Annotated in this window: 105 protein-coding genes, 21 pseudogenes and 1 riboswitch (2 of these 127 cut by a window edge); of the genes and pseudogenes, 55 read left to right on the top strand and 71 right to left on the bottom strand. The window is 61.9% G+C overall.

From position 1 onward, the window contains the following. The 3 genes from VXM69_RS33755 to VXM69_RS33745 form a co-directional block, all read left to right on the top strand. A protein-coding gene (locus VXM69_RS33755; RefSeq protein WP_175907364.1) for an APC family permease crosses the window boundary here: on the top strand, positions 1-380 show its final stretch. It extends 1,222 nt beyond the left edge of the window; the window shows 380 of its 1,602 coding nt (coding positions 1,223-1,602); its start codon lies beyond the left edge, outside the window; the stop codon is at positions 378-380. A gap of 151 nt (positions 381-531) precedes the next feature. Then, positions 532-2,391 (top strand): chloride channel protein, encoded by a 1,860-nt coding sequence (locus VXM69_RS33750; RefSeq protein WP_367190426.1) that lies wholly within the window; start codon positions 532-534, stop codon positions 2,389-2,391. Next, on the top strand, positions 2,375-2,629 hold the full coding sequence (locus VXM69_RS33745) for a hypothetical protein (protein WP_175835920.1): 255 nt from the start codon (positions 2,375-2,377) through the stop codon (positions 2,627-2,629). Before VXM69_RS33750 ends, VXM69_RS33745 begins: the two co-directional genes overlap by 17 nt. 71 nt (positions 2,630-2,700) lie before the next feature. On the opposite strand, the gene pal is transcribed toward VXM69_RS33745, so the two are convergent. Beyond that, positions 2,701-3,204, bottom strand: a complete 504-nt coding sequence (pal, locus tag VXM69_RS33740; protein ID WP_175907360.1) for a peptidoglycan-associated lipoprotein Pal — start codon at positions 3,202-3,204, stop codon at positions 2,701-2,703. Between the two features lie 405 nt (positions 3,205-3,609). On the opposite strand from pal, the gene VXM69_RS33735 reads away from it, so the two are divergent. The 3 genes from VXM69_RS33735 (at position 3,610) to VXM69_RS33725 (ending at position 6,634) form a co-directional block, all read left to right on the top strand. Beyond that, complete coding sequence (locus tag VXM69_RS33735) at positions 3,610-4,797, top strand: MFS transporter (protein ID WP_341773968.1); 1,188 nt, start codon at positions 3,610-3,612, stop codon at positions 4,795-4,797. Positions 4,798-4,854: 57 nt separating this feature from the next. Then, positions 4,855-6,174: a chloride channel protein gene (locus VXM69_RS33730; protein WP_175907358.1), complete on the top strand. Its 1,320-nt coding sequence runs from the start codon at positions 4,855-4,857 to the stop codon at positions 6,172-6,174. Between the two features lie 100 nt (positions 6,175-6,274). Next, entirely contained in the window at positions 6,275-6,634 is a 360-nt protein-coding gene (locus VXM69_RS33725) for a hypothetical protein (RefSeq protein ID WP_244135752.1), read from the top strand. A gap of 167 nt (positions 6,635-6,801) precedes the next feature. Here the strand turns inward: VXM69_RS33725 and VXM69_RS33720 are convergent, their stop codons facing one another. The 6 genes and pseudogenes from VXM69_RS33720 to VXM69_RS33695 all read right to left on the bottom strand — a co-directional run bounded on the left by VXM69_RS33720 (position 6,802) and on the right by VXM69_RS33695 (position 13,095). Further along, the gene (locus VXM69_RS33720; RefSeq protein WP_175907354.1) at positions 6,802-7,194 is read right to left on the bottom strand and encodes a hypothetical protein; all 393 of its coding nucleotides are present in this window, start codon (positions 7,192-7,194) and stop codon (positions 6,802-6,804) included. 289 nt (positions 7,195-7,483) lie between these two features. Continuing rightward, a pseudogene (locus tag VXM69_RS33715) lies at positions 7,484-8,047 on the bottom strand (transposase); the annotation flags it as partial. Positions 8,048-8,137: 90 nt separating this feature from the next. Next, a complete protein-coding gene (locus VXM69_RS33710; protein WP_175907352.1) occupies positions 8,138-8,989 on the bottom strand; it encodes a DJ-1/PfpI family protein in 852 nt (283 codons plus the stop codon). A 10-nt stretch (positions 8,990-8,999) separates the two neighbouring features. Next, positions 9,000-11,246, bottom strand: coding sequence for a TonB-dependent siderophore receptor (locus VXM69_RS33705; protein ID WP_367190392.1), 2,247 nt, complete (start codon positions 11,244-11,246; stop codon positions 9,000-9,002). Positions 11,247-11,413: 167 nt separating this feature from the next. Continuing rightward, complete coding sequence (locus VXM69_RS33700; protein ID WP_175907249.1) at positions 11,414-11,890, bottom strand: DUF2946 family protein; 477 nt, start codon at positions 11,888-11,890, stop codon at positions 11,414-11,416. 143 nt (positions 11,891-12,033) lie between these two features. After that, positions 12,034-13,095, bottom strand: a complete 1,062-nt coding sequence (locus VXM69_RS33695) for a HoxN/HupN/NixA family nickel/cobalt transporter (protein WP_175907896.1) — start codon at positions 13,093-13,095, stop codon at positions 12,034-12,036. Positions 13,096-13,131: 36 nt separating this feature from the next. Beyond that, a riboswitch (cobalamin riboswitch) is annotated at positions 13,132-13,275 on the bottom strand. A 29-nt stretch (positions 13,276-13,304) separates the two neighbouring features. Between VXM69_RS33695 and VXM69_RS33690 the strand changes: the two genes are divergently transcribed. From VXM69_RS33690 to VXM69_RS33670, 5 genes are all read left to right on the top strand, one after another. Next, complete coding sequence (locus tag VXM69_RS33690) at positions 13,305-13,823, top strand: DUF2946 domain-containing protein (protein ID WP_244135779.1); 519 nt, start codon at positions 13,305-13,307, stop codon at positions 13,821-13,823. Positions 13,824-13,930: 107 nt separating this feature from the next. Further along, positions 13,931-14,848: a transporter gene (locus VXM69_RS33685; protein ID WP_175907892.1), complete on the top strand. Its 918-nt coding sequence runs from the start codon at positions 13,931-13,933 to the stop codon at positions 14,846-14,848. A gap of 34 nt (positions 14,849-14,882) precedes the next feature. Continuing rightward, on the top strand, positions 14,883-15,212 hold the full coding sequence (locus VXM69_RS33680) for a copper resistance protein CopC (RefSeq protein WP_367190430.1): 330 nt from the start codon (positions 14,883-14,885) through the stop codon (positions 15,210-15,212). Positions 15,213-15,232: 20 nt separating this feature from the next. Further along, positions 15,233-16,150 (top strand): CopD family protein, encoded by a 918-nt coding sequence (locus VXM69_RS33675; protein ID WP_175907890.1) that lies wholly within the window; start codon positions 15,233-15,235, stop codon positions 16,148-16,150. 75 nt (positions 16,151-16,225) lie between these two features. After that, positions 16,226-16,684, top strand: coding sequence for a copper chaperone PCu(A)C (locus VXM69_RS33670; protein WP_175907888.1), 459 nt, complete (start codon positions 16,226-16,228; stop codon positions 16,682-16,684). Between the two features lie 45 nt (positions 16,685-16,729). On the opposite strand, the gene VXM69_RS33665 is transcribed toward VXM69_RS33670, so the two are convergent. The 7 genes from VXM69_RS33665 to VXM69_RS33635 form a co-directional block, all read right to left on the bottom strand. Further along, entirely contained in the window at positions 16,730-17,125 is a 396-nt protein-coding gene (locus tag VXM69_RS33665; RefSeq protein ID WP_175907886.1) for a hypothetical protein, read from the bottom strand. A 95-nt stretch (positions 17,126-17,220) separates the two neighbouring features. Next, complete coding sequence (locus tag VXM69_RS33660; RefSeq protein ID WP_175907884.1) at positions 17,221-19,341, bottom strand: TonB-dependent receptor; 2,121 nt, start codon at positions 19,339-19,341, stop codon at positions 17,221-17,223. 76 nt (positions 19,342-19,417) lie between these two features. Then, entirely contained in the window at positions 19,418-19,885 is a 468-nt protein-coding gene (locus tag VXM69_RS33655) for a copper uptake system-associated protein (protein WP_175907882.1), read from the bottom strand. A 300-nt stretch (positions 19,886-20,185) separates the two neighbouring features. Then, positions 20,186-22,300 carry a TonB-dependent receptor gene (locus tag VXM69_RS33650; protein ID WP_175907880.1) on the bottom strand — a complete coding sequence of 705 codons (2,115 nt, stop codon included), beginning with the start codon at positions 22,298-22,300 and terminating at the stop codon, positions 20,186-20,188. 173 nt (positions 22,301-22,473) lie between these two features. After that, the gene (locus VXM69_RS33645; RefSeq protein ID WP_175907878.1) at positions 22,474-22,818 is read right to left on the bottom strand and encodes a DUF2946 family protein; all 345 of its coding nucleotides are present in this window, start codon (positions 22,816-22,818) and stop codon (positions 22,474-22,476) included. A gap of 76 nt (positions 22,819-22,894) precedes the next feature. Beyond that, entirely contained in the window at positions 22,895-24,358 is a 1,464-nt protein-coding gene (locus VXM69_RS33640) for a PepSY domain-containing protein (protein ID WP_175907876.1), read from the bottom strand. A gap of 252 nt (positions 24,359-24,610) precedes the next feature. Then, positions 24,611-25,093, bottom strand: a complete 483-nt coding sequence (locus VXM69_RS33635; protein ID WP_175907874.1) for a hypothetical protein — start codon at positions 25,091-25,093, stop codon at positions 24,611-24,613. Between the two features lie 310 nt (positions 25,094-25,403). Between VXM69_RS33635 and VXM69_RS33630 the strand changes: the two genes are divergently transcribed. Both VXM69_RS33630 and VXM69_RS33625 read left to right on the top strand, forming a co-directional pair. Next, positions 25,404-26,939, top strand: a complete 1,536-nt coding sequence (locus VXM69_RS33630) for an ISNCY family transposase (RefSeq protein WP_367190391.1) — start codon at positions 25,404-25,406, stop codon at positions 26,937-26,939. Beyond that, positions 26,875-27,576, top strand: a pseudogene (locus VXM69_RS33625) (transposase); the annotation flags it as partial. The gene VXM69_RS33630 and the pseudogene VXM69_RS33625, both read left to right, overlap by 65 nt. Before the next feature lie 40 nt (positions 27,577-27,616). Here the strand turns inward: VXM69_RS33625 and VXM69_RS33620 are convergent. Both VXM69_RS33620 and VXM69_RS33615 read right to left on the bottom strand, forming a co-directional pair. Next, positions 27,617-28,441: pseudogene (locus VXM69_RS33620) on the bottom strand (IS256 family transposase); the annotation flags it as partial. Positions 28,442-28,486: 45 nt separating this feature from the next. Further along, positions 28,487-29,530 (bottom strand): annotated as a pseudogene (locus VXM69_RS33615) (IS66 family transposase); the annotation flags it as partial. 49 nt (positions 29,531-29,579) lie between these two features. Here VXM69_RS33615 and VXM69_RS33610 point away from each other — a divergent pair. From VXM69_RS33610 to VXM69_RS33580, 7 genes and pseudogenes are all read left to right on the top strand, one after another. Beyond that, a complete protein-coding gene (locus VXM69_RS33610; RefSeq protein WP_367190390.1) occupies positions 29,580-30,122 on the top strand; it encodes a transposase in 543 nt (180 codons plus the stop codon). After that, positions 30,098-30,448, top strand: coding sequence for an IS66 family insertion sequence element accessory protein TnpB (tnpB, locus tag VXM69_RS33605; RefSeq protein ID WP_121863073.1), 351 nt, complete (start codon positions 30,098-30,100; stop codon positions 30,446-30,448). Before VXM69_RS33610 ends, tnpB (VXM69_RS33605) begins: the two co-directional genes overlap by 25 nt. Before the next feature lie 31 nt (positions 30,449-30,479). Continuing rightward, positions 30,480-32,060 carry an IS66 family transposase gene (locus VXM69_RS33600; RefSeq protein ID WP_367190389.1) on the top strand — a complete coding sequence of 527 codons (1,581 nt, stop codon included), beginning with the start codon at positions 30,480-30,482 and terminating at the stop codon, positions 32,058-32,060. Then, positions 32,032-32,475 (top strand): GNAT family N-acetyltransferase, encoded by a 444-nt coding sequence (locus VXM69_RS33595; protein ID WP_175908223.1) that lies wholly within the window; start codon positions 32,032-32,034, stop codon positions 32,473-32,475. Before VXM69_RS33600 ends, VXM69_RS33595 begins: the two co-directional genes overlap by 29 nt. 27 nt (positions 32,476-32,502) lie before the next feature. Beyond that, positions 32,503-32,730: pseudogene (locus VXM69_RS33590) on the top strand (IS256 family transposase); the annotation flags it as partial. 527 nt (positions 32,731-33,257) lie between these two features. Continuing rightward, positions 33,258-33,524, top strand: a complete 267-nt coding sequence (locus VXM69_RS33585; RefSeq protein WP_175908225.1) for a hypothetical protein — start codon at positions 33,258-33,260, stop codon at positions 33,522-33,524. 59 nt (positions 33,525-33,583) lie between these two features. Continuing rightward, positions 33,584-34,341, top strand: a protein-coding gene (locus VXM69_RS33580; protein WP_150123401.1) for an IS5 family transposase whose coding sequence is annotated in 2 segments (ribosomal slippage) — positions 33,584-33,905 and positions 33,905-34,341 — 759 coding nt in all. Because the reading frame shifts where the segments join, the coding sequence is not laid out codon by codon here. A 147-nt stretch (positions 34,342-34,488) separates the two neighbouring features. On the opposite strand, the pseudogene VXM69_RS33575 reads toward VXM69_RS33580, so the two are convergent. From VXM69_RS33575 to VXM69_RS33550, 6 genes and pseudogenes are all read right to left on the bottom strand, one after another. Next, positions 34,489-35,475: pseudogene (locus VXM69_RS33575) on the bottom strand (IS5 family transposase); the annotation flags it as partial. Positions 35,476-35,562: 87 nt separating this feature from the next. Continuing rightward, positions 35,563-36,258: an SDR family NAD(P)-dependent oxidoreductase gene (locus VXM69_RS33570; RefSeq protein ID WP_175907684.1), complete on the bottom strand. Its 696-nt coding sequence runs from the start codon at positions 36,256-36,258 to the stop codon at positions 35,563-35,565. Positions 36,259-36,555: 297 nt separating this feature from the next. Beyond that, positions 36,556-37,191: a GTP cyclohydrolase I FolE gene (folE, locus tag VXM69_RS33565; protein WP_175907686.1), complete on the bottom strand. Its 636-nt coding sequence runs from the start codon at positions 37,189-37,191 to the stop codon at positions 36,556-36,558. Positions 37,192-37,302: 111 nt separating this feature from the next. Continuing rightward, positions 37,303-38,103: an enoyl-CoA hydratase/isomerase family protein gene (locus VXM69_RS33560; RefSeq protein WP_175907688.1), complete on the bottom strand. Its 801-nt coding sequence runs from the start codon at positions 38,101-38,103 to the stop codon at positions 37,303-37,305. Between the two features lie 30 nt (positions 38,104-38,133). Continuing rightward, positions 38,134-40,341 (bottom strand): acyl-CoA dehydrogenase, encoded by a 2,208-nt coding sequence (locus tag VXM69_RS33555; protein ID WP_175907690.1) that lies wholly within the window; start codon positions 40,339-40,341, stop codon positions 38,134-38,136. 22 nt (positions 40,342-40,363) lie between these two features. Then, positions 40,364-41,932 carry a long-chain-fatty-acid--CoA ligase gene (locus VXM69_RS33550; protein ID WP_175907692.1) on the bottom strand — a complete coding sequence of 523 codons (1,569 nt, stop codon included), beginning with the start codon at positions 41,930-41,932 and terminating at the stop codon, positions 40,364-40,366. Positions 41,933-42,076: 144 nt separating this feature from the next. On the opposite strand from VXM69_RS33550, the gene VXM69_RS33545 reads away from it, so the two are divergent. The 5 genes from VXM69_RS33545 (at position 42,077) to VXM69_RS33525 (ending at position 46,092) form a co-directional block, all read left to right on the top strand. Then, positions 42,077-43,288 carry a MaoC/PaaZ C-terminal domain-containing protein gene (locus VXM69_RS33545; RefSeq protein ID WP_367190425.1) on the top strand — a complete coding sequence of 404 codons (1,212 nt, stop codon included), beginning with the start codon at positions 42,077-42,079 and terminating at the stop codon, positions 43,286-43,288. Positions 43,289-43,983: 695 nt separating this feature from the next. After that, positions 43,984-44,760 (top strand): glucose 1-dehydrogenase, encoded by a 777-nt coding sequence (locus VXM69_RS33540; protein ID WP_175907696.1) that lies wholly within the window; start codon positions 43,984-43,986, stop codon positions 44,758-44,760. Positions 44,761-44,766: 6 nt separating this feature from the next. Further along, complete coding sequence (locus VXM69_RS33535) at positions 44,767-45,396, top strand: GMC family oxidoreductase (RefSeq protein ID WP_175907698.1); 630 nt, start codon at positions 44,767-44,769, stop codon at positions 45,394-45,396. Next, positions 45,306-45,578, top strand: coding sequence for a GMC family oxidoreductase N-terminal domain-containing protein (locus VXM69_RS33530; protein WP_175907702.1), 273 nt, complete (start codon positions 45,306-45,308; stop codon positions 45,576-45,578). Before VXM69_RS33535 ends, VXM69_RS33530 begins: the two co-directional genes overlap by 91 nt. Continuing rightward, positions 45,553-46,092: a GMC family oxidoreductase gene (locus VXM69_RS33525; protein ID WP_175907700.1), complete on the top strand. Its 540-nt coding sequence runs from the start codon at positions 45,553-45,555 to the stop codon at positions 46,090-46,092. Before VXM69_RS33530 ends, VXM69_RS33525 begins: the two co-directional genes overlap by 26 nt. Here the strand turns inward: VXM69_RS33525 and VXM69_RS33520 are convergent. Together VXM69_RS33520 and VXM69_RS33515 are read right to left on the bottom strand one after the other, a co-directional pair. Continuing rightward, a protein-coding gene (locus tag VXM69_RS33520; protein ID WP_367190424.1) for an IS5 family transposase occupies positions 46,038-46,794 on the bottom strand; the annotation gives its coding sequence in 2 pieces (ribosomal slippage) (positions 46,038-46,464 and positions 46,463-46,794; 759 coding nt in all). The genes VXM69_RS33525 and VXM69_RS33520 overlap by 55 nt on opposite strands. 72 nt (positions 46,795-46,866) lie before the next feature. Continuing rightward, positions 46,867-47,684, bottom strand: a protein-coding gene (locus VXM69_RS33515; RefSeq protein WP_175908046.1) for an IS5 family transposase whose coding sequence is annotated in 2 segments (ribosomal slippage) — positions 46,867-47,336 and positions 47,336-47,684 — 819 coding nt in all. Because the reading frame shifts where the segments join, the coding sequence is not laid out codon by codon here. A gap of 90 nt (positions 47,685-47,774) precedes the next feature. Here VXM69_RS33515 and VXM69_RS33510 point away from each other — a divergent pair. Then, positions 47,775-48,005, top strand: a pseudogene (locus VXM69_RS33510) (LysR family transcriptional regulator); the annotation flags it as partial. A 139-nt stretch (positions 48,006-48,144) separates the two neighbouring features. Further along, positions 48,145-48,373: pseudogene (locus VXM69_RS33505) on the top strand (transposase); the annotation flags it as partial. Here VXM69_RS33505 and VXM69_RS33500 read toward each other — a convergent pair. From VXM69_RS33500 to VXM69_RS33475, 6 genes and pseudogenes are all read right to left on the bottom strand, one after another. Further along, positions 48,374-48,567, bottom strand: a pseudogene (locus VXM69_RS33500) (DDE-type integrase/transposase/recombinase); the annotation flags it as partial. Between the two features lie 96 nt (positions 48,568-48,663). After that, a complete protein-coding gene (locus VXM69_RS33495; protein WP_175907669.1) occupies positions 48,664-49,713 on the bottom strand; it encodes a hypothetical protein in 1,050 nt (349 codons plus the stop codon). Beyond that, entirely contained in the window at positions 49,710-50,717 is a 1,008-nt protein-coding gene (locus VXM69_RS33490) for a nitronate monooxygenase family protein (RefSeq protein ID WP_175907671.1), read from the bottom strand. The genes VXM69_RS33495 and VXM69_RS33490 overlap by 4 nt, the downstream gene beginning before the upstream one ends. A 2-nt stretch (positions 50,718-50,719) precedes the next feature. After that, positions 50,720-51,463, bottom strand: coding sequence for an enoyl-CoA hydratase/isomerase family protein (locus tag VXM69_RS33485; RefSeq protein WP_175907673.1), 744 nt, complete (start codon positions 51,461-51,463; stop codon positions 50,720-50,722). Further along, positions 51,460-51,909: a Zn-ribbon domain-containing OB-fold protein gene (locus tag VXM69_RS33480; RefSeq protein WP_175907675.1), complete on the bottom strand. Its 450-nt coding sequence runs from the start codon at positions 51,907-51,909 to the stop codon at positions 51,460-51,462. The genes VXM69_RS33485 and VXM69_RS33480 overlap by 4 nt, the downstream gene beginning before the upstream one ends. 4 nt (positions 51,910-51,913) lie before the next feature. Further along, the gene (locus tag VXM69_RS33475; RefSeq protein ID WP_175907677.1) at positions 51,914-53,080 is read right to left on the bottom strand and encodes a thiolase; all 1,167 of its coding nucleotides are present in this window, start codon (positions 53,078-53,080) and stop codon (positions 51,914-51,916) included. Positions 53,081-53,305: 225 nt separating this feature from the next. Here VXM69_RS33475 and VXM69_RS33470 point away from each other — a divergent pair. Beyond that, positions 53,306-53,488 (top strand): annotated as a pseudogene (locus tag VXM69_RS33470) (IS5/IS1182 family transposase); the annotation flags it as partial. Between the two features lie 42 nt (positions 53,489-53,530). After that, a complete protein-coding gene (locus tag VXM69_RS33465) occupies positions 53,531-54,265 on the top strand; it encodes an IS6 family transposase (RefSeq protein ID WP_175907678.1) in 735 nt (244 codons plus the stop codon). Positions 54,266-54,348: 83 nt separating this feature from the next. Here VXM69_RS33465 and VXM69_RS33460 read toward each other — a convergent pair whose 3' ends face one another. The 4 genes and pseudogenes from VXM69_RS33460 to VXM69_RS33445 form a co-directional block, all read right to left on the bottom strand. Then, complete coding sequence (locus VXM69_RS33460) at positions 54,349-54,609, bottom strand: hypothetical protein (RefSeq protein WP_175907680.1); 261 nt, start codon at positions 54,607-54,609, stop codon at positions 54,349-54,351. A gap of 172 nt (positions 54,610-54,781) precedes the next feature. Beyond that, the gene (locus VXM69_RS33455; protein ID WP_367190423.1) at positions 54,782-55,045 is read right to left on the bottom strand and encodes a hypothetical protein; all 264 of its coding nucleotides are present in this window, start codon (positions 55,043-55,045) and stop codon (positions 54,782-54,784) included. Further along, positions 54,961-55,638: a LysR family transcriptional regulator gene (locus tag VXM69_RS33450; protein WP_367190422.1), complete on the bottom strand. Its 678-nt coding sequence runs from the start codon at positions 55,636-55,638 to the stop codon at positions 54,961-54,963. The genes VXM69_RS33455 and VXM69_RS33450 overlap by 85 nt, the downstream gene beginning before the upstream one ends. A 221-nt stretch (positions 55,639-55,859) precedes the next feature. Continuing rightward, a pseudogene (locus VXM69_RS33445) lies at positions 55,860-56,846 on the bottom strand (IS5 family transposase); the annotation flags it as partial. A 173-nt stretch (positions 56,847-57,019) separates the two neighbouring features. On the opposite strand from VXM69_RS33445, the gene VXM69_RS33440 reads away from it, so the two are divergent. The 4 genes and pseudogenes from VXM69_RS33440 (at position 57,020) to VXM69_RS33425 (ending at position 58,692) form a co-directional block, all read left to right on the top strand. Next, complete coding sequence (locus tag VXM69_RS33440) at positions 57,020-57,487, top strand: transposase (protein ID WP_175908265.1); 468 nt, start codon at positions 57,020-57,022, stop codon at positions 57,485-57,487. Beyond that, positions 57,487-57,840: an IS66 family insertion sequence element accessory protein TnpB gene (gene tnpB / locus VXM69_RS33435; protein WP_175908267.1), complete on the top strand. Its 354-nt coding sequence runs from the start codon at positions 57,487-57,489 to the stop codon at positions 57,838-57,840. The genes VXM69_RS33440 and tnpB (VXM69_RS33435) overlap by 1 nt, the downstream gene beginning before the upstream one ends. Before the next feature lie 99 nt (positions 57,841-57,939). Then, a pseudogene (locus tag VXM69_RS33430) lies at positions 57,940-58,332 on the top strand (transposase); the annotation flags it as partial. A 51-nt stretch (positions 58,333-58,383) separates the two neighbouring features. Next, positions 58,384-58,692, top strand: a complete 309-nt coding sequence (locus tag VXM69_RS33425; RefSeq protein WP_367190429.1) for a transposase — start codon at positions 58,384-58,386, stop codon at positions 58,690-58,692. On the opposite strand, the gene ltrA (VXM69_RS33420) is transcribed toward VXM69_RS33425, so the two are convergent. Next, a complete protein-coding gene (ltrA, locus tag VXM69_RS33420; RefSeq protein ID WP_208458617.1) occupies positions 58,682-59,896 on the bottom strand; it encodes a group II intron reverse transcriptase/maturase in 1,215 nt (404 codons plus the stop codon). The two genes, VXM69_RS33425 and ltrA (VXM69_RS33420), sit on opposite strands and share 11 nt — an antisense overlap. Positions 59,897-60,516: 620 nt before the next feature. Between ltrA (VXM69_RS33420) and VXM69_RS33415 the strand changes: the two are divergent. Next, positions 60,517-60,774 (top strand): annotated as a pseudogene (locus VXM69_RS33415) (transposase domain-containing protein); the annotation flags it as partial. Between the two features lie 488 nt (positions 60,775-61,262). Here VXM69_RS33415 and VXM69_RS33410 read toward each other — a convergent pair. Continuing rightward, positions 61,263-61,412, bottom strand: a complete 150-nt coding sequence (locus VXM69_RS33410; protein ID WP_367190421.1) for a transposase domain-containing protein — start codon at positions 61,410-61,412, stop codon at positions 61,263-61,265. 93 nt (positions 61,413-61,505) lie between these two features. Between VXM69_RS33410 and VXM69_RS33405 the strand changes: the two genes are divergently transcribed. The 4 genes and pseudogenes from VXM69_RS33405 (at position 61,506) to VXM69_RS33390 (ending at position 64,226) form a co-directional block, all read left to right on the top strand. Further along, positions 61,506-62,672 (top strand): thiolase, encoded by a 1,167-nt coding sequence (locus VXM69_RS33405; protein WP_175907666.1) that lies wholly within the window; start codon positions 61,506-61,508, stop codon positions 62,670-62,672. Next, positions 62,602-62,817 (top strand): annotated as a pseudogene (locus tag VXM69_RS33400) (hypothetical protein); the annotation flags it as partial. The gene VXM69_RS33405 and the pseudogene VXM69_RS33400, both read left to right, overlap by 71 nt. 45 nt (positions 62,818-62,862) lie before the next feature. Next, on the top strand, positions 62,863-63,126 hold the full coding sequence (locus VXM69_RS33395; protein ID WP_244135772.1) for an OB-fold domain-containing protein: 264 nt from the start codon (positions 62,863-62,865) through the stop codon (positions 63,124-63,126). A gap of 50 nt (positions 63,127-63,176) precedes the next feature. Continuing rightward, entirely contained in the window at positions 63,177-64,226 is a 1,050-nt protein-coding gene (locus VXM69_RS33390; protein ID WP_175907663.1) for a hypothetical protein, read from the top strand. A 77-nt stretch (positions 64,227-64,303) separates the two neighbouring features. Here VXM69_RS33390 and VXM69_RS33385 read toward each other — a convergent pair whose 3' ends face one another. The 10 genes from VXM69_RS33385 to VXM69_RS33340 all read right to left on the bottom strand — a co-directional run bounded on the left by VXM69_RS33385 (position 64,304) and on the right by VXM69_RS33340 (position 77,540). Beyond that, positions 64,304-65,413, bottom strand: a complete 1,110-nt coding sequence (locus VXM69_RS33385) for a hypothetical protein (protein ID WP_175907661.1) — start codon at positions 65,411-65,413, stop codon at positions 64,304-64,306. A gap of 34 nt (positions 65,414-65,447) precedes the next feature. Next, complete coding sequence (locus tag VXM69_RS33380; RefSeq protein ID WP_208458616.1) at positions 65,448-66,821, bottom strand: alpha/beta fold hydrolase; 1,374 nt, start codon at positions 66,819-66,821, stop codon at positions 65,448-65,450. A 15-nt stretch (positions 66,822-66,836) separates the two neighbouring features. Continuing rightward, on the bottom strand, positions 66,837-68,381 hold the full coding sequence (locus VXM69_RS33375; protein ID WP_175907658.1) for an AMP-binding protein: 1,545 nt from the start codon (positions 68,379-68,381) through the stop codon (positions 66,837-66,839). Positions 68,382-68,400: 19 nt separating this feature from the next. Next, positions 68,401-69,117 (bottom strand): hypothetical protein, encoded by a 717-nt coding sequence (locus VXM69_RS33370; protein ID WP_175907656.1) that lies wholly within the window; start codon positions 69,115-69,117, stop codon positions 68,401-68,403. A gap of 21 nt (positions 69,118-69,138) precedes the next feature. Next, positions 69,139-70,473: a phenylacetate--CoA ligase family protein gene (locus VXM69_RS33365; RefSeq protein WP_367190420.1), complete on the bottom strand. Its 1,335-nt coding sequence runs from the start codon at positions 70,471-70,473 to the stop codon at positions 69,139-69,141. A gap of 72 nt (positions 70,474-70,545) precedes the next feature. Then, entirely contained in the window at positions 70,546-71,637 is a 1,092-nt protein-coding gene (locus tag VXM69_RS33360; RefSeq protein ID WP_175907653.1) for an amidohydrolase family protein, read from the bottom strand. A gap of 25 nt (positions 71,638-71,662) precedes the next feature. After that, positions 71,663-73,897: a 3-hydroxyacyl-CoA dehydrogenase NAD-binding domain-containing protein gene (locus VXM69_RS33355; RefSeq protein WP_175907651.1), complete on the bottom strand. Its 2,235-nt coding sequence runs from the start codon at positions 73,895-73,897 to the stop codon at positions 71,663-71,665. A 3-nt stretch (positions 73,898-73,900) separates the two neighbouring features. Beyond that, positions 73,901-75,106: an acetyl-CoA C-acetyltransferase gene (locus tag VXM69_RS33350; RefSeq protein ID WP_175907649.1), complete on the bottom strand. Its 1,206-nt coding sequence runs from the start codon at positions 75,104-75,106 to the stop codon at positions 73,901-73,903. Positions 75,107-75,156: 50 nt separating this feature from the next. Next, the gene (locus tag VXM69_RS33345; RefSeq protein ID WP_175907647.1) at positions 75,157-76,320 is read right to left on the bottom strand and encodes an acyl-CoA dehydrogenase family protein; all 1,164 of its coding nucleotides are present in this window, start codon (positions 76,318-76,320) and stop codon (positions 75,157-75,159) included. Between the two features lie 14 nt (positions 76,321-76,334). Next, complete coding sequence (locus VXM69_RS33340; RefSeq protein WP_175907645.1) at positions 76,335-77,540, bottom strand: amidohydrolase family protein; 1,206 nt, start codon at positions 77,538-77,540, stop codon at positions 76,335-76,337. Positions 77,541-77,777: 237 nt separating this feature from the next. Here VXM69_RS33340 and VXM69_RS33335 point away from each other — a divergent pair, with 237 nt between their 5' ends. From VXM69_RS33335 to VXM69_RS33315, 5 genes are all read left to right on the top strand, one after another. After that, positions 77,778-78,605 (top strand): enoyl-CoA hydratase, encoded by an 828-nt coding sequence (locus tag VXM69_RS33335; protein ID WP_175907643.1) that lies wholly within the window; start codon positions 77,778-77,780, stop codon positions 78,603-78,605. Between the two features lie 78 nt (positions 78,606-78,683). Next, positions 78,684-78,941: an NIPSNAP family protein gene (locus VXM69_RS33330; protein WP_367190419.1), complete on the top strand. Its 258-nt coding sequence runs from the start codon at positions 78,684-78,686 to the stop codon at positions 78,939-78,941. A 30-nt stretch (positions 78,942-78,971) separates the two neighbouring features. Further along, complete coding sequence (locus VXM69_RS33325; protein WP_175907639.1) at positions 78,972-79,868, top strand: crotonase/enoyl-CoA hydratase family protein; 897 nt, start codon at positions 78,972-78,974, stop codon at positions 79,866-79,868. A gap of 54 nt (positions 79,869-79,922) precedes the next feature. After that, entirely contained in the window at positions 79,923-80,207 is a 285-nt protein-coding gene (locus VXM69_RS33320) for a hypothetical protein (RefSeq protein WP_175907635.1), read from the top strand. After that, complete coding sequence (locus tag VXM69_RS33315; RefSeq protein ID WP_244135771.1) at positions 80,176-80,715, top strand: aldehyde dehydrogenase family protein; 540 nt, start codon at positions 80,176-80,178, stop codon at positions 80,713-80,715. Before VXM69_RS33320 ends, VXM69_RS33315 begins: the two co-directional genes overlap by 32 nt. A 263-nt stretch (positions 80,716-80,978) precedes the next feature. Here the strand turns inward: VXM69_RS33315 and VXM69_RS33310 are convergent, their stop codons facing one another. Beyond that, positions 80,979-82,481 carry an IS66 family transposase gene (locus VXM69_RS33310; RefSeq protein ID WP_175902871.1) on the bottom strand — a complete coding sequence of 501 codons (1,503 nt, stop codon included), beginning with the start codon at positions 82,479-82,481 and terminating at the stop codon, positions 80,979-80,981. 91 nt (positions 82,482-82,572) lie between these two features. Here VXM69_RS33310 and VXM69_RS33305 point away from each other — a divergent pair. Then, positions 82,573-83,390, top strand: a protein-coding gene (locus VXM69_RS33305; RefSeq protein ID WP_175902521.1) for an IS5 family transposase whose coding sequence is annotated in 2 segments (ribosomal slippage) — positions 82,573-82,921 and positions 82,921-83,390 — 819 coding nt in all. Because the reading frame shifts where the segments join, the coding sequence is not laid out codon by codon here. A 99-nt stretch (positions 83,391-83,489) separates the two neighbouring features. Here VXM69_RS33305 and tnpB (VXM69_RS33300) read toward each other — a convergent pair. Together tnpB (VXM69_RS33300) and VXM69_RS33295 are read right to left on the bottom strand one after the other, a co-directional pair. Further along, on the bottom strand, positions 83,490-83,834 hold the full coding sequence (gene tnpB / locus VXM69_RS33300) for an IS66 family insertion sequence element accessory protein TnpB (RefSeq protein WP_175908252.1): 345 nt from the start codon (positions 83,832-83,834) through the stop codon (positions 83,490-83,492). Beyond that, entirely contained in the window at positions 83,831-84,151 is a 321-nt protein-coding gene (locus VXM69_RS33295; RefSeq protein WP_175908250.1) for a transposase, read from the bottom strand. The genes tnpB (VXM69_RS33300) and VXM69_RS33295 overlap by 4 nt, the downstream gene beginning before the upstream one ends. A gap of 179 nt (positions 84,152-84,330) precedes the next feature. On the opposite strand from VXM69_RS33295, the gene VXM69_RS33290 reads away from it, so the two are divergent. From VXM69_RS33290 to VXM69_RS33260, 7 genes and pseudogenes are all read left to right on the top strand, one after another. After that, on the top strand, positions 84,331-84,681 hold the full coding sequence (locus VXM69_RS33290) for a hypothetical protein (protein ID WP_367190418.1): 351 nt from the start codon (positions 84,331-84,333) through the stop codon (positions 84,679-84,681). After that, positions 84,657-85,010: an IS66 family insertion sequence element accessory protein TnpB gene (gene tnpB, locus VXM69_RS33285; protein WP_367190417.1), complete on the top strand. Its 354-nt coding sequence runs from the start codon at positions 84,657-84,659 to the stop codon at positions 85,008-85,010. The genes VXM69_RS33290 and tnpB (VXM69_RS33285) overlap by 25 nt, the downstream gene beginning before the upstream one ends. Positions 85,011-85,101: 91 nt before the next feature. After that, entirely contained in the window at positions 85,102-85,644 is a 543-nt protein-coding gene (locus VXM69_RS33280) for a transposase (RefSeq protein WP_175907237.1), read from the top strand. Further along, entirely contained in the window at positions 85,620-85,970 is a 351-nt protein-coding gene (tnpB, locus tag VXM69_RS33275; protein WP_121863073.1) for an IS66 family insertion sequence element accessory protein TnpB, read from the top strand. Before VXM69_RS33280 ends, tnpB (VXM69_RS33275) begins: the two co-directional genes overlap by 25 nt. Positions 85,971-86,001: 31 nt before the next feature. Then, a complete protein-coding gene (locus VXM69_RS33270; protein WP_175907236.1) occupies positions 86,002-87,567 on the top strand; it encodes an IS66 family transposase in 1,566 nt (521 codons plus the stop codon). A gap of 122 nt (positions 87,568-87,689) precedes the next feature. Next, entirely contained in the window at positions 87,690-89,168 is a 1,479-nt protein-coding gene (locus VXM69_RS33265; protein WP_367190416.1) for an IS66 family transposase, read from the top strand. Positions 89,169-89,240: 72 nt separating this feature from the next. Next, positions 89,241-89,420 (top strand): annotated as a pseudogene (locus VXM69_RS33260) (IS3 family transposase); the annotation flags it as partial. 17 nt (positions 89,421-89,437) lie between these two features. Here the strand turns inward: VXM69_RS33260 and VXM69_RS33255 are convergent. The 8 genes and pseudogenes from VXM69_RS33255 to VXM69_RS33220 form a co-directional block, all read right to left on the bottom strand. After that, positions 89,438-89,713: pseudogene (locus VXM69_RS33255) on the bottom strand (acetyl-CoA C-acetyltransferase); the annotation flags it as partial. 116 nt (positions 89,714-89,829) lie between these two features. Continuing rightward, complete coding sequence (locus tag VXM69_RS33250; protein ID WP_175908111.1) at positions 89,830-90,666, bottom strand: SDR family oxidoreductase; 837 nt, start codon at positions 90,664-90,666, stop codon at positions 89,830-89,832. Positions 90,667-90,849: 183 nt separating this feature from the next. Beyond that, complete coding sequence (locus tag VXM69_RS33245) at positions 90,850-93,333, bottom strand: MMPL family transporter (protein ID WP_175908109.1); 2,484 nt, start codon at positions 93,331-93,333, stop codon at positions 90,850-90,852. A 12-nt stretch (positions 93,334-93,345) separates the two neighbouring features. Next, positions 93,346-93,921, bottom strand: coding sequence for a WD40/YVTN/BNR-like repeat-containing protein (locus VXM69_RS33240; RefSeq protein ID WP_367190415.1), 576 nt, complete (start codon positions 93,919-93,921; stop codon positions 93,346-93,348). A gap of 176 nt (positions 93,922-94,097) precedes the next feature. Then, positions 94,098-94,274, bottom strand: a pseudogene (locus tag VXM69_RS33235) (WD40/YVTN/BNR-like repeat-containing protein); the annotation flags it as partial. Between the two features lie 380 nt (positions 94,275-94,654). Then, positions 94,655-95,411 (bottom strand): IS5 family transposase gene (locus tag VXM69_RS33230; protein WP_367190414.1). Its coding sequence is split into 2 segments (ribosomal slippage): positions 94,655-95,090 and positions 95,089-95,411, totalling 759 coding nucleotides; the frame shifts between segments, so codons are not numbered across the junction. A gap of 59 nt (positions 95,412-95,470) precedes the next feature. Beyond that, a complete protein-coding gene (locus tag VXM69_RS33225) occupies positions 95,471-96,832 on the bottom strand; it encodes a DUF1329 domain-containing protein (RefSeq protein WP_175908117.1) in 1,362 nt (453 codons plus the stop codon). A gap of 5 nt (positions 96,833-96,837) precedes the next feature. Then, positions 96,838-98,535, bottom strand: coding sequence for a DUF1302 domain-containing protein (locus VXM69_RS33220; RefSeq protein ID WP_367190413.1), 1,698 nt, complete (start codon positions 98,533-98,535; stop codon positions 96,838-96,840). 1,314 nt (positions 98,536-99,849) lie between these two features. Between VXM69_RS33220 and VXM69_RS33215 the strand changes: the two genes are divergently transcribed. Further along, a complete protein-coding gene (locus VXM69_RS33215) occupies positions 99,850-100,155 on the top strand; it encodes a hypothetical protein (RefSeq protein ID WP_244135797.1) in 306 nt (101 codons plus the stop codon). Positions 100,156-100,495: 340 nt separating this feature from the next. Here VXM69_RS33215 and VXM69_RS33210 read toward each other — a convergent pair whose 3' ends face one another. Further along, positions 100,496-100,915, bottom strand: a complete 420-nt coding sequence (locus VXM69_RS33210; protein WP_367190412.1) for an adenylate kinase — start codon at positions 100,913-100,915, stop codon at positions 100,496-100,498. A gap of 155 nt (positions 100,916-101,070) precedes the next feature. Here VXM69_RS33210 and VXM69_RS33205 point away from each other — a divergent pair. Beyond that, positions 101,071-101,888, top strand: a protein-coding gene (locus tag VXM69_RS33205) for an IS5 family transposase (protein WP_175908046.1) whose coding sequence is annotated in 2 segments (ribosomal slippage) — positions 101,071-101,419 and positions 101,419-101,888 — 819 coding nt in all. Because the reading frame shifts where the segments join, the coding sequence is not laid out codon by codon here. A 14-nt stretch (positions 101,889-101,902) separates the two neighbouring features. Then, positions 101,903-102,082 (top strand): annotated as a pseudogene (locus VXM69_RS33200) (transposase); the annotation flags it as partial. A gap of 160 nt (positions 102,083-102,242) precedes the next feature. Here VXM69_RS33200 and ltrA (VXM69_RS33195) read toward each other — a convergent pair. After that, positions 102,243-103,457: a group II intron reverse transcriptase/maturase gene (gene ltrA / locus VXM69_RS33195; RefSeq protein ID WP_208458617.1), complete on the bottom strand. Its 1,215-nt coding sequence runs from the start codon at positions 103,455-103,457 to the stop codon at positions 102,243-102,245. Positions 103,458-104,077: 620 nt separating this feature from the next. Between ltrA (VXM69_RS33195) and VXM69_RS33190 the strand changes: the two are divergent. After that, positions 104,078-104,335: pseudogene (locus VXM69_RS33190) on the top strand (transposase domain-containing protein); the annotation flags it as partial. Positions 104,336-104,489: 154 nt separating this feature from the next. Here VXM69_RS33190 and VXM69_RS33185 read toward each other — a convergent pair. From VXM69_RS33185 to VXM69_RS33130, 12 genes and pseudogenes are all read right to left on the bottom strand, one after another. Then, the gene (locus tag VXM69_RS33185) at positions 104,490-104,648 is read right to left on the bottom strand and encodes a hypothetical protein (protein WP_175908280.1); all 159 of its coding nucleotides are present in this window, start codon (positions 104,646-104,648) and stop codon (positions 104,490-104,492) included. Positions 104,649-104,747: 99 nt separating this feature from the next. Beyond that, complete coding sequence (tnpB, locus tag VXM69_RS33180) at positions 104,748-105,101, bottom strand: IS66 family insertion sequence element accessory protein TnpB (protein ID WP_175908267.1); 354 nt, start codon at positions 105,099-105,101, stop codon at positions 104,748-104,750. Beyond that, positions 105,101-105,568 carry a transposase gene (locus tag VXM69_RS33175; RefSeq protein ID WP_175908265.1) on the bottom strand — a complete coding sequence of 156 codons (468 nt, stop codon included), beginning with the start codon at positions 105,566-105,568 and terminating at the stop codon, positions 105,101-105,103. Before VXM69_RS33175 ends, tnpB (VXM69_RS33180) begins: the two co-directional genes overlap by 1 nt. Positions 105,569-105,669: 101 nt before the next feature. After that, complete coding sequence (locus tag VXM69_RS33170; RefSeq protein WP_367190411.1) at positions 105,670-106,464, bottom strand: SDR family NAD(P)-dependent oxidoreductase; 795 nt, start codon at positions 106,462-106,464, stop codon at positions 105,670-105,672. 27 nt (positions 106,465-106,491) lie between these two features. Continuing rightward, complete coding sequence (locus VXM69_RS33165) at positions 106,492-107,628, bottom strand: thiolase family protein (protein ID WP_175907768.1); 1,137 nt, start codon at positions 107,626-107,628, stop codon at positions 106,492-106,494. 38 nt (positions 107,629-107,666) lie between these two features. Then, positions 107,667-108,638 (bottom strand): nitronate monooxygenase family protein, encoded by a 972-nt coding sequence (locus VXM69_RS33160; RefSeq protein WP_175907805.1) that lies wholly within the window; start codon positions 108,636-108,638, stop codon positions 107,667-107,669. A gap of 138 nt (positions 108,639-108,776) precedes the next feature. Further along, positions 108,777-109,429 (bottom strand): annotated as a pseudogene (locus VXM69_RS33155) (acyl-CoA dehydrogenase family protein); the annotation flags it as partial. Positions 109,430-109,449: 20 nt separating this feature from the next. Continuing rightward, positions 109,450-110,211, bottom strand: a complete 762-nt coding sequence (locus VXM69_RS33150) for an SDR family NAD(P)-dependent oxidoreductase (protein WP_175907770.1) — start codon at positions 110,209-110,211, stop codon at positions 109,450-109,452. Between the two features lie 40 nt (positions 110,212-110,251). Next, a complete protein-coding gene (locus tag VXM69_RS33145) occupies positions 110,252-111,046 on the bottom strand; it encodes an enoyl-CoA hydratase-related protein (RefSeq protein ID WP_175907772.1) in 795 nt (264 codons plus the stop codon). Positions 111,047-111,056: 10 nt separating this feature from the next. Next, positions 111,057-111,851 (bottom strand): enoyl-CoA hydratase-related protein, encoded by a 795-nt coding sequence (locus tag VXM69_RS33140; protein ID WP_175907774.1) that lies wholly within the window; start codon positions 111,849-111,851, stop codon positions 111,057-111,059. A gap of 40 nt (positions 111,852-111,891) precedes the next feature. Then, a complete protein-coding gene (locus VXM69_RS33135; RefSeq protein ID WP_175907776.1) occupies positions 111,892-113,049 on the bottom strand; it encodes a thiolase in 1,158 nt (385 codons plus the stop codon). A gap of 10 nt (positions 113,050-113,059) precedes the next feature. Next, a pseudogene (locus tag VXM69_RS33130) lies at positions 113,060-113,453 on the bottom strand (acetyl-CoA C-acyltransferase) (it continues 790 nt past the right edge of the window).

Genomic DNA, 113,453 nt, shown 5'->3' with positions numbered 1-113,453 from the left:
GGGCCGGGTTGATCGCGCCGCTCGCGTTCGTGTGCAGCAACCTCGTCATCTACTGGACCGGCTTCAAGACCAACAACTTCCTGTTCTCGCTGGTGGCGATCGGCTTCGTCCTCTACGCGCTTCACCATCATGTCGTGTTGCGCCGTAGTGCGCGCGACTTCGGCTGGAAGCACATCGCGTGGTTGCTCCCGTGGTTCGGTGGGCTGTGGCTGTTGTCGTGGATGGGCGGTATCGGCGGCGGCCTGGGCGTCATCAGATTCGGCTGGGACATTCTGCTGGTCGCCGCCTGGAGCGTTGTGGTGCTCGTGCTGGCCATGCGCAGTGCGCTCGATGCCGGCGAGACGTCGGAGATGATGGGGCGCATGAACGAGACCAGTTGACGGATCGACACACTCGACACAGGCGGGCGTCATGACATCGGGATCGACAGGAGGAGAGGGCCGCGCGGCCGGCGAACTCGCATCGCTTCGCGTGGAAACCGGTCGCGTCCAGCGTTCGACACAACCGGAAGACGACGCGTTGCCGATCGACATGTATCGCCTGAGTTGCCTGGGGGTCGTGGTCGGCGTCGTCACCGCAATCGGCGCCGTGGCATTTCGCGGCTTGATCGGTTTCGTGCACAACGCCTTCTTCCTCGGCCGGTTTTCGGCCTCGTACAACGCGAGCGAGTTCACGCCCACTTCCGTTTGGGGGGCGTTCGTCATGCTCGTGCCGGTTGTCGGTGGCCTGGTTGTGACGTGGCTCGTCTGCACCTTTGCGCCTGAGGCGAAGGGGCACGACGTGCCCGAGGTGATGGACGCGATCTACTTCAAGCGCGGCGTGATTCGCCCGGTGGTCGCGATCGTGAAATCGCTGGCGTCCGCGTTCGCAATCGGCACCGGCGCGGCGGTCGGTAGGGAGGGGCCAATCATCCAGATCGGCTCGGCGTTGGGCTCGACGCTGGGGCAAGCGGTCAGGATGACTGCCGGCCAGCGCATCACGCTTGTGGCGGCAGGCGCGGGCGCCGGGATCGCCGCGACGTTCAATACGCCGATCGGCGGTGTCCTGTTCGCGACCGAGCTGATGATGCCGGAGATCAGCGTCAACACGTTTCTGCCCGTCGCGCTGGCGACCGGGACTGCGACTTTCGTTGGACGGTTGTTCTTCGGCAGTGCGCCAGCGTTTCTGGTACCCGCCCAGTTGGGCGCGATTCCCGATCGACCAGGCAGCGTGCTGACGCTCCTGCTGTATGCCGTGCTCGGCATCTTGACGGGCGCGGGTGCGGCGCTACTGACCCACGGGCTTCATTTTGCGGAGGATGCCTTCGAGCGCATTCCGGGCCGCTATGCGCGTCACGCGCTGGGGATGTTGCTCGTCGGCGTGACGACCTACCTGCTGATGCGCTTCGCCGGGCATTACTACGTAGAAGGCGTGGGATATGCAACGATTCAGGCGCTGCTATACGGACAGCTCGGTGGTTGCCTGTTTCTGATCACGCTTGCGCTCTGCAAGACCCTCGCTACGTCGATCAGCCTGGGCTCGGGATCCTCTGGTGGTGTCTTCTCGCCGTCGCTGTTCATCGGCGCCGCATTGGGCGCGGCGTTCGCCGCATCCGTCCAGGCCGTACTGCCCGCAGCGCCCGTCAGCACGCCTGCGTTCGCGATGGTCGGGATGGGGGCGATGGTGGGCGGGGGAACCGGCGCGGCGATGACGGCGGTCGCGATGATCTTCGAGATGACCCGCGATTACGACATCGTGTTGCCCATGATCATTGCTGTTGCGGTCAGTCTTGCGACCCGGCGTCTGCTTTGCCGCGAAAGCATTTATACGCTCAAGCTCGTGCGTCGCGGTCACGTGATTCCGAACGCGTTGCATGCCAACATGTTCCTCGCCCAGAACGCGGCGCAAGTGATGGAGACGGACGTGCTCGTGCAGGACGCCGAGGTACTGTTCCGCGACATTCTGGGCAATCTGCACGGCCCCCCGTTCCGCCACGTGGTCGTCACGCGATCGGGCCGGATCGAGGGGGTGCTTCGCATCAACACGGGGTTGCGCCGGGCGATCTCGCACGACCATCCGTCGGTGACGCTCGGTGTGCTCGCTCAACTCAATTTCATCGTGGTCGCGCCGGGTGAAGCGGCATTCGATGTGATCAGCAAGCTGCGCCAGAAGCGCGCGACCATGGCAGTGGTCGTCACCCAGCCCGAAGAAGAGGGCGCAATGGAGGTGGTCGGGGTCATTGCCAAGGAACACATCGCAGACGCGGTGGCGAGCAGTATCAGGATTTTTCCCGAGACCCGGCGCGGAGCCCAGCGCAGCCTGCGGTCAGGGAAGCAGCACGGTGACAGCCACGCGTCGACGCGGGCCGAAGCGCATGCCGGCAAGGAGGGGCAGCATGAAACTCAGCGTTGAGCTGGCCGTTCTGCGCCGGCGCCTTGCGGTGGCCCTGCATCTCGACGACTGGAAGGAAGTGTTGGTCGGCAACCTGCAAGACGAGGCGAGTGACGACCGCGAGTGGGTCATCGTCTACCGAACGGCGAATGGATATTGTTGTCTTTACCGGGGGAAGCCGGTCGAGTTCGATGAACTCTCCGATGTGCAGTCGTGGTCCGCCGAAATGGATGTCCGGACGTACTTCATGGGCTTGTGACCGCGATGTCGGTGCCGAACCGTTCTGTTGGTCAATGCGTGGCGGGAGCGGGCTCCCGCCACGCTGGCGCTTCATCGATAAACGATATCCGCGCGACGATTCTGTGCCCACGACACTTCGTCGTGGCCCAATGCAACCGGCTTCTCCTTGCCGAAGCTGACTGCCTCGATCTGTGCATCGGGTACGCCGAGCGTTTCCAGTGTGCGAAGCACGGCCTGCGACCGACGCTCGCCCAACGCGAGGTTGTACTCACTGGTGCCACGTTCGTCGGTATTCCCCTGAATCAAGACGTGCCGGCCTGGATGAAGGCGCAGATAGTCGGCATGCGCCTGCAGGAGCGACTGGTACTCGGGCTTCACTTCATAGCTGTCGAAATCGAAATAGATGCTGCGTTTCGCGAGCGGACTGTTGGGGTTGTTCAATTCGTCGGCCATGGTCGACGGCGTCCCGATCGCCTGACCATTTGCGGCACTCTGATTGATCATGCCTGCAGTGCTAGACGTCTTTGTCGCGGAATGGCATCCACCGAACAGCACAAGGGCCAACAGCACCGCATATCGCATCAAGCTTTTCATCACGGGTCTCCTGAAGGGCGCGTTCGATCGAACGGCATGGGTCGCAGATCAACGGAACGGGTCGCGGCATCACTGCCGGAAGCACAGTGAACGGAGCTGCTCCTGTTTGACGGGCGATGGTGTTTTGTAAATGAATTGAAGGGTGATTCGAAAGACTTTCTTGGTCACATGGTGGGTGAATACAGCCACGTTAACCAGATTAGGAGAAATGTCACATCGTGACTAGTTGCCATGTTACGATGCGTAAATTCCGCGAAATCGTGAATTCAGATGTGCTCCCTCAGCTCGCGTCACTCGACGTCCGGTCGTCCCGATACGAAAGGCCGGGGCGAGCTTCTTGAACCCGGCTCCCCAGCTGGGTTTTTTTTGTCCGTTGTTGGATCCGTTCGGTAAATCGCGTCAACGATGTCCCAGTCGTCCACCGTGTCTTCCCGCATGAGCGCGCCCGAACTGCGCGCGACCACGTCGCTCGCGGCGATCTTCGCGCTGCGCATGCTCGGCCTGTTCATGATCATGCCGGTGTTCTCGGTCTACGCGAAAACCATCCCGGGCGGCGACAACGTCCTGCTCGTCGGTATCGCGCTCGGGGCCTACGGCGTCACGCAGTCGCTGTTCTACATCTTCTACGGCTGGGCATCCGACAAGTTCGGCCGCAAGCCGGTGATCGCCACGGGCCTCGTGATCTTCGCGATCGGCAGCTTCGTCGCCGCGTCCGCGCACGACATCACGTGGATCATCGTCGGCCGCGTGATCCAGGGGATGGGCGCGGTGTCGTCCGCGGTACTCGCGTTCATCGCCGACCTGACCTCCGAGCAGAACCGCACGAAGGCGATGGCGATGGTCGGCGGGTCGATCGGCGTGTCGTTCGCGGTCGCGATCGTCGGTGCGCCGATCGTGTTCCACTGGGTCGGGATGAGCGGGCTGTTCGCGATCGTCGGCGTGCTGTCGATCCTCGCGATCGGTGTCGTGCTGTGGATCGTGCCTGATGCCGCGAAGCCCGTGCACGTGCCCGCGCCGTTCGCCGAGGTGCTGCACAACGTCGAGCTGCTGCGCCTGAACTTCGGCGTGCTGGTGCTGCACGCGACGCAGACGGCGCTGTTCCTCGTCGTGCCGCGCCTGCTGGTCGACGGCGGGCTGCCGGTCGCCGCGCACTGGAAGGTCTACCTGCCGGTGATGGGGCTCGCGTTCGTGATGATGGTCCCGGCGATCATCGTCGCGGAAAAACGGGGCAAGATGAAGCCGGTGCTGCTCGGCGGCATTCTGGCTATCCTGATCGGTCAATTGTTGCTCGGCAGCGCACCGCATACCATCCTGATTGTGGCGGCGATTCTTTTCGTCTACTTCCTTGGGTTCAACATCCTGGAAGCGTCGCTGCCGTCGCTGGTGTCAAAGCTCGCGCCGGGTTCGCGCAAGGGCGCGGCCACGGGTGTTTACAACACCACGCAGTCGATCGGGCTCGCGCTCGGCGGCATCGTGGGCGGCTGGCTGCTCGAGCAAGGCGGCCCGAACATGGTGTTTCTGATGTGTGCCGGCATGGTCGCAGTATGGTTGGCGATCGCATTCGGAATGACGCCGCCACCGCGGCGAACCTGAACGATCCGGACAGCGTTTGAAAATGAACAAGACTGACGAGTGGGTAGGGGGAGACCGATGATCCGCATTTCCGCGCTCGCAGATCGACGCGCGTTGCTGCATGCGCGGCGTCTGTGGCTTCACTATGGCGTGTTCTGGCTGGGTGCGGTTGCTGTCGGCCTCGTCGCGGTGCTTTACGCGAAGCTGATCGATTTCGGCTACGCGGTGTTTCTGGGTTATGCCGCCGAACATGCATGGTTGCCGCTGGTCGTCACGCCGCTGATCGGCGCGCTGACGGTCTGGCTGACGCGGAGATTCTTCGATGGTGCGGAGGGAAGCGGCATTCCACAGGTGATTGCCATGCTGCATGCACCGGGCAACACGGGTGCGCGGCTGCTCAAGATCCGGATCCTGATCGGGAAGATACTCGTCTCGTTCCTGGCCATTCTCGGCGGGTTCACGATCGGCCGCGAAGGCCCGACGATTCACGTCGGGGCCGCACTCATGTTCAATCTGCGGCAGTTTTATCCTCAGCGGTTTCGTGCGATTCGCCCGGGCGTGCTCGAGCACCGGCTGGCCCTCGCGGGCGCGGCGGCAGGCCTTTCCGCCGCGTTCAATGCACCGCTCGCCGGTGTCGTGTTCGCGATCGAGGAACTCACGCACAGTTTCGAACAACGGACGAGTGGCGTGCTAATCACGGCGATCATCTTCGCCGGTATCGTGTCGCTCGGCATTCAGGGTAACTACGTTTATTTCGGCACGATCGACGTAGGGGCGCACCTGCCTCAGTCGCTGGCGCTTGCGGTCGTCCTCATCGGTGTGATCGCGGGCGTCATGGGCGGAATCTTCTGCTGGTTGTTGCTCAACACGCGGCGCTGGATGCCGCGGCGGCTTCAGGATTTTCGTGCTGGCCAGCCCGTGCTGTTCGGCGCAGCGTGCGGGCTGGTCGTCGCGGTCGTCGGCGTGGCGACGCACGGCCATACGTTCGGCAGCGGATACGCGGAAGCCCGGAGCATGCTCGAAAGCCACACGAACGTGAGCGTGCTGTACCCGGTGTTCAAGATGGTTTCGATGATCGGCTCGTACCTGCCCGGCGCACCGGGCGGGTTGTTTGCACCGTCGCTCGCGATCGGTGCCGGGATCGGCAACACGCTGCATACCTTGTTCTCGGGCATGCAGTTGCAGATGCTGATCGCGCTCGGGATGGTCGGCTATCTGGCGGCAGTCACGCAGAGCCCGATCACCGCGTTCGTGATCGTCATCGAGATGATCAATGGCCACGCACTGGTCATCTCGTTGATGGCCACGGCGCTGATCGCCAGCCGCGTGTCGCGATTCTTTGCTCCACCGCTCTATGAAGCGTTGTCGACAGGCTATTTTCCCGCTGACCACCGATGACTTTCCGGGGCATTGTTCCAGGGCGTCGAAGATCATTAACTGTGTTTGTCTCGACTCATGAAGGGCCTCCTGATTTTTCTTGCCTCGTTGCTGCTGCTGTGTGTCTGTCGCACGCTTGCGCGCCGAAGAGACGATTCCCCAGGATTACCGCTACCTGGCACGTATGCACGTTCGTCCGGTCGTCATCCATTGCGTCGCGGAAATCGACCGATGGATTCGAACGTCGGCGAAGTACGACATGTTTCTCGCGCCTGACGTCCGGTTACAGAGAGCCGAGGTTCGTGCTTTTCGCGGGATGGAGGATCAGTCCAGCAACGAGCCGCTGGCCGATTCAACGGTGACGGTTCGTGCTTCAGCGCGGCTGCGGCCTCGTGGCGCGTGGATCCCCGTGACCGCGAAGTGCAAAGTCTGGCGTACTCACGTGGTGAGCGTCATGCTGAAACCGTCGGAATTGCAGTGACGCGCCCGTCTATCCTGAGACAAAACCGCTGCCCGAGTATTTGCGAGCAGTGATGTATCGGCGCCATTATCCTGCGGGATGACGATGATGGTCGCGTGTTGTGGTCTGTGCGTTGACGAGTGACCTTCGCCAACATCGGCGGATCTGCGCGGCCAGGTTTTGCGTGCTCATGATTGCGGGTCGACCGGCGTGCCTGCCGCACCATGGATCACGTGGGAATGGAGACAGCCGCGCACCATCGACAAGTAGAGTCCGTCGGCACGGCGCAGACGGAAATACTCGACGCGTGAATGATGCCCGGCCGGCATGATACGAAGTCCGACTGGCACACCTCTGAAGTACGATTCGGCGCGCAACGTAATCGTTCCGGCGCGCTCGCCGAGATGCAACTGCCGCGTGCTCTGTTTCCACCGACGAGCGACGCAATCCGCGACTTCTGGCGCGGATATGTTGGACTTTGCCGAGAACACGGGAGATTGCCCCAATACACCCTCGCGACGAGAGCACGCGATGAGGAGCACGCAGATTCCCGCGGCAATAGTCATGTGCCAGATGTTCAATGGTGTCCTCTCGATTCCACGCGGCAGAAGCCGAATCCATCAGCCAAGTTGCGTCACAGTGAGACATAAAAGATGCGTGGTAGCGGTGGGTTGATGACTGGAACTCTCGCATGACAAGAAGCGTCAGACGCTTCAGATGCACCTGATGGGGGATGAGCAACCCTCTACGCATCATCCGTGGTCGTTGAGCGCGGGAATGAGCAACTCCGCGGGTTTGTCGTAAGCGATCCACGAACGACGCCCATCAGAGTAAGGTGGCAGAACGCGTGAGGTGTGGTAGCGATGCGGGTCAGCGGAGATCGGCCGGCATTTTCCAGGGAAGCAGCGCGTCGTAGTCGTCGACGGTCTTCGCCAGCGGGAGACGCTGGAACAGCCAGGTGAGATAGCGATACGGATCGATACCGCCGGCCTTGCAGGTTTCGACGAGAGAGTACAAGTTGGCGCTCGCGTTCGCGCCGTCGACGGTGTCCGAGAACAGCCACCCGCGACGCCCGACGCAGAACGGACGAATCGCGTTTTCGCAGGGATTGTTCGAGATGGGCCAGTCGCCGCTCTCGACGTAGCGGATGAGCTTTGGCCATTGCGCGCGCAGGTAGGTCAGTCCCTTGCCGAGCAAGCTCTTCGGTAAGACGCCGGACGACTGGTCGAGCATCAGCGCGTGGATCGCGCCGAGCACACGCGCGCAGTATCGTCGTCGCAATCGCTGTCGTCGTTCGGCCGTCCACGTCTCACTTCGTGCTTCGGCGGCGAACAACCTGCCGATCAGCTTGATGAAGCGCGTCGCAAGCAGATCGGGCGTTCGGGCCGCCTTCGGTACGCTGTCTTCCGCTTTGACGAAGTACCGTCTCACGTGAGCCTTATGCCGAGCTCGGCATAAGGCCCACGCGAGACGGTACATCTACGATGTTCACGGCCCGCACAGTTTGCGACCCTGTTCGTCGATTTACTCGTCAAGCTTTCGTATGGTGCGCAGTGGATGAGCTTTAGCCGCGGCGAGCGTCTCGGCCTGCTTCGTGAAGCCGGCCAACAAGTCCTCCATTGCCTTCACAACGGCCGGTGGCGCGGTTTTCAGCGAGCCGGCGTTGAAAGGCGGCTCTGGATCATATTCACTGACCAACTGCGTACATTCGGCATACGTTCGGTCACGCATCTCGGCCAGCATCATCAGCCCAAAATCCAGCCCGGCCGTCACACCCGCGCCCGTCACTCGATTGCGGTCGCGCACCACGCGCGCTTCGGTCGGGATCGCGCCGTATTCGGCCAGCACATGGCGCACCGACCAATGCGAGGTCGCCTTATACCCCTTCAGCAATCCGGCCGCACCGAGGATCAACGATCCCGAACAGACGCTCGTCACGTATTTCGCACGCGCACCGCGATCGCGCATGAAGGCGAGCGTGGCCGGATCGCTGGCCGCAGCCAGGGTGCCGTCGGTGCCCCCGGGCGCAAACAGCACGGTCAGGTCGCGCGGGCAGGTGTCGAAGGTCGCTGTCGGCACGATCGTCACACCAGCATCGCTCGTCACGGGTTCGAGCGTCTTCGCCACGAGATGGATCTTCGCGCCCATCAGCGCGCCGAACATGCTTTGCGGGCCGATCAAGTCCATCACGGTCATGCCCGGGTACATCAGCATGGCGATCTGTTCGTTGCCCTCCCAGTGCACCTTGTTCATCTCGGGGCCCATGTCGGGCATCGTCATCGTATGCTCGGATTGCGGAGACTGGGCGGCGGCATCCATTGCGAATGGCGCGAGCAGCGTCATGAGCACGATATTCCGGCGGTTAATGTCTGTCATGTCGGTTTCCTCAGATGCTTGCCTTAAGTGTCAGGTAGACGGAACGCGGTTGAACCGGCATGACTACCGGGAAGGAGAGATATTCGTAGGGCGCGTACACATGACGGTTGGCCAGGTTCACAGCCGACACGCCGATCGTATAGCGCCCGAAGCTATATTCCGCTTGTGCGTCGAACAATGCGTAGCCGGGTACGGAGACCGTGTTCGGCAACGTCACCTCGCGGGCGCCGAATGCGGTTATGCCGGCACCGAACGACAGGCCACGCGCGGTAGTGTTCAGGTAGCGATAACGCAGCGCGATACGCCCGCTCTGCTTCGGCACGCGCGCAAGCGTGTCACCGACCGGGATCGCATTGTCTTCGGTCACCGTGGCGCGCGTGTAGGCGTAGGTCATCAGCATTGAAAACGCAGACGTGGGTTCCCATACCAGGTCGGTCTCGAATCCGCGTGCGCGCTGCTGGCCCGCCTGAATCGAGTAGAGGGGATTGTTCGGGTCGGGAGTGGCGATATTTTCCCGGGTCTGCTGGAACAAGGCGAGCGTGCCGGACAGGCCGATGTCAGTCCGCGCCAGTTTCAGCCCGGCCTCGACGTTGCGGGAGGTTTCCGGTTTCGGTGAACCGAGCCCGACGTAGCCGAATGCAGCGCGAAAGGCCATCGAATACGCGGCGTAGACGGCTACGCCCTGCGTCAGATCGAAACTCGCGCCGATGCGCGGCGAGACGTGATGGTAGGTATCGTTGGTGCCCTGTTCCGCCTCGTGAAATCTGAGTTGCGTGAAGCGCAGCGAACCGGTCAGATGAAACCGGCCGTAGGTAGCCTGATCCTGCACATAGGCGGCGATCGTCTGATAGCGGTCGGTCTGCGTCAACGTGAGCGGGGCGAGTGCGCCGAATGCGAGATCATAGGCAGGTTGTGCGAGATTCTGCGAGCCGACCGGCACGCCCGTGAAGCCCATGTCCGACGAAAAATCTGTGTGGTCGTAGTTGATGCCGACGAGCAGTTCATGGCGCCCGCCCAACGCATTGACCTTCGTCTGCAGATTGGCATCGAAGGTCGCTTCGCTGGTGCTCGTCTGCATGTTGCTCGGCAGGATCGGGTATACGGTCGGTGTGGCCGGATCGGGCGCGTAAAGGCTCGGGTAGACGAAGCTGCCGTATTCGGGAATGCTGTTGTGGTAATAGCGTCCGCTAACACTCAGCTTCAGGTTGTCATTGAACTCGTGTTGAAGCTGAATCGTTGCGAGTTGACTGTCGAATGAGGTTCGCTGCTGCCCGATCGGCGCACCTGGAAACGCGTACCGATAGAGTTGACCTGCCAAAGCCTGCGACGCCGGCAAGCCCGAGTATTCCAGCTGGCTGCTGTGGTTAAACTGCCCTTGTATGAGCAGGCTGGTGCGCGGGTCGAGCTTGAAGAGCACGCTCGGCTTGATCGACCACTTGTCGCTCTTGACCTGATCGATCCAGCTTCCTGCGTGCTCGTACTCGCCGGCGATGCGCGCGTCGATTGAAGACGTCAGCGCGCCCGTCAGGTCGAAATACGGATCGACAGTGCCATAACTTCCCGAGCGCATTGCCACGTAACCGCTGCGCTTGGCCTGCGGTAGTTCCGACTGGATATCGATCAGGCCGCCCAACGGGGAGCCAAGTCCGCCACCATACAAAGTCGACGATGGCCCTTTGAGTACATCGATCTGCTGGATGCCGACGAGGCTCGCGGGGCTGTTAGCGGCGCTCATGCCGTACATCGGCAAACCGTCAAGGTAGATCTCGGCGGGAAAGCCGCGCACGATATTTGCGATCAGACCATCTTCCGCAGGTTGGCTCGGCATCACGCCCGACACGTTCGCAAGTGCGTCGGCCAGCGTGCGGGCGTCCTGTTCCTCGATCAGTTTTCGCGGCACCACCTGCACCGATTGCGGCACGTTGATCAGGGGCGTATCGGTGCGCGTTGCGGATTCGCTGTCGAGTGCCGTATCCGTCGTTGTGAAGCGGTAACGATGGCTTGTGACGCTGATCGCAGGTAACTCTATGACGCCGCCGGAAAAGCGCGGATTTCGACCGCCATCGACAACAGCGGGTATTGGCTGTTGGGGCAATGGCGATGAATTCGAGGCGATGGATTGTGCATGCCCCGCGAGCGAGAAAGCTGCTAGCGAGGCGGTCGTGACCAATTTCAGATCTAGCATGATAGGAACGTGTGCGCGTGCTCTGGCGATTGCCGACATGTAGCTGGAAGTCGCTGGGATGTCGATTGCCATGCACATGTGAACCTCCCGCGCAATCACGAGCGACGCAAGTTGACGAGCGAGGAGGAACGGCAAATCGACTCGCGCCTTGTTGGTCGCGCGAGGTGATTTGGATGGACGAACTGAAACGTCGCGCGAATGCGCGACATTGCAGAACGTTCACGGATCGAATGATTCGACTAGGAAAGCGCAGTGAGGGGCGGTGCACGAGCGCCGAACGGGCCGTACGTCGGCGTGACGGCAGGACCGGCGTCGTCAGCCGGGCGTGGGGCCCGCGTGCTGGCGATACTTTGCAGCCAGTATGCGGTGACGAGCACGGTGACGGCGATGCTCATGGCGAGCGTCGCGCTGAAAGGGCAGATATCGCCAGAATGCGAGTGGTCCGCGTGCGAATCGGCACTCCCGAGCGCGTTGGTCAGGTCGGACACTGCCACCGTTGTCGCAGGGGCGGCACGCATTGCCACGGTGTCGTCGAACAGCGCTCCGTGGCCGCTACAGATCACGAGATCGCCAAGGTTCGCACTGGTGCTCGGGGAGAGCATCAGACCGGGCGGGAGTAGCAGGCGGAACGCGACGACCAGCAGTAGCAACGAGGCAACGGCGGGATTCGTCAAACGCTGCGCAAGCAGTCGACGTAGGCGGATCATGGCGCCCATATTGTAGTCGCTTCACAAGCGATCCGAAATACACCGGCCCGACTGTCCAGGTGTCCGATGGTGGATGTCGGGCGGCTTGTCGGAGCGCTACAAGAAACGTGTCGAGTCAGGGCGGACAATATCCGCCCGCGACCGTCGTCAGATCACATGCGTGTGTTCAACAACGTTTCGTCAAAACGTTTTACTCGATAGATCACGATCGACGCGATCCAGCTTACTGCGAAGATGGCGATGATGATGTAACCGAGCATGCCGAAGTTATCGTTGAGCGTGCCGATCGCGTCCCACGGCGCGCCCTTCAGGTCAAGCTGATCGGCGAGTAGGCCGAGCGCCTCGATGCCGCCGATCACCAGCGCAACAACGATCGACACCAGCGTGATCGCCATGTTGTAGTAGATCTTGCGCAGCGGCTTCTGGTAAGCCCAGCCGTAAGCGCCGAGCATCAGGTGGCCGTCGAGCGTATCGACGAGCGACATGCCTGCGCTGAACAGTACCGGAAAGACCATGATGGCCCACGGAGACAAGCCCTTAGCCGCCTGTGTCGCGGCGATACCGAGCAGGCTGATTTCGGTCGCCGTATCAAAGCCGAGGCCGAACAGGAAACCGATCGGATACAAGTGCCAGCTCCGCGTCACCAGCCGGAACAGAGGGCGGAACAACCGCGCGAGAAAGCCTCGATCGGCGAGGAGCATGTCGAAATCGTCGTCAACGTATGCGCCGCCACTGCGGACGTGACGCCAGGCGCGGTAGATGCCGCGCAGGATCATGAGGTTCATCAGCGCGAGTGCAAACAAGAAAAACGCCGAGACGGCCGTGCCGATGATGCCGCCGATCGCCTTGAAATTGTCGAAGCGGCTCTGTATAGCCGTGGTTGCGAGTGCAACCGCGATCGATACGAGTACGACGACCGTCGAATGGCCAAGCGAGAAGAAGAACCCTACCGCGACCGGGCGCTTTTTTTCCTGCATTAGCTTGCGCGTGACATTGTCGATCGCGGCGATATGGTCGGCGTCAACCGCGTGCCGGAGTCCAAAGCCGTATGCGAGCATCGCGGTGCCGAGCAGGACCGGATAGGCATGGAACGCCACCAGCGCCCATCCCCATGCAAACACGTTGATGGCGATCAGCACGCCATAAATGCCCAGCAACTTCCGCCGCACACTAGCGTTCGAGTCGTTGAAAATCTGATTGAATCGGTCAAGCATCGAGAGTCTCCCGGAAAGCACGCGTTCCGAATGGTGAAAGGGCAGGTGCACAACGGGGTCTGGCTTCGGGATCGACTGCGATTGCAAACGCCGTCTCGACACAGTGGCGCGACCGTACCGGAATCTCACCGGTTTCCCGTTGTGTCTGCTTCAAGAGAAATCATCTCTGCTTATACCGTGCGAAAACCGAAAAGTCGATTCCGTTCGTGATGGTGCTCGAGCCGATTTCTTTCACATTACATTCCGAAATATCGCATTCGTTTACTGAAATATTTCGGCAGCTTGATCCTTTTCCAGCATGGCATAATCGTCATCCGTCACGTCCCATGTCATCGTCTCTGCGCGTCATGTACGTCGCCCGTTTCCGCAAACCCGGCAGCCTGATCGGATTGATTGCAATCCTGATGATGGCGCTCGCCCCTGCGGTTTCGCAGATGATGATGTCGCGTCACCAGCTCGTCGACGCACTGACCGTCTATTGCACCGCAAGCGTCGACGAAGTGTCGGCCGCACATGACGGCAAGCCGTCGCACGCGGCAAAGACGCACTGGCAGGCTTGCCCCTATTGCAGTTTCTTCGCTCACGCGACTGCGTTGCCGGGGTACGCCGTCGTGCTTGCCACTCTGCGTCCCGGTTCGCAGAGGCCGGTCGTATCGGCCTCGAATCCGGCTCGCATCAGCCTCGTCCACACGGTCGCGCAATCTCGTGCGCCGCCCGCATTCTCCTGATTTCGTCTGATTTTTCTGCCTGAAAAATTGCCGCCCGCGAAGCGCGAGGTGGCGAGTCGTCGCGCGTACGCGCGACGATATCGAACGACAACCGGAGAACACACGACATGCCTCGTAATACCGAACGGCGCGCGCTTCGCGGATGCGCCGCGCTGCTGGCCACCTGCGCCGGCCTTTCCCATGCGTCTTTCGCCAATGCGCACGCCGTGGTCGGCGACCGCGTCTTTCCTGCCACGATGACAGTGGACGACCCCGGTGTCGGCGACGAGTTCGACATGCAGTTCGGCCATATCAAGTCGCCGGACGACAACGGCGACAACATGAACGTCAATACCGTGTCGTACGAGTGGGACAAGCTGATCACCAAGAACCTCGCGTTCAGCGTCGCTAGCCAGTACGTGGAGCAGAGCGATCCGAACGGCGGTTCCGCGAAGGGCTGGGATAACGTCACGCTCGGCGTGAAGTACCTCGTCTACACGAACGCCGCACACGAATTTATGGCGTCCGTCGGCCTGGAAACCGAGATCGGCGGCACCGGCGCGAAATCGATCGCGAACGCGTACTCGACATTTACGCCGACCGTCTACCTCGGCAAGGGCTTCGGCGATCTGCCCGCGTCGCTCGGCTATCTGCGCCCGCTCGCGCTGACGGCCGAACTCGGGCCGAACCTGACCACAGCGTCGTCCGACCAGGGGCCGAACTCGTTCGGCTGGGGCTTGACGCTGCAATACAGCATCCCGTACCTGCAGCAGCAGGTGAAGAACCTCGGCCTGCCGCAGCCGCTCAGCAACATGGTGTTCGTCGTCGAGGCGCCGATGAGCACATGCACGGCGGGTGCGTGTTCAGGCCAGACGACCGGGACGATCAACCCGGGCGTACTGTGGCTCAACCGCTACGGACAATTCGGCGTCGAGGCGCAGATTCCCGTTAATCGGGCATCGGGCAACCATGTCGGCGTGATCTTCGACGCGCATCTGTATTTCGACGACCTGTTCCCCAGCCCGCTTGGCAAGCCGCTGTTCTGATCCACGGAGAAACCGCGTGAATCTTTCGACCACGATGCGCGCGGCGGCAGGCGCGCTGCTGCTCGCCGCCGCGCAACTTGCTCACGCGCATGCGTATCCGACGCATCAGGAGCCGTCCGCGGGCGAAATCGTGACCGGCTCGCCGAAGACGGTCGCGATCGATTTCGACGACGCGCTCGAACCCGCGTTCAGCTCGATCGCCATCACCGATGCGCAGGGGCACGCCGTCACGAACGGCAAGGCCGAAGTCGACGCGGCGAACAAGAAGCACATGTCCGTCGCGCTGAATCAACTGACGCCGGGCGTCTACGCGGTCGCGTGGGTGGCAGTCGCGCTCGACGGCCACCGGACGCAGGGGCACTAGACGTTTACGGTGAAGTAGCCGTGGACGTGCTTGTCGACGCGCAGATCGCCTTGGCCGCCGTTCAGGACCTACTGTTCGCCACGGCGGTGGGCTTGCTCGCGTGCGGCTCGATCGACCGGCGCATCGGATTGTTCGACCAGCGGGCGCTGCGCCTCGTGCGCGCCGTGCTCGGCCTCGCGCTTGCGCTGACGGCGTTCGGCTATCTGTGGCTGCAGGCCGCCGTGATGAGCGGCTCGCCGCTCGGCGACGCCGGGCCTACTGTCGTGACTGTGCTCACGGAATCGCATTTCGGTATCGCCTGGTCTATCGGATGTTCAGGCGCGCTACTCGTCGCGGTGGGCATCCTCGCGCGGGGCCGCGACGCCGCGCCGTGCGCCGTGGGCATCGTGCTCTGGGCCGCTGGCAAGGCGGCCATGGGTCACTCGGCCGATGGCGGCGACTTCTCGTGGCGCGAAGCGGTGCACCTGACGCACGTACTCGCGACAGCGACGTGGGCCGGTGGCGTGATCGCCGCCACGGCCCTGTTGCGGTGCCTCGGGCGTACCGGAGCCGCGAGCATTCCGGTGCAGCAGACGGCTGCGTTCTGCTCCGCGCTCTCCCATCTCGCGACTGGTGCATTCGCTATCGTGCTCGTCACGGGGCTCTACAACGTGCTACAGGATACGGCGCAAGCCGGCGCGGCGCTGTTTGACATAGCCTGGGGCCGCGTGCTCGCGGCGAAGCTCACGTGCGTCGCATTCGCGGCGTTGCTCGGCGGCTGGAACCGCCTGGTCGTATTGCCAGATCTGCGCTTGCGTGCCGAACGGCACGATACGGGTTATCCGGCCGCGCAACACCGCTTCGACATGGCGCTTGCCGTCGAGGCCGTCGTCATGGTCGCACTCCTGGCGCTTGCAGCGTTACTGGGTCATACGGCGCCGACGGCCGGTCCGTCCTGACGGAACGTTCTCCCACGGAGCAAAGCAAGGGCCGAGCCCCTGCGTTATCCAACCATTCATGATCAAGGATCGACAATGAAATTCCCGAAGACAACGCTTTCCGTTCTCGCTTTCCTATCCGCCGCCGCATTGTCACCGGTCGCTCTTGCGGCGCCTACACAATCAGTCGCCGTCTCCGACTGCTGGATTCGCGGGATGCCGGGCAACTTGCCATCGGGCGGCTTCTTCAACGTGAAGAACAGCAGCGGCAACCCGATCGACCTGACCGGCGTCGACAGCGATGCTTTTGGCATGGCGATGCTGCACCAGACACAATCGAACGGAAGCACGTCGACCATGGTGATGGTCGACAAAGCGACGGTACCGGCCGGCGGCACGCTGTCGTTCGCTCCGGGCGGCTATCACCTGATGCTCGAGAAGCCGACGCATCCGCTGAAGGTCGGTACGAAGCTGCCGCTCACCTTTACGTTCGGGGATGGCGAGAAAATCACCGCGCAGTGCACGGTGAAGGCGGCGGGAACGATGGCGAAGTAAGCCGGAAAAACGAACACGCCGGTGCGGATACGCATCGGCATGCGCCTACCATTTGAACGTCTGCCACCGGTACGTATCGTCGAGCGACTCGATGACGAGCCGCTCGACCGGAACGGGTTTGACCGACCCGTACCATTCGAGTGGATCCGCGCCTTGACGCACGCCCGCCGCGACGAGCGCGTCGCGTGCCGTGTCCTCGATGCGTGCCCGTCGCCAGAGCGCCTGATCGTGAAGCAGCTTCGTCGCGTCGATCCCGAAGCGCACGAGGCCGCCGCCGGCCTGGCGCGTTTGCCACATCGTCAATGTCACGCGATCACCAGTGCCGGGGTCGATCGCCTTCCTGTTGGCCGTTTTCTCCCAGTACGGATTGCGCGAGAACCACGCGACCGGCTTCGCATCGAGTGCCATGTCGAGCGCTTTCGGCATGATGACTTCGCTCATGATGATGGACTCGAAGTGCAACATGACCGTGTAATGCCATGCCATCGTAACCATACGGAATTTTCCTTGTCGATTGAACGCATGCCCGTGACGCGTCAGTAGCGCACGGTAAGCGACGCGAACGCGGCGCGGCCGGGTGCCGGCGAATGCAGAGTCTGCGAGCCGTCGTACCAGACGTATTCGTTGAATCGGTTGAATAGGTTCGTCACCTGCAGCTCGATGGTGGCCCGCTTCGATACGCGATAGGCGCCTCGCGCGTTGACGGTCACCGCCGCGCCGAAGCGGCCGGTCGAGTTGGTCTGCTCGAGGTAATACGCGCTCTGCGCATTGCCCCACGCCGACACGTCGAGCTCAGGCGTTACCCGCCAGTCGATCCCGGCCGACACCAGATGGTTCGGCACGTGATCGACCTGCTTGCCGGCACTCGCCGGGCTCGCAGGCCCCGGATCGACGATGCGCGCCATCTGGTACGTGTACCCGAGCCACAGCCTGACATCCCGCGCCACACGTAGGTTGGCCTGCAGATCGACCCCGTGGCGCTTCGTCTTGCCGAGGTTGTCGTAGTCACCGGTCGGGTCGTTCAGCTTGCGGCGTACCTCGTTGGTTGCGAGCTGTTCCCAGTAGGCAAGGCGGCCGTCAAGCCAGTCCGCCGGCTGGAATTTCACGCCCAGCTCCCAGCCGTCGTTGATCGACGGCGCGAGATCCCCGGTGCGCGGCGGGATCTTGTACGCGCCGGCACCGACGCCGACCTGGAATGAACGGCCGTAGTTGCCATACACGCTGTAGCCATGCCACGGCGTATAGACCGCACTGACTTTCGGCTGGCCGATCACGCCATAGCCGTTCATGTCGTAGCGCGCCCCGCTCAGGTTGTTGGCGAGCTGCCCGCTCAACACGTCGACACGATAGGCCGGCACGATCTTCAGCGCATCCACCGGCTTCACGACGGCCTGCACGTATGCGCCCCAGGTGTCGTACGAGAACGCCTGATCGCGGGTTTGCGACGTGCGCACGTGGTGGTCGGTGAGCCAGCGCCGGCTGACATCGTCCTGCCACTCGCCGCTCACACCGGCCTCCAGCGCTAAATCGCGCAGCCAGCTCACGCGTGGACGGAACGTCAGCGTGCTCAGGAAGCCGAGATGTCGCTCGTCGGAGAAGCGCTCCTGCTGGCTGGTCGCCGAAGAGTACGTGACCCAGCGGCGCTCGCGAAACGTGTTCAGGTACGCGATGGTCGACCACGACAGCTGGTTTGTGAGATCGACGTCGGCGGACAGCGCGTACTGTCCCGTTTCGCGAGTTGCCTGATCGGTCGAGTTGAACTCATACGAGGTGCGCGGATTAGCGCGTGCGTCCGCACCGCTCAGATAGCCAGGCTCGTCGGCCGACACGCGCGCGTAGCGTGCGGAGAAACCGACACGCACGTCAGCCGTTGGGCTGTAGAACCACTTGCCGGCCGCGCCGACCTTGTCCGATCCCGAGTGATCGCGGTAGCCGTCCGACTTGCGGTAGCCGAACGCGTAGTTCTGCGAGAACGTGTCGGTTTCATGGCCGGCGACCGCTTCCGCATCGAACGTGTCGTAGCTGCCATATCCGATCCGGCCGCGCGCGTAGGTCCCACCCGTGAGTGTCGCGATCGATGCGCTGCCAGCGATCGCGTGCATCCCATAGCGCGGGTCGTTGGTACCGCGCACCGTCTCGAGCGAGTCGATTTCGAGCGGAAACACGGCATCCATGAAAGGCATGTTGCCGTCGTTGCTGTTCGACGGCACGCCGTCGATCAGCAGCTTGACCGCATTGATCTCGCCCTCGCCGTTGAAGCCGCGAAAAGATAGCTTGCCTGAAGTGGTGCCCTGGTTGAAGTCGGTCAGCAGCACGCCCGGCAACTGGCCGAACAGCTCCCATGGGCTGCGCACGTTCTGGTTCTCGAGATGCTCGGCGTCGACGCGATCGACAGAGGTGAGGATGTTCCTGGACGGCAATACGCCGGTACGCGTGCCGCTGACGTCGATGGTGCCGAGTATGAAGGTCGAGTCGCCGGTCCCGGCCGCGACCGAATCGGTTTTCGGTGCGGCCGAGGTGTGGCTGCCGCGCATATCGGCAGGCTCGGCGTCGTCGCGCTCGCCGTCAGGTTGTGCGGCGGGCTCGGCCTGTGCGGTCATCGCGATCGCGATGCATGCGGGAGCCAGCCATGCTCTCCGGGTATGTGGAATGCTCATCAAAAACTCTGGTTCGGTTGATGGGAAGCGGGACGATTCCCGGCGTGCAGTGGCCACGGCACGCCGGGTCGTGACGTCAATGTGCGACGCCGCCCGATGCGGAAGGCACGTCCGCGGGCATGCGGAATCGGTCGAAACGCGCGACCGTGACCGGAAGCATCGGCTGCTCGGCATCCGCGAGACGGGACAGCAGCACGTGCACATCCGCTGGCGGCACGCCGGCATCCGTCAGCCACGCGGGATCCTTCAACGCAGCGCCGCCGCAGGTGACGATCGTCCAGTGGTCGTTCACAACGCGCAGCAGCGCACGGCCGGCCATGTCGCGCTGCGCCCAGTCGGCGATCGCGAACTTGCCGGCAAGGGCGACGGCCTCGGTCACGACATGTCTGTCGGCGCTGTCGTAGGTGCGGGAGAGCAGTTGCGCGATCTGCATGGCGGCCGAGGGTGGGGCGTCGGCAGCACATGCATTCGCGGTGGCAACTGCGAGCGCGATGCCGCATGCGATCCGCCCGGCGAGCGAGTGGATCGGAAAAAATCGCTTCATGATGGAAGTGGGCAATGTGTTGAATTGCGCCCCGCGCTGCGGCGCGGGGCGGTTAGGGGATCGAGTGCCATGCGACGGAGCCGCTCACTCCGTCGCTCGTGTGCACCACGCGGCATTTCGGGGCAGTGCGTCGAGTGCAGCGGGCCGCGTGATCCACGCAATCCAACCTGCCCACAACCCGACCACGACGAGGGTCGCGATGTTCAACGACCGCCGGTGCCGCACGATGCGTTCAAGCATGGAAAGGCGAGCATTCATACCAACCCCCATGGTTCGACGTGGTGGAATTCGCGTGCTTCATCAGAACGCGTACCGCATGCCGGCGAAGACGCTGCGCCCTTCGCCCGGATAGAAGATCGCGGTGTTCGCGGTGCGCGCGTCCGCGACCGTGCTGATGTCGCTCACATAGCGCTTGTTGGTCAGGTTGCGCGCGTCGACGAACAGCGACAGCCCGTTGCGGAAGTCGTAGCCGGCCTGCAGTCCGAGCAGCGTGTAGCTCGGCACGCGCAACGTGTTCGCATCGTCGGCCCACGCGCCCGACGGCACCCAGTCGAGCGTCGCCGCGATGTGGAAGCCGCTCGGCCGCGCGTAACCCAGCGTCGCGCGCAGCACGTTCAGCGGCACGCCGGCGATCCGGTTGTTGCCGTACTGCGGGTCGTTCTTGAAGCGGAAGTCGTTCAGGTTCCAGATGCCCGACAGCGTGACCTTGTCGCCCACGCCGCGCCCGGTGACGTTGCGCAGCAACTCGACCGACGCGCCGGCCTCGATCCCTTGCATCACCGTCTTGTTCGCATTGAAGGTCGACGCCGGCACATCCGGGTTCGTCGTGTACTGCAGCAGCTGGTCGCGCACGAGCGAGCGATAGGCGGTCACGTCCCAGCTCACACGCTCGCGCGCGCCGCGCGTGCCGAACTCGATCGTCCACGCGTGCTGGGCCGTGAGCGGCGTGAAGCGCGTCGTGTTCGAGAAGGTCTGCGTGAGGTCGGTGAAGTCGGGCACGTCCTGGCTGCGCGTGATGTCGACGTAGGCCTGGGTGTGCGCATCCGGCTGCCACAGCAGCCCGAGCTTCGGATTGACGCCGCTGTAGCTCGCGTTCGTCGACTTGTAGTTCGGATCGCGCGGCAGCCCGCCGTTGTCGATGTACTCGCGCACCGAATGCAGCACCTTCACGCCCGTCATCAGCGCGACGGTCGGCACGAAGAACAGCCGGTTCTCGACATACGCCTCGTAGTTGAACGCGGTCTGCGTCGAGTCGAGCGTCTGCGCGCCCTTGTTGCCGTTGACGTTCACGTACTGGTTCGCCTGCGTGCGGCCGCCGAAGAAGCGCGCGCCGACGATCAGGTCGTTGCGCATCCCGCCGAGCGTCAGGTGGCCCGTGTAGCGCGGCGCGAAGCCGTAGGTCCAGCCGTCCTGGTCGAGCGCCTGGAAGATCGGGTGGTAAAGGCTCTTGTGAATGGCCCACGTGTCGAACTGCAACTCGCCCGAATCGAGCTTTACCGTCGTGCGGTTCGCGATCCGCTCGGTGCGCGTGTTGCGCGCCTGGTCGCCCGATATCGCGTTCGGCGCGGCCTTCGTCGGATTGTTCAGTGCGTCGGACAGCGACAGCGTGCCCGGCAGCAACTGGTCGACGACGTACACGCCGACGTAGAAGCGCGTTTCGACGGCCGGGCTGAACCGGTAGCCGACGTTCGCGTTGAACTGCTCGTATTGCCCCTTCGAATGATCGCGATAGCCGTCCGCGTGATTGACGCTGAAGTTCGCGAGGAAGTCGAGCGGGCCCAGCACGCGCGAGATCTGCGCGCTGGTGCGCACCGTGCCGTAGCTGCCGCTTTCCACGCGCAGGATGTTCGGCGCGTCGGCGGTATGGGCGGTCGGCGTGATGAAGTCGATCGCGCCGCCGAGTGTCGACGCCCCGTACGCGAGGCCGTTGCCGCCCTTGTAGACCTGCACGGCCTGCAGCGCGAGCGGATCGATCTGGTAGTAGTCGCCGCTGCCGTCCGCGAGGTTGGTCGGGATGCCGTCCTGCAGGATCTCGAGGCCGCGCGTGTGGTACGAGCGGGCAATTCCCGAGCTGCGGATCGACAGCCGCAGCTCCTGGCCGTAGCGGTTCTCGACGAACACGCCGGGCACGTCCTTCAGAACGTCGCGCAGCGTGAAGGCGTAGGTGTTCCGGTAGCTGTCGGCATCGACGAAGCCCACGGAGCCGACCGTCTGTTCGAGCGTGCGTTTCAGGCTGCCGGTCGATTTCGAGGTCAGCGAGTCCGACGCGCGGGTCGCGTTGACGTTGATCGCAGGCAGCGTCGACGCGGCAGGTGCATCGGCCGGCGCGTCGGCGCCTTGCGCGCATGCGGCCGACGCGAAGAGAACGGAGATCGCGCCGGACAGCGCGGCGGCAATACGGGTCGAAGTAAACATGTCGTTGTATGTATGGTTATGGTGACGATGGTGAAACGGAAGCGATGCGCGCCATGCGCGGCGCCGGCCGCCGCGCGTGGTCACGCGCGCGGGCTCGGCATCGGGCACCGGCAGGGCGGGCAGGCGAAGCGGACGGCGCCGCGCGGTATGCGGCGCCGCGGTCGCGAGGTGCGTCAGGCGCGGGCGGAAGGCGGCCCGCGCGCGGCGAGCGCATAGCGCTTCGACGGGTGGCGGGCAGAGGGGATCAGTGGCGCGGGCAGCGCATGCCGCACGGCCGGGGAGGCGGAGAGCAACACCGCGTACTGCAGCGGTGGATGGCCGGCGAGCAGGCCGCAATAGCCGCAGCGGTCGAAATGCTTGTCAGACGGCGAATCGGATGGAGAAGCGGACGGCGCAGGCAATTCCGCGTGCGCCACAAGCGTGTTGCCGGTTGCAGAGCAGATCGGCGCGGCCGGCCAGCCGTCATCGGGTGCGGCTGCGCGCAGTTGCGAGATCAGCGGCGCGACGAGGGCGAGCACGAGCGCGAACAGCCCGAGCCACGCGGTGGCCCGGGCTTGTCGCGTCGGCGCGCCGCGTGCGCCGGCGCGCGATGATTCAGGCCGCTGCGCGTGCCGCACGGCCGAACAGCAGACGGTCGATCAACCAGACCGCGACGATCGTCAGCCCCATCAGCGGGAAGACGATGCCGAGCAGCACGAGCCCGGCGATCCAGCCGCGCATCGGCGGCGTGCCGCGTTCGCGCGACGGTGCGCCCAGCTTGCCGGCCGGCCGGCGCTTCCACCACATCACGGTGCCGGTGACGGCCATCGCGGCCAGCCCGAGCGACAGCACCGCGCAGATGATCTGGTTCGCGAGCCCGAAGTAGCGGCCCATGTGCAGCGCCGTGCCGTACGACACGGCGCGCGATACCGCGCCGTAGTCGTCGTAGCGGATGTCCTTCAGCACGGCCCCGCTGTACTGGTCGATGTAGATCGTCCGCTCGGCTTTCGGGTCGTCCGGGAAGTACGACGCGGTGAACACGCCGTCCGCGCCGGACGGCAGCGCGAGCGTATAGCCGCTCGTCACGCCGAGACCCGCGACGATCGCGATCGCGCGGGCCAGCGGCAGCGGTGCCGGCGTCGGCGCCGACGGCGAATGCGGGACGGGCACGTTGCCGACCGCCCACGGCGTTTGCGGCAACGGCAGGTCGTCCATCACCATCCCCGGCATCGACTCGCCGGATTCATGGTGGTGGCCGGGCGGCGCAGCGACCTCGGCAGGCGCGGGCGCCGCGGCGGCACCGGGGCGCGTCGAGCGCACCGATCCGCCACCCCGGGCGCCTTCCGACGCGCCGAGGTTCACGGTTGCGGCCAGCGCCTTGAAGTTCTTGCCCCACGAGCCCGACCACGGCAGCCCCGTCAGGATGAACGCCACGGTGCCGGCCGCGAGCCAGATGCCGGCCGTCGCGTGGAGGTTTTTCCATAGCGGCCGGCCGCGCAGCGACAGGTCGGGGCGCAGTGCCTGCCCGACGCGTGCCGCGCCGCGCGGCCACCACAGCGCGATGCCGGTGCCGATCATCACGAAGGTCCAGCATGCGGCGAGCTCCATCAGCAACTCGCCCGTCTTGCCGAGCAGCAGCTTGCGATGCAGCATCCGGTCGATCTGCATGAAGCGGTTCTCGACGCTCAGCGTGCCGAGCACGCTGCCGTCGTACGGGTTCACGTATGCGCTCTCGCGGCTGCCGTCGCGCAGCCGGAACACGTATTCGGCGCTGCGGTCCGGCGCGGTCGAGACCTGGACCGACAGCGGCGTCGCCCCGGCCGGCAGCGCGGTGCGCGCGCTCGCGAGCAGCGCGTCGGCATCGAGTCGCGGCGTGGCGCGCGGCTCGACGACCAGCCGGTGCGGATACAGCAGCGGTTCGATCTGCGGCTGGAAGCAATAGAGCGTTCCGGTGATCGCGAGGACCACCAGGAACGGCATGACGAACAGGCCGGCATAGAAGTGCCAGCGCCAGAGCGTCCGGTAGCCGGCATGGGCGGATTGGGCGGACGAGATCGCCCGCTCGACGGTGGTCGACATGGTGTCAGCTCCTCGTGTTCGTCGATCGGTCGGGCCGGCTCGCGGTCGGCCGCCGTCGACACGCGGCACACCCGCGTGCGCACGGCGGCGAAACGGACGACGACACGTCATGCACGGGCGGTCATGGCGCGCATGGCGACGTCGCCAAAACGGCGGGCGCTGTCGGGTGATCGCTTGAATCGGATGATGGGAAACGAACGGCGTGATGATCGGCGCCCGTTGCCGTACGCAGGCCATCAGGCAAATCGATCACTAGAACAGAGGAGGAGCGCGGCAGGGTGGGCGATCGTCGAATACCGACCGCACGACGCGAGGGATGTCGAATAGAATCCGGAACCGTTGAGGTGCCGCCGAGGGAACCAACAGAGCCAGCAGCGCGACCGACGCCAACGCCGTGAACAGCGCCGCACCGAACGCGCAGAGGCTGTCGTCGTCAGCGGACGACGCTGCTTTGCCGAGATGTGCATCACGCTTCAGCGCGCCGGCGAGCGCGAACGCATCGTTGGCCGGCATGATCGGCGCACCCGCCTCGATTCGGGCAGCGAGTGCTGCCACGTCTACGATAAGCGGGCCGCGCCCCGAACACAGCACCACCGAGCCCGCATCCGGACCGTCCGGATCGAGCATTACGGCGCCTGACATCAGCGCGCGGGACAGCAGCGTTACAAGGAGAAACCCCCACAGAAGCTGTCGCGCGACGCCTTGCCGGAGCAGGAAGCGGCGAAGTGCGTTCATGGCGCGCGATTGTACATGGGTTTACTGGCAGGGAAAGACTGCCGCGCCAATGGGCGGTATCAGTCGTTACTCGATTGGATCAGACGGCAATGAGGTCACGGGGGCATACGGTGCTCGTCCGTTTGTAACGCCTCTAAGGACATGCCGACACATGACTCGGATTACCATAAAACTTGACATAAGTATATCTAGCGAACTTTTTGTTTGTAGTGGCTAAGTTGTAATGTCCGCTTCTAGCCAAGTTCAAATGTCCGCTTTTCGACCCATCGTAAGCTGATCGGCCGCTGGGAATCCAGCGCCGGAGGCTTTGATGGCTGGAACGGAACGGATCACGATGACGATGCGCGAGCTGGACAGATTCAAGGTCATTCAGGACGTCGCGGACGGCAAGCTTCAGCCGTGGCGCGCGGCCGAGCGACTCGGGCTGACAACGCGGCAGATTCGGCGACTGGTCGGCCGATTGCGTGAGCACGGGCCGCAAGGTCTCGTGTCTCAACGACGCGCGAAGCCCAGCAACAATCGATTGGACAGCACGACGGCTGACCGGGTGCAGTCGATCATCCGTGATCGCTACGCCGATTTTGGCCCGACGCTGGCCTGCGAGAAGCTCTGGGAATGTCACGGCATTCGGCTGGCCAAGGAGACGGTCCGGAAGCTGATGTCCGACGCTGGCCTGTGGGTGCCGCGCCGGCAGCGGCCACCGAAGGTTTATCAACCGCGGGCGCGACGCGCGTGCCTGGGGGAACTGATCCAGATCGATGGCAGTGACCATCGATGGTTCGAGGATCGGGCGCCGGCCTGCACGCTGCTGGTGTACGTCGACGACGCGACGAGCCGGTTGATGATGCTGCACTTCACGCAGACCGAATCGACCTTCAGCTACTTCGAGGCGACGCGCGCGTACATTGAGTGCCACGGCAAGCCGGGGGCGTTCTATAGCGACAAGTACAGCGTGTTCCGCAACGTAACGCCAGGTAAGACTGGTAATCGGGTGACGCACTTCGGCCGCGCGATGTATGAGCTGAACATCGACACGTTTTACGCGAACAGCAGTCCGGCCAAGGGGCGAGTCGAGCGAGCACATCTGACGTTGCAGGATCGCTTGGTCAAGGAGATGCGATTGCGCGGGATCAACACGGTGGCTGACGCCAATGCGTATGCGCCCTCCTTCATGGCCGCGTACAACGCACGTTTTGCGAAGCCGCCGAAGAGCGATTTCAATGTGCACCGACCGTTGCGCGCCGATGAGAATCTTGACTTGGTGCTGACGTGGCGCGAGCCGCGAAAAGTGACGAGGTCGCTCACGGTGCAGTACGACCGGGTAATGTACTTGCTGGAGGACACGCCGGAGAATCGAAAGTTGATCGACCGGCAGATCGAGGTGTGGGAGTACCCGGATGGGCGGATCGAACTCCGAACAGAGGGTCGCGTGTTGCCGTGCAGGCAGTACGACCGGCTGGCCGAAATCGATCAAGGTGCCATCGTCGAACACAAGCGTCTGAGTCACGTGCTGCAGATCGCGCAAGCGCTTCAGGCGCAGCGCGATAACAGCCGAATCGGTAAGGCACCGTCTCGAACGCATCGAGGCGACTCGACCAAGACGAATCGCAACACCACTCAGCCGAACAAAAAGAAGCAGCGTGAGTTCACGCAGGCCGATGTCGAGAAAGTGATCGTGGATCTCGCCGAACGCAGACAGGTCCAACAGCCTGCGAGTTATTGTCGAATCTGGTGTACGGGACGGGAAGGAGGCGGGAGAAGGCGGTGGCGATTGAAGGAGAATGTTGCTTTCCAAGGTAACAACCCGACAATCGGAACCCACCACCATGGCGAAACGTACGCATGAAGCGAACAGCAGTCAAGCAACAGAAGCAGACATCAAGGGCACGCCCGGCCTGGACGATTTGATCCAGCAAGGGGCGCGGCGGATCATCCAGCAGGCGATCGAGGCGGAGTTGGCGACGTTGCTTGAGCAGTATTCGAACGTGAGAACGATCGACGGCAGACAGGCGGTCGTGCGCAATGGCTACCTGCCGGAGCGCCAGATCGTCACGGCCGTCGGTCCGGTGCCGGTCCAGGTGCCGAAGGTCCGCGATCGCTCGGGCTCGAGTGTGAAGTTCAATTCGACAATCGTGCCGCCCTACGTGCGCAAGTCGCCACGCATATCGTCGTCACTGCCGTGGCTGTACCTGCGCGGGGTCTCGACGGGCGACATGAGCGAGGCGCTGTCCGAGTTGCTCGGCGAGCAGGCCAAGGGCCTGTCGGCGAACACCGTGAGCCGACTGAAGGCCGCGTGGTCGGACGAGTACGAGCAGTGGAACAAGCGCGACCTGGCAGCGTCGCGCTGGGTCTACTGGTGGGCCGACGGCATTCATACGCAAGCCCGCACCGAGGATGCCGACGGACAGTGCTTGCTGGTGATCATCGGCGTGAAACCGACTGGCGAGAAGGAACGCGTCGCGCTCAGTGACGGCTATCGAGAATGGGGGTGTCAGGATTTCCGTGTTCAAGGCGGGTTGAGATTCACACGGATGGTCGAACGAATCGATCCTCGTAAAGGATGGCGAACTGGTTCATAGCCGCCTTCCAGTCATGAGCAGCACGCTCCCAATCGGCAGTGATGTTGCGCAGTGCCAGCCAGATGAGCTTGGTGGCAGCCTCATCGGTCGGGAAGTGTCCTCGAGTCTTGATGATCTTGCGCAGCTGCGAGTTGATGTTCTCGATGGCGTTCGTAGTGTATATAACCTTGCGAACCGCCGGCGGAAACGCGAAGAACGGAATCACACGATCCCAGGCGTTGCGCCATGCCGCACTGACTGTCGGGAATTTCTGGCCCCATGGCCCTGCGGCAAAGGCGTCGAGTTCTGCCTGAGCCGCCTCCGCACTCGGTGCGCAGTAGATTGGGCGAATCACTGCGGCTAATCCTCGACGGTCTTTCCAGCTGGCGTAATCGAGGCTGTTGCGGATCAGGTGAACGATGCAGGTCTGCAGCGTGGTCGCCGGAAACACGGCAGCCAGCGCCTCGGGCATGCCTTTGAGGCCGTCGGTCACGGCGATTAGGATGTCGTGAACGCCACGTGTCTTGAGATCGTTGAACACCTTCATCCAGAACTTGGCGCCTTCGGTGCCTTCGATCCACAAGCCCAGAATATCGCGCGTGCCGTCGGGCAGAACGCCCAGCGCAAGGTAGATCGCCTTGTTGCGCACCACGGCGTCTTCGCGAATCTTGACCCGCAGCGCGTCAAAGAACACCACCGGATACATCGGCTCGAGCGGCCGCGCTTGCCAGGCGGTCACTTCGGCCATGAGTAAGCGTAGCGTGAGGGCCGTCCAAAATTTTCTGGACAGGCGGCGCAGAGCGCGGCAGGCTATGCCTGCCGTGGGCAGACCGGATCAGTTCGCAGTGCCGGGGACTGGGAGCAGCAGCTTGGCGACGTTCCAGGGCAGCAATTCGTCGACACGATTGATCTGGTAATCGGCGATGTGCGTGAGCACGTATTCGAGGTAGGTGCGCGGGTTGATGCCGTTGAGTTTGCATGACCCGAGCAAACTGTACATCGCGGCCGCCCGCGCTCCGCCGCTGTCGGAACCGGCGAACAGAAAGTTCTTCCTGCCGAGCGATACGCAGCGTAACGCGTTTTCAGCCAGCACGTTGCTGATCTCGATTCGACCGTCATCGCAGAACAGTATGAGTGCCTCCCAACGATTTAGCGAGTAGTTGATCGCAGCAGCCAGCGGTGCCTTCGGCCAGAGCGTCTCAAGTTTCTCCCTCAAGCGTACTTCGAGAGACGAGAGCAGTGGTTTGCTTTTTTCTTGCCGAACACGTAGACGCTCATCGGGTGGCTTGCCTCGGATCTCGGCTTCGATGCCGTAGAGCTCGCCGATCATGTCAAGGACTTGAGTTGTAAATTCTGACGGGCCGGATTCGTGGACCTCGAACAGATAGCGTCTCGCGTGGTCCCAACATGCTGCCTGGCGGATCTTCCTGCTCTCATACAGTTCGTTGAACCCAGCGTAACCGTCCGCCTGCAGGACACCTTCGAATCCGGCGAGATGAGTCTGAGGGTGGATTCCTTGGCGGTCCGGCGAGTAGGCAAACCAGACGGCCGCGGGTTGTGTCGAACCGGAACGTCGATCATCACGCACGTAGACCCATAAGCGGCCCGTCACGGTTTTCCCTTTGCCGGGCTCAAGCACGGGGATCGGCGTGTCATCCGCATGAAGTTTCTCCGGCGCCATCGTATAGCGCCGTAGTGCCTCGATCAGCGGTCGGCAGAGCTCTTCGCATTGACCGATCCAGCGAGCCATGTTGGCGCGATCCAGACGCACACCGTCGCGGGCCGCAATCGCAGTTTGCCGATACAACGGAACGTGATCCCCATACTTCGAAACGAGGATGTCGGCAAGCAGGCTGGGATGAGCGATGCTGCGTTCAATCGTAAGCAGTCAATAAACGACGCCCTACCAATGGTAGGCAGAAGGTCAGATGCTAAGTGTCCGCGTGGACACATGCACTCAGACCGTGATGACAGAGAAACAGGACCTTCGAAGCAGACTGGTGGTTGGCCGCAGACGGGATGGCCGGCGGGAATTTGATGAAGATGCCGTGCGGGAGCTGGTCGAGGTTTGTCTGAAGCCGAGGGTATCGATCGCCCGGGCGGCCATGGACCATGACGTCAATCCGAATCAGTTGCGCCGTTGGATCTCGCGCCATCAGCAGCATACGCTGCAAACCCCAACGAGGCCGGACCCGCTGGTGATCGACGGCGTATCGATCGACATTCCGGGCACTGCCCGTCGGGTTCCGATGAGTGAAGCGCGGGCATTCGTTCCTGTCGTCACGACTGCGTCGACCGTGCCTGCCGTTTCCCCAGTACTGCCACCAGCCCCGTCGTTGATGGCGCTCTCGTTACATGTGCGCTTGTCCAATGGTGTCGAATTTGATCTCGGCGAGGCGAGTGTCGATGAGCTGGCCACGGTGATCCAGATGCTCGGGAGGCTGCCGTGTTCCGGTTCGACGAAGAGCTGAAGGTTTATCTGCATCGCGATCCAGTCGACTTCCGCATGGGCATCAACGGGTTGTCGATTCTGGTCGAACAGGCGATGCGCCTGAATCTGATGACCTCGGCGCTGTTCGTGTTCGGCAACCGACGACGCGATCGCATCAAGATTCTCGGCTGGGGCGGCAACGGCTTCTGGTTGCTGCTCAAGCGACTCGAAGCCGACCGCTTCGTCTGGCCGAACGGAGGCGACACGATCACGCTCAGCGCTGAGCAGTTGCACTGGCTGCTCGACGGAATCGACCTGGCCGTGATCCAGAAGCATCCCCAGCGATATTACGCGCGGATGAGCTGAACACGACGAGGGCGACATGGTCTAACCGGCCATGCCGAACAATCCCGTCATGTTGAGCGCCGAGGAGTACGAGGCGCTGATTGCCGCGAGCGCCGAACGCGATGCGCTGCGCGGTGAGCTTCGACTCGTGACGGCTCAGCGCGATCTGGCCGAGGAGAAACTGCGGGCCTACAAGCACGAACTGTTCGGCGCATCGAGCGAAGCGCGCCATGCTGACCAGCTCGGTCTGTTCAACGAAGCCGAGGCGCTGGCGACGACTACCGACGCGCCCGCGCGCGAGGATATGCCCGGCACATCGGTCGCCGCTCACACGCGCGGCAAGCGTGGGCGCAAACCACTCGATCCGAACCTGCCGCGCGAGGTCGTGCGACACGAGTTGCCCGAGTCCGAACGGTTCTGCGCGCATGATGGCCATGCTCTCGTCGAGATCGGCGTGGAAACGAGCGAACAGCTCGACGTGATTCCCGAGCAAGTGTGCGTCGTTCAGCACCAGCGGGTCAAGTATGCCTGCCCGTGCTGCGACCTCGGCATCAAGGTCACGCCCGCACCGCCGCGTATCATCCCTCGCGGGCTGCTCACGGAATCCGCGCTGGCGTGGATCATCACCGGCAAGTACCAGTATGGCATGCCGCTGTATCGTCAGGCCACGCTGCTGCGTCGCTTCGGCGGAGACATCTCGTCGAATACGCTGGCCACCAGCGTGGTGCGGGTGGGACTGGCCACGCAGCCGGTAATCAACCTGATGCGCGACGCGCTGCTCGAGTCGGACCTGATCTACGGCGACGAGACAACGTTCCAGGTGCTGAAGGAACCGGGACGAAGGCCGCAAGCAAAGAGTTACCTGTGGGCGCAGATCAACGGCTCGGGGCCGCCTGTGCGGATGTTCTCTTACTCGCCGGGACGCGGTGCCCAACATGCGCGGAAGCTCTATGCTGGCGTGCAGCCCAGCACCGTGTTGATGACGGACGGGTATGAGCTCTACAACGGCATCGCCCACGATCACCAGCTCGTGCATCTCGGATGCTGGGCACACGTGCGCCGCGGCTTCATCAAGGCCGAGGAGTCGGTGCCGAAGGCGGCACGCTCGCCGGACCTGCTGGCGACGCGCTTCGTCGTGCTGATCGGTAAGCTGTTCGCAGCCGAGGCGCGCAGTGCGAAGTGGGCGCCCGAACCCCGGCAGCGACTGCGTGTCCGATACAGTGCCCGCGTGCTCTCCATCATCGAGCGCATGCTGATCGAGCATCTACCGGGCATCCTGCCGTCGAGTCTGCTCGGCAAGGCATTGCAGTACATGAGCGGACAGTGGCCCAAGCTGGTCCGCTACGTCGAGAACGGCAACTGGCCGATCTCGAACAACCTGTGCGAGAACGCGATCCGGCCGTTCGTCGTCGGCCGCAAGGGCTGGCTGTTCTCCGATACGGTTGCCGGCGCGCAGGCCAGCGCCAACCTGTACTCCCTCGTCGAGACGTGCAAGGCGAATGGCATCGATCCGTATCGGTATCTCGTCTCGCTGTTTAGGGCATTACCGAAGGCAACAACTCTCAGCGACTACGAAGATCTTTTACCTTGGAGCAGTGTACGTGATGAAGTCATCGGACATTCTCATCCGTGAATCGCGATCAGCGGATCACGCAACAATCGCGCTCTTGCTGCAGCAACTCGGCTACCAGACAACTCCAGCGCTAGTCCTCGAGAAGATTGAAGCGATGCGTCCGAGCCCGGTGGACAAAATCATTGTGGCATCCGTGCGAGAACAAGTCATCGGTAGTATCAGCCTCCACGCACTACCTCTCTTCCACGCGGCGGGCAATCTCGGGCGCATAACTAGCATGGTCGTCGACGAGCGATATCGGGGAAACGGAGTTGGTAGCGCACTGATTGACGCTGCAGAACACTGGTTTAGGCAGGTCGGATGTGTAAAGTTGGAGGTGACGAGCGGCGACCATCGACCGGCTGCTCATCACTTCTACGAGCGACATGGTTTCTCGAGGGACGGCCAGCGACTCTCCAAGAAGCTCCATTCATAGAGGGGCGTCATTACCTGATCGCTTACGATCGAATCGACGTTCGCGACGGTGCGTCATCGCACGGGCCGCACACGCAACTGTCTGTCACGCGCAACCTTCCTCGGGATGGCGTTCAAGCTCATCGAAGCCGCTGAACAGTCTTGGCGGAAGATCCGCGGCGTCGACAAGATCGAACCGCTCCTGAAGGGCATTCCCTTCAAAGACGGAACCCCGGTGATCGAGAGCACACCGGCTCCTCAACCGCTGGCCGCCTGATCATGCTGACCCGACCGTGTACACCAGAATTGACGATTGCTCACAGCCTGCGCGCAAACCTGGCCGCCGGTCTGCAAGGGGCAGTGACGCAAGCGTAAGCACCCTGCCCGTTCAGGATCCGCTCTTCGACACTGCGTGATCTGTAACCCAAGAGAAACAAACATCAAGCCCGTAAGCCCGGACATTTCAACTTAGCCGAGAGGCGGACATTTGAGAATGGCTTTGACATGTTTGTGTAGGCGAAAAGTTGAGCGGTCGGACCCGATTCGCAGTAACGGACGGCACCATGGGTTGGTGTTGTTTCTGATCTGTATGCTAAATGCACCACCAACGTCGATGCGGCCCCTCGCTCATTTGACACGTTTTCCGCTGAAGACACTGCACAACGTGACGGCGATCGGGCGTTGGCCTCCATCGCGGCAAGCGACGGGAACTGAGGGTTTCCGGCGGTTGCACGCGCCTTGAGTTTTCACATCCACATGCAATACTCCTGTCACCCTCCAATGCGAAACCACTCTCCACGCGCCATGACAGACTCCGCCACTCGTCTGACATACCCCATCGTCTGCGACGATCTGAGTCTGTCGTTCTCCGCCTATGGCACCGGTTGGGGGTATGTTGCGATCAAGCTCCCGGTCGACATCATTCGAGACAAGCTCGGTGCAAACACGGCAACTCCCGAGCAGTTGCTCACCGCATTTGAAAGCAATCGCGAGAAGATCACGATCGTGGTCAATCGACATGCATTGCCGAGCGACGGCCGGCGCATCCAGCTCGATAAATCAGACTTCTAGGGTCTGTTTACATTCGATGAAATGTGTTTACATCTTGTTTTTTGCACGATCAAGGCAAGATGGTCCGAACATTACTGAGCGACGAGGTATGGGCACGAATCGAGTATGTCCTGCCAGGCAAGGAAGGCGACCCGGGGCGAACGGCAGCCGACAATCGGTGGTTTGTCGAGGCCGTTCTCTGGATCGGCCGCACGGGTTGTCCGTGGCGCGACTTGCCGAAGGAATTCGGCCGATGGCATACGGTGTACATGCGCTTCTCCCGGTGGCGTCGCAAAGGCGTGTGGGAACGCGTGGCACATGCGGTATCCGACGAGACGGAAATCAAACGCGTGCTGATCGACTCGACCATCGTGCGAGCACACCAGCATTCGGCAGGCGCCCGAAAAAAAGCGGCCCGCAAGCGCTCGGCCGCTCACGAGGAGGATTGACGACCAAGTTGCATCTGGCCGTTGATGAAGCCGGGCGGCCGCTGCGAATGATTGTCACGCAAGGACAGGTCTCGGACATTTCGTGTGCGCACGAATTGGTCGAGCATCTGCGCACGGGCGCCGTGATTGCTGACAAAGGTTACGACTCGGACGCCTTCGTGAACACCATCCGCGCTACGCGCGCGAAGGCCGTTATCCCGCCGCGTTCGAATCGAAAGACCAAACGTCGGTACAGCCGCGTGCTGTATCGAACTCGGAACATCGTCGAACGCTTCTTCAATCGCATCAAACATTTTCGTCGTGTCTCCACTCGTTACGACAAGCTCGCCGGTAACTATCTCGCCTTCGCGGTGCTTGCTTGCGCCTTTGGACCGCTGGTGAGAATGTGAACAGGACCTAGGGAAACACTGATTAATAGGCGATTGCGCGAGGTGGTCGGCAACGTGGGCGGAGAATGGCCGGATACCAATGCGAAGCGCCGCCCATTCGGAGAAGTTTGACCCGAGCAAGCGTCGTATTTCTCGCATTTCTCTCACGCATGACGGACTTCTCCCATGAATCGACCGCAGCCGGTTTTGCGCAATCACCAAGTTCGCCAAGGCGAACAGGCTGAACAGTTGCGCCGTGTTCTTCGCCAGTCTCTTGTAGCGCACCTTGCGATGGCGAAACAGGTTCTTGACAACATGGAACGGATGCTCGACCCGCGCGCGGATTTGCGCCTTGGTTCGCTCAAGCGCGATCATCAGATCCTTCAGCGCACCATCGTGCATCGTCTTGATCTTTCCTCGCTTGGCCGCCACGCGCCACTTCACCGACCGGCCCTTCATTTCATTTCGCTGGTCTACGCCGATATAGCCCGCGTCGCCGAACGCCTCTTGCTCATGACCATGCAACAGCGCGTGCGCTTGCGAAACATCCGACACGTTGGCGGGCGTGCCGACTACGCTGTGAACCAGCCCCGAATCGGCGTCGACGCCGATGTGCGCCTTCATGCCGAAGTGCCACTCGTTGCCTTTCTTCGTTTGATGCATGTCCGGATCGCGACGCCTCTCGGCATTCTTGGTCGACGGCGGTGCTTCGATGATCGTCGCATCGACAAGCGTGCCTTCCTTCATCATCAGCCCGCGTTCGCACAGCGATATACCAATCTCGTCGAACAGCTTGCGCGTCAGGTCATGTTCGAGAAGCAGGCGCCGGAACTTCAGCAGCGTGGTCGCATCCGGCGCGTTCTCGACGGCCAGATCAATCCCCGCAAACGCCCGCATCGCGATGCTGTCGTACAGCGCATCCTCCAGTCCTTCGTCCGACAGGCTGTACCATTGCTGCAGGAAGTAGATTCGAAGCATCCGCTCCAGACCGATCGGCGGGCGGCCGCGAGTTCCTTTCGGGTAGTACGGCTCGATTGCCGTCAGCAATCGCGACCACGGCACCAGCTTTTCCATCTCGTCCAGGAAACGCTGACGCCGGGTCACGCGCTTCTTACCCGCGCTTTCCGCTTCCGCAAAGCTCATTTGCCGTTTCATCGTCGTGGGCTCGTTCCGTGAACTATCTTCTACAACGTCCTCGGCTGCGTCAGCGATGACCACCGAGCCGGATTAATCAGTGTTTCCCTAGTTGCGCCCGATGACCGGAATCAACGCGCCGGTGACGCCCGATGCTGCGTCGGAAGCGAGAAAGAAAATAACGTTGGCTACTTCCTCGGGCCGCACCCAACGCGAAAAATCTGCGCCAGGCATGTCGTTGCGATTCTGCGGCGTATCGACAATACCGGGCAGGACTGCATTGACCGTAATCGACCGATCCTTGAGTTCCTCGGCTAGCGCCTCGGTCAAGCGCATCACCCCCGATTTAGATGCCGTGTACGCCCCCATCCCAATGCCGCCCCTCAGTGCAGAGCCAGCGCCGATGTTGATGATGCGGCCGCCGCGTGTGCCACCGGCTAGATAGTCGAGTGCCGCTTTCGATGCCGCGGCCGCCGTGCGTACGTTCATCTGGTACATCAGGTCCCACGTGTCGAGGCTGCCGTCGGACAGCGTCTCCCAGCGAAAACCACCGGCCACATTGACGATCACATCGAGTGCGCCGAGTTGCTCGACCGCCGCCGACATCGCGGTTCGCGCCGCGTCGAGATCCGTCAGCTCGACACCGCCGCGCCACCACGCCACGTTCAGTTGTGCCGCATTTGTTTCATCTGGAGCCGGTGCCTTGTCGAGCAGCGCCACCTTCCAGCCGTTGTTAGAGAATAATCGGCCCACGGCGCGTCCCAATGTACCGAAGCCACCGGTTACCATCACTATCCGTTGCATATTCGTTCTCTCCGTCGCCGTACCCGGCGCAATCAAATCAACGCCCTTAAAACCCGCTCGCGCTTTTCGCGTAGCGCGTTCACCGCTTCCCGATGGTCTTCCGTCAGGTTTGACCGCCTTCCTGCGCTATCCACGCATCGAGAATCAATGCGCGAGTTACTTGAGTCCGATATTGGCCGACGTCCTCATCCATTGAATCGCCCGCACGGTGCCATTTGCCAGTAGCTTCGCTATCGCGTCGACAACGGCATCCAGTTCGTCAGCCGGCACAGCATGGTTTGTTCACAATGGATAGGTTCAGCTGTTCGGCAACGGCATGATCGTACTGTTGCCCACGATCGACAGAAATTCGCGGCGAGTGGTGGGATCGTCACGAAACGCACCTAGCATTCGGCTGGTCACCAGCGACGCGCCAGGCTTATGTACGCCCCGTGTGCTCATGCACTGATGTGCGGCTTCCAGAATGACGGCGACGCCCTTTGGCCGCAGCACGGTGTTTAACGCATCGGCGATCTGAACGGTCATCTTCTCCTGAATCTGCAGGCGCTTTGCATAGACATCGACAAGGCGAGCAAGTTTGGAGATGCCAACCACATGGTGATCGGGCAGGTAGGCGACATGTGCGCGGCCAATGATCGGCACCATATGGTGCTCACAATAACTTTCGAAGCGAATGTCCTTCAGCACGACCATTTCATCGTAGCCGTCCACTTCGGAAAACGTCGTAGCGAGAATCTGAATCGGGTCGGATTCGTATCCCGCGAAGAATTCGCGATACGCGCGCGCGACGCGCGCCGGTGTTTGAACAAGGCCTTCTCTTTCAGGATCGTCACCCGCCCATCGAATGAGCGTTCGAACTGCCTCTTTCGCCTGATCCAAAGTGGGGCGAGCCGACGCGTGTGCAGGCCCGATCTCGGTGTCTCGTTTGTTCATAAACTATCCTAATCGTCTGGGAATCGTGCAATCCGTCGCGTCACACATGCGTGGTAACGCCCTCGGCATCTCCGAAGTGGGTTCGTCATGGTGAGGCGCTATCCGGCGTCTTCAGATCTTTGCACCTGTGAGCCTGGCGCGCATGGCGGCGATCTGCTCCTTGTGTTCGCCACCAACGAACAGCATGCTGTTGGCGAGGCGCTCGACATTGCGTGCCTGCTGGCGGTCCAGATCGGTGGCCAGTTCGATGGCCAGTTTGGTCAGCGCGAGGGCTTCGCGAGGCAGGGACGCCAGCTTGTTGCAGAAGTCCATGACGCCCGCGTCAAACGCATCGTCTTCGAACACCTCGTGGACGAGACCAATGGCGAGGGCGCGCTCCGCGTCGATGGGCTTGGCCGCCATTGCGAGCCAGCGCGCCCAATGGGGACCGACGATACGGGTGAGCCGGCTGACGCCGCCGGACCCGGGCAGGGTCGCGATGGTCTCGATCTCGGGCAACGAGTAGCGTGCGTTGCGCGCGGCCAACCGGAAGTCGCAGGACAGCGACATCTCCAGTGCACCACCTAGGCAAGGCGCGTGGTGTGCGATGACGACGGGTTTCTCCAGCGCTTCGATCTCGTCGAACATCGTGTGGAAACTGCCGCGTCCGTTACGGTACCAGGTGCGTGCGGCGCTGCTGCTGCCCTTGGGGTCGGGCATGGCGATGTCGGTGAAGTCCGCGCCTGCGCTGAAGTACTTGCCGTTGGCGCGGATCAGCAGCACACGCAGCGCCGGATCGGCGGCGAAGCTGCGCACCGCATCGAACAGGGTATCGCCCATGGCGAGCGTGATGGCGTTGTACTTTTCGGGCCGGTTCAGAGTGAGTTGCAGCACGGGGCCGACGGCGTCGATCAACAGATGGGATGAGGTCATGGTTGTCTCTCTTTTGGGGGCGCCTACCGGTCAGCTCCGCGTGCGCGGCATGCCCAATGCGGCTTCTGCGATGAGGCTGCGCTGCACTTCGCTGGTGCCGCCGTAGATGGTGGCCTGGATGGCCTTGCGGCCTTCGAGTTCCAGACGGCCCAGATCGGTGGGGCCCTGCAACAGCGAGGTCGGCGCGGTCAGTGCCATCAGGTCGGTCGAGACGCTCACCAGGGCCTCGCTGGCGAACAGCTTGGCCATGGGCCCGTGATGCTTGCCGACGGCATGTTCGGCGAAGGCCCAGACGCAGCGGCGTGACAGCGTATCGGCTACTTCGCGCACTACATGCGCCTTGGCTAGGCCACGGCGCACCTCCTCCCGGTCGATGGCGCCGCTGGCGCGCGCCCAACGTTCGGTGTACTTGATCATCGCGCTCAGTTCAGCAACGAAGAAGTCACCGGCGCTCTGTTCCATCGTCAGTGCCGCGCTCATGACCTTCACCCCGCCGTTGATCTCGCCCAGCCGGTAGCGGTCAGGGATGCGTAAGCCTTCGTAGTAGGTGATGTTGGTACGCTCGTTGCCCAGCGTTTTGACCTCTTGCACGGCGTAGCCGGGCACGTTGGCCGGCACGAGAAAGAGGGTAAGGCCGGCGTACTTGGCGGCGTCGGGGTTGGTGCGGGCCAGCAGCAGCACATAGTCGGCGATGTGGCCCTGGCTGGTGAACATCTTCTGGCCGTCGATGACCCATTCGTCACCGTCCTTAACCGCACGGGTCTTGGCGGCAAAGATGTCCGAGCCGCACGAAGGTTCGGTGTAGCCAAGCGCACAGGTGGTAGTGCCCGCCAGCAACGGCGGCAGCAGCTCCTGCTTGACGGCATCAGTGCCAAAGGCCATTACCATCTTGCCGACCATGTCGGACACCCGGATGACAGAGGTGGGCCAATGGGCTTCAGCAAACGCGCTGTAGAGCGCAGCGGTTTCGTATGGCGAGCGGGCCGCCCCACCATGAGCCTTTGGCCAGTCGGGGTACAGCAGGCCCGCTTGTCCGAGTGCTCGGTGGATTGCGGGGTCGTGGCCGTCCACCGAATGGAAGGCGAAGTCCTCGCGCCCCTTCAGGTTCGCGGTGAAGAATGCCTCGGCTTGTGCAGCGTAGTCTGCCGCTGCAGCGCCGTAGTCGAACTCGATGCCGGTGTCTCCTGCATTGGCGATTGGCGGCGGCGGGGCGTCGGGCGCATACCAGAGACGCTCGGCTAGCCGTGCGAGTTCGTGCTCCGGGTTGCCGGGCAGCAGGGCCAGGCTGCGCACGCGCCGGAAGTACAGCTGCGCGTCGTATTCCAGCGTCATGCCGTAGCCGCCAAAAGTGCGCATCGCCCGCACCGTTGCGCGCCCGCCGCTCTCGGTTGCCCACCACCAGGCTTTGCTCACAGCTGCTGCGGCTTGTGGTGAACCTTTGCCCGCCAGCGAGGCGGCACGCCATACCAGTAGCCGAGCCCCTTCCACGTCGGTGACCGAGTCGGCCAGAGGATGCGCCAGACCTTGGTAGCCGCCGATTGGGCGGTCGAAGGCGGTACGTTCGCGCGAGTAGGCCGCGGCATCTTCCAGCGCCTTGTGTGCCGCTGCGGCGATTTGTGCAGCAGACAGCAGCTTCCATTCGTCCACTGCTGCAGCGTAGGCAGTTCGCGCGGCTTGCCCCTGGGCCAGCTCGACTGCAACTGACAGGTCGGCAGGCAGCGTCCACTCATTCAGTGGCAGCGCACCTAGGTTGGCCGTACGGGCCGCAGGCGCAGATTGCGGCACCAGCAGCAGACGATCGTCGTGCAGACACAGCACCGCCTGAGCCACGGAGGCGGCCGGCACCAACTGGCCTTTGGACGGCGTGACCGGCGCCAGTGCCAGGGTGATGATGGCACTACCGTCACCTACCTTGGCTAACCAGGAGCGAGCTTCATCCCCGCCGGCGACAGCCAGCAGATGCGCTGCCACGGTGCTTTCCACGACGGGCGCACTGGCCAGCGACCGCCCCGCTTCTTCGGCCATCAGGACAGCGTCCATCAGACCGAGGCCGCCGCCATCGAGGGCCTCGGGCACGCGCATCAGCGGGATGCCCATCTCAACGCACTGTTCCCACAGCGTCGCGTCGAAGCCGGTGGCCTCGGCGGCCCGCACGTGGGTAGAGGTGGATTCATTGCTGAAAAGCCGGGAGAACGCCTCTTGCAGCAGACGTTGGTCTTCATTCAGGTGCAGGTTCATGGGGAATGTCTTTTCGCCAGGGTCAGGCAATCGTGCGGGCGTGGAGGCGCCGCACCTCGCGCTTGTCGATCTTGCCGCTGGGCAGTTTGGGCAACGCCTCGACGAAGACGTAGCGGCGCGGGCGCTTGTAGCCCGCCATGCGCTCGCGGCAATGCGCGGTGAGCAGCTCTTCGTCCGCCGTGGTACCCGGTTGACGCGCGATCACGGCGCACACTGCCTCGCCCCATTTTGGGTCGGGTTCGCCGATCACCGCTACCTCGCACACGGCCGGGTGTTCATACAAGGCCTCTTCAACTTCACGCGAGTAGATGTTCTCGCCGCCGGAGACAATGACATCCTTCATCCGGTCCACCAAGTAGATGAAGCCGTCATCATCGAAGCGACCAACATCTCCGGTGTGCAGCCAACCGTCGCGCAGCGTCTCCAGCGTGGCGGCCGAGTTGTTCCAGTAGCCCTGCATGTTCATCGGGCCGCGGATGACGATCTCGCCGGCGTCGCCGTGAGCGCAGTCGCGCCCCTGGGCGTCAACGATGCGCACCTCCGTGCCGCGCATCGGCACACCGATGGACTTGATGCGCTCCAGCGTTCGCTGGCGCTGGCGTTCGTCGCGATCCAGCAGGTGATGTGAGGCCGGCAGCACGGTGCCGGCACCTTCGGTCTGCCCATACATTTGCGTGAAGATCGGACCTAGCAGGTCCAGCCCCCGACGCAGCAACGCCACCGGCATCGCCGCGGCCGAGTACACCAGCATGCGCAGGCTGGACAGGTCATGCTCGAGCACGTCGGGATGGTCCAGCAACATCTGAATCATCGTGGGCGCCATATGTGTGACGGTGATGCGCTCGCGTTCGATGGTTTCCAGGATGGTCTTGGCATCGAAGCTGCGATGCAGCACCACGGTGCCGCCTTGCCAATGGGCGCCGAGCTGGATCATCTTTGCGCCGACGTGAAACATCGGCATCGTCAGCAGCGTGCGATCGCTAGGTCCCGATTGCATGATGCCGCTGAGGGTCTCGGCGAAGCTCGTCATGGCCGACTGGCCCAGCATGCAGCCCTTTGGCCGGCCGGTGGTGCCGCTTGTGTACACCAGGTAAGCCAGGTCGGTGACGCACGGTGGTACTGGTTCGTAGGCGGCATCGCCGTCGTTCACGTAGCTTTCATAGCTGCGCGTCCACGTGGCTTCACCGCCGATGCAGATGTACTGTTCGGTGCCGGGCAATTGCGATCGCAGTTGCTCCACGGCAGGCAGGTACTGTGCCTCGAACACCAGATGGCGGGGTGCACTGTCCTTCAGTATGAAGGCCAGCTCCGGCACGGCGAGACGGAAGTTCAACGTCGCCAGCACCACGCCCGACAGTTCTGCCGCGGCGTACAGCTCGAAATACTCGATCTCGTTCATCGCCAGCACGGACACACGGTCCATCGGGCGCAGGCCTGCGGCGGCCCAGGTGGCACACAGGCGGCGGGCACGTGCGTAGAGCTCGGCGTGTGTGAGGCTTCGGCCTTTGCATTCGACTGCCACCGTGTCACCGTGGTACTGAGCGTTGGCGCGCAGCGTTTCAGCCAGCGTACCGGGGGCGAACTGGTTCATCGACGGTTTCCCTCCCGGCACTCTGCATCGCCCAAGTCTCCCGCATGCAAGTTTATGGAATACATTACGTGTTATCCTAATGATACGGTATCGCAACTTTAACGCCGAACTAGCAAGATGCAAAGCGCAATTTCGAACACCGCCATGAACCTGGATCCCGAACGTCTCCTGAACCTGAAAATCCCCGATTCGACGCACTCATACACCGCCATCGACGTGATGCGCTTCGCGCTCAGCCTCGGCTTGGGTGCAGACCCGCTAGACGAACAGGAACTGCGCTTCGTCTACGAGCGGGATTTGCGCGTGTTGCCAGCGATCGGTGTCGTGCTGGCGCACCCTGGCTTTTGGCCCCGCACCATGGATACGGGTCTTGACTGGGTCCAGATCGTGCAGGCAGATCAAACTCTGGTAGTGCATCATCCGTTGCCCATTGAGGCGGTTGTCAATGGGCGTACGCGTGTGGTCGACGTGATCGACAAGGGGCCGGGGCGCGGGGCACTGGTCGTGTGCGAGCGACTGATTTCCGATGCGGCCACGGGTTTACCCCTGTGCACATCCCGGTACACGATGTTCTGCCGCGGCGACGGGGGCTTTGGGGGACCGCCCCGCACGTTGCCGTCGCCCCACCCGATTCCGGACCGCACTCCCGACGTGGTGTGCGATTTGCCCACATTGCCCCAGACGGCATTGATGTATCGCCTCAACGGCGACATGAACCCTCTGCACGCAGACCCGCAGATAGCGCGGAAGGCCGGATTTGATCGCCCGGTGCTGCATGGTTTGGCCACTTTCGGCATCGCCTGCCATGCCTTGCTGCGTGGCGTGTGCGACTACGACCCGACACGGCTGAAGGCGATGGCTGGGCGCTTCACGGCGCCAGTCTTTCCCGGCGAGACGCTGCGCACCCGGATGTGGCGCGAATCCGGGAACTGCTGTTTCACGGTCGAAGTGCTGGAACGCAACCTCAGTCGCCATCAACAACGGAAACGCACGCTTGGCGTAACGTGCTTTGGACGGACGGGCGCTCCGTCTGGACACGCCTCTGAAAATCCGGGTGTGCTGCGAAGCGCTGACGCTGCGCCGCAGCGCCCGTCGTTTCCAACTCCCCTGCACGCTGCTGCCGCGCATGGTCTACGAAGCCGATATAACGGCGACGCACCGAGGTTGACTACCGGAATACCAAGCAGGACCTGGGGTGGACCAGTACGACGGGTGCGGCTGATGCAATTTTCGCCGTCACGTTTCACCAAGAACTCGGACATCGGTAGACCACCTTTTTTGCATCCTGTTTATTGCAATGTCGCACACTCCTGCGACGGTGCGGCCATAGTCTCGAGTCACTGGATCGCAGTGTGAGCTACGAACCGTGATAGCTGAACCAACTTGCTGATCAGGCAACCGAAAAATTGGCAGTGCAGCACGTTCTGAAATTCTTGGCCTTTCTCGAAATCTCAACTCGGGCGTAACGGCTTGTGCTTTCACGATCGGTCAACAAGTCACTGGAGGCGGAGGCCATGCAGTCGGCGACGATGCCGTCCCGCGATGGCTCGAGAATGCATGCTGCAGGCGGGCCGCCACGGAGAGGGGATGCGGTCCTTGCCTGAAGCGCAATGAATCGGCACCGGCTCGGCCCAGCTTCCGGAAAACGCTCAGGATGGCCGCAACCCGTTTCACAGTGATCTCAGACGGCAACAGGGCCGGGGCGCCGAGCCGGTGCGGTGTCGATCGCACGACGGTGTGGTCTAGCACCACCTTTCCACCGTCGACCAGCACATCTTTTCGACTTTGACAGCTGCGGCTGCTCGGCAGAGTCTGGTTGCGCGGGGCTGACGCGAAGCTCTTGGTCGAACTCATCTAAGTGTTTTCTCTAATGAAACGGTATAGGAACTTTACGGCTGGCATGGCAAGATTGAGTGGACGACTTCAGGACGTCACCGGCCGTCGGCAACGACGAGCCACGATGCTTCGCGAGAAGCCCTGTTGTATCTGGAGAATAAGATGAAGACTCCGATCGCCATCCAGCACTGTGTTACCACTTCGCGGGGTCATCAATGACTGGCCGCAGGTTGGAGCGCAAGGTTGCCATCGTCACTGGCGCGGCACGCGGCCTTGGATCGAGCATCGCCGAGGACATCGTTGCGGAAGGGGGGCAGGTGCTGCTGTGCGACCTCCTTGAAGAGCAAGGTCGAGAAGTGGCGGAGCGCCTGGGGTCTGCCGCTCGCTTCATGAAGATGGATGTCACCAAAGCAGTTCAATGGGCGGCGGCAATGCAACACGCCGAAGCCGCTTTCGGTCCGGTGCAAGTGCTGGTGAACAACGCGGCATTGATCGAGCTGAAGGGCTTTGACGAGATCACCGAGGAAGACTTCCGCGCGGTGTCCGAAGTCAACGAGCTGGGTTGTTTCCTTGGCATGAAGGCGGTGGTGCCCTCGATGCGTCGCGCTGGCGGCGGCTCGATCGTGAACATTTCGTCGGTCGCCGGGTTGCACTCGGCGGGCGGGCTGGCCTACACCGCATCAAAGTTTGCGATCCGCGGCATGAGCAAGGCTGCGGCCTATTACCTCGGGCCGGACAAGATCCGCGTCAACTCCGTGCACCCAGGTTGGATGCGCACGCCGCAGACCGAGGTGGCCCCGCTCGGCTGGGTCTCGACGTTGTTGCCGCTGCGGCAGATCGCAGAGCCCTCGCAGGTTGCGAAGGTGGTGTCGTTCCTGGCCTCAGACGATGCCGCGATGATTACCGGCAGCGAATACCTCGTCGACGGTGGGGCCATGTTGATGGGCACTTTGGACATCGTTGCCCGCATGGGCGAGCACATGGGTGAGTGATCCGCGATGCAATACGACTACATTATTGTCGGTGCGGGGTCTTCCGGGTGCGTGCTGGCCCACCAATTGTCGAGCAACCCGGCCAAGCAGGTGCTCCTGATCGAAGCCGGCCCGAAGGATTCAAGCCCGCTCATCCATATGCCGCGCGGCTTTGCCAAACTATTCTGTCATCCCAGCCTTGTCTGGCGCTATGAGGCGAAGGTGGGAGCGGGCTCGCAGCGTGTCGAGCAATGGATCCGTGGCCGCACATTGGGAGGGTCGATCTCGGTCAACGGCATGGTGTACGTGCGTGGCCAGCCAGAAGACTACGACGGTTGGGCGGCGAACGGTTTGACCGACTGGAGTTGGCGCCACATTCTGGCCTGCTACAAGGCGATTGGAAACCACGAGCTGGGTGCCGACGAGATGCGCGGCGCCGGTGGACCGCTGCACATCTCTGTATTCAGGCGCCGGCAACCGTTATGCGACGCGATGATTGCTGCCGGTGTCGAGCTCGGGCTACCCTACCGCGACGACCTGAACCGTGAGGATAACGAAGGTATTGGCTGCTACGCCCGCACTATTCGTGGGGGCGCCGCAACAGTTCGGCACGCGCTTTCCTGGCGCCCGCCCGCAAGCGCCCGAACCTCACGGTAATGACCAATTGCACAATCGATCGGGTGGCATTCTCCGGCCGGCAGGCCACCGGTGTGGTGGGGTCGCACAACGGACGCCCCGCGACGTTCCGGGGCCGGGAAATCATGCTCAGCGGTGGGGTGCTGAACTCGCCGATGATCCTGCAACGTTCGGGCATTGGTCCTGCAGCGCTTGGGTATTGACGTGCTGGTGGATAGCCCGGATGTGGGCCGCAACCTGCGTGATCAGCGCGGCATTGGCCTGCAGGCGCGTGTTTCGCGCGGCAGCATGAACCATGAGTTTTCCGGCGTTTCGTTGCTGCGCAACGTTGTGCGGCAGCAGTTGTTCGGCACTGGGCCGCTCGCGGATGGCTCATTTGAGGTGGGTGCCTTCTTCCGCACGCAGCCGGGGCTTGACCGTGCGGACGGTCAGCTGTTCATGGGACCGTTTTCCGTGGATGGCAGGAAGGGCTTCACCGAGACCGTGCTGGAGAAGGAGCACGGCATGATGATCGGCGGCTACGCGCTACGGCCGGTAAGTCGCGGCACGATCGAAATCACGGCGTCGGATCCCGAGGCGCCGCCGTCCATCGACGCCAACGTGCTGGGCGATGACGCCGACCACGCCCCGGCGATCGGGGTGTTCAAGTTCCTAGGTCCTGTTCACATTCTCACCAGCGGTCCAAAGGCGCAAGCAAGCACCGCGAAGGCGAGATAGTTACCGGCGAGCTTGTCGTAACGAGTGGAGACACGACGAAAATGTTTGATGCGATTGAAGAAGCGTTCGACGATGTTCCGAGTTCGATACAGCACGCGGCTGTACCGACGTTTGGTCTTTCGATTCGAACGCGGCGGGATAACGGCCTTCGCGCGCGTAGCGCGGATGGTGTTCACGAAGGCGTCCGAGTCGTAACCTTTGTCAGCAATCACGGCGCCCGTGCGCAGATGCTCGACCAATTCGTGCGCACACGAAATGTCCGAGACCTGTCCTTGCGTGACAATCATTCGCAGCGGCCGCCCGGCTTCATCAACGGCCAGATGCAACTTGGTCGTCAATCCTCCTCGTGAGCGGCCGAGCGCTTGCGGGCCGCTTTTTTCGGGCGCCTGCCGAATGCTGGTGTGCTCGCACGATGGTCGAGTCGATCAGCACGCGTTTGATTTCCGTCTCGTCGGATACCGCATGTGCCACGCGTTCCCACACGCCTTTGCGACGCCACCGGGAGAAGCGCATGTACACCGTATGCCATCGGCCGAATTCCTTCGGCAAGTCGCGCCACGGACAACCCGTGCGGCCGATCCAGAGAACGGCCTCGACAAACCACCGATTGTCGGCTGCCGTTCGCCCCGGGTCGCCTTCCTTGCCTGGCAGGACATACTCGATTCGTGCCCATACCTCGTCGCTCAGTAATGTTCGGACCATCTTGCCTTGATCGTGCAAAAAACAAGATGTAAACACATTTCATCGAATGTAAACAGACCCTAAGAGGCCAGTTCAAAAACCCTGCTCAGCTCGTCGGAAGATGTTCCAACAGATGAGCGAGCAGCCAAGTTTCAGGAATGCTTCGTGAATGTAGGCACGTCGCTCAAAGCGAGTGCGTAGGCGACGGAAATTGTGGAGCCAGGAATGCGTACGTTCGACCACCCAACGATACTTGCCCAGACCACTGCCATGCTCGGTCCGGCGCTTGGCGATCACCGGCTTGATACCGCGTTCGCGCAACGCGCGACGATGTCGGGTGCAATCGTAGCCGCGATCGGCGTAGACGACGCCGGGCTTCTGAAGCGGTCGGCCACGAACGCCGCGGATGGGTGGGATCGCATCAACGAGCGGCAGCAACTGCGTGACGTCGTTGGTGTTCGCGCCAGTCAGGATCGCAACGAGAGGAACGCCGTTGGCGTCTACGAGGATGTGGTGCTTGGAACCGGGTCGCGCGCGATCCGTGGGGTTCGGGCCAGTTTTTCGCCCGCCCCAACGGCGCGCACGGACGACGAATCGACCGCAGCGTATGACAGATCGATTTGGCCGGTCGCACGCAACTTGTCGAGCAGCAACTCGTGCAGTTGGTCCCATACACCAGCCTTTTGCCAGCCGCTCAATCGCCGCCAGCAAGTGGCGCCCGAGCCAAAGCCCAGACGAGTCGGCAAGTGGTTCCAACGAATTCCCGTTTTGAACACGAACAGGATACCGTTGAGCGCCGCACGATCGGACACGCGCGGACGACCAGGATCGCTCTTCGCGCGAAGCTTCGCAGGTGGCAGCAATGGTTCGATCAGTATCCACAGTTCGTCGTCAATGATTGGCGCTTCCATCCTTGGACTTCCCTTGTTCTGATGCCCAAGGTTAACAGCTTGCCGAGGAAGTAAACAACCCCTCTCCGGAGTTTTTGAACTGGCCTCTAAATGCATGCCGGCGATCATCAACCCTTCCGAGTTGACGCGGTCCGGGCCTTCGAGGCGGCGGCCCGACACGGGAGCCTCGCCCGCGCGGCCGACGAGCCGGCGCGGACCGAAGGCGCGGTCAGCCGCCAGATCGGCCGGCTGGAGGCGTTCCTGGGCGTGACGGTGTTTGAGCGCGCGGGGAACCGCGTCAGGCTGGCGCCGAACGGCATGCGATACGCAGTGCAGGTGCGCCCGGTCGCACCCTGGCCGGACGGGAAGGCGGTCACCCAGAACTTCTGCCTCGAGAGGTGGCCGCGCAAATTCGGTCAGTCGGATAAGTGGTTTGGCCGGGGCCTGAGCCGGCGATAATGCTGGCAAAGGAACCGAGGAAATGACGAAGAGAACCCGACGGACGCACTCAGCGGCGTTCAAAGCGAAGGTGGCGCTTGCAGCCGGTCAAAGGCGAGCGGACGCTGGCGGAACTGGCGCAGCAGTTTGATGTGCACCCGAACCAAATCACGGAGTGGACGCGGCAGTTGCAGGAGCGCGCGGCAGACGTGTTTGGCGCGGCAGGCGCGCCGTCGAGCGAGCCGCCAGTGGATGTGAAAACGCTGCACGCGCTGCACGCCTGCCTCGCGGCAGCGGCGTTCGAAGGCAATCGACGGATATTGGCCCCCTTATCCGAATGATGCATCACGCTCGCGGGCCGCCCCTGCGACAATGCCATGTCCAGTGCGCGTTGCATCAGTTCGGTATGCAGCTGGTTCGACATTGCCCGGCCCACGACACGCCGACTCAATATATTCAGCACAACTGTCGCGCCCAATGGCAGCGCCCGACACGATGGCCACGCGGGCGGACGGGCCCGTCGTGGCCGAGCCAAGCTGCCGCGGACGCGCCCATGGAGGCTTCAGCGGCGGATGAACTTCGAATAGAAGTGCGGCATGTCCAGCTGTCCCAGAATCCCCGGCTTGGCGGCGCAGACCTCGTTGATGGCGTTGATGGGGTGCAGTGCGGTGACCGCACAGCCGGCGGATAGGCCGATGCTGATCTCGGTGTGGAAACCCGGGTCGCCCTCAATGGTGATCTGGTAGCCCGCCTCGGTGTCGTTCAGCGGCTGCTCAAAGTCGGGCCCAGCGTCCTTGTGCGTGCGCTCGATCTTGCGGTAGACCACCAGCGGCTCTCCCTTGTAGATGCCGGTCATCGTCCAGCGGATGGCGGCGATGGTGTTCGCCTTGCCCTTGCCCCAGGCCGCGTCGTAGTCGAACGGCACCGAGCGCGTCTCGTAGCTGTGCTCGATCTTGTCCAGTTCCACGCCGAGGTAGTCGCCGATGCCCCAGACCGTACTCTCGTGCCAGCCGCGGCCGATGTCGTCGTAGAACATCGGTGCCCTGAAGTCCAGCGGCTCGTTGAATCCCCAGTTGACGATGGACAGGAAGCTGCCGTAACCGTTGAGGTTGCAGATCTCGGCGACGTGGACACTATCGATGCGCCCCGCTCCCGACAGCAGGCTGAACAGGTGGCCGGTGGTCATGTAGCCGGGGTCGGTGCCTCCGCAGAAGATAGAACTGCGCCCCTTCTCGCAGGCGGCGGCGATAGGCTGCACGAACTCTGGTCGCCCGCGGTGCGGGGCGATCAGGTCCATCATGGCGGGGCCGACGACATTCGTGCCGGCCTCCAGGAACGGCACCACCTCGGCCACGCACTGGGCCTCGCGGTTCGAATAGTTGCCCTGGTAGACCAGGCAGTCAGCCTTCAGGGCCAGCAGCGCGGCCACGTCGTCGGTGGCAATGACGCCAGTCTTGCCCAACCCGGCGATGTCGCCCGCGTCGCGGTCGATCTTGTCCGGTGACCAGGCATGCAGGCCGACCAACTGGTATTCGGGGTGGCCGATCAGGCCGCGCAGGCCCGGCAGGCCGATCGGGCCAGTGCCCCAGGCGATGACGCGCTTTTTGCTCATACGTTCTCCTTTGAAAAACGATGCCCCCGCATCGCGGTGATCTGTTGCAGACGATGGACGGCTTCGACGTATTCGCGTCGAATGCGGTCGACCAACGCCTTGACGGTGGGTATGTCGTGGATCATGCCGACGCCGTGGCCGGCTGCCCAGATGTCGCGCCAAGGTTTGCGGGTCTCGCACAGCGGATCGAGCGGAGTGGTCTCGGTCGACAGGGTGTCGGGATCGAAGCCATTGGCGCGGATCGAGGTCTTCATGAAGTTGCACGGCACGCCGCGGGTGAAGGCGGATGTGTAGAGGATGTCGCTGGTCTCGGTGGCCACCAGCATGTCCTTGTAGGCCTGCGGCGCTATCGACTCCTGCGTGGCGATGAAGCGCGTGCCCATGTAGCAGAGATCCGCGCCGAGCGCCTGCGCTGCCAGGATGCCGGCGCCGGTGCCGATGGCGCCGCCGAGCACGATGGTGCCGTCGAAAAAGGCGCGCACCTGCGGCAGCAGCGCGAACGCGCTGTTAACCCCCGCGTGGCCGCCGCCGCCCGAAGCGATAAGGTTCAGGCCATCGACGCCGGCCTCGGCCGCCTTCTCGGCGTGGCGCACCGTGGTCGCGTCGTGGAACACCAAGCCGCCCCAGGCGTGGACTTCCTTGACCAGGTCGGCAGGCGCGCCGCCGACACTGATGACGATAGGCACCCGGCGGCGGCGGCAGAAGTCGAGCTCCTTCTCGAAGCGCGCGGCGCGCTCGTTCTTCGCCGCGCCGGCGCTCAGGTTCGCGGCATAGGGACCGGGCTTGCGGCCCGTGGAGGCTTGGAAACTGCGCAACTCGTCTTCGATACGGCCAAGCCAGTCGTCGTACTCCTCGGCAGAGCGCGCAGAAGCTGCGGCCGCACCGGCCATGATGCCGGCCTGGCAGGCGGCGATGACGATGTCCGGGCCCGTCACCAAGAACATGGGCGCGGCCACCAGGGGCAAAGTAAGGTGGGCGAAGGCGGGGTCGTTCGGCAACGCCATGGTCAGAAACCTCCCTTCTGCAATCGGTCCTCAAGGTCGGCGTTGCGGCCCGGGTTGTGTCTCACTTCGTAGGCCAGCGCATCGACTAACGGAAGGTCGATGCCGCCGTCGATCATCTTCTTGACCCAACGAGTCACGTCTCGCGGATGGACCGCGATCTGGGCGGCGAGCGCCTGCGCTTCCTCCGTGAGCCGGTCGAGCGGCACCACGCGGTTGAGGAGGCCCAAGCGCAACGCTTCGTCCAGAGTCAGCTCGCGGCCCGACAGCATCATCTCCTTGGCCATCGCGGGGCCGATGCGCCGCGACAGCCGCTGAGTCAGGCCCCAGCCGGCATGCAAGCCCCACCTTTGGTGGCTATCGGACAGGCGCGTATTGTCGGCCCCAATGATGATGTCGGCGGCGAGCGCGAGTTCGAGCCCGCCCGTCATGCAGTGACCGTGCACCGCCGCGATCACCGGCTGCGGCAGCGCGGCCAGCGCCGACAGGGTTTCGCGGTTGAACGGCGTCGGGTCGGAATCGCCCGGCCGCCGCTGCTTGAATGCCTTCAGGTCCGCGCCGGCGCAGAACGCGCGGCCGGCGCCGCGCAGTACGACGCAGCCAATCCCGTCGCCCGCCGCGGCGATGGCGTCGACGTGCGAGCGCAGCTCGCGAAAGCTCTGCGCCGACAGCGCGTTCAGCACCTCGGGGCGGTTCAAGGTCAGCGTGGCGACGCCGCCTTCGTCTTGGCGTTCAACGAGGGCTGTCATGTCGGCCCAACGAGCTTGAAGCGCGGCAGCGTCACGCCTTCGGGCAGGTCCTGCCAGGTCAGCGTCACGCGTGAACCGATGGACACCCGCGCCAGCGGCGCGCCGACCACTGCCGACACCAACCGTACGCCGGGCGCACCGTCCAGCTCGACCAGCGCCGGCACGTAGGGCACATGGGGCGCGGCCTCGGGGAAGGGCGGATTCGTGATGATGGTGAAGGAGTAGATTGTGCCCGTTCCCGGCACCGTCACCCACTCCACTGCCTGCGACTGGCAGGCAGGGCAGTAGGGCGCGGGAGGCATGCGGAAGCGCCCGCAGGCGCCGCACCGCGGAATCTGCAGCCGGTGTTCGGCTGTGGCGCGCCAGAACGGCTCGCTCCAGCGGTCCATTTCGAGGTGGAAGTGCGTCGTTGGCGGCGCTAGAGAAAGGGGCATGTTGGATGTCATCGCATCAGGTCCTGAGAATGAGGCCGCTGACCGGCAGGGACGCCGGCGCACCGGTGACGAGTGCCACTTCGGCATCGACCACTTGGTTGGCCGCGACGCCGCGCAGTTGCTCGACGGCTTCGCGTAAGTTGGTCGAGCCGACGATGTAACTGTTCGACAGCTGACCGCCGTGCGGGTTGACCGGCAGACTGCCGTCAAGGCGGATCGCACCGTCCTCGACGAAGCGGCCGCTTTCGCCTATCGGACAGAAGCCGTAGTCCTCCAGTTGCATCAGCACCAGAAAGCTGAAGTTGTCGTAGATCAGCGCGACGTCGATGTCTTTCGGGCCCACGCCGGCGTCGTCGTAGAGGCGCTTGACGATAGAGCGGTGGCCGGACGACGCGAACAGGTCGTCGGGCATCTGCATCGAGCCGATGGCCCGGCCCCAGGCGCCTGCGCCGCCATGCGCGCAGCCGGAGACATACACGGGTTTTTGCTTCAGGTCGCGTGCGCGCTCGGCCGACGTGAGCACCACGGCAACCGCGCCGTCGGTCTCCAGGCAGAAGTCGAACAGGCACAGCGGGTCGGCGATCATCCGCGCGCTGAAGTAGTCGTCCATCGTCATGGGCTTCTTCATGATCGACAGCGGATGCTTCAGAGCATTGGCGCGGAACGACATCGCGACCTCGGCGAAGTGCTCGCGCTTCGTGCCGTACAGGTGCATGTGCCGCCGGGCCAGCAACGAATACAGGTGGCCGGGGCCGACGAGGCCGGTCGATGAATAGAACGCGGTGTCGGGAGTCGGCACCATCGCGGCCATGATCTGCCCGTAGCGCTGCTGCGTCTGCTGGATGGCGCCGACACAGACCACCACGTCGGCCATGCCCGAGACGATGGCTGTCGCGCCCAGGCCCACGTGCCCTGCCGAGCCGCCGCCGCCGCCGGTCAGCGTGGCGGTGTAGCGCACTTCGGGGATACCCATGGTCTCGGCGAGCGCATCAGTCGAGGCGTAATGACTGCCCATATAGTAGGCCAGCCCATCCACATCGCGGATGGTGAGGCCGGCGTCATCAAGCGCATTGAGCACGGCTTCGCCGACCAGTTCTTGCATGGAGCGTGGTGCTGACTGGCCCCGCTTGTAGTAAGGCGTACTGCCCAATCCGACGATGGCTGTTTTGTCACGAATGGACATGAGGTCCTTTCCCTTTTAAGAGTGCATGAGCGCGACTTTAATGAAACACATCCGTATATATAATCTGCGAATGAATCCGTGACAACGGGGTTTGCACCTAGAGACCTGCATGGGATGGACGAACGACCATGTCTAGCATGGCTGTTGAATTTGGGCCCCGTGTAAACGGGGTTTGAAGGACAGGCGTTATGGATATCGTGTTCATGAGATTAGGCGATGAGTGCGATGCGCGGGATTGATGAGATGCAGGAGCCGCTGTTTACGACGGTCAAGCTGGACGACTTCGTCCCTGCTGATCACCCGTTGCGGCCGATCCGGCTGCTGGTGAATGAAGCATTGAAGCGGCTCAATGGGTTGTTCAGCGTGATCTATGCGGACAGCGGCCGGGCTTCGATTGCGCCCGAGAAACGGCGTTGTCAGGTTATTGGGCTGGTCACGTAAGATGGCGAGATGAAGAAATCGAAATCGCTCAATCACGGTCACCGTTTCCCAGCCGGGGTCATCAGTTGCGCCGTGCGTTGGTATTTCCGCTTTCAGTTGAGCTTGCGCGGCATAGAGGAACTGCTCTTCGAGCGCGGCGTGACCGTAACATACGAAACCATCCGGTGCTGGTGCGACAAATTTGGCAAGGGCTTTGCTCACCGTGTAAAAGCGGCGCGACGCAAACCGGGTAGCACGTGGTACCTCGACGAGATATTCGTCACGCTGCGTGGCGAACCGTACCTGCTGTGGCGGGCGGTCGATGAGCGCGGCACCGAACTCGACATCCTGCTACAAAAGCGGCGCGACAAAGCCGCAGCCAAACGTTTTTTCAAGCGTGTACAGCGCTCGAGCCCGGTACCGCGCAAGATCGTCACCGATCAGTTGCGAAGCTATCCGGCGGCAAAAGCGGAGATCCCGGAACTTGCGAACGTGAAGCACGTGTTCGTCAAAGCGGCCGCACGATTGAACAACCGCGCAGAGAACAGCCACCAGCCAACGCGTGAACGTGAGCGTCGCATGCGCGGCTTTCGCGACCCGAAACGCACACAGGAATTTCTCTCGTGCTTCGGGCCGATCAGGCAGCACTTCGCGATCAGGCGGCATCAGCTGCGCGCTTCACTCTATCGCAAACAGCTCGCGGCGCGATTCGTTGCCTGGTGTGAACTCACCGAAGGCACCCAAAATCCGTCCTGCCCGTTCTGAGGGCCGCATTTTCCTGCCGTCTTTCCGCATCAGTCTCGATAAGTTGACAGAGCCGCGTCGTTTATTGACGGCTTACGTCTTCTTTACCTTAGTCCGTCGAGGAAGTCGGACAATGAAGCAAGGCGCAAGAGCGCTGCCAAGCGTTTCGTATCCGACATATAGGTCTCGTCTGCATCCAGTTCGACCGTGAGGCGTCGCCAGAGGTCGAACGCGCCGATGGCGGCTCCAAGGTGTATGTGGGCCGCGTAGCTGCCACGCGTCTGTGACGCGGCTTCGGCGAGGTGATGCTGGATTTCACGTTCAGCGCAGACGGTGGCCTCTACATAGCTGATGGGTATGTGCATTATCGAGTATTCCTGGCTGTTTGGACCTGGATCGATGATGAAGCCTGTCTAATTTCCGCTCCACTTTTAATTGGGGAATTCCGACTTTCTGAAGCGGACCGAATCGGCCTGATCTGTGCGCTGGTGGGTGAATTCCGCGACGTCATCCACCGCACGGGGAATACGACTTTAATCATCGACTATTTTTTATGTTTTGAATGGAGTATTCAATTAAGCATTGAATTGCATCACTTGATTTCCCTGACTGTGTGTGCACGCGCACTTCCACGTTGCCCAGCTCTGGCAATCCTTGACTCGCACCCAATTTAACTATTCCTTCGGGGATTGTGCTGGCAGCCAGTACCGTAACTCCTAGGCCAGCGCGCACTGCCGCGATAATTCCGGAGTAACTGGAACTAACAAACGAAAATCGCCAGTTGATATTAGTGCGCTGCAAGGTTTCGACGATTTTACTTCTATAAATGCAAGGCTGAGGTGCGACCACCAGAGGTAATGGATGAAAATTGCGATCTTGGCTCTCACCCCCCCAATCCATATTAATGGTTCAGTAACAACATTTATCCCCGACTGGGTGGTGTCTTCATGCAGCGCGATGACAATATCGAGCTGTCCTTTTTTTTGACGTGCCAACAAATTTTTGCTTAAATCGCATACAACTTCAAGTGTCACGTTGGGATAATCTTTTGAGAATTTCCCAAGAATTGCTGGAAGAAGTGCAGCATTGTACTCATGTGGAGCTCCCATTCGTATGGATCCTGCAACATTTGAGGGGCGCAATCTGCCGACCGCTTCGTCATTGAGAGATAATATTCTTCTTGCATAATTTAAAAGTGTTACTCCCTCATCTGTAAGTTTTAGGCGATGCATTCCACGAACAAAGAGTTCGACATCAAGCAGTGCTTCTAGCCGTTGTATTTGCAGACTAACAGCCGACTGGGAGCGCCCAATAGCTTCTCCTGCGCGGGTGAAATTCCCAAGATCCACGGCCTTGACAAATGTTCTCAGTAATTCTGTTGGAATGTTAGTCATGGAGCAATAAATACTATAAGCTATTAATAGCCAAAAAATTTTCTGATTTGCCAACAAAATATGCAGCAATGGTTGCCGCATCTAGGGAAACACTGATTAATAGGCGATTGCGCGAGGTGGTCGGCAACGTGGGCGGAGAATGGCCGGATACCAATGCGAAGCGCCGCCCATTCGGAGAAGTTTGACCCGAGCAAGCGTCGTATTTCTCGCATTTCTCTCACGCATGACGGACTTCTCCCATGAATCGACCGCAGCCGGTTTTGCGCAATCACCAAGTTCGCCAAGGCGAACAGGCTGAACAGTTGCGCCGTGTTCTTCGCCAGTCTCTTGTAGCGCACCTTGCGATGGCGAAACAGGTTCTTGACAACATGGAACGGATGCTCGACCCGCGCGCGGATTTGCGCCTTGGTTCGCTCAAGCGCGATCATCAGATCCTTCAGCGCACCATCGTGCATCGTCTTGATCTTTCCTCGCTTGGCCGCCACGCGCCACTTCACCGACCGGCCCTTCATTTCATTTCGCTGGTCTACGCCGATATAGCCCGCGTCGCCGAACGCCTCTTGCTCATGACCATGCAACAGCGCGTGCGCTTGCGAAACATCCGACACGTTGGCGGGCGTGCCGACTACGCTGTGAACCAGCCCCGAATCGGCGTCGACGCCGATGTGCGCCTTCATGCCGAAGTGCCACTCGTTGCCTTTCTTCGTTTGATGCATGTCCGGATCGCGACGCCTCTCGGCATTCTTGGTCGACGGCGGTGCTTCGATGATCGTCGCATCGACAAGCGTGCCTTCCTTCATCATCAGCCCGCGTTCGCACAGCGATATACCAATCTCGTCGAACAGCTTGCGCGTCAGGTCATGTTCGAGAAGCAGGCGCCGGAACTTCAGCAGCGTGGTCGCATCCGGCGCGTTCTCGACGGCCAGATCAATCCCCGCAAACGCCCGCATCGCGATGCTGTCGTACAGCGCATCCTCCAGTCCTTCGTCCGACAGGCTGTACCATTGCTGCAGGAAGTAGATTCGAAGCATCCGCTCCAGACCGATCGGCGGGCGGCCGCGAGTTCCTTTCGGGTAGTACGGCTCGATTGCCGTCAGCAATCGCGACCACGGCACCAGCTTTTCCATCTCGTCCAGGAAACGCTGACGCCGGGTCACGCGCTTCTTACCCGCGCTTTCCGCTTCCGCAAAGCTCATTTGCCGTTTCATCGTCGTGGGCTCGTTCCGTGAACTATCTTCTACAACGTCCTCGGCTGCGTCAGCGATGACCACCGAGCCGGATTAATCAGTGTTTCGTAAGCGCGAAATCCTCCGCACCTAGCCGGCACTGCTGAATCGATCCACGATTGCGTCCGCAACCCACACTTGCGGACGCAACCACGATGACAGCTGATACGATTGACCTCGATTTCCTTCCCCTGAAGGTGACCCACGTTTCCCCGAACGGCAAACGATCATTTGATCCCGATGGGAAACGCCGCTTGGTCGAAGCATGCTTGCAACCCGGCGCGTCGCTATCAGGTCTGGCGCTCAAGGCTGGGGTAAACGCGAACCAACTGCGCAAATGGTGCGAGATGTACCGTAAGGCAGGCGTAGTGGCCGGCTCGGCGCGGACGATCGAGGCCGAACCTTCGGCGTTTGTTCCGGTGGTGACGCTCGCGAGCGCGGTGCCGCGCTCGACAGCACCTACGGAGTCGTTGCCGGTGCGTCGAGAATCGCCCTCGATGTCGGCGGCGCCGCAAGCGCGCCTGTCGGTACGATTGCCCAACGGCGTCGCGATCGATCTGGAATGCTCGGTACAAGACGCGCCACTGGTCAAGGCGATGATCGGCGCGTTGGGAGCGGGTTGATGTTCCGCTTCGACAATGACCTGCGGATCTACCTGCATCGCGAGCCGATCGACTTCCGCGCTGGGCTGAACACGCTGGTGACGATGGTCGAGCAGTCGATGCAGCTTGATCCGCTCGCGCGGGCCGTCTTCGGGTTCCACAACCGGAAGCGGGATCGCGTGAAGCTGTTGCTCTATGACCGCGCCGGCTTCTGGCTGTTGTTGAAACGGCTCGAGGTGGATCGGTTTGCCTGGCCACGCCGTCAACAGGCCGTGATTGAGCTTACGGTCGACCAGCTCCACCTGCTGCTCGACGGCGTTGATCTCGACGCGCTGCGTCCGCATCCCGCCCGACAGTACTGCTTCACGAGCTGAATCTCGGTGTTGTGGAAGTTGTGGGTCAACAACGTCTGTCCTGGGCGTTACAAATCTCCGTAAACCTGTGCGGCGCCGTGCTTCGCTATCGTGAGGCGCATGACAGCCGATCTCTCCCGATTGCCACGGGCCGCCAAGGCCTATATCCACGAACTCGAGGCGCGCGCTGCTGCCGACGCGCAGCGCATTGCTGAACGTGACGCCAGGATCGACGAACTGATCAAGCGCCTTGACGCGCTTGAAGAGCAATATCGTCTCGCGCTGGCCCGACAGTACGCGCCGAAGAGCGAGAAGCGCAAGGATCGCGTGTTCAACGAGGCCGAGGAAGCCACCGAAACGGGGACGACCGACGAGGACGACGGCGATGTGCCTGCGTTGCCAGACACCGGGTTGCCAGAGCTCGATAAGCCCGAACCCCGCAAGCGGGGTCGCAAGCCGCTGCCGGCAGACCTGCCGCGCGAGCGCATTGAGTACGACCTGCCTGAAGACGAAACGCTGACCGATTACCGGTACCACCTGCGGCAGCAGCACAGCGTACCGCTGTTGACCGACTTCAAGACGTGGCTTGACGAGCTGGCGCCGAAGGTTCTGCCGCAGAGCTTGCTCGGCGAGGCGATTGGATACTGCCGTAGGCAATGGCCGTACCTGATTCGCTACGTAGACGACGGCCGTCTGCCACTCGGTAGAGTCGAGATGTGGCGCGGTGGCAGTAGGCCCGGTTTGTCTGTTGCCGCCCCTTTCGTCTGGCGGTGCCCGAATAACCTCACCATAGCTCCGTTTCCACATCCCGCTCATCGAACCGGACGTGCGGATTTCCCGCATCCGGCTCTCTTCCAGAACATCAAACCTTAGCGTTCGCGCGGTTGGCCGCGAGCGTCTGCAGGCGTATCAGCCCCAATGTATCGTAGAGGTACTGGTCGGAGTATTGGCGGTACCCCGTTCCCCGCTTTCCGCGTTTTCGCATCAACCAGATCCGCAGGCGTCGCGCAACGTACTTGTCGAGATGCTCGTAAATCCGCTTGACCGGGCCTTGGCTAAAGTATCCCGCCCAGCCCCGCAGTAGCGGATTCAGTCGTTCGAGGCGACTTTGTACGTCGAGTGCATTCCAGCGCGACGTCGTGGCGTCGTGGATTTCCGTCACCAGCCGCTTGATGGCCTTCTTTGACGGGCGTGTACCCCAGTATGGGCGCCCATGCCCGCCATAGAATCGTCCGACCGTGTAGCCAAGGAAGTCGAAGGTCTCGTCTGGCAACTTCACCAGTCTCGTCTTCTTCTCGTTGACCGTCAGGCCGAGCTTGCACATCAATTGCCGCATCGCCACCATCGCCCCAGCCCCGTGACCTTCCCGACATAGAAGTACAAAGTCGTCGGCGTAGTTCACGACTTCCGCCTGATGTTTATCAGCGTAGCCATGGCCGTACCAAGCCAGCATGAATCGGCGGAAGTACAGATTCGAGAGCAACGGTGAGATGGGCGATCCCTGTGGCGTGCCCCGGTGTCGGTCCTTCGCTTCCGTTGATCGACGCTCGCCTTGCGGTGTGCGTTCGACCACTGGCGCGTTAAGCCAATCCCGGATCACTGCGAGCACCGAGCCGTCCGCAATACGACGGCTCACGCAGCGCATCAGGTCGCCATGTGGAATAGTGTTGAAGTAATCGGACAGATCGGCGTCGACGACTTCGCGCGCACCTCGCTTGGCTATGCCGAAGTGAATGCGACGCAGCGCCATCTTCGCGTCAACTCCCGTCCGGAAGCCGTACTGCCATTTGAACAGGTCCACTTCGAAGATCGGACCTGCCACCAGCAACACAGCCATTTGAACCACCCGGTCCCGGATCGTCGGAATACCGAGAGGTCTCTCCCCACCACTGGCTTTGGGAATCCAAACGCGCAACAGGGGCTGGGGCCGGTATTGCTTGGCCTTTAACTCCTGCTGCAATCTAACCAGCCACTCGTTTCGCCCACGTTCTTCGATGTCCTCGAAACGCTCGCAGTCTGCACCCGGCGCGCCACGGTTGGCGTAGCAGCGTCGATAGGCATCGTACAAAACGTCCATACGGTACACCTTGTACCATAGGCTATAGAAGCGCGTAGCCGGTTCGCACTTGGCTTTCGTTTGCAATGTGGTCTGTAGCGTCTGAACCGAATCAAGCAAGGTTGGTAGACTCACGTCAATCCTCGGGCTCTTTCTACTTTCCAGCATTCGTTGTGAAACAGGGGGCCTTCGCTCCACCGGCGTTACCCGGCTTCGGCACTACTACACCCCCATCCGCCATCCGCGTGGGCCGACTCCATCTCTCACGAGATCGTCGTTGCCAGGGTGGCCATCCCGGCACCCGCGCGGACTTCCCTTGTTGCACGTTCGACCACTGCTCTGCGTGCTGCCACCACTACCCCGGTGGAACCGTTGGATGCGGATCTCGCTCGCTTCTCCAACGACGTCGGCCTTCCTCGTTATTATGGCGAGTCGGCTTCCACAACGACCTTTCGAGGCCTGCTCAGTGTTCACTCACGTTGCGGCCCGCAGAGCTCGCTGACCTCCTTCGAGGCCGTTTCAAGAAGTGCTTCAGCCCATTCGTTGCCTCCTGGACCGCTCCTTGTGCTTCCGGCTGGAGCGAGAGTTAGCCGGGTCGGATTTGCACCGACAAGTCTGACGTGCCTTTGCAAGGCACACATAACAACGTCATCGAGCGGGACATCAGGCCGTTTGCTACTGCGAGGAAATCGTGGTTGTTCAGCGACACGGTCGCCGGCGCGAAGGCCAGCGCGGTGGTCTACAGCTTGATGCTGACATGCCGCGCCTGCGGCGTCGAGCCACACGCCTGGCTGCTGCACGTGCTGGCCGAATTGCCGCAACGTGCTCCGGACGCTGACATCAGCGACCTGCTGCCGTTCAACTACGCGAAACAGCAATCTGAGGCGAGCGTGGGCTGACGCAGCGAACGCGCCTCGATCGTCGCGAGGGCGCGCACTACCGAGACCCAGACGCGGACATCGCCGGTCGACCCTGACCATCGCGATGCGGCTCTGCTCGACCGTCAGTTGCAAATGATTCTCCATTCGGTGTGCTAAATCTACCGCTTACAGTGTTTCCCTAGATCGAAACCAACATGCGGGCCAGCGTGTCGACCGCAGACAGGATGTGATACACGAACATCCGGATTCTGATTCCGTCCGCCCTTGCACTTGTTACCACTGCAGCTCAAGCTGCCGATATCAGCACTTTCGTTGTGAATGGTCTCAGTACAGAACCGCGCTCGGAGGTGCTTTGAAAGCACACATCGGTCGCCCACACGTCCAGTTGCTGCCGGAGGCCAACGGCGCTTGATGGCCGAATCCTATCCATCCGAGTTACTGAAAAACCGCTGGTGCAGCGTAAGCCCCCGAGCAGTACCGTAGTGCGGGTTGGGAGCTCTGCGACGCTATCGGACGGCCTCGACGCGAGCAGTAGGCGGCAGCGATGATGCGACGTTCCACGGGAGCATTTCGTCGACGCGGTTAGCCGGATAGTCGGCGATGCGCTCGAGCACGTAGGCGAGATACGTCTCGGGATCGAAGCTCTCTAGGTGCAAACCCCGTTGTCAGGGATGCGCCGACACTTTATATATACGAATCTGTTTCATTAAAGTCGCGCCCCATGCCACTCTTCAAAGGAAAAGGACCTCATGTCCATTCGTGACAAGACAGCCATCGTCGGCTTGGGCAGTACGCCCTACTACAAGCGCGGCCAGTCAGCGCCACGCTCCATGCAAGAACTGGTCGGCGAAGCCGTGCTCAACGCGCTGGATGACGCCGGCCTCACCATCCGCGACGTGGATGGCCTGGCCTACTACATGGGCGGCCACTACGCCTCGACCGATGCGCTCGCCGAGACCATGGGCATTCCCGAAGTACGCTACACCGCCACGCTGACCGGCGGCGGTGGTGGCTCTGCTGGCCATGTGGGCCTCGGCGCGACAGCCATCGTCTGCGGCATGGCTGATGTCGTCGTCTGCGTGGGGGCCATCCAGCAGATACAGCAACGCTATGGGCAGATCATGGCCGCCATGGCGCCCACTCCGGACACCGCGTTCTATTCGTCCACGGGTCTGGCCGGTCCTGGGCACTTGTATTCGATGCTGGCGCGCCGGCACATGCACCTGTACGGCACGAAGCGAGAGCACTTCGCCGAGGTGGCGATGTCGTTCCGTGCGAATGCGCTGACGCACCCTCTGTCGATCATGAAGAAGCCCATGTCGATGGACGACTACTTCAACTCCCGGATGATCGCCGACCCGTTGTGCCTGTTCGACTTCTGTCTGGAGACCGATGGCGCAGTTGCCGTCGTGCTCACTTCCGCGGAGCGTGCGCGTGACCTGAAGCAAAAGCCCGTATATGTCTCGGGTTGCGCACATGGTGGCGCTGGCAATTGGGGGCGCGCGATCGGCTCGATGCAGATGCCCGACGAGATTTATGCATCCTCCGGTCATCGCTCCATCGTTCAGCGCCTTTACAACGAAGCGGGCGTCGGACCGCAGGACATCGACGTCGCGCTGATCTACGACAACTTCAGCTTCCTAGTCCTGATGCAACTCGAAGACTACGGCTTCTGCCCCATCGGCGAAAGCGGCCGATTCGTGGAAGACGGTTCGATCCGCATGGGAGGCAAGCTGCCGGTCAACCCGCACGGCGGCCAGATGTCGAATAGCTATATCGTCGGTTCGACCAACCTGCGCGAAGCCGTGGAGCAACTGCGCGGTATGGCGGCCAACCAAGTGAAGGATGCCGAAGTGGCCTTGGTCACCGGTGGCCCCGCCTCGCTTCCCGTCAGCGGTCTCATTCTCAAGGCCTGATGCCATGACATCTCCTAAGACACTCTCGCTCGTACCGCCGACTATCCACTTTCACCTTGAAACAGATCGGTGGACCGAGCCGTTTTGGCGCGCCGCAGGCGAACATCGCTTGCAGATTCCGCGTTGTGGCGCCTGTGGCCGGTTTCGCATGCCCCCCTCTGCATACTGCCCAACCTGTCAGTCTCAGGAAATGGAATGGGTGACCGTGCCCGGTACCGGCACGATCTATTCATTCACCATCATTACCAACCCACCCTTCCCTGAAGCCGCCGCGCATGTACCCTATGTGCCCGCGGTGGTTGAAGTGGACGGCGCACCCGGTGTTCGCCTGGTGTCGGCGATCGTGGGCGCACCATTGGAAGACGTGACCATCGGCTCACGGGTCTCGGTCACTTGGCAGGACTTGTCAGACGGCGTGGCACTGCCGCGCTTCGCGCTGATCGCATCGACCTAACCGCCCTCGCGGCAGAACTCCTCTTAGAACTCCTCTTGAAAGGAATCAACATGAGCAAGAAGCGCGTGATCGTCTGGGGCACCGGACCGATTGGCATGCCTGGCCTTCGCAGTCTTATCGGCCATCCTGAATACGAGCTGGTCGGGCTGCATGCGTGGTCTCCCGACAAGGTCGGCCGTGATGCGGGCGACATTGCTGGCCTCGGCACGACCGGCATCATCGCCACTAACAACGTGGCCGCGCTGCTGGCGCTGAAGGCCGACTGCCTCGTCTACCAGAGCAACTACGCACACCGGGAGGGCGAATGCGTTGCCGAAGTGATCCCGTTCCTGGAAGCAGGCACCAACGTGGTTGGTCCCTCGATGATGGACCTGGTGGTCCCCACCCGGGGACGACCCCAGTTCGTGACGCCGATCGCGGATGCTTGTGAAAAGGGACGCAGCTCCATCTTCTGCAGCGGCACCGACCCAGGCTACATGAGCATCAGTCACCTGTTCAGCCTTCTGTCGTGTGCCGGCCGCATCGACAGCGTCCATGTCGCCGAGATCTGCAACCTGAACGGCTACGGCAGCTTCAGCAGCCTGGCACAGTGGGGATTCAACCAACCGCTCGACGCTCGTGTGGAGATGTTCCATGACGACGTCGGCCGCGGCTGGCATGAAAGCACCTTGTGGGGCATCGGCGACTACCTCGGCGTCGAACTCGACCGAATCGAACAGACCTATGAGACACGTTCACTGCCATTCGACTACGACGCGGCTTGGGGCAAAGGCAAAGCCAACACCATCGCAGCCGTGCGCTGGACGATGACTGGCTATTACAAGGACGAACCACTGATCGTCTATCGCAAGATCGAGCGCACACACAAGGACGCTGGGCCGGACTTCGAGCAGCCGCTACAGGGCACGGAGGCCGGTTACCAGGTCACCGTCAACGGTGACCCCGGCTTTCACACCGAAATGAATATCGGGCTGTACGCCGGCTGCGCGGCCACCGCGCTGCACCCCATCAATGCCATTAGCGCGGTGTGTGCAGCCAAACCCGGGATCATGGGGCAGCTCGACATGCCGCACTTCTATTCAAAGTGGATCCGACGCTGAGCAGCGCTCGGGAAAGACTGCAACCCCATCCCGGTGGGATGAGGTTGCAAGCGCTACAGGACGTCAGCGCAGCCGCGCTACGACGCTCTACCTGACATCGCAAAGGCGCCCGTGATTGGTGGCAGATCCAGAAAGCTGCGTACACCGCACGGCGCTTCGCAGATGACTGGAATGGCGTTGGCCACATGCCCACCCACGGCAAAACCGGCGTCCAGGCCGGTGTTGCGGCCAAACGCACCAAGCTCCAGGTCCACAGCCATCGAAGGCGCACCGTGGATTTCGATACGATAGCCCTCACCATGTGCCGTCGGAGCGCGCGGCCAGTCGGGGGCCATGTCATCGGCAATGCGCGTGAGGTGTTCGGCCACGATGCGCTCTTCGCCCGCAACAACCCCGACCGCTGCGACCCGCATGGCCGCCACGGTACCGGCACTAATGTGCCCTGCGGGAATGTCGAAGGCCTTCTTCGTTGCCAGGTAATCAACCCGGCCGGTGATGGCATCGAGCGGCAACGCCAGTGCTTGGGCGATCATCTGCACCGCCCCGCCCAGCGAGCGGCGGAACGCGTCAGCTATGGCGGCGGCCGGGTACTCTGCGGCCGGCAACCCGAAGCCGAGCAGGCCGAACAAGGTTTCAGGGCTGTTGTAGTTGGCATAGTTCGCAACCTCGCGGAACACGATGCGGTCGATGCGGGTTGACAATGCAGTAAGCGTGACCACCAGCTTGTCGGGCATGAAACCTGGAGACACCGCGGCATAATGAAAACTGCTGTTGCCCTGCCGGCATGCGTCCTCGAGCCGAGCCAGCACGACCGCAGGCAACAGCGGCGGATGTACCAGTGCATTGGGCGCGGTGGCCACGACATTCTTCCCCGCGGCCAGGAATCGACAGATCTGTTCGAACAGCTTCGCGCTTTGTGAACCGGCCATCTCGATGTCATCGGCCAGCGGGTCGGCCGCCATGAAGCTCACACAGTCGGCGGGCATCTGCAGCAGCGCCTCCATGTCTCGCGTGGCAAGTACACCGCAGGGTGCGCGGCGGCACAGTTCGCCGGCATCGCGCCCCTCCTTGGCTTCACTGTGCACGCACACACCCACCAGTTCAAGCTGCGGATGTTCAAGGATGCGCCGCAGTGCAAAGCGGCCGGTGTTTCCCGTGCCGTACTGAATGACCTTGTACCGCTTCATGGGAGAGTCCGATTCATCGCCACGCACAGCGGCATCAGCGCGGTACGTGGACACGGCGATACTGGCCCTGCAGGTACAGCAGCGGATCGCGCGACGGATCGGCACGCACGCGCAGCACTTGGCCCAAGAAGATTCGGTGGTCGCCGCCGTCCAGCACTTGCAACGTGCGGCACTCAAGGTTGGCCATCGATTCCTTGATCACGGGCACACCGGTTTCCCATACTTCGCAGGGCGTCTGCGCAAATCGATCTTCACCCCGCTTGGCGAAGCGGTTCGATACGTCCTGCTGGCCGATGTGCAGGATGTTCACCACGAACACCCCGGATGCTTCCAGCGCGGCCAGGGACGACGATCGACTGTCCAGGCAGAACAACACTAGCGGCGGGTCGAGCGACACCGAGCTGAAGGAGTTGGCGGTGAATCCCAACGGGGTGCCATTCGCCGCGAGCGTGGTGATAACGGTGACCCCCGTGGTGAAGCAGCCCAACGCGTTGCGCAGCGTGCGGGTATCAAAGCCGGTCTCCACCGCGCGTTGGGCTGGGCGTCGAGCGACGCGCTCCAGGAAGCTGACCACCGCAGCGTTGAACAGATCGTTCTGATCGCCCGGCACCATGTGGGCGGCACCGGCCACTTCCAACACGTCGGCATGGGGCATTAGCGACTGGAAGCGCTTCACCGCCTCGTCATTGACCACTTCACTCAACGCGCCACGCACCTGCAGCGTGGGTATTTTCACTCGTCGCGTCGCCGCTTCCAAACGCTCTTGCTGATACTGCGGGCTCAGCCGCTTTTCGGCATCAAGAAAGGCGGGGTCCCAGTGCCAGAAGTAGCGACCATCACGCAGTCGTAGGTTGCGCGCCAGGCCCGATGTGTCCCGCGGTCGCGGCCGGTGTGGCAAGTAGCGCGCGACCGCATCGGCCGCGGCTTCCAGGTCAGGAAAGCCTAGCGGCGCCGACTGCAGGAATGCCTTGATGCGATCGATGCCCTCAGGATCCATCTGCGGTGTCACATCGACCAGCACCAATGCCCGGGCGATAGGCACTTCGGCCGCGCCGATCGCCAACAGTGAGGTGAGGCCGCCCAGCGATGCACCCACGAGCGCAGGCAGCGCATCCGGATCTGAAGTGACGCCGGCCCCCGGCAACTGTCTGAGCACCGCACGCAAGTCAAGCGCAAATGCCGCCAGACTGTAGTCACCATCGGCGGCCCAGTCGCTCTCGCCGTGGCCGCGCAGATCCAACGACACCACATAGCGGCCGGCCTGCGCAAGCGCCTGCGCGGCTTCGCGCCAGGAGTGACGGGTCTGACCGCCTCCGTGCAGGAGAACCACCGCCGGTTCGGCAGGATCCCCGCACACATCGGCCACCAGCGAAATGCCGCCGTGGCCCTTGAATACCTTCGTTTCCACGGGCGCCTTCCCTGATCAGGTGGTTCTGGTACCGGCGCCGGGGTAGTTACCGCCGCCGAAGTCACGATCAAGCGAAGAATGATCCACATCGCCGGTGGGCCCGCGGGGAATGCGCTCGACAAAGGCCACCGAAGAAGGCTTCTTGTACGAGGCAATGCGTGCCTTGCAATACTCGATCAACTCCGCCTCGGTTGCCGTCGCCCCCGGCTTGAGCGCGACGATCGCCTTGACGGTCTGGATCCAACGCTCATGCGGCACACCGATGACGCCGCAGTCGGCCACCGCCGGGTGCTGGCGCAGGCAGCCTTCCACTTCCGCCGGATAAATGTTCTCCACACCCGACTTGATCATGTGGACCTTCGGCCCCACGAAGGTCAACGTCCCATCGGCCTCGCGACAGCCCAGGTCGTTGGTGTGGTACCAACCATCGCGCTCGCGGTGCGCATTGATCTCGGGACGGCGCCAGTAGCCGTTCATGACCAACGGGCCGCGAAGGACGATCTCGCCGGTCTGACCCGCAGGCACATCGTTGCCCGTGTCATCGACCACCCGTAGCTGGACCGACGGCGAAGGCCGCCCGCAACGACCGATGCCGCCCGGTGCGTAATGCGAAAAGGTTACCAACCCCATTGCCTCTGTCTGGCCATAGCCGAAGAACAATGCCTGAGACGGGTCGGGCGTTACCATCGCATCCCAAGCAGGCGAGTACGGTCGTGACCGGAAAGAGCGCAGATCGTAGGTACCGCCGGCGTTGAGTGCGACGATCTCTTCCATCGTCGAGCCAACCAGGAACCCGCCAGTGCAATGCTCATTCGAAATGGCTTGCGCAATCGTCGCGGCATCAGATCGGCGCACAAACACATTGGTCCCGCCACATACAAACGTGGACAGCGTGCTCATCATCGTGCCCAGATGAAAGAGCGGCCCCGAATTCAAAAACACCGTGTCGTTGCCGACACCCTGCGTGCGCGCCAAGGTCATGCATTGCAGCAGGATGGCTGTCTGGCTCAGCATGGCACCGCAAGGCCTGCCGTCGAACGCGGCGGTGTACAGCATCAGCAACGGCTGTGTCGGGTCGCCGATCGCCTCGCGTCGTGTCGCCGGCGCACTGGCGAGGAACGCCTCGTACGAGCCTGCACCGCTCGCATCGTGCTGCAGCCACAAGGACTTGTGGCCTGCGGCTCGCTCACGTCCGGCACGCACCGCACTACCTACCTCCTCGTCCTGCCAGACCACTACCTCGGGCTCCAGGTCCTCCAGCACGAAGGCCAGTTCCTCGGCGGTCTGGCGCCAGTTCGCCGGACAGAAGAGGGCGCCCACGCGGGCACAGGCCAGCAACAACTCCAACACCCGGTGTGCGTTTTGGCCCAGCCACAGCACACGGTCACCGGCGCCCACGCCGACGCTCTGCAACGCGTTGGCAAGTCGGTCCACGCGCACTCGCAACTCGTCAAACGTGTGACGTGTATCGCCGAACACCGTGGCCGTCTTGCCCGGGTAGGAGCGGCCGTGTTCCTCCAGCACGCTGTCGAGGGTGAAATTGTGCAATGCGTCGGTCATCGTTTTCTCCAGGAGGTGATCAGGCAAAACGCCAGTCGTGGCCGTCCGCGGGTGCCTGCGCCTTGACCCCAACCGGCAGTCGGAACAATGGTTTGGCTCGCGGATGGCGGGCAGTCACATGCACCTCGCCCTCGATGCACTCCAACAGCCATTCATCCCTGTCGTAGTGCACTTTTCCCTGTGGCGATACGAAGGCAAACAGCGGCCCGAGCGTGACCATTCGCCACGGGTCGAGCCCGGCCTGCTTCAAGCGGTCTGCCGCACTGTCACGCGCAAAGACCAGTGGAGTGGAAACGAAGGTTTCTTTCAGCGGCAGACCCGCCATGTCGAGACCATTCAGAATCTCATCACTCACACCGAACGCTGCGCGCACCTGGAATCGGCGCAGGAACATCTCGGTGCGCCGAGCATCGAAGTTGACGTTCTCGGCCATTGCGACACAAGCGTCGAGTTGCTCAATTGCGCATTCGTAGGGCCAGAAGTGGCCCAACTCTGAACACGCCACCGAGACGGCCACCGTGTCGCCGGGCACCACACCGACAAACGACAGAAATTGAGAGGCCCAACGGGTGTCAGCTTCGACGTCACGATGGCTCAACGGATACGCCATGCGCATTCCCCTGGCCGGAAAGCAGGCCACAAACGCGAGATCGTGAGCGATCTTCGAGAATTCATGCACGGGTGCGGGCCGGTCGGCGGCCGATGCTGAAGTGGGCTCAATAGCAATTGTATTCATGGCATTCATCACTTCCGAAATTCAGATCTTCACGATCCGCGGGATTTTGTGCGGCGGCCCTTGCTTCAGCAGTTCCTCGTTGGGCACCAGCTCCACTTTCGCTGGCAGTCCTAACATTTCACTGACGTGAGTGGCGAGGCGCTGACGCAGCGCGTCCAGATCAGGCTGTCCGTCGTAACCCACACGCACCCACAGTTCGGGCATCACCCGCTGCGGCTTGACCAGTTGGTACAGGCCTGCCTTCGTTTCAGGGAAGGCCTCGACCATCGGCCCCACGTCGCGAGGCAGGATGCATTGCTCATTAACCACCACCTCATCGCCGGCGCGGCCCAGCACCTTAAAGCGGGCGTGGGTGCGACCGCACTTGCAGGGTTGACGGGTGAGGCGAACCAGATCGTCGGCGCGGTAACGCACCAACGGATCCACGGTGTTCTCTAGCGTAGTCACCACAAGCTCACCCACTCCGCCCTCCTCTACCTGCATGAAGGTCTGCGGATCGACGTGCTCGATAAGCAACTCGTCTTCCCAGGGGTGGGCACCGTCCTGCGCGCTGCAGTCGAGCACTACGCTGCTGTCGCCAGCGTTGAGCAGGTTGATGATCTTCATGCCCCAGCGCTGCGCCAGCATCAGCGCGCGGCCGCCCGGCGCCTCGCCGCCGAAAGCCACCATCTTCATCGGCTCGAAGATCGCGCGGAGGTCCACATCCGTCTCAGCCTCCAGCTTCTCCAGCCCGATCACCAGCGGGGTGGACATGATGAGCATCGCCTTGGGCTTGTAGACGCGAGCAAGTTCCACCAGCCGAGACAGTTCACGCGGATCATGGTCCACCAGCAACGGTACCAACCCAAACTCCATTGCGATCTTCACTGAAGGTCCGCGCGTGGTCGGGATACAGATGATCACGGTATCACCTGGACGCAGCCCCGATTCCCAGAAATAGCGATTCCAGAAGGAGCTACCCGTCGGGGGCGTGATCCTGGTGTGCGCCAACAGTGTCGGGTCACCTGTGGTGCCCGAAGTACCGGTGATCTGACGCAGTGCCGAACGTTCCACGCAGAGCAGACCGCCGAACGGATCGCCGGTCCGGGCGGTCCACGCGCGAAGATCATCTTTGCTGATGAACGGCACCTTGCGACGGAAGTCATCCAGCGACTGGATGTCATCGGGCGTCACACCGGCTTCATCCCATTTCGCACGGATCAACGCGCCCTTGTCGTAGGCGACGCGGATAATCTTGCTGAGTCGCTCGAACTGGAGCGCTTCCAGAGCCTCCCGACTAATGGTCTCCATCTCGGGATCGAAGAAGCGGCGCGACTCGCCCGCTTCTGGGACGGCTTGGACGTGTAAGGTCATCATTTCTCCTGATTCATCAGCTCGCCGGCTCTCAGCCGGCGATACAGCGCTGTGCGGTTGACTGGACCGGTCCAGTCAACCGCACAGGTGCGGGTTGACAGCGGGATTGCGCAACTTGAACAGCTTGGCAGCAGTCAGACCCAGGATATCGGCACGCTCGTTGTCCGGCACGTCCAATCCTTCGAACTGCTCTTCGATCACACGCTGCGTATATGGGAAGGATCCTTCCAGGTGCGGGTAGTCGGACGAGAACAGCAAGGCCTCGTGACCAATCGCAGCGCGCATGCGGATGGCCGAACGGTCATGCGTGAACGCGGCCTTCACTTGAGCCTTGATGATCTCACTGGGCTTGCGGCTGAGCTTGGGCCGGACGTAGTGCAGGTGTGCGGGATAGATCTCGTCGAAGAGCTCGGATATCTGAAACAGGTAGGAGGCACCGGCCTCAGCCGTGACGATCGTGAGCTTCGGAAAGCGGTCCAGGCCGCCACCGGCCACCAGCTTCGCGACACAGTCGGAAGCACCCCGTGCGGCATACATATAGTTGAGCAGCGCGGCACCCGGCCCGCGTTCGGACACCGTGTCAGCGCCCGTGCCGGCATGCACGACGATCGGATGGTCTGCAGCCACCGCCACCTCCCAGAGCGCATCCCATTCCGGACTATTGTACGGCGTCAGGCCTTCCGGCAGCGACGCCGGCAACATCGATGTGTTGTACCCCGCGGCGATGGAGCGCTTCAGCTCAGTCACCGCCTCATTGATGTCGCCCACCGGCAACAGCGCCGCCGGCACGAACGTGTCAAGGTGGTCTTTGAAGTGCGAATAGCACCAGTCGTTGTAGATGCGGCAAGACTCGGCTTCGAGTTCCCGATCCCCCAGCCGGCTCATCACCAGGCCGATAGTCGGATAGATCAACTCGGCATCGATGCCGTCCTTGGCCATGTCGAGCTTGCGCGGCGCAATCTCGGCCCGGCCGATTTTCTCGTTGCCCGACACACCGTCGGCCACCTGCATGCGCATCAGCGTCTTGCCGTTGCCGACCACGCTGAAGTACTTTTCGTCCTTCTTGGGTGCGAGTGCCCTGTCTTTCATCGATGCAGGCAACTTGTCTTGCCACAGCGTCCGGGGTTCGTTGACATGGGAGTCGCAGCTGAATACGAACGGCTTCATGATGTTTCCTTGCAAAAGAGAGGGGTCAGTGAGCCACTGCAGAAGCGGTAGACTTCTTGGCGGCAGGGGGATAGAAGCGGCGACCTTCACGAGCCATGGTGCGCAACAACTGTGGTGGCTCAAATCGGGCGCCGCACTTGGCCGCCAGCGCATCACAGATCTCAACGAAGCGGGCCACGCCAACGCCATCGATCAGACCCAACGGTCCACCCGTCCAGGCCGGGAAGCCCCAGCCGAGAATGGCGCCCACATCGCAACCGCGCGGATCCTCGATCACACCGGCCTCAATGCAGCGCGCCACTTCCAGCGACTGCACGAAGAGGAAACGTTGCTTCAGCTCTTCCTGCAGAGCGAAGTCACTCGCGTCGACGACGGTAGGTTCGGCGAATGCAATCAGACCGGGCCACAGGCGCTTCGGGGCGCCGTCCGCCGGATAGTCATAGAAGCCTTGGCCATTCTTGCGGCCCAAACGGCCGTGAGTCGTCACCATCGCCTCCAGCACCGCATCGCTGAAGCGGGGCTGATAGGCGTTGCCCAGATCCTTCTTGGCCTGCACCGCCGCGTGGTGCGGCGTATCCAACGACACATCGTCGTAGAGCTCCAGCGGACCGCGCGGCATGCCGGCGGCGCGGCCCATGTTGTCGATGATCGCTGGTGCAATGCCTTCCAGCAGCATCGCGACGCCCTCGTCGATGTAGGTGCCGAACACCTGCCCGGTATAGAAGTTGCGCCGATCGCGCACCACGATGGGGGTCTTGCGGATCTTGACGATGTAGTCGATGGTTCGGGCCAGCGTTGCATCACTGGTCTTCTCGCCCATGATGACCTCGACCAGCCCCATGCGATCGACGGGCGAGAAGAAGTGCACGCCGATGAAGTTGGCCGGGCGCGACGATGCCTGTGCCAGGCTTGTTATGGGCATGGTGGACGTGTTGGAGCCGAACACGGCCTCATCGCCCAACAGCACTTCGGCGCAACGCGTAGCATCGGCCTTGACTTCCCGGTCCTCGAAAACGGCCTCGATCACCAAATCGCTTCCGCGCACCGCTTCAAAGTCTGTCGTAGGATGAATCAGTGACAGCAGTGCCTGCGCCTTCTCCGGTGTGGATTTACCGCGGGCAATGGCCTTCTCCAGAAGTGTTCTACTGTAGTCCTTACCTTTATCTGCAGCCTCCTGCGTCCGGTCGATCAGCACAGTCGCGATGCCTGCCTGGGCCTGCACGTACGCGATGCCGGCACCCATCATGCCGGCACCCAGCACCGCCACCTTGCGCACTGCGCTGGCAGGCACACCTGCGGGTCTCGCATCGCCTTTTGACAAGGCCTGCATGGACTCGAACAACGTGCGCGTCATAGCCTTGGACTGCCAAGAGGCCAAGGTCTTCAAGAAGTGACGTGTTTCAATGCGCAGCGCATTGTCAATGGGCACCTGCAACCCTTCGAACACGCAGCTCAGCAACGCCGGCTGTGCAGGGTAATTGCCGTAGGTTCCCTTGCGCACCATTGCATTCCCGACCATGAACAGCTGCGCCACCTGCGGGTCGTACGGACCGCCGCCAGGAATGACGTAATCCGGCCGGTCCCAAGGCTGCACCGACTTGGTTTCGCCGGGACCTTCGAGAATCCAGGCCTTGGCGGCCGCAATGGTCTGTCCTGGCGGCACCAAGGCGTCCACGATCCCGAGCGCCAGCGCCGCCTTTGCGTCCAGCGGCTTGCCCTCTAGCATCACAGGCAGCGCCTTGGCGATGCCGACCAAGCGAGGCAGGCGCTGCGTTCCACCGCCCCCCGGGATCAACCCAAGTCCTGTTTCGGGCAAGCTGAACCGCACCTTTGGTCCATCGGCTGCGATCCGGTGGTGGCACGCCAGCGCCAGCTCCAGTCCACCACCGATTGTGATGCCTTCCAGCGCAGCGACCACCGGCTTGCCTGATGTCTCAAGCTGGCGAAGGTTCGCGTGAAGGCTGACGAGCAGATCAAAGGCGGCCCGTAGCGTGGCATCGTCCGAACGCTCGTCGATCGCCAGCGTGGTACGCCCCAGTTCACCCAGATCGGCCCCGGCACAAAATCCGGAGTCTTTCGCCGATCCCAGCACCAGGCCCTTGATTGAGGCGTCGTCGCGCAGCCGCGCGGCTAACAGTGGTAAGTCGCGCTGCAGCCCTTCGGTGAGCGCGTTCACGGGGCGGTTCGGGGTATCGAGCAACGCGATCGCAACGCCATCGACATCGACACTGAAGCGCAGTTCGTTGAATTGAGAAGACATCGTTCAGACCCTTTCGATCACGGTGGCCGTACCCATGCCACCTCCAACGCACAACGTCACCAGCGCGGTGCGACCGCCGCTGCGTTCCAGTTCGTCGAGCGCCGTTCCCAGCAACATCGCGCCGGTGGCGCCCAGCGGATGGCCCATGGCAATTGCTCCCCCGTTGACGTTCATCCGGTCCGCGGGAATGTCAAGCGCCTGCATCATTCTGAGCACCACAGATGCAAATGCTTCGTTGACCTCGTAGAGGTCGATGTCGGCCGGACTCATGCGCAGTCGTTTGAGTAGCTTGGTCGCCACCAGCACCGGGCCGGTGAGCATGATAGACGGCTCGGATCCGATGGAGGCCATGCCCACGATGCGTGCGCGCGGCTTGAGTCCCAAGGCGGTAGCCGCCTCGCGTGTACCAATGAGAACACCTGCTGCGCCATCTACAATGCCCGAGCTGTTGCCCGCGTGATGGACATGTTCAATGCGCTCGACGTGCGGATAACGCTGGATCGCAACGGCATCGAATGCCATTTCGCCCATCTTGGTGAACGCAGGCTTCAAAGCACCCAGCGTCTCCAATGTTGTCGCGGGACGCAAGTGTTCGTCGCGTGCCAACACCGTCAGACCCAACACATCTCGCACTGGAACGATCGACTTGGCAAAGCGCCCTTCGTCCCAGGCCCTCGTCGCCCGCTGCTGGCTCATCAGCGCGTATGCATCGACATCGTGGCGCGTGAAGCCATGTAGCGTGGCCAGCAGGTCTGCACCAATGCCCTGCCCTGCGATGTATGACTTGAACGCCACCGAGGGATCGACTGCCAGCGCGCCCCCGTCGGACCCCATCGTCACACGCCCCATGCACTCCACGCCTCCTCCGATGGCCAGTTCGGCTTCACCGGATATGACCTTGGCGGCAGCGATGTTGCAGGCTTCCAGTCCCGACGCGCAAAAGCGGTTGACCTGGACGCCTGCCGTGCTCTCGCCGATCCCGGCCGCCAGTACCGCCGTCCGGGCGATGTCGGCCCCTTGCTCACCCACTGGTGTGGCGCAGCCGAGGATCACGTCTTCAACGCGGTCGATGGGCAGTTGGTTGCGCTCACGAAGTGCCTGCAGGACCTGCGTTGCCAGTGACAGCGCACTGGTTTCCTGCAAGCCCCCGTCCTTGCGGCCCTTGCCGCGCGGCGTACGGACTGCATCGAAGATGAAAGCTTCAGTCATGAGCAAAATATGGACCTTGTAGTTCGGAATGAAGGGTCGCCGCGTAGCTCTTACAGCGTGCGGGCGATCAGGACCTTCATGATTTCGTTGGACCCGGCATAGATGCGTTCGACCCGGGTGTCGACGAACATGCGTGCGATCGGGTATTCCTCCATGTAACCGTAGCCGCCAAAGAATTGCAGGCAGGCGTCGACGATCTTGCATTCGAGATCGCTGACCCAGTACTTGGCCATCGATGCGGTCGCCGCATCCAACCTGCCGGCCAGCAGCCGCTCGATACAGTTGTCGACGAACACCTGCGCAATCGTGGCCTCGGTCTTGCACTCAGCCAGCTTGAACTGGGTGTTCTGGAAATCGATGACACGTCCCCCGAACACCCGACGCGTCTTCACATACTCCAGGGTCTCACGCAGCGCACGGCGGATGTTGGCCACACCGGTGACGCCCACCATCAACCGCTCCTTCGGCAGCTGGGACATCAACTGCGAGAAACCCCGCCCTTCCACGTTGCCAAGAAGATTGGCCACCGGAACACGCACGTCATTAAAGAACAGCTCCGATGTGTCTTGCGAATGCAGTCCGATCTTGTCGAGCTTGCGACCTCGCTCAAATCCAGGGCAATTGTCGGTCTCGACGACGATCAACGAAATACCGTGCGCCCCGGCACCACTGTCCGTCTTGCAGACCACGATCACCAGGTTTGCCCGTTGGCCATTGGTGACGAAAGTCTTCTGCCCATTGATGATGTAATGGTCACCTTCGCGACGTGCCGTAGTGCGTACGGCCTGCAGGTCCGAACCGGCGCCGGGCTCGGACATCGCGATCGCACCGATCAGCTCGCAGCTCACCATGCGTGGCAACCAGTGCTGCTTGGATGCCTCGTCTGCGTATTGCTGGATGTACGGCGCGACTACGGCGTTGTGCAGAATGAGGCCGAAGCCCTCCACACCACAGTCGATCTGCGTTTCCATCAGCAGCGCCTCGTGGCGGAAGTCACCGCCACCGCCGCCATAGACTTCGGAGATGGAAATACCCGAAAGGCCCGCCCGTGCGGCCAAGTCCCACAGCCCCCGATCGACAATCCCTTGCTCGCGCCAGCGGCGCGTCGCTTCAGGCGGCGCATGGTCATTGAAGAAACGGCGCACGGTACCGGAGAACAGTTGCAGTTCCGGTTCGCGTAACGCGGCCGACCGCTCAATATCGATTTCAGCCATATGGTGACTCGGCGTCAGGCCGGCAGGAAGCGGCGTCCGTTGCGGTACATCACGTCCGCGACCTGATCCGTCGTCAGCCCTTGACATGCCTCGGTCACAAAATCGCGCGGCGTCGGCACACCTTCGGCATGCGGGAAGTCGGACCCCATCAGCAACCAGTCACTCGCCCCCGTCAACCGCACCAACTCCTTCAGGTCATCTTCCGGATACGCCACCACAGCAATGCTCTCGCGGAAAATCTGGCTCGGACGCTTCTTCAACTGCCCGCAAGGCCACGGGCTGTTCTTGGCCATGCCCCGTGCCTTGTCCATGTCGATCAGCATCTGCGGCACCCATTCGGCACCATTCTCCGCACTGATCACCTTGATGTTGGGGAAGCGCTCGAAGAAGTTGTAGAAGATCAGCGACGACAACGTCTGCACGATGGGCACACGACCATACGCGTTCGTGTAGGTCCAGGCGCTTTGCTTAAGACGAGACTGCATGGTCTCTTCGCCCCACACCTTCATCATCGGGTGCATGAAGGTTGCTTCAGAGATGTGGTACGACACACGCACACCAGCCTCATTCAAGCGTGCCCAGATCGGATCGAAGCACGGGTCGCCAGGCGCCTTTCCGTTGACCGGACCCAGCGGCATCAGCACGATGCGGGCGCCGGACTTGATCGCCCATTCCGTCTCGGCTATGGCGTTGTCCATGTCATAGAGGTGAAGCAGTGGCGTGCCGAACATGCGGCCACCATTGACGAAGCCCCACTCTTCGCGCATCCATTCGTTGTAGGCGTGGATGATGTTGTGCGCCGCATCAACGTTCTGCTCGGCCACGTCCGCGATATAGCCGATGGTCGAGACATGTTCGCCAACAAAGAGGATGCAGCTTTCGACGCCGAACTCATCCAACTTCTTCAACCGCTCTTCACGATTGGTCTGATCAGGCGTCACCGGCACCCGCAGGTCCACGTTGTCCTGACCGTTCTTCAGCGCCTTCAGGAACTCCTTCAGGCTACCGGGCGGCGGGCCCTTGCCGTCTTCGGTGTAGTAGCCCGCTCCTACCTCGATCTTGCGGTCGCCCATGTACAGGGCGAACTGGCCGTCGGCGCCCGTGCGGCGCGTGACACCGTATTCGGCCAGGTACTTCTTGGGCAGGTAACGGGTCCACGCGTCACCCACCTCCACGAGGTGGCTGTCGGCATCAAAAATCGGACCTTGGTATGTCTCCATGTGAACTCCTAGAAAAATGTGACCGGCGACCACTCGATGTCACCCTAGTTAATATTTGGACTCCTCGACTTTAATGTAACAGTCTCGTTTCATTAAAGTCAATGCATCAGGGACGCTTGGACACTACATAGTTACGCTAATGTATCTTTATTGAATTCCGCGCTAATGTGTGCAGAGAACCATGTTTGAGGCTCATGCTGTGTCGCTTCAAGGCGACTTCCCACACCCCGACTCGACATGAACGAACCGATCACTTCGACGCTCAACGATGGCGTGCTTACGCTGACCCTGAACAATCCCGGCGTACGCAACGCCATCACGCAGAAGATCGGCACGCAGCTCGTAGCCCGGCTGCGCGAAGCCGCCGAAGACCCCGCCGTGCGTGTCCTGATTCTGACTGGTGCCGGCGAACATTTCTGCAGTGGCGCCGATCTAAAGACGTTGGGCAGCGTCGATCCAGACAACGCGCTGGAAGCGCGTTGGGGCGATGACCCGATATGGAAGGACCTGGAGCAGCGCGCCCTTCGTATCCGCCGCAACTCGGAGATAGGGTTGCTGCTGCACACCATGGGAAAACCCACGATCGCCATGGTGCGCGGAGCAGCCGCAGGAGCCGGATTGAGCATGGCGATGGCCTGCGATTTCCGCATTGCGTCCGATACCGCCGTCTTCACGACAGCCTTCTCGCGCATTGGCGTTTCAGGTGACACCGGCGCCAGCTATTTCCTACTCAAGCTGGTGGGGGCAACCAAGGCGCGTGAGCTGATGTTCCTGTCCGAGAAAGTCTCGGCGCAGGAGGCGCTTGAGATCGGCTTGGTGAGCCGCGTCGTGCCGGACGCTGAACTGGACGCCCGAACCCTGGCGGTCGCATTGAAGCTGGCGCAGTCGGCCCCGATCGCGCTGCGACACATCAAGCACAACCTGCTGTCAGCCGAGCGCATGAGCCTTGAAGACGCCCTCGACCTTGAGGCTGCTCACATGGCGCGCTGCTTCCAGACACAAGACTCAAAGGAAGCCGTCGCCGCGTTCCGCGAGAAACGCCCTCCCAATTTCTCCGGCCACTGACCACGACAACGGAACCGCCATGATCGTCGAACAGCGCGTTTACACCTTCCCCCGCTACTCATCAAGAGCTTCCTGGAAATGTACACAGTTCGCGGCCACCCGTTGCACCGTAAGCATCTCGGCCGGCTGGTGGGCTACTACACCACGGAAATCGGCGAACTGGGCGAGATCGTCCAGCTGTGGGCCTTCGAAGACTTCGACGACCGCACACGCCGGCGCAAAGCGTTGTGGAGCGACTCCGATTGGCTGGCGTTCTGCGCCGAGTCGCCGGCACCGCTGTCGATGCACAGCCGCATCTTGCTGCCCACCTCGTTCTCGCCGCCCCACACCGCCTGAGCGGTGCCCTTCTCACAACACGACATCACTATGCGTAAGTGGCTGAAATCAACTGAGACCCTGCTTTTCAGCGTCCGTGACAAGACGGCCTACATCACGCTGAACCGCCCCGAACGACGCAACGCGTTGACGATGAAGACGCTCCAGGAGCTGCATGACGCGCTGCTGGAGGCCGATGACCGGATGGACGTTCACAGCGTGGTTCTGGCAGGCGCTGGTCTCGACTTCTGCGCGGGCTGGGACTTGGCGGGCAATGACCTGAACCCGGTCGCTTCAGCGACAGCGGCCGACGCGGACGAAGATACCCCGGTCTACCGCAGTGCCTCCGCCAACATCGATGACGACAGTTGGCAGTTGGAACGCATCACCGAACTACGCATGGTTGCCTTTGACATGCACAAGCCCGTGATCTGCCGACTGCACGGCAACTGCATCGCCAATGGCAGCGACATCGCCTTTCTCTGCGACTTGCTGATCGCCGACGAAAACGCCTCCATCGGGTACCCACCGGTGCGGGTGCAAGGCTCGCCCGCCTCACACATGTGGCTCTATCACATCGGCCCGCAATGGGCCAAGCGCTTCCTACTGACCGGCGATTCCATCAGCGGTCGCGACGCCGAGCGGCTCGGACTGGTTTTGAAGGCCGTGCCCGCAGCCCAGCTCGACGAGGAAATCGCCGACCTGACGCGCCGCTTTGCCGCCATCAGCCCCGATCTGCTCGCCTGCAACAAGCGCATCGTCAACCTGGGACTCGAGCTGATGGGCGCACGCACGCTGCAGCGCCTGGCCTCGGAAACCGATGCACGCGGACACCTGTCGGCCGGACGCATGGCATTCCGCCGCAACTGCCAGGAACTCGGTGTCAAAGAAGCCGTTCGCCAGCGCGATGAACCCTTCGGCGACGGACGCATCCGCCTGCGTGACTGACGCGCGACTGGCCACAGTCAACCCGTAGCCGTCACCGACCATCCCAGGAACTCCATGAGCACACCCGACTCCCTGCATGCGCGCCATGATGCCGCCAAGGCTTCTTTGCCGAAGATCGCGCACATCATCGGCGCTGACCGCGCGACCACCGGTAGCGCCGAGGCTTTCCTGCAGATCAACCCCACCACAGGCCGACCCCAGGCCGAAGTGCCATTGGGGGGCTCTGCCGAGATCGATGCAGCTGTCGCCGCGGCACGTGCAGCCCTTGCCTGCCTGGCGCTCCACGCACCCGACCGGACGGCGCGACATGCTGAACCGGCTGGCGCAGCGGTTGCGTGACCACAGCCATGACTTCGCGCGCATCGCGGCGCTCGAAGTTGGCATGCCTATCGGCACCGCCACGCTGATCGCGCAAGGCACTTGCGAGTTTGTGTCGTACTACGCCGGTTGGGCCGACAAGATCACCGGCGACGTCTCGCGCGCACATCCCCAAGAGTTCGCATACACGCTTCCGGAACCGTACGGCATCATCGTCACATGGAACGGGCCGTTGCTCTCACTGGGCATGAAGGTCGCGCCGGCGCTAGCCGCAGGGAATACCGTCGTCATCAAACCGGCCGAATTCACACCGTTTACGCTGCAGCTGTTCGTCGAGCTGTGCCTAGAAGCCGGCATCCCGCCCGGTGTGGTCAACCTGGTGCACGGCGGCGCAGACGCCGGCGGTGCGCTGACCAGCCACCATGGGGTGGACAAGATCACCTTCACCGGTGGTCCGGCGACCGCACAGCGCATCCTGGAATCGGCGGCGAAAACCCGTATGCGATCCGTTAACGACGTCCTTGTCTAGAAATCGCTTCACTCTGATGCTACGTGTCCACGTGGACAGCTGGTATCAGAGTGTATGAGTGAAAAACGAGACCTGCGTAGCCGACTGGTCATCGGCCGAAAGCGAGATGGGCGCCGAGAATATGACGATGCCGCTCGAGACGAACTGGTACAGATCTGCCTGCAACCTGGCGTTTCAAGTAAGCGTAGCGTGAGGGCCGTCCAAAATTTTCTGGACAGGCGACGCAGAGCGCGGCAGGCTATGCCTGCCGTGGGCAGACCGGATCAGTTCGCAGTGCCGGGGACTGGGAGCAGCAGCTTGGCGACGTTCCAGGGCAGCAATTCGTCGACACGATTGATCTGGTAATCGGCGATGTGCGTGAGCACGTATTCGAGGTAGGTGCGCGGGTTGATGCCGTTGAGTTTGCATGACCCGAGCAAACTGTACATCGCGGCCGCCCGCGCTCCGCCGCTGTCGGAACCGGCGAACAGAAAGTTCTTCCTGCCGAGCGATACGCAGCGTAACGCGTTTTCAGCCAGCACGTTGCTGATCTCGATTCGACCGTCATCGCAGAACAGTATGAGTGCCTCCCAACGATTTAGCGAGTAGTTGATCGCAGCAGCCAGCGGTGCCTTCGGCCAGAGCGTCTCAAGTTTCTCCCTCAAGCGTACTTCGAGAGACGAGAGCAGTGGTTTGCTTTTTTCTTGCCGAACACGTAGACGCTCATCGGGTGGCTTGCCTCGGATCTCGGCTTCGATGCCGTAGAGCTCGCCGATCATGTCAAGGACTTGAGTTGTAAATTCTGACGGGCCGGATTCGTGGACCTCGAACAGATAGCGTCTCGCGTGGTCCCAACATGCTGCCTGGCGGATCTTCCTGCTCTCATACAGTTCGTTGAACCCAGCGTAACCGTCCGCCTGCAGGACACCTTCGAATCCGGCGAGATGAGTCTGAGGGTGGATTCCTTGGCGGTCCGGCGAGTAGGCAAACCAGACGGCCGCGGGTTGTGTCGAACCGGAACGTCGATCATCACGCACGTAGACCCATAAGCGGCCCGTCACGGTTTTCCCTTTGCCGGGCTCAAGCACGGGGATCGGCGTGTCATCCGCATGAAGTTTCTCCGGCGCCATCGTATAGCGCCGTAGTGCCTCGATCAGCGGTCGGCAGAGCTCTTCGCATTGACCGATCCAGCGAGCCATGTTGGCGCGATCCAGACGCACACCGTCGCGGGCCGCAATCGCAGTTTGCCGATACAACGGAACGTGATCCCCATACTTCGAAACGAGGATGTCGGCAAGCAGGCTGGGATGAGCGATGCTGCGTTCAATCGGCAGTCCCGGCATCGGCGGCTGCGCGATATGGTTGCATCGGGTACAACTCATCTTGCGGCGGATCGTGCGGATCACCTTGAACGCCGCCGTCACGCGCGCGAGCTGCTCTGACATATCCTCGCCGAGCGGGCGCATGACGCTACCGCACTTCGCACAAATCGGATCAGGGGCAAGCACACGCTCTTCGCGTGGCAGATGAGACGGCAGCGTTTCCTTCGGCGTCTTGATGGAGATTCCTGAGCTCGGTGCCCGAGCGCGCGCTCGGCGAACATCTGCAACACCTTGTTCGCTGGCCAGATTCTCGAGCTGCGTTTCGAGCCGGTCCAACTGCTCGGACTTGTGACCGAAGTGCATCCGACGAAGTTTGTCGATTTGCGCCTTCAGGCGCTCGATTTCTCGGTCCCGATCAACGATCTCAATATCGCGCTCGGCAAGCGAGGCGCGAGCCTCGATCAGTAAGAGGCCAGTTCAAAAAGACCCCGAAGGGGCTGTTAACTTCACCGGCGACCTGTTAACCTCACGCATCTGAGCAACGGGATCATGAGGAATGCAATCGCCGATCGTTGATGACGAATTGTGGATACTCATAGAACCATTACTGCCGCCACCGAAACCGCGGCGAACGAAGAACCCAGGACGGTTTCCGGTTCCGAATCGAGCAGCATTAAACGGCATCCTGTTCGTGCTCAAGACCGGTATTCGATGGAACCATCTGCCGACGCAGCTCGGCTTCGGCTCGGGGACGACCTGTTGGCGCCGGCTTCGCGACTGGCACGAGGCCGGCGTGTGGGATCGCCTCCACGAACTGTTGCTCGCCAAACTTCGGGCAGCCGACCAGATCGATTTCTCGCGTGCCGCCGTCGATTCATCATCGGTACGGGCCGTTGGGGCGGGCCAAAAACTGGCCCGAACCCCACCGATCGCGCGCGACCCGGCTCCAAGCATCACATCGTCACCGACGCCAATGGCACACCTCTCGCCGCGATCCTGACTGGCGCGAACGTCAACGATGTTACGCAGTTGCTGCCGCTTATCGACGCAATTCCATCGATTCGCGGCCTACGCGGCCACCCGATTCAACGGCCTCGCGTGGTCTATGCCGATCGCGGCTACGACTCTGAGCGACATCGGCAAGCATTGCGAAATCGCGGTATCGAGCCGGTGATTGCCAAGCGCCGGACCGAACACGGTAGCGGACTCGGCAAGTATCGTTGGGTGGTCGAACGCACGCACTCATGGCTCCACAATTTTCGACGTCTACGCACTCGCTTCGAGCGACGTGCTGACATTCACGAAGCATTTCTCAAACTCGGCTGCTCGCTTGTCTGTTGGAACATCTTCAGGCGTATCGAGCAGCCTTTTTGAACTGGCCTCTAAGGCCTTCAAGATGGCAACGTCGTCGGGTAGATCATCGTCGGGCGGCATGCCGCGCAGTTTACGAGCTTCCCACGCGGTTTACAACCACTACGCCATCGACAGCGTGGCCGTTCGACGAGGTTGCCGCCAATCGATCCCCTCAAGAACCATGGACAGCTGGGCCGTCGTCAGATAGATCTTGCCGCCGTCGGCCTGCGGCCAGACAAAACGCCCGCTCGTGAGCCGTTTCGCAAGCAGCCATATCCCGTCGTCGGTCGCCCACAAAATCTTGATCAGGTCCCCACGGCGCCCGCGAAAAATAAACACGTCACCACTCAGCGGATTCTCGCACAGCGCCGTCTGCACCTTCGCCGCCAGGCCGGGAAAACCACAGCGCATATCGGTGACGCCTGCTGCGATCCATACCCGCGTACCCGCCGGCAGGCCGATCACGACTTCAAACTCCCCAGCACCGCCCGCAGTGTTTCGAGATCGACCACGCCATCTACCTTGACTACGGCGCGACCGATTCGCACTTCGATCGTGCCGCCAGGCGCGGCCGGCTCCGCAACTTTGAGAGCCGCGATCGACACCTCTGGAGCGACGACGCTCGGCATATCGGCCACTATGGTCACTGGAATCAATTCGGTTGCCTTGGCCTGCGCAGCTCTATACTCGCGTCGCCATCTAAACAGCATGTTCGCGTTCAGACCGTGTTCACGAGCAAGGTTGGACACCGACACACCTGGTTCGCACGCAGCCTCGACCATCCGACGCCGAAACTCCGGACTGTGATTCGGGCGGCCCTTGCGACTGCCCGCGGATATCTTCTCTGAGCCCAAAGTAGTTCCCACTACTCAAAATAGTGGGAACTACTTTGGGCCCTCCTACCTGCGAGTTCAAGAACGGCCCTCACGATACGCTTACCGTTTCAATAGCACGGACCGCCATGGAGCATGGTCCCAATCCGAACCTCCTGCGCAGTTGGATCGCCCGCTACCAGAAGATTCAGGCGCAACTCGAACACGAGCGAGTCGCTCGAACGCCCGCGATTTCTGACGGCGTCACGATCGACCTCCCCAGTACGCCATCGGCGTTCGTGCCGATCGTAGCGGCTACCGCATCGCCGTGCGAACAACCACCAGAGCTATTGCCTGCAACTCGACCGATGGCGCTCTCGCTGCACGTGAGTCTATCGAATGGCGTTGAGTTCGATCTTGGCGAAGCAAGCATCGACGAATTGGCCACCGTCATTCAAATGCTCGGGAGGTTGCCGTGTTCCGGTTCGACGAAGGCTTGAAGGTCTACCTGCACCGCGATCCTGTCGACTTTCGGTACGGCATGAACAGCCTCTCGATTCTCGTCGAACAGTCGATGCGCCTGAACCCGATGGATGCGTCGCTCTACGTGTTCGGCAATCGACGTCGCGATCGGATCAAAATCCTCGGCTGGGATGGGAACGGCTTCTGGTTGCTAATGAAGCGCCTCGAGGCTGATCAGTTCATCTGGCCTGACAAGAAAACCGAAGTCGTGACCATGACGACGGAGCTGCTGCACGCGTTGCTCGACGGCGACGACATTACCACGGTCCAGCGGCATCCGACGCGGAAATATTTACGCGTGAGCTGAACATCGAATTGGCATGCCTGTCCAATCAGCATGCCGATTCAAGGTAAGCCGTCAATAAACGACGCCCTACCAATGGTAGGCATAAGGTCAGATGCTAAGTGTCCGCGTGGACACATGCACTCAGACCATGATGACAGAGAAACAGGACCTTCGAAGCAGACTGGTAGTTGGCCAACGACGGGATGGCCGGCGGGAATTTGATGAAGATGCCGTGCGGGAGCTGGTCGAGTTTTGCCTGAAGCCGGGGGTATCGATCGCCCGGGCGGCTATGGACCATGACGTCAATCCGAATCAGTTGCGCCGCTGGATCTCGCGCCATCAGCAGCATACGCTGCAAACCCCAACGAGGCCGGACCCGCTGGTGATCGACGGCGTATCGATCGACATTCCGGGCACTGCCCGTCGGGTTCCGATGAGTGAAGCGCGGGCATTCGTTCCTGTCGTCACGACTGCGTCGACCGTGCCTGCCGTTTCCCCAGTACTGCCACCAGCCCCGTCGTTGATGGCGCTCTCGTTACATGTGCGCTTGTCCAATGGTGTCGAATTTGATCTCGGCGAGGCGAGTGTCGATGAGCTGGCCACGGTGATCCAGATGCTCGGGAGGCTGCCGTGTTCCGGTTCGACGAAGAGCTGAAGGTTTATCTGCATCGCGATCCAGTCGACTTCCGCATGGGCATCAACGGGTTGTCGATTCTGGTCGAACAGGCGATGCGCCTGAATCTGATGACCTCGGCGCTGTTCGTGTTCGGCAACCGACGACGCGATCGCATCAAGATTCTCGGCTGGGGCGGCAACGGCTTCTGGTTGCTGCTCAAGCGACTCGAAGCCGACCGCTTCGTCTGGCCGAACGGAGGCGACACGATCACGCTCAGCGCTGAGCAGTTGCACTGGCTGCTCGACGGAATCGACCTGGCCGTGATCCAGAAGCATCCCCAGCGATATTACGCGCGGATGAGCTGAACACGACGAGGGCGACATGGTCTAACCGGCCATGCCGAACAATCCCGTCATGTTGAGCGCCGAGGAGTACGAGGCGCTGATTGCCGCGAGCGCCGAACGCGATGCGCTGCGCGGTGAGCTTCGACTCGTGACGGCTCAGCGCGATCTGGCCGAGGAGAAACTGCGGGCCTACAAGCACGAACTGTTCGGCGCATCGAGCGAAGCGCGCCATGCTGACCAGCTCGGTCTGTTCAACGAAGCCGAGGCGCTGGCGACGACTACCGACGCGCCCGCGCGCGAGGATATGCCCGGCACATCGGTCGCCGCTCACACGCGCGGCAAGCGTGGGCGCAAACCACTCGATCCGAACCTGCCGCGCGAGGTCGTGCGACACGAGTTGCCCGAGTCCGAACGGTTCTGCGCGCATGATGGCCATGCTCTCGTCGAGATCGGCGTGGAAACGAGCGAACAGCTCGACGTGATTCCCGAGCAAGTGTGCGTCGTTCAGCACCAACGGGTCAAATACGCGTGCCCATGCTGCGATCTCGGTATCAAGGTCACGCCCGCACCGGCGCGTATCATCCCTCGCGGGCTGCTCACGGAATCCGCGCTGGCGTGGATCATCACCGGCAAGTACCAGTACGGCATGCCGCTGTATCGCCAGGCCACGCTGCTGCGTCGCTTCGGCGGCGCCATCTCGTCGAACACGCTGGCCGCCAGCGTAGTGCGGGTGGGGCTCGCCACGCAGCCGGTGATCAATCTGATGCGCGACGCGCTGCTCGAATCGGACCTGATCTACGGCGACGAGACAACGTTCCAGGTGCTGAAGGAGCCGGGACGAAGGCCGCAGGCGAAGAGTTACCTGTGGGCGCAGGTCAACAGCTCGGGGCCGCCTGTGCGGATGTTCTCGTACTCGCCGGGGCGCGGCGCCCAGCATGCGCAGAAGCTCTATGCCGGCGTGCAGCCTGGCACCGTGCTGATGACTGACGGGTACGAGCTCTACAACGGCATCGCCCACGATCACCAGCTCGTGCATCTCGGATGCTGGGCACACGTGCGCCGCGGCTTCATCAAGGCCGAGGAGTCGGTGCCGAAGGCGGCACGCTCGCCGGACCTACTGGCGACGCGCTTCGTCGTGCTGATCGGCAAGCTGTTCGCGGCCGAGGCGCGCAGCGCGAAGTGGAAGTCTGAACGCCGGCAGCGACTGCGTGCCCGGTACAGCGCCCGCGTGCTCACCATCATCGAGCGCATGCTGGTCGAGCATCTGCCAGGCGTCGTGCCGTCGAGTCTGCTCGGCAAGGCATTGCAGTACATGAGCGGACAGTGGCCCAAGCTGGTCCGCTACGTCGGTAACGGCAACTGGCCGATCTCGAACAACCTGTGCGAGAACGCGATCCGGCCGTTCGTCGTCGGCCGCAAGGGCTGGCTGTTCTCCGATACTGTCGCCGGCGCGCAGGCCAGTGCCAACCTGTACTCCCTCGTCGAGACGTGCAAGGCGAACGGCATCGAGCCGTATCGCTATCTGGTCTGGCTGTTCACCAGGTTGCCGCTCGCTGCAACTGCCGACGACTACGCCGATCTCATGCCTTGGAGAATGCCTGCTGCCCTCAACCACTGAGGGGCGTCGTTAAAAGACCGCGTACGATTCAAGTCACCGTCACCGCCGATGAACTGGCCGCGCTGCTCGCGATACGTGAGCAGCACGCAGCGCTTCAGCAAGAGCGAGACGAATTGCGTAGCATGGTGCGTCTCGTGACTGCGGAACGCGATCTGGCCGAAGAGCGACTGCGCTCCTACCGTCGCGAATTGTTTGGCGCGAAGAGTGAAGCACGGGACTCCGATCAGCTCGGCCTGTTCAACGAGGCCGAAGCGCTGGGCGCAAACGCGACGCCCGCGCAGGAAGATGCACCCGATACGACGGTCGTCGCCCATACGCGCAAAAAGCGCGGCCATCGCAAACCGCTCGATCCCAACCTGCCGCGCGACATCGTACGGCACGAACTACCCGAAGCCGAACGCTTCTGCGTGATCGACGGTCACGCACTCGTCGAGTTCGGCGTGGAGATCAGCGAACAGCTCACGGTGATCCCTGAGCAGCTTCGGGTGATCCAGCACCAGCGCGTCAAATATGCGTGCCCGTGCTGTGAGCTCGGCATCAAGGTGACGCCGGCGCCGCCACGTATCATTCCCCGCGGACTGTTGAGCGAATCGGCGCTCGCGTGGATTGCCACCGGCAAGTATCAGTTCGGCATGCCACTGTATCGGCAAGCCGGTTTGCTGCGCCGCTTCGGCGGCGACATCTCATCGAACACGATCGCCGCGAGCATGGTTCGCGTCGGCCTTGCTGCGCAGCCCGTCATCAACCTGATGCGCGACGCGCTGCTTGATGCCGAGCTGATCTACTGCGACGAGACGACGCTCCAGGTGCTGAAAGAAGAAGGCCGCCGCGCGCAAACGAAGAGTTACCTGTGGGCGCAGATGACGGGTTCGGGTATGCCCATCCGCTGCTTTACCTATACACCGGGACGTGGCGCCTGGCTTGGCGACAAGCTGTTCACCGGCATCCGTGCGGGCGCGGTCATGATGACCGATGGCTACGAACCCTACAACGACATCGCTGAGCGTCACCAACTCGTACATCTGGGATGCTGGGTTCACGTGAGACGGTACTTCGTTAAAGCGGAAGACAGCGTGCCGAAGGCAGCGCGCACACCGGATCTGCTCGCGACGCGCTTCATCAAGCTGGTCGGCAAGCTGTTCGCGGCCGAAGCGCGTAGTGAAACATGGTCGGCATCGCGACGACAGCGATTGCGACGACGTTACAGCACACATGTGCTCGCAGCGATCCACACGCTGATGGTCGAGCAGTCACCCGGTGTCGCGCCGAAGAGCCTGCTCGGCAAGGGGTTAACCTATCTGCGTTCGCAGTGGCCGAAGCTCATCCGCTACGTCGAAAACGGCGACTGGCCGATCAGCAACACCCCCTGTGAAAACGCGATTCGGCCGTTCTGCGTCGGCCGCCGCGGATGGTTGTTCAGCGATACCGCCGACGGCGCGCACGCGAGTGCCAATCTGTACTCTCTCGTCGAGACCTGCAAGGCGAATGGCATCGACCCCTATCGCTATCTCACCTGGCTGTTCCAACACCTACCGCTAGCAAAGAGCGTCGACGACTACGACGCGTTGCTGCCCTGGAAAATGCCGGCCGACCTGCGCTGATCCGCTTCCTTACCGCACCTCAAGCGCTCCACCGATTTGCTCTGAGGGACGTCATTCGTGGATCGCATACGATTCTTCGGCAGGCTAAAGACTGAGATGTTCTATACAGGAGACTGGCGTTCGACGACCATCGCGGAGTTCGTTGAGGTACTGGACGCCTACGTTCGCTGGTACAACGAGAAACGGATCAAGGGCTCCCTTGGCTATCTCAGCCCCATCGAGTACCGTGAAAGCCTCGGGTTAGCAACGTAAATCAGTCCAAGAAAATAGCCGCATCCCCCCTTGCTGATGGTCGTGCACCCGGCCGACAGGGGCATGCCGGCCAGCAGCGCGGCATGGCGTGCCGATGCCTGGCCCACGCCGGCGGGCAACACGCAACCCATCAGCACTTCCTGAATGTGGTTCGCGGTGAGACCCGAGCGTTCGACTGCAGCCTGGATGGCGGCGCCACCGAGCTGCGGAGCGGTGAGGCCCGCGAATTCGCCCTGAAAGGCGCCGAGGGGTGTGCGAGCGCAGGAAACAATGACGACAGGATCTTGTGACATGGTGGACGTTTAATGTTCCGGTATCGAATCTTAAAGCCGAACTTGGCCGATGAACCCTGGCAGCCGGTTGCCGGATGTGCCCGGCACCTCCGGCCCAAGTGGTGGGCCGGTCGGTTTTACTGAGGATGGCGCAAGGCTGCGCTGACGCCGCCGTCCACCAGCAGATCGGTGCCGGTGATGAAGGAGGCTTGCTCCGATGCGAGGAACGCCACCACGTCAGCGATCTCCAGCAAGCTGCCTTGCCGTGCCAGCGGGGTGCGATCCAGCAGCTGCACTTTCAGTGGCTGGTTCTTGAACTCCATCGCGCCCTGGTGCGATGCGATCAACCCTGGTGATAGCGAGACGATGCGGGCCTGTCGACGGCCCCAAGCCGCCGCTTGGCGCTGGCACATGCGCACCAGGGCTGTCTTCGACAGCATGTAGCTCATCGTCGTCGCTGGTGGCCCCCCCAGCACGGCCTCGACCCGCGCGAGCAGATCAGGCGCGAGCGGGTCGTCGAGCAATGGCATGGCGCGTTCGTCGGCACCACCCATGTGAGCGGCTAGCGACGCAATGTAGATCGCTGCAGTGCGCTCACAGGCCAGTGGCAAGAAAGCTGCGGAGGTCAACGCCGGTCCGACCAGGTTCACGGTCATGATGCTGCGCCAGTCCGCCATGCTGGGCGTCAAGCCCACCACGTGGGCCAGCACGCCCAATCTACCCAGCGCAGCGGTGCGCGAGGCCAGTGCCGCGACGGACGCCTCATCCGAAACGTCGCAGCGTTGTACCTCGACGACATGGCCTTCGTCGCGCAACGTGGTGGCTACAGTGTCTAGGTGCGTAGGGTTGAGGTCGGCCAACAACAGGCGATGCTGCTGGCCCAGTCGACGGGCGATGGCCATCCCCATGTTGCCCGCTCCCACCACGACGGCGATCGGCAGGTCGGGGCGAGTGCGGCTCAGTGCTTCAGGCATGGTGATCCTTGTGTCTGGTGAAGGTGCAGTAACAAGCAGTCTTCGGCATGTCCGTCATATAGGTTCGGTGCGCTCCGCGCGCGGACCACGCCTGTCTTGCAAACCATTCGGCCCACCATCATTACTGACAGTAGGCCGCTTCATTTACGAGAAACGTGGCGTAGCACAACGCACGCTACACGATTACGACCGCAGGGTTGACTCGCCGCTGCGGACCTTGGCGTTTGTCGCATTGAAGACGGTGGTTTTCGCCGCTGCATTGCCGGAAATCCCTTGCAGAAGGAAATGCGACAGCGCCGGAATGAGGATCAGCGCACCGATCATGTTCCAGAGGAACATGAATGTGAGCAGAATGCCCATATCCGCCTGGAACTTGATCGGGGAGAACGTCCATGTCACCACACCCGCTGCCAGCGTCACACCGACCAACGCCACGACCTTGCCGGTGAACTGCACGGCATGGCGGTAGGCCACGCGCAGCGGTTGTCCGGTGCGCTGATACGCGAGCTGCACGCTCAGCAGATAAAGCGCATAGTCGACACCGATCCCCACGCCCAGTGCGATCACGGGCAGCGTCGCGACTTTCACGCCGATACCGAGCTTAACCATGAGCGCTTCGCACAGCACCGACGTGATGCCCAGCGGCACGACAGCCACGATCACCGCGCGCCAACTGCGGAATGTGATGAAGCACAGCAGGATCACCGCCGCGTACACCATGAAGAGCATCGTGCGGTTCGCCTCCGCGACCACCACGTTCGTCACCGCGTCAATACCCGCCGAGCCGGCGACCATCAGGAACTGGTGGTCCGCATTACTGTGCGCCTGCGCGAACTCCTCTGCAACGGTCATCACGTGGGTGAGCGTTGCCGCCTTGTGATCCGTCAGATACGCAATGACCGGCGCGGTACCGCAGGTCTGGCTGATCAAGTCCGGATGGTCGAGCAGGATCTGCCAGACGGTCTTGTTGATGATCGAGGGCACACGGTCGATCGTGTACCATTTCGGATAACCCTCGTAAAAGCCCGAAGTCACCCAGCGCGCGAGACTGCCAACCGAAGTCGTCGTCTGCACACCCGGCACGCCGCGCAGCGTGCTTTCGAGTCGATCCGCTTCGAGCACGAGCGGAAAATTGTTCGCGTCGCAGGTACCATGCAACGACTTGCCGACCACTACGAACAGATCGCTCGACAGCCCGAAATGCGCATTCGTATAGGCGTTGTCGAGGTTGTAGCCCGAATTGGCTCTGAGTTCGGGGGCACCGGAATCGAGGTCGCCGATCTGCAAATGCTGGCTGATCGACCAGCCCACCGCTGTGAGCAGCGCCGCGCACACGATCGCGCCCACGGCCCAGCGCCGTTCCGTGAAGCGGTCCAGCAAATTCCACAGCGCGCCCACCGAGGAAGCTCCGGTGGCATCGTTTTGCTCGCCGCGCACACTGCGCTGCGCGGCAGCCGGGCTCACTCCGATGTACGAGAGCAGCACCGGCAGCAGCAGCAGGTTCGTAAAGACAAGTACGCCCACGCCCACGCTCGCCGTAAGCGCTAGGTCCTTGATGACCGGAATGTCGATGACCATCAACACGGCGAAGCCGACCACATCGGCAAGCAATGCCGTGAGACCGGCGAGGAAAAGCCGCCGGAACGTGTAGCGCGCCGCTACGTATCGGTGTGTGCCGCGCCCGATGTCCTGCGTGATCCCGTTCATTTTCTGCGCGCCATGCGAGACGCCGATCGCGAACACGAGGAACGGAACCAGCACCGAATACGGATCCAGCACGTAGCCGAGCGTACGGATGATGCCGAGCTGCCAGACCACCGCAATGAGCGAGCAAACCACCACCAGCAGCGTGCTGCGATAGCAACGCGTGTAGAGAAAGATCACGCCGAGCGCGATCACCGCGGCGACACCGAAGTACATCGCGACTTGCTTCAAGCCATCGATGAGATCGCCGATCAGCCTGGCGAAGCCCACCACGTGTACTTTCACTTCTCCACGGCCCTCGGTCTTGATCGCTTCGTCGATCTGATGCGAGAGCTTCGCATAGTCGAGCGACTTTCCTGTGTTGGCGTAGTGGTCGAGCAGCGGCAGCTGGATCATGCTCGAATGCAAATCGTTGGAAACGAGGCTACCGACGATGTTTGCGCGCGCAACGTTCGTGCGCAGTTGGTCAATCGACTGTGCCGAACCGTCGAAACCATCCGGCATGACAGCGCCGCCCGCGAAACCCTTCTCGGTGACCACATTCCAGCGAACGATCGGCATCCACAGAGATTTCACGCCAGGTCGATCAACGCCCGGAATCAGGAACAATGCGTCATTGATACGGCGCAACGCCGCCAGGTACTTGGGATCGTAGATATCGCCCGAAGGATTCTCGACGACAACACGGAGCGAGTTGCCGAGCCCTTTCAGGTCGGCCTTGTTCGCGAGATAGTTCTTGATGTAGGGATGTGAGAGCGGAATCATCTTTTCGAAGCTCGCATTCACGTCGAGCCGCATCGCCTGAAACCCGAGTACTGCCGTGATGATCGAGCAGACGATGATAAGCCAGGGACGCCGGTTGAAAATCAACCGCTCGAGCGCATTGCCCGAACGCAAATCGAACTGGGCAAGATCCTTCACAACAGGCATCTTGCCGAATTGGGCATTGTTGCCGCCAGCCATGTCTGCTCTCCGTTATTTCGACTTCGCCAATGCGATTCGCGACAGGCCGTGTCCACCGGCCACCACTGCAGTGTCATCCCGCAGCGACATGGCAAAGATACCGCCCGGCTGGCTCACGGTCAGCCTGTGAAACGTTGCGCCTTGATCGCTGCTCTCGAGCAATTCGCCGGCCTGCGTGGCGAGCAGCAAATGACCATTCGCGCGTTCCGCCGAAGCGAGAATGCTTGCGCTGGTCGGCAGGGTTATCTTGGTCCAGGTAACACCGCCATTAGTGGAACGGTAGGCGTTACCGAGGAGCCCGTACGCGATCATTGCATTGCCAGCAGAAGCGAGTCCGAAGAGGCTGCCCTTCGACGGCAAGGAAACTGCGACGAAGCGCTTTTTGTCGGGATCGAGTTTCAGGAGAAGACCCTGCTCACCCACGATATAGAGCGTTCCGCCAATACGACGCATCGCATGCAGGTTCAGGGCTTCCGGATTATCGACGCGGTCGAACCATGGGACCCAGCTGAAGCCGCCGTCTTCGGTATGAAAGATGATGTTGAATGACCCAATGACCCAGCCAGAGTGCTCGTCGTCGAACCACACATCGAGGAACGGACGCCCCCCCCATCCGCCACGAAGCGCTGAGCCTCCTCTCGCGACGCCTTGAGTGCGGCCGATGCGCCTTGCTGCTTCGCGTAGTAGTCGGTCATCAGCTTCGCAGCCTGTTCGCCATCGAGCTGACGCACCCAGGTGCCGCCGCCATCGGACGTATGGAGAACTTCGCCGTCGTGGCCAACTGCCCAGCCCTGCGTTGCGGACTTGAAGGTCACCGCGACAAGATCTGAACTCACTGGCACGCTCACCTGGCGCCAATGAGCGGCATCGTCGTCCGAGACAAGGATGACTCCGCGCGGCCCCACTGCGACCAGTCGTTGCCCGGCACGGGCGACGGCCATCATCGGTTCGTGTGCTGCCCACGGGTTGACGATTGCCGGCGAGTGCATTGGGTCGGCGAACCTTGCGTGAACCGCACTACTCGCCAAGCTTGCTGCAGCCGCCAACGCAAGACAACGAAACATGGTATGGCGCATTACGTCTCCTCCACAGTTAACGCCGCCCAACGACACGGGCGGCCCTGGACCCTATGTTTTTTCGTGCCGTATTGAGTCTCGCCGGCACGGCGTGCTTGCTGCATGACCGCCAACTATTGGATACCGGTGGACTGCATGCGCTCCGGGGAGGTGCGACCCGGACCCGCAGCAGCCTGCCGCACAAGAGCAGGGCGGGACGCCGCGGATTTTTGTCACGCTTACATAGCTAGACAACTAGGTCCTGTTCACATTCTCACCAGCGGTCCAAAGGCGCAAGCAAGCACCGCGAAGGCGAGATAGTTACCGGCGAGCTTGTTGTAACGAGTGGAGACACCACGAAAATGTTTGATGCGATTGAAGAAGCGTTCGACGATGTTCCGAGTTCGATACAGCACGCGGCTGTACCGACGTTTGGTCTTTCGATTCGAACGCGGCGGGATAACGGCCTTCGCGCGCGTAGCGCGGATGGTGTTCACGAAGGCGTCCGAGTCGTAACCTTTGTCAGCAATCACGGCGCCCGTGCGCAGATGCTCGACCAATTCGTGCGCACACGAAATGTCCGAGACCTGTCCTTGCGTGACAATCATTCGCAGCGGCCGCCCGGCTTCATCAACGGCCAGATGCAACTTGGTCGTCAATCCTCCTCGTGAGCGGCCGAGCGCTTGCGGGCCGCTTTTTTCGGGCGCCTGCCGAATGCTGGTGTGCTCGCACGATGGTCGAGTCGATCAGCACGCGTTTGATTTCCGTCTCGTCGGATACCGCATGTGCCACGCGTTCCCACACGCCTTTGCGACGCCACCGGGAGAAGCGCATGTACACCGTATGCCATCGGCCGAATTCCTTCGGCAAGTCGCGCCACGGACAACCCGTGCGGCCGATCCAGAGAACGGCCTCGACAAACCACCGATTGTCGGCTGCCGTTCGCCCCGGGTCGCCTTCCTTGCCTGGCAGGACATACTCGATTCGTGCCCATACCTCGTCGCTCAGTAATGTTCGGACCATCTTGCCTTGATCGTGCAAAAAACAAGATGTAAACACATTTCATCGAATGTAAACAGACCCTAGCGCACGCCCGAGGATTGCAAGCGTTCCGGCGTGAAGTACCCGGATGGGAAGCTCATGTTGAATGTGATTCCCGGCGCCTCGGCGGGGTGGCTGCCGAAGATGTAGACACCGTTGTTGAAGTCATAGAACCAGTCGGCGACCGAGTACGGAATCTTGTAGTCGTACGCGGGGACAGTCGTCTGGAATCCGCCGCGATACAGCTTGCCCGACTGGTCGTAAGCGTCCATTACCCCGCCGCCACCGTCTTCGTCGGCATAAAGCGTCTTGCGGCTATATATGTGGCGTGCACCGGGTTTTAGCTTCAGCTCAATGACCCATACGCGGTGAAGTTCCCAGCGTACGTAATCCGGGTTGATGAAATGCGGCGTGAGGATCTTGCTCGCCGGCGTTTCATACTGCTGCTTATAGTCGTTATACGGGATGTACATTTCCTTCTTGCCCACGAGCTTGGCGTCCCAGCGATCGATGCGTCCGTAGAAAAGCGCACTGTCATCCATCGTGACTGCCCCCGAGTAACCGGGGTTCGGCGTATCGTACGCAAGATCCGGCGCGACCCGCACTCGGCGCTGCCCCGGATTGTATTCCCACGATTGTTGATCGTGATCCGCGGTGTCCATGAAGTACCAGAACAGATTCGTATTGCCGATCAATCGCGCTGGAGCTGCGTAGTCGTTGAGCACGTAATAGGTATTCGCGAGGCCACCCTTCTTCTTGAATTCTTCCTCCTTCTTCGTATCAAAGTACGGGTAATAGAGGGAGGTCTTGAATTGTGAGGCGAGGATCGGCGTACCACTCGAGTCCACCAACCAATTCTTCGTGTTGTCGCGTTCGGCCGTACCGCGGTAACGCAACTCCCAGTCCCACAATGCTTCCTGTCCGTTCTTCGGCACGGGAAACGGTTTCCCGCCGAAGGCTCCTGTCAGGGAGAGACCGTTCTTTTCGAGCTTCGCGGTCTGAGCGTTCTTGGTGGAGTTCTCCAGATACCAGTCCGGGTAGGAAACGCTGCGGTGAGTCGGATAAACGTCCATCCTGTAGGTCGGATAGCGCTTGAATAATTCAATTGAAGACGCACTCAACTTGTCCGCGTATTGCTCGTAGTTTTGCGCGGTTATCTGAAGAACGGGCTTTTCACCGGGGAACGGATTGACCCATTTTCCCGAGTCCGGCTTGAAACCCGGCGGAGCCTGTGTGACTCCACCGGTGTAGGCCGGAATGGTCCCTTCCTTGTTTCCGGCCGCCTCGGCACCAAAAGCCGTAACCTTGCTGTCCGCGCCGAGCGTATATGGTGAAGCCAAGATCGCCGCAAATACTGCAAGTGTTTTAAGAAGCTTTGGGAGTCTCTTCACTGTTGTCTCCATCTTTATCAAAACGTTGTCTGATACGTAATACCGAGCCAGGACTTGTCGCTGTAGGGCGCCCCAAGCGCCGTCGCAGCACCTGCGCTCGAGTATCCCCTCTTGTTCATGTAATACGTGTAGGTGATATCGATCTCGTGTTTGTTATAGATGTTGAAATCGAGCCCCACCACGAATGTGTTCTGGCCCTGCGATTCCCCCGCAGGACCGATAACAGACGAATAACCCTTCAGGTTGAGGTTGACGAAGAGCGGCATCGTGAGATCGACGCCAGGGAAAACCTGATACCACTGTGGGTTCGCACCGATGCCAAGCCCCGCCCAGAAGCGCGTCGAGCAGTTGTTAAACGCGGAGTTGCCGGATGCCGAACACTGGCCTGTGGCGTCATAGCTGGAATTGGCGAAGTTCCGCGCATTCGATTGAACGCTCAGCAGCCGGTTGAACGCGAATTCCGCTTGCAGGAACAGGTTGTCCCACAAGAAGGATTTGCCAAGCGACTGCGTCATGTTCAGAAGACCGTGCAGCGTGCGGCCTGTCGGTGCGTCGTTGACCGTCGTCGCGTTGACGGCGTTAAGGGGCATGTTCCAGCGGTAGGACAGTTCACCAGCGACTGCTGCACTGCCGACAGCGCTGTTGAAGCCAGCGCCGATCAGGTTCACGTCGTTGCCGTACTTCGCCGTCACGCCGGGCAAATTGGCCCCGGGAAAAAGTTGCGGCCCCGCACCCGGCATAAGCACCGCTGCCCACGGCATTTTCATCGCGAAGTGGCGGTATGTGAACTCAAAGGTCGCTGCGAGCGAATCGACCCGCCACTTGCCGTCGATGCCGATATCGCCGATCTGACCTTTCGTCGCCGCGATACGTGGAATCGCGAAGGTACCCAGCCCCAGAATGTTCTGGTAGCTGGCGATCGGGGGGCCGTAAAGAACGGGATCCGCACCGCCGAAATAGGTACCGCCCTCGGGCAGACGATCGTGATTCCATTCGAATGTGTACTGTGCGCCGAGGGAGAACGTGTCGGTAATGTTCGTCGTCACGTCGGCCTGGGCCGTCGGTAACACGATTTCCTTGAGCGAAGCGCTCGGGCTCTGCGTCAGTTTCATCAGGTCTAGCGGCTGCTGACCGATCGCCACCGAGTTCGCACCACCCAGCGTAGCAAACGCTGACTGCCCCCAGGTGACTGCCGTTCGACCGAGCTTGACGTTTACAGCGTGACCGCCGAGATCGAACGTGTTGAACACGAATGCATCACGCAGCTCCGCGCTGGGGCCTTGATAGTACTTCTTGATGTAGCCCGTATATTGATTGTTCGGATAATTGGGCGGAAAGGCAGGATTGCTCGAATTGTGGTTCTTGAACGTCGGGTCGTACCATGCGTCCATGCTGACGCGAAAGCCCGACGTATCCTTGTATTTGAAATCGAATTCGCTGTAGAGGTTCAGCATCGCCTGGATCGTGCTGAACTTCGGCGTCGACAGATCGCCTTCGTCGTAGGTCGGGCTATTCGTGTAAAAGTGGCTCGGGTTCTGCAGACGGATGTCATAGTCCGCGCGCACCGTATTGTCCCAATTCATTTCGATGTCCGGATTCGGTACATCGAAGTGGAAGGCGTTCGCGTTTGCGCTCCACATCCCGCACGCCGCGGCGATACAGGTTGCGCGCATGCCAAGGCTGATCGCGCTTGACTTCAGATTCTCCTGTTTCATGCGTCTCCTTTTGTCTTTTCTGACCTGCCGCAGAAACGGCTCGCGCCGTAGGGCCGCCGCAGACATCTAGCAATGCAGAGAAGCCGGCATGCCTACCTCCTCAGCATCGCGTCCGGGACCACTTATCCCATCACAACAATACGAATTCTGTTCGCGAAGGGCGTGTGGGTACGACAGGCGGGAATAGATCGTGATGTCATGAAGTCGTCCACTCAATTTTGCCATACTTGCCATAAAGTTCCTATACCGTTTCATTAGAGAAAACGCGTAGATGAGTTCGACCAAGGTCTTCACGTAAGCGCTGCACAACCAGGCACTGCCGGGGCGGCTGCAACGGTCGAAGTCGCAAAGGTGTGCTCATTGACAATGGAAAGGTGTCCCTCGACCACACCGTCGTGCAATTGACAACCGCGCTGGCTCAGCGCCACGGCCCTGCAGTTGTCGGCTGAGATCACTGTGAAATGGATTGTGGCAATCCTGACCGTTTCCGGAAAACGAACTGAACCGGTGCAAATTCATTGCGCTTCGGGCAAGAACCGCACGCCCTCTCCGTGACGACCCTCCTGCGGGATGCATTCTCGGGGCATCGCGCGACAGCATCGTCGCCAACTGCATGGCCTTCGCCTCAAGTAGCTTGTTGACCGATCGTGAAAGCGCAGGCCGTTGCGCCCGAGTTGGGATTTCGAGACCGCAACGACCTCAATGTATTTCCGCGGCGACGATCGCAAACGCTCTCGCCAGCTCGCCGTGGCCTTCGGGTCCTGAAATGAAAAGCTGGTCAATCTCGCCGCGTCACCGGCCATGATTGCGGCGTAGCGTACGTAAAAACCCGGTTCTTGAGGACACCTGTTCGCCGGATGGCGAAGAGCGGTCGTATCGGCTACTTCTGTGACGATTGTCAGTGCCGCCGGACGCAATGGAAATAGCACGCCCCATTTATCGGCGACCAGCAATATACGCACAAACGCCGATTGCCATAATATTACGATTATGTATCATTAAAGGGGGTAAGTATGCTTTGCTCGAAAAGCGCAGCACCATATCGGATCCTGATGGATCGCGCGGAGACGATGGGACTGGCTGACCGCGCCGATGCTCGAATGCCCGGCGGAGTCGGTAAGCGGTTGAACGACGATGTAGGGATGTCGGTTTCCGTTGTCGACGCGCTCGAGCCGCCAATACCCTCGGGGCGATTGGATGCAACTCAGTCGGCACGGACGCCGATCCCGAGAGGAGCAAAGCAATGAGTCAGCACTACTGGCAGGATTTTCTCGACGGCGAGGACATTCCGCCGCTCCCGTTTTGGACATGCTAATGGAACTGGAAAGTGCGCGCGAGCAGGCAGCCGTCATGGCCAATCAGGCGGATGCTGAAATGTGGCGGTGGTTTTGTCACATGCAGGAGGAAAACAGGATAAGGTGGTGCCGCGCACATGGCCTGTGGTATGTATCCGTGGACCACCGCCATCTCTCCACGGAGTCCGATTTCGATGCAGCCATCCGGGCCGCGCGGCAGCGGGCGACCGCAGGTGTGAGTCAGTCTGCGCGGCGGAGAAAAGAGGCGGCGTCCGCTTCGGACGTTTCGATTGCGGTTGGGCGGCGGCGTGTCAACGCGTGGTGATTCGTTTCGCGGATCCGTGACGTACAGTCCCATCCTGTTTGCGATCGTCGCCTATGCTGCGACCAATATCGATAATATGTTCGTGCTTCTCGCGTTCCTGAGCGAAGCGGATAGCCGGCGCTGACGCGTGACCGGGGAGCAGTGTGCGAGCTCGCTAGTCCTCGCGGCGGCGGCGTTCGTGCTCGCGTCGCTGCTCGCACATTTGCCCGCCGGCGATGTGGGACTACTCGGCCTTCTGCCGATCGCCATCGGCTTGTACGTAAGCATCTAACGAACGCTGTATTGACACCGCCGTATCGATGTAGGCGCATTCTGTGCGCGGCTCAGCCACGCTCGCACGCTATGTTTCCCAACGATCCAAGAAGGCCAATACGTCACCACGTGATCGCAGAATCCGCTTCTCTGCCCCGTAGTCGTCAAACAGTCTCTGGTGGCCAATGTATGAACTCGGTCCCTGGCGGCTTCGATACGTCGAAGCCCAATCCAACAATGCTTCGAATGAAGCCGCGTCTCCTCCACGACGGATACCGCGCTGGAGGATGTTCTCAACGCATTCTCCTTCGTCGAGACACAGCCAGATCAGTGCCGTAGAGTCGGTACGAATCTCATTGACCAGCGAGCCGTAAATTCCTTCAATCACCCAGCGCTCAGCTTTCGCGGCATCTCGCAGCAGCTGTACCGCCTCGTTGCGCTCGCGGGCAACGTTGTACCCGCCTGGAAGCCAATGAATCGAATCCAAATCTATACAGGGTGATTCCATGTGATTTGCAATTCGCTCGGCAAGCCAGCTTTTTCCCGAACCTGAATTCCCCACTATCAGCGTTCTAAGAGGCCAGTTCAAAAACTCCGGAGAGGGGTTGTTTACTTCCTCGGCAAGCTGTTAACCTTGGGCATCAGAACAAGGGAAGTCCAAGGATGGAAGCGCCAATCATTGACGACGAACTGTGGATACTGATCGAACCATTGCTGCCACCTGCGAAGCTTCGCGCGAAGAGCGATCCTGGTCGTCCGCGCGTGTCCGATCGTGCGGCGCTCAACGGTATCCTGTTCGTGTTCAAAACGGGAATTCGTTGGAACCACTTGCCGACTCGTCTGGGCTTTGGCTCGGGCGCCACTTGCTGGCGGCGATTGAGCGGCTGGCAAAAGGCTGGTGTATGGGACCAACTGCACGAGTTGCTGCTCGACAAGTTGCGTGCGACCGGCCAAATCGATCTGTCATACGCTGCGGTCGATTCGTCGTCCGTGCGCGCCGTTGGGGCGGGCGAAAAACTGGCCCGAACCCCACGGATCGCGCGCGACCCGGTTCCAAGCACCACATCCTCGTAGACGCCAACGGCGTTCCTCTCGTTGCGATCCTGACTGGCGCGAACACCAACGACGTCACGCAGTTGCTGCCGCTCGTTGATGCGATCCCACCCATCCGCGGCGTTCGTGGCCGACCGCTTCAGAAGCCCGGCGTCGTCTACGCCGATCGCGGCTACGATTGCACCCGACATCGTCGCGCGTTGCGCGAACGCGGTATCAAGCCGGTGATCGCCAAGCGCCGGACCGAGCATGGCAGTGGTCTGGGCAAGTATCGTTGGGTGGTCGAACGTACGCATTCCTGGCTCCACAATTTCCGTCGCCTACGCACTCGCTTTGAGCGACGTGCCTACATTCACGAAGCATTCCTGAAACTTGGCTGCTCGCTCATCTGTTGGAACATCTTCCGACGAGCTGAGCAGGGTTTTTGAACTGGCCTCTAACCGATTACCGGTATCGCCTGCGGCAGCAGCACAGCGTGCCGCTGCTGACTGCCTTCAAGGCATGGCTCGATGAGCTGGCGCCGAAGGTTCTGCCGCAGAGCTTGCTCGGCGAGGCGATCGGTTACTGCCGCCGACAGTGGCAGTACCTGATCCGTTACGTAGACGACGGCCGCCTGCCGCTTGGTAGAGTCGAGATGTGGCGCGGTGGCAGTAGGCCCGGTTTGTCTGTTGCCGCCCCTTTCGTCTGGCGGTGCCCGAATAACCTCACCATAGCTCCGTTTCCACATCCCGCTCATCGAACCGGACGTGCGGATTTCCCGCATCCGGCTCTCTTCCAGAACATCAAACCTTAGCGTTCGCGCGGTTGGCCGCGAGCGTCTGCAGGCGTATCAGCCCCAATGTATCGTAGAGGTACTGGTCGGAGTATTGGCGGTACCCCGTTCCCCGCTTTCCGCGTTTTCGCATCAACCAGATCCGCAGGCGTCGCGCAACGTACTTGTCGAGATGCTCGTAAATCCGCTTGACCGGGCCTTGGCTAAAGTATCCCGCCCAGCCCCGCAGTAGCGGATTCAGTCGTTCGAGGCGACTTTGTACGTCGAGTGCATTCCAGCGCGACGTCGTGGCGTCGTGGATTTCCGTCACCAGCCGCTTGATGGCCTTCTTTGACGGGCGTGTACCCCAGTATGGGCGCCCATGCCCGCCATAGAATCGTCCGACCGTGTAGCCAAGGAAGTCGAAGGTCTCGTCTGGCAACTTCACCAGTCTCGTCTTCTTCTCGTTGACCGTCAGGCCGAGCTTGCACATCAATTGCCGCATCGCCACCATCGCCCCAGCCCCGTGACCTTCCCGACATAGAAGTACAAAGTCGTCGGCGTAGTTCACGACTTCCGCCTGATGTTTATCAGCGTAGCCATGGCCGTACCAAGCCAGCATGAATCGGCGGAAGTACAGATTCGAGAGCAACGGTGAGATGGGCGATCCCTGTGGCGTGCCCCGGTGTCGGTCCTTCGCTTCCGTTGATCGACGCTCGCCTTGCGGTGTGCGTTCGACCACTGGCGCGTTAAGCCAATCCCGGATCACTGCGAGCACCGAGCCGTCCGCAATACGACGGCTCACGCAGCGCATCAGGTCGCCATGTGGAATAGTGTTGAAGTAATCGGACAGATCGGCGTCGACGACTTCGCGCGCACCTCGCTTGGCTATGCCGAAGTGAATGCGACGCAGCGCCATCTTCGCGTCAACTCCCGTCCGGAAGCCGTACTGCCATTTGAACAGGTCCACTTCGAAGATCGGACCTGCCACCAGCAACACAGCCATTTGAACCACCCGGTCCCGGATCGTCGGAATACCGAGAGGTCTCTCCCCACCACTGGCTTTGGGAATCCAAACGCGCAACAGGGGCTGGGGCCGGTATTGCTTGGCCTTTAACTCCTGCTGCAATCTAACCAGCCACTCGTTTCGCCCACGTTCTTCGATGTCCTCGAAACGCTCGCAGTCTGCACCCGGCGCGCCACGGTTGGCGTAGCAGCGTCGATAGGCATCGTACAAAACGTCCATACGGTACACCTTGTACCATAGGCTATAGAAGCGCGTAGCCGGTTCGCACTTGGCTTTCGTTTGCAATGTGGTCTGTAGCGTCTGAACCGAATCAAGCAAGGTTGGTAGACTCACGTCAATCCTCGGGCTCTTTCTACTTTCCAGCATTCGTTCTGAAACAGGGGGCCTTCGCTCCACCGGCGTTACCCGGCTTCGGCACTACTACACCCCCATCCGCCATCCGCGTGGGCCGACTCCATCTCTCACGAGATCGTCGTTGCCAGGGTGGCCATCCCGGCACCCGCGCGGACTTCCCTTGTTGCACGTTCGACCACTGCTCTGCGTGCTGCCACCACTACCCCGGTGGAACCGTTGGATGCGGATCTCGCTCGCTTCTCCAACGACGTCGGCCTTCCTCGTTATTATGGCGAGTCGGCTTCCACAACGACCTTTCGAGGCCTGCTCAGTGTTCACTCACGTTGCGGCCCGCAGAGCTCGCTGACCTCCTTCGAGGCCGTTTCAAGAAGTGCTTCAGCCCATTCGTTGCCTCCTGGACCGCTCCTTGTGCTTCCGGCTGGAGCGAGAGTTAGCCGGGTCGGATTTGCACCGACAAGTCTGACGTGCCTTTGCAAGGCACACATAACAACGTCATCGAGCGCGACATCAGGCCGTTTGCCACTGCGAGAAAATCGTGGTTGTTCAGCGACACGGTTGCGGGCGCGAAGGCGAGCGCGATGGTCTACAGCATGATGCTCACGTGCCGCGCCTGCAACGTTGAACCGCACGCCTGGCTGCTGCACGTGCTGACCGAATTGCCGCAGCGCGCCGTAGACGCGGACATCAGCGACCTGTTGCCGTTCAACTACGCGAAGCGGCAAGCCGAGGCGAGCGTGAGCTGACATACCGAGCGCACCTCGATTACCACGTCGGCGCGCACTACCGAAACCCAGACGCGGACATCGTCGGTCGACCTCGGCCGTCACGATGCGGCTATGCTCGCCCGTCAGTTGCAAATGATTCTCCATTCGGTGTGCTGAATTTACCGCTTACAATCTACCGCTTACGCTCTTCAAGCGCGTCAAGGCGCTTGATCAGTTCGTCGATCCTGGCGTCACGTTCAGCAATGCGCTGCGCGTCGGCAGCAGCGCGCGCCTCGAGTTCGTGGATATAGGCCTTGGCGGCCCGTGGCAATCGGGAGAGATCGGCTGTCATGCGCCTCACGATAGCGAAGCACGGCGCCGCACAGGTTTACGGAGATTTGTAACGCCCAGGACAGACGTTGTTGACCCACAACTTCCACAACACCGAGATTCAGCTCGTGAAGCAGTACTGTCGGGCGGGATGCGGACGCAGCGCGTCGAGATCAACGCCGTCGAGCAGCAGGTGGAGCTGGTCGACCGTAAGCTCAATCACGGCCTGTTGACGGCGTGGCCAGGCAAACCGATCCACCTCGAGCCGTTTCAACAACAGCCAGAAGCCGGCGCGGTCATAGAGCAACAGCTTCACGCGATCCCGCTTCCGGTTGTGGAACCCGAAGACGGCCCGCGCGAGCGGATCAAGCTGCATCGACTGCTCGACCATCGTCACCAGCGTGTTCAGCCCAGCGCGGAAGTCGATCGGCTCGCGATGCAGGTAGATCCGCAGGTCATTGTCGAAGCGGAACATCAACCCGCTCCCAACGCGCCGATCATCGCCTTGACCAGTGGCGCGTCTTGTACCGAGCATTCCAGATCGATCGCGACGCCGTTGGGCAATCGTACCGACAGGCGCGCTTGCGGCGCCGCCGACATCGAGGGCGATTCTCGACGCACCGGCAACGACTCCGTAGGTGCTGTCGAGCGCGGCACCGCGCTCGCGAGCGTCACCACCGGAACAAACGCCGAAGGTTCGGCCTCGATCGTCCGCGCCGAGCCGGCCACTACGCCTGCCTTACGGTACATCTCGCACCATTTGCGCAGTTGGTTCGCGTTTACCCCAGCCTTGAGCGCCAGACCTGATAGCGACGCGCCGGGTTGCAAGCATGCTTCGACCAAGCGGCGTTTCCCATCGGGATCAAATGATCGTTTGCCGTTCGGGGAAACGTGGGTCACCTTCAGGGGAAGGAAATCGAGGTCAATCGTATCAGCTGTCATCGTGGTTGCGTCCGCAAGTGTGGGTTGCGGACGCAATCGTGGATCGATTCAGCAGTGCCGGCTAGGTGCGGAGGATTTCGCGCTTACCGATGGGCACGTCCTCACAAAATCGTCGGGATGCCGCCGCCTTCAACCCTCAACGCAGCACCGTTCGTGCCCGCGGCCTGCGAGGAGGAACGGTAAACCACCATGTTGGCTACTTCCTCGGCAGTCAGCAGGCGCTTAATCAACGAACTGGGGCGGTACTTGGCGATGATGCCCTGTTCGACTTCAGCCTTGGTTGTACCAGAGGCCGACGCCATGTTGGATATCAGCGTGTCAATCTGCTCGGTGAGGGTTGTTCCTACAACGATGGAGTTCACCGTCACGCCGCTGCCCGCGCTTGATTCAGCCAAGCCCCTGGCAACGACGATCTGCGCCGCCTTGGTCATACCATAGTGAATCCGGGTCGGCGGTGGAGTGATGGCCGACTCGCTGGTGATGAATATCACACGGCCCCAGCCACGCGCCATCATCTGCGGCAAGTAGTGGCGCGACAGGCGCACACCGCTCATGACATTAGTCTGGAAGTAGCGCTCCCAGTCGTCATCGGTGATGTCCCCGAATGCCTTTTCTTCGTAGATACCGAGGTTGTTGACCAGGATGTCGGCCTCGCCTGCCTGCTTCAGGAACTGCGCCACGCCCTCCGCGGTGGCGAGGTCGCCCACCAGGCCGCTAGCCGATGCACCCGGCACGGCCTCACGCAAGCGCGCCATCGCCTCCTCACAGGTCTTCTGGCTACGGCTGTTGATCAGCACGCTGGCACCGGCCGCGGCGAGCCCCTTGGCAATGGCCAGGCCTATACCGCTGGCCGAGGCGGTGACGATAGCGCGGCGCGACGAAAGATCGATTTTCATGGTGTCTCCTCCAATGTGAAGTCAAGCTCAGGTACTTTCGATGACCATGGCCACGCCCATGCCGCCCCCGATGCACTGCGTCGCCAGACCGTAGCGTCCGCCATGTCGCTGCAGCAGTTGCGCGGCCTTGCCAGCGAGCCTGGCGCCAGTCGCGCCCAGTGGGTGACCCAGGGCGATGGCACCGCCATCGATGTTGAGTTTGTCAGGATCAATGTCCAGGTCCCTTCGGCAGGCTTCGGCCTGCGATGCAAAAGCTTCGTTCATCTCGACCACATCGATGTCAGACATACGTAGCCCAGCCCGCTTCAGCGCCTTGCGCGACGATTCGATTGGCCCTAGCCCCATCAATCCCGGCGCGCAGCCCGAAATCGCAAAGCTGGCGATCCGGGCCAACGGTGTCAGGCGGTGGCGCGTCAGGAAGTCTTCGGAGCACACCAGTAGTGCCGTCGCGCCATCGGTCATCGGACTCGATGTGGCGGCGGTGACCGTGCCGCCCTCCATGAAGGCTGGCTTCAGCGTCGCCATCTTCTCCAGCGATGTGTCGCGCACGCAGCCGTCATGTTCGACACGAATATCGCCAACGAGATACGGCTCAATCTCCTCAGCAAGACGGCCTACCTGCTGTGCCCGGTATGCCTTCTGCTGGCTGGCCAGGCCAAAGCGGTCCTGGTCCTCGCGGGTCAGGCCGTACTGGCACGCCACACGCTCGGCAGTGATGCCAACGTTGCAGTAATCCTCCACTTGCTCCTTTGTCCACGACGGATGCGGCAGCAGGTTGAAGCCCATCATCGGCACCTTGGACATGCACTCCGTGCCGCCTGCAATGAAGGCCTCGCCCGCATTCATCTTCAGCATACCGGCTGCGATCTGCACCGCCTGGATCGCAGATCCGCACCAACGGTTGACTGTGACACCGCCCACCGCCTCTGGCAGCCCGGCCAGCATGCCGACCACACGACCGATGTTCAGGCCCTGCTCGCCTTCCGGGAAGGCACAGCCCCAGACCACGTCTTCGATGTCATCGGCAGGGACACCGGTGCGCGCCAGCAGGGCACGGATGACATGGGCGCCGAGGTCATCAGGCCGCACGTCAGCCAGCGCACCCTTCTTGGCGAAGGTGAAGGGGGATCGCACGTAGCCGGCGATGTAAGCGTCAGAACTCATGAAAGGCTCCCGGTAGATTCGGAAAAAAGCAAGCGACTTCAGGCGAACGCCGTCGCGCCCACGGCCAGCCGCTCTCGGCATTCACGCACCATACGCTGGATCAGTTCGTCGCAAGTGGGCACGTCGTCGATCAGACCGACCACCTGGCTGCCCCAGACGAGGCCGGCGTCGATGTCGCCCGACTCCAGCGCCTTGCGGCCCCGCGAGCCCATAACCAGCGGGTGGATGTCCTTGAACTCGACGCCACCAGGGCGACGCTCCATCGTCACCACTTCATCCGATACGGCGTTGGCCAGCACTCGGCCGGTGTTGCGCAGCGTGCGGAAGATCAAGCGGGTATCGCGCTCGGTCTTGTCGACCATCAGCTGCTTGATGTTGGCGTGGATCGGGGCTTCGACGGTGGCACAAAAGCGCGTGCCCATGTTGATGCCCTCGGCACCCAGCGCCAGAGCTGCGGCCATGCCCCGGCCGTCGGCAATGCCACCCGAGGCGATCAACGGCACCTTGACGCGGCGCGCTGCCGCGGCGATCAGCACCAGACCGCCCACGTCGTCTTCGCCTGGGTGACCGGCGCACTCGAAACCGTCGATGGAAATGGCATCCACGCCATGGCGCTCGGCCGACAACGCATGCCGCACGGACGTGCACTTGTGGATGATGGTGACACCTCCGGCCTTGGCGCGCGAGATGAATTCGGCCGGACCACTGCCGGCTGTCTCCAACACTTTGACCTCCGACTCGATAACGGCATCGAGGTAATCGGTGTACGGCGGCGGATTGGCCGACGGCAGGATCGTCAGGTTGACACCGAAGGGCTTGTCAGTAAGGCTACGGCAGCGAGCGATTTCCTCGCGCAGCGCATCGGGACTCGGGAAGGTCAGCGCCGTCAGGATACCCAAGCCACCGGCATTGGACACCGCACTGGCCATCTCGGCCCGGCCCACCCACATCATGCCGCCTTGCACGATCGGGTATGAAACGCCAAGCAGTTCGGTGATGCGCGTCTTCATCGCGGGTGCACGCACGGATGCGGTCATGTTCACTCCTGTGATTCGAGTTGGCGGGTGACGACCAGCCGCTGGATGTCCGCGTGTGCCTTCATAAATCCGGCACACGCGCACGTCGCGGCAGATGCGCTCCACCGGAAAATCTTCGCAGTAGCCGTACCCGCCGTGGATCTGGATCGCGTCCGAGCCCCCGCTCTCAGCCACTTCGGAAGCAAAGAGCTTGGCCATCGAGGCCTCGCGCACGAATGGCCGGCGGCATCGCGCGGACTGGCGGCGTGCAACACGAGTTGGTGGGCCGCTTCGATCTGGGTGGCCATGTCGGCCCACCGCAACGCCACGGCCTGGTGGTCTTGCGGCGGCACACCAAAGCTGGTGCGCTCCTGCGCATAGTGAGACGCAACCTCGCGCGCAGCAGGGGCCATGCCGACCGACTGCGCAGCGATGCCGATACCGCCGCCTTCAAGATCGGTCAACGCGATGTGGTAACCCTCACCCGGCGCGCCTAGCATCTGATCGGCAGCCACTTCGCAATCCTCGAAGGCGATCCGCGCGGCGTGCACGCCCACGATGGTGGCGGTGGCGCCGTCGCCCGCCGCGATCTCCTCCAGTTCCAACGCGTAGCCGAAGTGGTCGGTACCCGCTCCGTCCCACTGCGTAGGCACCGGCATACCGAGCCGCCCCTGCGCGCCCACCGTCCTCAGCGCTTCGGCTCGGAAGCGGTGCTCGCGACCGGCGCTGGCGGTATTCGGCGCAAGTTGCACGCTCGCGAAACTGCACGCCAAGTCGCGCACCATGCGCTGCTTTTCAGTGCGGATCATCTCGCCGCCATGCGCAATGCGCCATCCAGACGAATCGTTTCGCCGTTCAGCATTACGCTCTCGACGATGTTGACCGCTAGCTTCGCGTACTCGTCAGCGCGACCCAGTCGCTGCGGGAACGGCACAGCCACCGCCAGGTTGGCGCGCACGTTCTCGGGCAGCCCGGCCATCATCGGTGTTTCGAACAGGCCTGGCGCAATGGTGCACACCCGGATGCCGACGCTGGCAAACTCGCGAGCGGCCTGGATCGTGAGCGCGACCACGCCACCCTTTGAGGCGGAATAAGACGACTGCCCGACCTGACCTTCGAACGCGGCGACGGACGCGGTGTTGATGATCACGCCACGCTCGCCATCGGTCAGCGGCGGCAAGCCCATCATGTCGGCGGCCGCCAGACGTAGCAGGTTGAACGTACCGACCAGGTTGACCTCGACGCCGCGGCGGAAATCATCCAGCTTCATCGGCCCTTGTTTGCCGACGATCTTGGCGCCTGGCGCAATGCCGGCGCAGTTGACCAAGATGCGCGCCGGGCCATGGGCCTCACGCGCCGCCGCGACCGCCGCCTCGCCGCTGTCGCTGCTGGTCACGTCAGTTTGGACCGCAATGCCACCGATTTCGGCCGCCACTTGACGGGCGAGATCGATGTTGAAGTCCAGCAGCGCCACCTTGGCACCCGCACGTGCGAGGGACCGCGCCGTGGCAGCGCCCAATCCCGATGCGCCGCCGCTGACCAGTGCGGCTTGTCCGTCGATTTCCATGTTGCTTGCTCCTATCGTTGGATGGCGCTGGTTTGGCGGTTCAACGGCCGCGGAACACCGGCGCGCGCTTACCGAAGAAGGCGTTCAACGCCTCGTGAAAATCTTGTGTGCCTGCGCCCGCTGCAAAGGCAGCCTGCTCTGCCGCGAGCTGCGCAGACAGCGACTGGTTGAAGCTGTCGCGCAACAAGCGTTTGATTCCCGCCAATGCCAGCGGGGCTGCTGCAGCGAGCCGCTGGGCCATCGATGTGGTCTGCGCCTCCAGGACATCCAGTGGTACAACGCGATTGACCAACCCCAGGCGCAATGCCTCCTGAGCGTTGATCGAGTCGGCCAGCAGCGCGATCTCCATGGCCTTTCGCAAGCCAACGAGTCGCGGCAGGGTCCACGATGCCGAGCAATCCGGCGTCGCACCCACGCGCGCATAGGCGAGATTCATCACGACGTTGTCGGCCGCCACCGCCAGGTCCGCAGCCAGAGCAATGCTCATCCCTGCGCCAGCCACAGGCCCGTGGAGGCTGGCCAACACCGGCTGCGCCGCAGACGCCAACACCTCGATCGCTTCATGCATCGGTGCGATAAGCTCAACCGCAGCGCTTGGGGCATCAGTCCCGGCATCACGGAAGTAGGCGAGGTCTCCCCCCGCCACAAAAGCACGCCCCTCGCCCGACAGCACGATCACGCGCACGGCGGCATCACGGGTCGCGGTGTACACCGCATCACGCAGGCACAGCGCCGTGCGCACATCGATTGCGTTGAGCACCTCTGGACGTTGAAAGCGGATGCGAGCCACGCCATTGGCAATGACCAGACCGACCGGAGCGGCAGACGTCGTCATGGTGATGTCCTCAACGGCCCGTGAATACCGGCTTGCGCTTCTCGCGGAAGGCCGCGATGGCCTCGCCGTGGTCATCCGTCTGACCCGCCATCGCTTCATAGGCCATGCCCGCGTCCATCATGCTATGGGCCAGCTGCTTCAGGCCGATGTTGATGGTCTGCTTAGTCCAACGAATCGACTGGATCGGCATCTTGAGCAGGCGGTCCACATAGGCATCCACTTTCTCGTCGAGCTCTGCCAGCGGCACCGCAGCGTGGATCAGGCCCATTGCCTGAGCGTCTATCGCGCCGAGCAACTCGCCGGTGAACAGGTAGTGGCGCGCACGGGCATAGCCAATGAGCTGCGGCCAGATCACCGCCCCCCCATCGCCCGCGATCAGCGCGACGTTGTTGTGCGGGTCACCAAAGCGCGCGGTATCGGCAGCGAATACGATGTCGCTCAGCAGAGCCACGGTCGTGCCCAGGCCAATGGCATCGCCGTTGACTTTGCAAATCACCGGCTTCTCGCAGTCGAGCAGGCTGAAGACGATGCGCTTGGCCTCGCGCACTGTGCGGTACATCAAGACCGGTTCGTCACGCAGCTTTTGCATATAGGCCAGATCGCCACCCGCGGTGAAGGCACGCCCCGCACCGGTGAAGACGATGACTTCGCTTTCCTCGTCTTCCGCCGCGTCGGTGAACGCACGCGACAGCTCGCGATGTGCGTCTTCGCTGAACGCGTTCAGCTTGTCCGGGTTGTTCATCGTGATCGTCAGCACCTTTCCGCGGCGCTCGAAGGCGAGGGTCTTGTAGTCGGAGAAATTCATCGTTGGCCTTGTTCTGTGCTCTGGTGTCGATTGAGCGGGTTTAAACAGTGGCGGCGGTGCCCAGCACCAGCGTGGCTTGGCTCGACAACGTGCCGCCGTTGGCATGCGCCAGTGCGAGTTCGGCACCAGGTACCTGACGTTGGCCGCCCTCGCCGCGCAGTTGCACGCACGACTCGACCATCGTGAACAAGCCGTACATGCCGGGATGGCAGCACGACAGTCCCCCGCCGTTGGTGTTGACCGGCAATTCGCCGCCCGGGCCGATGCGGCCGCCCTCCACGAACGGACCACCCTCGCCCTTGGCGCAGAAGCCCAGGTCTTCCAGGAACAGCAGGGTATTGATGGTGAAGGCGTCGTAGAGGTTGACCACATCGATTTCAGCAGGCGTCACGCCCGCCGCGGAGAACGCGCGGCGACCCGACTCCTCCGCCGGCGTCACGGTGAGGTCATGCATCTGATCGATGTTCGAATGCCAAGTGGCCGCTGCGCCGCCCAGCAGGTAGACAGGGTCGTGGCGAAGGCTGCGGGCACGGTCAGCACGCGTCATCACCACTGCTGCTGCCCCATCGGTGATCAGGCAGCAATCAGAGACTCTCAGCGGGTCGGACACCATGCGCGAGGACAGACAATCTTCTAGCGTCAGCGGCCCGCGCTTGAAGGCTTCGGGATTGAGCCGTGCCCAGTCACGTGCGGAGACCGCCACCTGCGCAAAGTGTTCCGGCTTGGTGCCGAATTCGTACATGTGCCGCGACATCGCCAACGCATACGACGATGCCGGGTTCAGTGGCTTGTACGGCTTCTCGTACGGCGAAGCCTGGCGCATCGATACGAGTCCCCCAGCACCGGTACGCTGGTTGCTGCCATACATGATGAGCGCCGTGTCACAGTAGCCCGCGTCCAGCATGAAGCTGGCGACGATGGCATGCGACAGGAACGCCGAACCGCCGGTGCGGTTATTCTCCGTGAAGCGGGGACGGATACCGAGGTATTCGGCCGCCGACAGACCCGAGAGCGCATCGTCTGGCGTACAAACGAACAGCGCATCCACGTCGGGCAGTGGGAGACCGGCATCGTCCAGCGCCAGCAGCGCCGCCCGGGTGGCCATGTCCAGCGGCGTCTGCCCCGGTGCCTCGCCGATACCGTAGGTGGCCGCACCGACAATCGCTGCGCGGCCTCGAGGAAAGTTTTCGTGGTGCATGTGCCGACCCTCAGTAAACCTCGAACAGCGCTGCCGCGCCCATGCCGCCGCCCACACACATGGTGACGACTACATAGCGCGCCCCTCGGCGGCGCCCTTCGATCAGCGCGTGGCCGGTCATGCGCGAACCGCTCATGCCAAACGGATGGCCCATTGCAATAGCCCCCCCGTTGACATTGAACAGCGCCGGGTCAATGCCGAGCTTGTCGCGGCAGTACAGCGCCTGGCAGGCAAACGCCTCGTTCAGCTCCCACAGCCCGATGTCCTGGACCTTGAGTCCGTGCCGTGCGAGCAGGCGAGGCACCGCCAGCACCGGGCCGATCCCCATTTCTTCCGGTGCCAGACCAGCCACCGCCATGCCCCGGTAGACGCCTAACGGATGCAGGCCACGCCGTGCGGCCAGA

Source organism: Burkholderia sp. Ed8 (assembly GCF_040761425.1).
Lineage (GTDB): Bacteria > Pseudomonadota > Gammaproteobacteria > Burkholderiales > Burkholderiaceae > Burkholderia > Burkholderia seminalis.
Note: the sequence above shows the minus strand (reverse complement) of the source record. Positions and strands in the feature narration are given on the sequence as shown.

Bases quoted from the DNA above. Each gene is read 5' to 3' on its own strand.
- VXM69_RS33330 (WP_367190419.1), top strand. From the start codon at position 78,684: ATGTACACAGTTCGCGGCCACCCGTTGCACCGTAAGCATCTCGGCCGG.
- tnpB (WP_175908267.1), top strand. From the start codon at position 57,487: ATGTTCCGCTTCGACAATGACCTGCGGATCTACCTGCATCGCGAGCCG.
- VXM69_RS33315 (WP_244135771.1), top strand. From the start codon at position 80,176: ATGCTGAACCGGCTGGCGCAGCGGTTGCGTGACCACAGCCATGACTTC.
- VXM69_RS33735 (WP_341773968.1), top strand. From the start codon at position 3,610: ATGTCCCAGTCGTCCACCGTGTCTTCCCGCATGAGCGCGCCCGAACTG.
- VXM69_RS33730 (WP_175907358.1), top strand. From the start codon at position 4,855: ATGATCCGCATTTCCGCGCTCGCAGATCGACGCGCGTTGCTGCATGCG.
- ltrA (WP_208458617.1), bottom strand. From the start codon at position 59,896: ATGGACGTTTTGTACGATGCCTATCGACGCTGCTACGCCAACCGTGGC.
- VXM69_RS33360 (WP_175907653.1), bottom strand. From the start codon at position 71,637: ATGAAGCCGTTCGTATTCAGCTGCGACTCCCATGTCAACGAACCCCGG.
- VXM69_RS33245 (WP_175908109.1), bottom strand. From the start codon at position 93,333: ATGGCTGGCGGCAACAATGCCCAATTCGGCAAGATGCCTGTTGTGAAG.
- pal (WP_175907360.1), bottom strand. From the start codon at position 3,204: ATGAAAAGCTTGATGCGATATGCGGTGCTGTTGGCCCTTGTGCTGTTC.
- VXM69_RS33280 (WP_175907237.1), top strand. From the start codon at position 85,102: ATGCTAAGTGTCCGCGTGGACACATGCACTCAGACCATGATGACAGAG.
- VXM69_RS33695 (WP_175907896.1), bottom strand. From the start codon at position 13,095: ATGCTTGACCGATTCAATCAGATTTTCAACGACTCGAACGCTAGTGTG.
- VXM69_RS33355 (WP_175907651.1), bottom strand. From the start codon at position 73,897: ATGTCTTCTCAATTCAACGAACTGCGCTTCAGTGTCGATGTCGATGGC.
- VXM69_RS33460 (WP_175907680.1), bottom strand. From the start codon at position 54,609: ATGCACATACCCATCAGCTATGTAGAGGCCACCGTCTGCGCTGAACGT.
- VXM69_RS33585 (WP_175908225.1), top strand. From the start codon at position 33,258: ATGACAGACTCCGCCACTCGTCTGACATACCCCATCGTCTGCGACGAT.
- VXM69_RS33185 (WP_175908280.1), bottom strand. From the start codon at position 104,648: ATGACAGCCGATCTCTCCCGATTGCCACGGGCCGCCAAGGCCTATATC.
- VXM69_RS33390 (WP_175907663.1), top strand. From the start codon at position 63,177: ATGAGCAAGAAGCGCGTGATCGTCTGGGGCACCGGACCGATTGGCATG.
- VXM69_RS33160 (WP_175907805.1), bottom strand. From the start codon at position 108,638: ATGAAGACGCGCATCACCGAACTGCTTGGCGTTTCATACCCGATCGTG.
- VXM69_RS33440 (WP_175908265.1), top strand. From the start codon at position 57,020: ATGACAGCTGATACGATTGACCTCGATTTCCTTCCCCTGAAGGTGACC.
- VXM69_RS33210 (WP_367190412.1), bottom strand. From the start codon at position 100,915: ATGGAATCACCCTGTATAGATTTGGATTCGATTCATTGGCTTCCAGGC.
- VXM69_RS33375 (WP_175907658.1), bottom strand. From the start codon at position 68,381: ATGACCGACGCATTGCACAATTTCACCCTCGACAGCGTGCTGGAGGAA.
- VXM69_RS33145 (WP_175907772.1), bottom strand. From the start codon at position 111,046: ATGACGACGTCTGCCGCTCCGGTCGGTCTGGTCATTGCCAATGGCGTG.
- VXM69_RS33490 (WP_175907671.1), bottom strand. From the start codon at position 50,717: ATGGCGTTGCCGAACGACCCCGCCTTCGCCCACCTTACTTTGCCCCTG.
- VXM69_RS33600 (WP_367190389.1), top strand. From the start codon at position 30,480: ATGCCGAACAATCCCGTCATGTTGAGCGCCGAGGAGTACGAGGCGCTG.
- VXM69_RS33750 (WP_367190426.1), top strand. From the start codon at position 532: ATGTATCGCCTGAGTTGCCTGGGGGTCGTGGTCGGCGTCGTCACCGCA.
- VXM69_RS33395 (WP_244135772.1), top strand. From the start codon at position 62,863: ATGGAATGGGTGACCGTGCCCGGTACCGGCACGATCTATTCATTCACC.
- VXM69_RS33220 (WP_367190413.1), bottom strand. From the start codon at position 98,535: ATGAAACAGGAGAATCTGAAGTCAAGCGCGATCAGCCTTGGCATGCGC.
- VXM69_RS33690 (WP_244135779.1), top strand. From the start codon at position 13,305: ATGGTGCTCGAGCCGATTTCTTTCACATTACATTCCGAAATATCGCAT.
- VXM69_RS33705 (WP_367190392.1), bottom strand. From the start codon at position 11,246: ATGGCAATCGACATCCCAGCGACTTCCAGCTACATGTCGGCAATCGCC.
- VXM69_RS33335 (WP_175907643.1), top strand. From the start codon at position 77,778: ATGAACGAACCGATCACTTCGACGCTCAACGATGGCGTGCTTACGCTG.
- VXM69_RS33135 (WP_175907776.1), bottom strand. From the start codon at position 113,049: ATGCACCACGAAAACTTTCCTCGAGGCCGCGCAGCGATTGTCGGTGCG.
- VXM69_RS33630 (WP_367190391.1), top strand. From the start codon at position 25,404: ATGGCTGGAACGGAACGGATCACGATGACGATGCGCGAGCTGGACAGA.
- VXM69_RS33545 (WP_367190425.1), top strand. From the start codon at position 42,077: ATGAACCTGGATCCCGAACGTCTCCTGAACCTGAAAATCCCCGATTCG.
- VXM69_RS33295 (WP_175908250.1), bottom strand. From the start codon at position 84,151: ATGGTCGAGGCTGCGTGCGAACCAGGTGTGTCGGTGTCCAACCTTGCT.
- VXM69_RS33290 (WP_367190418.1), top strand. From the start codon at position 84,331: ATGGAGCATGGTCCCAATCCGAACCTCCTGCGCAGTTGGATCGCCCGC.
- VXM69_RS33560 (WP_175907688.1), bottom strand. From the start codon at position 38,103: ATGACCTCATCCCATCTGTTGATCGACGCCGTCGGCCCCGTGCTGCAA.
- VXM69_RS33140 (WP_175907774.1), bottom strand. From the start codon at position 111,851: ATGAATTTCTCCGACTACAAGACCCTCGCCTTCGAGCGCCGCGGAAAG.
- VXM69_RS33665 (WP_175907886.1), bottom strand. From the start codon at position 17,125: ATGAGCGAAGTCATCATGCCGAAAGCGCTCGACATGGCACTCGATGCG.
- VXM69_RS33495 (WP_175907669.1), bottom strand. From the start codon at position 49,713: ATGAGCAAAAAGCGCGTCATCGCCTGGGGCACTGGCCCGATCGGCCTG.
- VXM69_RS33475 (WP_175907677.1), bottom strand. From the start codon at position 53,080: ATGTCCATTCGTGACAAAACAGCCATCGTCGGATTGGGCAGTACGCCT.
- VXM69_RS33370 (WP_175907656.1), bottom strand. From the start codon at position 69,117: ATGAATACAATTGCTATTGAGCCCACTTCAGCATCGGCCGCCGACCGG.
- VXM69_RS33595 (WP_175908223.1), top strand. From the start codon at position 32,032: ATGAAGTCATCGGACATTCTCATCCGTGAATCGCGATCAGCGGATCAC.
- VXM69_RS33325 (WP_175907639.1), top strand. From the start codon at position 78,972: ATGCGTAAGTGGCTGAAATCAACTGAGACCCTGCTTTTCAGCGTCCGT.
- VXM69_RS33640 (WP_175907876.1), bottom strand. From the start codon at position 24,358: ATGTCGACCACCGTCGAGCGGGCGATCTCGTCCGCCCAATCCGCCCAT.
- VXM69_RS33165 (WP_175907768.1), bottom strand. From the start codon at position 107,628: ATGAGTTCTGACGCTTACATCGCCGGCTACGTGCGATCCCCCTTCACC.
- VXM69_RS33215 (WP_244135797.1), top strand. From the start codon at position 99,850: ATGGAACTGGAAAGTGCGCGCGAGCAGGCAGCCGTCATGGCCAATCAG.
- VXM69_RS33340 (WP_175907645.1), bottom strand. From the start codon at position 77,540: ATGGAGACATACCAAGGTCCGATTTTTGATGCCGACAGCCACCTCGTG.
- VXM69_RS33450 (WP_367190422.1), bottom strand. From the start codon at position 55,638: ATGACTAACATTCCAACAGAATTACTGAGAACATTTGTCAAGGCCGTG.
- ltrA (WP_208458617.1), bottom strand. From the start codon at position 103,457: ATGGACGTTTTGTACGATGCCTATCGACGCTGCTACGCCAACCGTGGC.
- VXM69_RS33570 (WP_175907684.1), bottom strand. From the start codon at position 36,258: ATGCAACGGATAGTGATGGTAACCGGTGGCTTCGGTACATTGGGACGC.
- VXM69_RS33540 (WP_175907696.1), top strand. From the start codon at position 43,984: ATGACTGGCCGCAGGTTGGAGCGCAAGGTTGCCATCGTCACTGGCGCG.
- VXM69_RS33655 (WP_175907882.1), bottom strand. From the start codon at position 19,885: ATGAAGCGATTTTTTCCGATCCACTCGCTCGCCGGGCGGATCGCATGC.
- VXM69_RS33350 (WP_175907649.1), bottom strand. From the start codon at position 75,106: ATGACTGAAGCTTTCATCTTCGATGCAGTCCGTACGCCGCGCGGCAAG.
- VXM69_RS33250 (WP_175908111.1), bottom strand. From the start codon at position 90,666: ATGCCTGAAGCACTGAGCCGCACTCGCCCCGACCTGCCGATCGCCGTC.
- VXM69_RS33680 (WP_367190430.1), top strand. From the start codon at position 14,883: ATGCGCGCGGCGGCAGGCGCGCTGCTGCTCGCCGCCGCGCAACTTGCT.
- VXM69_RS33745 (WP_175835920.1), top strand. From the start codon at position 2,375: ATGAAACTCAGCGTTGAGCTGGCCGTTCTGCGCCGGCGCCTTGCGGTG.
- VXM69_RS33610 (WP_367190390.1), top strand. From the start codon at position 29,580: ATGCTAAGTGTCCGCGTGGACACATGCACTCAGACCGTGATGACAGAG.
- VXM69_RS33465 (WP_175907678.1), top strand. From the start codon at position 53,531: ATGAAGAAATCGAAATCGCTCAATCACGGTCACCGTTTCCCAGCCGGG.
- VXM69_RS33150 (WP_175907770.1), bottom strand. From the start codon at position 110,211: ATGGAAATCGACGGACAAGCCGCACTGGTCAGCGGCGGCGCATCGGGA.
- VXM69_RS33225 (WP_175908117.1), bottom strand. From the start codon at position 96,832: ATGGAGACAACAGTGAAGAGACTCCCAAAGCTTCTTAAAACACTTGCA.
- VXM69_RS33670 (WP_175907888.1), top strand. From the start codon at position 16,226: ATGAAATTCCCGAAGACAACGCTTTCCGTTCTCGCTTTCCTATCCGCC.
- VXM69_RS33700 (WP_175907249.1), bottom strand. From the start codon at position 11,890: ATGGGCGCCATGATCCGCCTACGTCGACTGCTTGCGCAGCGTTTGACG.
- VXM69_RS33550 (WP_175907692.1), bottom strand. From the start codon at position 41,932: ATGAACCAGTTCGCCCCCGGTACGCTGGCTGAAACGCTGCGCGCCAAC.
- VXM69_RS33270 (WP_175907236.1), top strand. From the start codon at position 86,002: ATGCCGAACAATCCCGTCATGTTGAGCGCCGAGGAGTACGAGGCGCTG.
- VXM69_RS33635 (WP_175907874.1), bottom strand. From the start codon at position 25,093: ATGAACGCACTTCGCCGCTTCCTGCTCCGGCAAGGCGTCGCGCGACAG.
- VXM69_RS33485 (WP_175907673.1), bottom strand. From the start codon at position 51,463: ATGACAGCCCTCGTTGAACGCCAAGACGAAGGCGGCGTCGCCACGCTG.
- VXM69_RS33265 (WP_367190416.1), top strand. From the start codon at position 87,690: ATGGTGCGTCTCGTGACTGCGGAACGCGATCTGGCCGAAGAGCGACTG.
- VXM69_RS33175 (WP_175908265.1), bottom strand. From the start codon at position 105,568: ATGACAGCTGATACGATTGACCTCGATTTCCTTCCCCTGAAGGTGACC.
- VXM69_RS33405 (WP_175907666.1), top strand. From the start codon at position 61,506: ATGTCCATTCGTGACAAGACAGCCATCGTCGGCTTGGGCAGTACGCCC.
- VXM69_RS33535 (WP_175907698.1), top strand. From the start codon at position 44,767: ATGCAATACGACTACATTATTGTCGGTGCGGGGTCTTCCGGGTGCGTG.
- VXM69_RS33650 (WP_175907880.1), bottom strand. From the start codon at position 22,300: ATGTTTACTTCGACCCGTATTGCCGCCGCGCTGTCCGGCGCGATCTCC.
- VXM69_RS33710 (WP_175907352.1), bottom strand. From the start codon at position 8,989: ATGACAGACATTAACCGCCGGAATATCGTGCTCATGACGCTGCTCGCG.
- VXM69_RS33320 (WP_175907635.1), top strand. From the start codon at position 79,923: ATGAGCACACCCGACTCCCTGCATGCGCGCCATGATGCCGCCAAGGCT.
- VXM69_RS33685 (WP_175907892.1), top strand. From the start codon at position 13,931: ATGCCTCGTAATACCGAACGGCGCGCGCTTCGCGGATGCGCCGCGCTG.
- VXM69_RS33555 (WP_175907690.1), bottom strand. From the start codon at position 40,341: ATGAACCTGCACCTGAATGAAGACCAACGTCTGCTGCAAGAGGCGTTC.
- tnpB (WP_175908267.1), bottom strand. From the start codon at position 105,101: ATGTTCCGCTTCGACAATGACCTGCGGATCTACCTGCATCGCGAGCCG.
- VXM69_RS33345 (WP_175907647.1), bottom strand. From the start codon at position 76,320: ATGGCTGAAATCGATATTGAGCGGTCGGCCGCGTTACGCGAACCGGAA.
- VXM69_RS33170 (WP_367190411.1), bottom strand. From the start codon at position 106,464: ATGAAAATCGATCTTTCGTCGCGCCGCGCTATCGTCACCGCCTCGGCC.
- VXM69_RS33480 (WP_175907675.1), bottom strand. From the start codon at position 51,909: ATGACATCCAACATGCCCCTTTCTCTAGCGCCGCCAACGACGCACTTC.
- VXM69_RS33660 (WP_175907884.1), bottom strand. From the start codon at position 19,341: ATGAGCATTCCACATACCCGGAGAGCATGGCTGGCTCCCGCATGCATC.
- VXM69_RS33365 (WP_367190420.1), bottom strand. From the start codon at position 70,473: ATGATGACCTTACACGTCCAAGCCGTCCCAGAAGCGGGCGAGTCGCGC.
- folE (WP_175907686.1), bottom strand. From the start codon at position 37,191: ATGAACAAACGAGACACCGAGATCGGGCCTGCACACGCGTCGGCTCGC.
- VXM69_RS33385 (WP_175907661.1), bottom strand. From the start codon at position 65,413: ATGAAGCGGTACAAGGTCATTCAGTACGGCACGGGAAACACCGGCCGC.